The sequence below is a fragment of the Actinacidiphila acididurans genome, assembly GCF_016918855.1.
In the GTDB taxonomy this organism is placed as follows: domain Bacteria; phylum Actinomycetota; class Actinomycetes; order Streptomycetales; family Streptomycetaceae; genus Actinacidiphila; species Actinacidiphila acididurans.
Genome location: NZ_JADKYB010000003.1, coordinates 344,271 through 457,018, shown reverse-complemented (window position 1 = coordinate 457,018; position 112,748 = coordinate 344,271). Strand labels below are relative to the sequence as shown.

The following is a 112,748-nucleotide window of genomic DNA, read 5'->3' as shown; positions in this document are numbered from 1 at the left end:
ACTACTCGTATGCCTGATACCGCCACTATGTCGGCTTCGGTCATCTCCCGTACCGTCCACATCCCGGCACCGTACGGGACCCGTCCCCACGACCGCCTTCGAATTACGTCATGCTCTGCACATGCATAGCCGCCACCGCGGCGGCGCGGTCAGGCGGGCTGCCACAGTTCGACCCGGTTGCCCTCGGGATCGGTGGCCCAGCCGGATCGGCCGACGCCCTCCATGTCCTGCGTTTCTTCGGCTACGTCCGCTCCCTTGGCGCGCAATTGCGCGAGCATCGCGTCGAGGTCGCGGACCCGGAAGTTGAGCATGGTTTGCTGGGGGCGGGACCCGAAGTAGTCGGTCCCGGAGTCGAACGCCGCGAACACCGTAGGCCCGGCTCCCTGATGCCACAGGCCGTTCTCATCGGCGTCCAGGCCGAGGCAATCGCGGTACCACGTGCTCAGGGCCGCCGGGTCGGCGGCCCGCATGAAGTATCCACCGATTCCCAGCACACGTTCCACGCCGCCATCCTGCCAGGACGGCGATCGGGCGGGCCCACCACACACCATTGCCCGCTTCATGTGTTCAGCGGCCCATGAAGCGGCTCAACTCGTGGGACATGACGCGGAGTCGGCCCAGCCGCAGATGGGCACCGGCTGTGCCGTCCGATGCGTCCGCCGGCACCTGGACATCTCTGCGGTCGTCCTCAGGAGCGTCGCTGTCCGTCGGCCAGCCGGCTTCGACGCCGGCCCGTTCGGCCAGGACCAGCACCGTCGCAATGAACCCCTCGGACAGCGCGATCAGAATCCTGTGGCTTGTCAGGAAATACTGCCTCAGCAGGGCATCGACGAACGTTTTGAGGGCCGCGGGGTCGATCTGGCAGTCGTCGTTCCGCATCGGGCCGATACCCGAGGGCAGGCCGAGTTCGGCCTCGAAGACGGAGACCTGGCGCAGAAACAGCCGAGCCGCGCCGTTGGAGGGGTTCCACAGGGTTTGCTCGCCCAGCTCGAAGTACTGGCTCACGGTTACGCCCTCCCTTGATCAGTTGTGAAACGTAAATGCGCTCCGTGCGGGTTCCTGGGACCCTGGGCGCATGCCTCGACGGATCATGTTCATGCAGCTGAAGACGGGTTACGACACCGACCGCGGGCCCTCCTGGATCGGGTGGGTGGACTTCTCGAGGACCTGGGGCACCGCGTACTTTCACGGGCGGACGCTGCGTCGGGCGGAGGGGATGTTCGACGCGAACTTCTACGACGTCGAGACCGACGAGGAGTTCTGGGTCTCCGGCCCGAAGCGGGACCGTACCGACACCCGCTATGGCCCCACCGGTCCTGAGATCGAGCCGGACGCCGTCGCGGCCTATCGCGCCTTCCTGGACGGCGCCCCCCTGCCGGGCCGGGAGAACGGCTGAAGGCTGGCCTCACCGTCGAGTGCGCTCGGCGTGATCAGTCGCTTGGCGCCGAGGAGGACGCGGTAGCGCTCCCGGGCCGCGAAATCGGCCAGGCGCCATACGGCCGGGCGGCCGAGCTCCGCGCAGAGGTGGAGGACCGCGTCGTCACCGGCCCAGACACCGACGTGGGCACCGTAGGGGGTGTCCGAGGCGTTGAAGAGCAGCAGGTCGAGGGGTTCGAAGGCCGGCACATGGACAGTGGAGTCGGTGTCGTCCCACAGCTCGCTGGAGCGCCAGGAAGCCGGGGTCAGGCCGAAGTGGCTGAGCACCTCGTAAGCGAACAGCTGGCAGTTGCCGCCTGCTGCCGGACCCGGCCGGTCGGCCACGGTGGCCGCACCCGGAAAGCGTGAAGCCACGTACGGCACGGTCCAGAAGTCGGCGGGGAGCCGGGCGAGGATCGTTTCCATGGGCCCATGGTGGGGTCCGCTCAAGCCGATCAGTCCGTCACCGGACAACCGTGATCACCGGAAGGGGCCGCTGCCAGTCGCCGCCCAGTTCCGCGACGAGCACCCTGCGGGCCAGCTGCCGGGCCCGACTCCATCCCTCGTCGACGGACAAGGCGTCCGTCGTCCATCGATGAGAGTTCTGCGCGCCGCTCATCCCGCTGAGGAGCGCTTCGATCTCCCGAAGGTCGGGCAAGACGCCGGGATCGAGTTGTCCCTCCCCGGCCAGGGCCTCGGCCATGCGGTAGGCGTGATCGAAGTCCAGCGCGATCTCGTCCGTCACCACGCCGTACTCGGCCAGCCAGGCCGCCTGAGCCCGGGCGTCGGCCGCCAGTACGGTCAGCGACTCGAGCAGCAGGCGCCGGCGGAACGCGGGACCGGGGCTCTCCACGGCACGATCCTCGCATGGACCCGCCTGGATCGACGTCAGATGGTGAAAGCGACACCGGTGAGGCGTTCGCTCTCCTGCCAGAGACGGGCGGCTTCGGTGGGGTCGTCGGCGCCGTGCGGGAGGGGGGCGGGCTTGGGGGTGCCGGAGGTCTGGTCGCGGCCGGCCGGGGCGTAGTAGGCGCCGCCCTGGAGGTGGGGGGAGGTCGCCGCGTAGAGGGACGGCCAGGCGGCGCCTTCGGGGGAGCCCATGATCGTGCGGCGGGTGAGGGCGATGGCGAGCCGGGACAGGGGGCCCTCGCTGTGGCGTTGGAGGTTGGTGACGGCGGAGCCGGGGTGGACGGCGAGCGCGGTGACGGACGTACCGGAGAGGCGGCGGGCCAGTTCGCGGGTGAAAACGACATTCGCGCGCTTGGACTTGGCGTAGGCGGCCATCGGGCGGTAGCGGCGCTCGCTCATCAGGTCGTCGAGGTGGCCCATGCGCCAGGACGCGGCGATGGCGCTGACCGTGACGACGCGGCCCGCTTCGGCGCGGAGCAGGGCGGGCATCAGGCCGGCGGTGAGGGCGAAGTGGCCCAGGTGGTTGGTGCCGACCGTCAATTCGAGGCCGTCGGTGGTCGTGCGGCGCTCCGGCACGTTCATCACGCCGGCGTTGTTGATGAGCAGGTCGATCGTTTCCGAGGCGGCCAGGCGCGCGGAGGTGGCGGCGATGGAGGCGAGCGATCCGAGGTCCAGCACGGCCGTGTCCAGCAACGCGTCCGGCTGCTCCGCGCGCAGTTCGGCCACGGCGTCCGCCAGCTTGGCCGCGCTGCGCCCGGCCAGCACGACCCGGGCGCCGTGGCGGGCCAGGACGCGGGCCGTCTCCAGCCCGATGCCGCTGTTGCCGCCGGTGATCAGGGCGGTCCGGCCGGTCAGGTCGCCGATGGCCCGCGGGGTCCAGTGCGCGGGCGGCGCGGTGGGGTCGGCGGTGGGAGTGGTCATGACTCTCGCTCCTCTTCGGACTGAACGTTCATTCAACAGCTTCAGCATGGCAAGACGCGGCCGAGTTGTCAAATGAACGTTCATTAAGCTCGAGCGGAGCTGGTAGAACAAGCCCATGGCCCCCGACACCCCACCACCACCGGACCCACCAGGCAGCCCAACTCCCGCGACCGGCACCGACTGGCGAACGGACCGCATCGGAAGCGCACTGCGCGGCGAGAACCCGACGGTGCTGCGCCGCCTGACCGCCGGATTCGCGGTGATCGGCGACGTGCAGTTCCTGCCCGGCTACTCGGTGCTGCTGGTCGACAACCCGCGGGTGGAGAGACTGTCGGACCTCCCCCAGAGCAGGCGCCTGGCGTTCCTGTCCGACATGGACCGGCTCGGGGAGGCGGTCGAGCGCGTCTCCCGTGCGCGGGACGCGGCCTTCCGGCGGGTGAACCTCGAGATCCTGGGCAACACGGACAGCTTCCTGCACGCCCATGTCTGGCCGCGCTTCGACTGGGAGCCGGCGGAGCTGGTCAAGGGACCGGTGTGGCTCCACCCGCGCACGAAATGGGCCGACGCCGCGTACGCCCTCGGGCCACGGCACGATCCGCTGCGGGAAGCCGTCGGCGCCGAACTGGACCGCCTGGGCTCGACGCACTGACGCCGGCCGTCCTACGACACCCCGCCGCGGCGGAAGTGTCAGGCCGAATCAGGGAGCGGTGAGGCGGCGGACCGATTCGACGACGACGCGGCGGCGTTCGGCGGCGGGGACCAGACCGCGGACGTCCTCGCCCTGGTGCTGCCACATGTTGGCGACGGCCAGGACCAGGGCGAGCAGTTCGGGCGCGGTCGTGCGGCCGGTGACGGTGCCGCGGCGCTGGGCGGCCTCGATCGCGGCGGTCTTGTCGGCCATCGACGCGGCCACGAGAGGGCGTACGCCCCGCCGGCCGGCGCGTTCGAGGCCGTACCAGGTCATGAACCGCATGACCTCGGGGTACTGCTGCCCGGCGTCGTAGAGCCGGCCGGCGTACTCGGGCAGGTCGTCGGCGTCGATCGGGATGCCCGCCACGGCCTGCTCCACGATCGCGTCGTAGACGGCCTCGAACAGGCCCTCCTTGCCCTCGAAGTAGGTGTAGACGAGGCCCGCGCTGGTGCCCGCCCGTTTGGCGAGCCGGTCCACCCGGGCACCGCCGATGCCGTACTCGGCGAACTCCGCCAGCGCGGCATCGAGCAGGCGCCGGCGCTTGTCGTCGGGGTCACGTGCAGGCATGGCACCCATTGTGCGAATGAACGTTCATTATGCAAAATCCACCCTCGGCCCGGCCATCACCACTCGTGGGGATCCATGACTTTCCGTGCTCGGGATGCCCCTCATGATCCTTCCCGGCTGATACGCTTGCGTGGCGCAAGCAGGAGCCGTGTACGGACGGTACGCCGTAAAAAACCTGGGAGTTGAGCAGAACGTGGCACTGGTGAGCAACGCCCGCGTGGGCAGCCTGGTACTGGGCAGCACCGATCCGAAGCGGCTGGCCGCCTGGTATCAGGCCGCCTTCGCGCCCGAGGTGGAGATCACCGACTCGGTGCTGCAGCTCAGCACCGGCGCGATGGTGTTCGAGGAGCGCGACGACGTGGCCGCGCAGTCCGCGGAGCCGGGCCGGATCATCATCAACATCCAGGTCGACGACATGTCCGTGCTGGTGGCGCACCTGGAGAAGCTGGACCTGGAGTGGATCCGGCCGGTCGAGGAGATCCCGGTGGGCACGATCGCGACACTCAAGGACGCGGACGGCAACTTCGTCAACCTGCTGCAGCTCAACGGCTGACGGTCATCACTCGGCGGCCCGGCGTCCGGCCGGGCCCGCCGTCCCCGGCCCCGCTCTCCGTACCGCGACGACGTCGCCGGGGCCCAGGTCTTCCGCACAGACGGCGCAGTAGGTCTCCTGACGCGCGCCACCGCCACAGTCGGCGTGTTCGAAGGCGACCGGCGGCCCGTACGGCGCCGCCCACTTGTCGCCCCAGTCGGCCAACGCCATCACGACCGGCTGCAGATCGCGGCCCTTGGCGGTGAGTACGTACGCGTCGTGGCCCTCCTCCGGCCGGCGCTCCATCAGCCCGGCCTGCACAAAGCCCTCCAGACGCGCCGACAGCACATTGCTGGCCACTCCCAGGGCGCGCTGGAAGTCGCGGAAGCGGGTGCTCCCCGCGAACAGCGCGTCCCGGATGATCAGCAGGCTCCACCGCTCGCCGACCACTTCGAGCGCCCGGGCCACCGAGCAGTCCTGTGCCTCGTACGTCCGTCCCAGCATGCGCCGAGCCTAGCAAGTGCATTTGCATGATGAAATCACCATGACTCGCGTCCAGCCCGGCACGCCCCGCGGGCGGCGGAGGCGTCCGTCGGCCGCCCTGTCGAGAGGCTGCCGCTCCAACGGTCTTTCTTCCCGGCACACATGTGACCAGTGAGATGCAATTGCACTCGTAGGAGTGAACACAACAGGTGTGTCTCCAGCGGTTTTTCGGGGCTCATGGGGTTACGATTCAAATGTGTCTCGTACTTTCGCGGTCGTCAAAAGTTTGACGGATGCCGAAAGCCGGCCCCCGGGCGACGAAGCCCGGCGGGCCTTCCCCCAGAGCACCCCCTGAGAGGCGGCGAGCAGCATGGCCATGGCAGTCAAGTTCGACAAGACCGGCGGGCCCGAAGTCCTCGAACTACGCGAGGTGGAGGTCGGCGAGCCAGGTCCAGGCGAGTTGCGCATGCGCGTGGACGCCTTCGGAGTGAACCGCGGCGAGATCATGTTCCGGCAGGGCGAGTACTTCTATCCGCCGGCTTTACCGGGATCCGGGCTGGGGTACGAGGCGGCGGGCGAGGTCGAGGCCATCGGCCCGGACGTGACGGGGTTCGCCGTGGGCGACGCCGTCAGCACCGTGCCCGGGTTCCTCCAGAGTGAGTACGGCAGCTACGGCGACCATGCCATCGTCCCCGCGAGCGCCACCGTCCACCATCCCACCGGCATCTCCCCCGTGACGGCGGCCGCGGTGTGGATGTCCTACCTGACGGCCTATGGCGGCCTCGCGGAGGACGGCCACACCCGCCCCGGCGACCACGTCCTGATCACCGCGGCCACCGGCGGTGTCGGCCTGGCCGCCATCCAGACCGCCCGCCACATCGGCGCGATCCCGATCGCCACCACGCGCACCGCCAAGAAGCGGCAGCGACTGCTGGACGCCGGGGCCGCCCACGTCATCGTCACCGACGACGAGGACCTGCCCGCCCGCATCCACGAGATCACCGGCGGCACCGGCGTACGCACCGCCCTCGACCCCATCGCCGGACCCGGCGTCAACACCCTCGCGCAGGGCATCGCCCAGGGCGGCCACCTGATCGTCTACGGCGCCCTCGACACCACCCCGACCCCGCTGCCCAACGCCCGGCTGTTCCCCGCGCTGTCCACCCGGACCTCCACCCTCACCGAGATCACCTGGGACCCCGACCGGCTCCGCCGCGGGGTGGCGTTCGTCAACGCGGGCCTGGCCACCGGCTCCTTCACGCCCGTCATCGACAAGGTCTTCGACATGAGCGACATCGTCGAGGCCCACGGCTACATGGAATCCAACGCCCAGGTCGGCAAGATCGTCGTCTCCGTCCAGCACTGATCCGATCCGGTCCGATCCGGTCCAATCCGGTCCGAGCCGGCCTGATGCGGCCTGCTCCGATGTGATCCGGTCCGAGCCGGCCGTTTCGACCGCACCGCCCGTACGCCGGCGGCCCGTTCCTCCCGTTCAATTCGGGGACGAACTGGCCGCCGGCGTCCCACGCATTCCGAATTCCGGGAATGCGCACCACGATCGGGCACGAAGCCGAGAAGTCCCGGAAACGGAAGGCCATTCTCCGGTTCATGGCGGGACCGGACACGACTACGCCATCCGTACGGCATGCGCGTCCGCCGCGGAACGCACGCACGCCCGGTCGGCGGCATCCACGGACCTCCGCCGCCGACCGTGAAATCCCGGCTCACCGGGCGCAGACCCGGACCGGCCGGGCCCCGCGGCGGGCGCACAAGCGCCGCGGGACGCGGCCGGCGGGAGGGGTGTCAGACGCCGAGCTGGTCGGCGGCCAGCGCCGTGCCCTCGACCCTGGCGGCGATCTTGGCGAAGGCCAGGTCCCGGGAGGTGGACGCGTCGTCGGCAAAAGGAGAGAAGCCGCAGTCGTCGCAGGTGCCCAGCCGGTCCGGCGAGATGTGCCGGGCCGCGAGCAGCACGCGGTCGCGGACCTGCTCCGGCGTCTCCACGACCGGGTCGATCGGGTCGATCACGCCCACGAACAGCTGCTGGTCGGCGCCCAGGTGCTCGGCCGCGATCCGCAGCACCCGCTCCGGGTCGCTCTCGCTGGCCAGCTGGATGTAGACCCGGCCGGCCTTGATCCGGAACAGGTCCGGAAGCAGGTCCGCGTAGTCCACGTCGAGGCTGTGCGTGGAGTCCTGGTCACCGCCGGGGCAGGTGTGCAGGCCGATCCGGGCCCGCTCCTCGTCGGAGAACCGCTCCAGCACACGGTTGTTGAGGTCCACGAAGGACCGCAGCAGGCCGCCGCTCGGGTCCAGCTTCACCGACAGCCGTCCCTCGGTGAAGTCGAGCTGCACCACGTGGGCGCCCGCGTCCAGGCAGCCGCGTACGTCCTTCTCGGCCTGGTCGACCAGGTCGTCGAGGAACTCCTCGCGCGAGTAGCCCTCCAGACCGTCGGCCGGGTAGAGCAGGCTGATCGCGGAGGGGGCGATGACCGCCTGCTTGACCGGCACGTTGGCGTACTGCTGGGCCGCCCGCAGATACGCGTCGGCGAACCGGGTGTAGCGGAAGGGCCCCTTGGCCAGGCTGGGCAGTTGCCGGGTGTGTCCGTCCGCGAAGGGGATGACCGCTCCCTCGGGGACGAGCTGCTCCGAGCCCTCCAGCGGATACGTGGCGAAGCTGGACTTCGTCTGCTCGCCGTCGCTGATGACCGGCGACCCGGTCGCCTCCAGGCGGGTGACGGTGTCGCGTAACGCGCGGTCCGCCACCTCCGCGAGCTGGTCCGCCGAGATTTTGCCCGCCCCGAAGTCCGCCGCCGCGCCGACCAGCTCCGCCGGCCGCGGCACGCTCCCGATCTGCTCTGTCTGAAGAGTCATGGCGCACACGGTAGCCATCCGGCCACCGCCGTACGCCGGTCTCCACGGAATTCCGACACCAATGGACCCGGCCGTACATCTGCGCCCCGCACACATCCGACGCACGCCTTGCCCCGGATCGCCTCTCCCATAGCAGCATCGGGGGTGCCGAACTTCTTTCCTGTTGCCGTGTGCCGCCGCCGCCCGCCGGGCACAGTCCCGACGGAACGGACCCACCGCCCCGGTCGTTCACGGGGCGGCGTAACGACGTACAGGCACATGCCGGAACACCAAGCCTGCTCCCGGCGGGAACCCACGGGGACCGCCGGGGCCATCCCCGAAAGAATTCGAGGACACGTCACATGGCCCACATCGACCTCGGTCTCGACGAGTACGAGCACCCTGGTATCACCGGTCTCCTCATCTACCGGCCGGAAACCGCAAAGCCCCTCAACGAGCTCGCGGACGCCCTGCTGCGCGGGCCCAGTTCCCTCAGCCCCGGCGAGCGGGAGCTGATCGCCGCCTACGTCTCGGGCCTGAACGAGTGCAAGTTCTGCGCCGCCTCGCACTCGGCGTTCGCCGCCGCGCAGCTTCCCGGCGGCATGCACCTGGTCGACCAGGTGCGCCACGACCCGCAGAGCGCGCCGGTGACCGACAAGATGCGCGCGCTGCTGGCCATCGCGGCCGCCGTCCAGCAGGACGGCCGCAAGGTGACCACGCAACTGGTCGACGCGGCCCGGACGGAGGGCGCGACGGACGTCGAGATCCACGACACCGTGCTGATCGCGGCGGCCTTCTGCATGTACAACCGGTACGTCGACGGCCTGGGCACGCTCGCCCCGAACGAGCCCCAGCTCTACGAGGAGGCCGCGGAACGCATCATGGCCAACGGCTACCGGCGCTGACCGCCCGCCGGGGGCGCACCCCGGCTCCGGTGCCCAGGCGGCCGGGCCCGGACAGTACGCCGCAGGGCCGCGCCGGCGACGGCGCCGCGGGCCCGGGCGGCGCGCGGCGATCGCAGCCGCGGTGATTGCGACATCCCGACGGAAGACCGGGGGGCGGGGCGGCCGGCCCCGCGGCTTCCGCGGACGATCGCCGGCTCCCGCACGCGCTTCGTGCAGCGCGGTCACCGGTCCGATGCGTTACGTTCCGACGCCCGATGTTCCGACACCGTACGGTCGGCTCTCGTCCGGTCCGATGCCGTACGGCCCTTCGCCCGTGGATCGCGCGCGAGCAGCGCCGTCTCCTTCCGATAACCTCTGCCGATGACGGGAGGCCCGGCGAGGGCTCTCCGGTCCGTTCGACCGGATTCGCGCGCCCAGGTGCCGCGCGGGGAAGCGCCGGTTTCCGACCCGACTTGACCACCGGGGAGGTGCCGGAAAGTACATCGAGGTGCATCGAGGCGGCATGTCCACCACCCAACAAGGGCCCAGCGGGCCCACCATCGTCCAGGTCGCCCAGGCGGCCGGAGTCTCACGGCAGACCGTGTCCAACGCGCTCAACGCCCCTCACCGGCTGCGGCCGGGCACGCTGGCCCGTGTGATGGCGGCCATCGACGAACTGGGCTACGTACCGAATCTGATGGCCCGCTCGCTGCGCACGCGGTACACCCGGCAGATCGGCTATCTGCTGGACGGGGGCGGACGCGACCCTGACAGCGTTGTCCAGGACGAGTTCCTGCAGGCGCTGTGCGAGGCGGCCGAGGCCGAGGGGTATCTGCTGCTGCTGTTCAACTACCCGGCGGGGGACGTGGAAACGACCCGCTGGGCCGGCCTGCTGCGCACCGGCAGCGTGGACGGATTCGTGCTGCGGGCCCGGCCGGACGACCCGCGGCCGGACCTGCTCAGCCGCCGGCGGGCCCCCTTCGTGTCCTTCGGCCGGCCTCCGAGAGCGGGCGGCGCTTCCGGTGCGGAGGCGGGCAGCGGTACGGAAGAGGCGGGTACGGACGCGGCCGCCGGCCCGCTGTGGGTGGACGTGGACCTGTCCGCCGGGGCGGAGGCGGCCGTCGACCACCTGGTGGCCGCGGGGCACCGCCATATCGCCTTCCTGGGCCGGTCGCCCGGATCCGCGGAGCGCGACGAACCGCGGCTGGCCGGCTGGCGACGGGCGATGCGCAAGCACGGCCTGCCCGCCGACGCCTGCGACTGGGCGCCGAGCACGTGCCAGGACGGGGCGCGAGGCGCGCTGCGGCTGCTGAGCGCCCAGCCGGCCCCCACCGCCGTGGTCGCCGCCGACGACATGCTCGCCATGGGGTGCTACGCCGCCGCCGGCCGGCTCGGTCTGGCGGTGGGCCGCGAACTGGCGGTGATCGGGTTCGGCGACTCTCCGATCGCTTCCCGGGTGACGCCCACGCTCACCAGCGTCGGCCGCCCGCTCGCCCACATCGGGGAGGCGGTGATGCGGCTGCTGGCGACCACGCTCAGCGGCCGGGTCCCCGAGGAGCGAGGGGTGCTGCTGGCGCCGTCCGTGACGGTGCGCGAGAGCGGGTGAGCGGACGGGGCGCCGTACGGCTGCCGGCCCTGCCGTATCCGCCCGGGTACCGGCGAATTCGGCGGGAGCCGGTCGCGGGCGACGGGTGGGCTGCCCGCCCACCGACGGCAGGTGGAGCGGAGTTTCGACTCCGTTCCGCTGTCGCGCGGGCACGCGGGACGTATATTCGGTTGCTGTCTGAATCCGTTCGGCTCCTCGCACAGGAGATCCGGCCTGTGGCCGACATTTCTCGCACCGCTCCTCCCCCGCCGGGGCCCGGGATCGCCGCCGCTCGGGCGCGTCATCTGGCGTGGGTCCGGCGGTTCGGGCTGATCGGGGACGAGCGGCATGCGGCCCGGTACGCGCGCTGGCGCATCACCGAACTCGGCGCTCTCACCTATCCGGCCGCCTCGGGCGCCGACCTCGACGTGACGGTGGACACGCTGGGCTGGTTCACGCTGCTGGACGACCAGTACGACGGCACCAGGCGGTTCCGGGCCGGTGAACTGGCCGATCTGCGGGACGAGTTGATGGACCGCATGACCGGAAGGGCGACCGGTCCGAGCCGGGTTCCGCTGGTCCGGGCCTGGGCGGACCTGGGTCCCCGGATCCTGGCGGGCATGTCGCCGCGGTGGCAGGCACGCGCTGCCGCGTCCTGGCGCGAACTGCTCGACGCCTGCGTGGTGGAGGCGGATCTGACGGCGGAGGGGCCGCGCGCCGTCGAGACGTACCTGACCGTCCGCCGGGCGGCCGTGATGGGCGACTTCGCGTCGGTGCTGCTGGAGCGGGCGGCCCGTTGCGAACTGCCGGACCCGGTGTGGGAGGACCCGCACATCGCCCGGGTGCGCCTGTGCGTGGCCGATGTCGCGCTCCTGCTGAACGACCGCAACTCGCTGCCCAGGGAGCTGGCCCGCGGTGACGACGTCAACCTGGCGGTCGTCCTGCACAAGGTCCGCGGGCTCTCCGTCCCACAGGCGCTGGAGGAACTGCGGACCCGGGAACGGGACGCCGTCGCGCAACTCGCCGCCGAGCGGCAGGCGTTCCTCGACTCCCACCGGGCCCGTCCGACCGTACCGCCCGGTCCGGACGCGGTGACCCGCTTCCTCGCCGGGGCGCAGGACATGGTCACCGGACTGCGCGCCTGGTACGCGACGACCGGACGCTACGCCGGCCCGGAAACCGCTCTCGGCGCCGCCGGGGACGTCGCGGACATCCTCACTCCGCTCCCCCGCAGCGCCGCCGCCCCGGCCGACGGCGGCCGGGGACCGGCCCGAGCCCGACCACCGGAGCAGCCGTGGACGCCGCCATACCGCCCGGATTGACCAGCATGCCCGACCCGTACCCGCTGCTGGCCCGGTTACGGGCGGCCGGGGACGTCCACCCGCTGCCCGACGCCGCCACCCCCTCCTGGGTCGTCACCGGCCACGCGGCGGTCCGCGCCGCGCTGCGCGACGGCCGCCTGAGCAGCGATCCCGCCCGCGGCCCGGGCGGCACGCGGCCGGACCAGGACAACCACGTCTCCCGGGCGGCGTTCGCCCGCTCGATGTTCACCTCCGACCCGCCCGAGCACACCCGGCTGCGGCGGACCGTGACCCGGACCCCCACCTGGCAGCGCATCGCGGACCTGCGCCCGTACATCGAGCGGACGGCGGCCGGCCTGATCGGCGCCCTGCCGCTGTCCCCGGCCGCCGGGCCCGCCGACGCGGTCGAGGCCCTGGCCGCCCCGCTGACCGTGCTCACCATCTGCCGGCTGCTCGGCCTCCCGTCCCGGGACCACCACGACCTGCTGCGCTGGTCCCACGAGCTGATGACCGAACAGACCGACGCGGCCACGCGCGCCGCGAGCACCGCGGGCCGGCAGCGCCTCACCGGCTACCTCGCCGGCTTCGTGCGCGACCTGGCCGCCCGGCACCGCCCGGGGGCCGTCGCCCGCTCCTCCGGCGGTCTCGTCCACGACCTGGTGAACGCCCCGCCCGCCGAGCGGCTGACCGACCAGGAGATCCTCACCACCGCGATGCTGCTGCTGGTCGCCGGGCACGAGACCGGCACCGGCCTGACGTCCGCGGTCGTCCGCCACCTGCTGTGCGACCCGGACCGGGCGGCCGCCCTGCGCCGGCGGCCGCTGGCCGTGCCCGCCGCGGTCCAGGAGGTCCTGCGCTACGACGGCCCGGTCACGATGACGGTGCACCGTACCGCCCTCACCGATGTACGGATCGCGGAGCGCGTCGTCCCGGCCGGCCACCACGTCTTCCTCTGCCTCGCCGCCGCCAACCGCGACGAACGCGCCTTCCCCGACCCCGACACCCTTCTCCTCGACCGCCGCTCCAACCGCCACCTCGGCTTCGGCCACGGCGTGCACCGCTGCCCGGGCTCGTCCCTCGCCCTCCTGGAGACCCGCGTCCTCACCGAGCTGCTGCTCCGTACCGCCGACCTGTCGCTCGCCGTCCCGCCGGACGCTCTTCGCTGGCGCCGCGGCAAGGTGCGCTGCCTGGACCGGCTCCCGGTGGAGGTCCGGGCGCGGGGGTGAGGGCTGCGCTTCTACGGGGCTGCCGGGGGCTCGGTCCGGCCGCGTTCGTGGGCCGGCCGCCGGTGCCAGGCGTATTCACGTGGCGGACCCCGTGGCACGAGTGCCAGGCTGCGGCCATGGGTTCCCACCTGGACGGCGGCGGCCCGCATCGACGGTGACCGCGAACTCGCCGAGGCCGCCTGCCGGATCGTGTCCATCGTCCGCTGAGCTGAATTTCCCAGGTCGAGCCTGCACAGGAACGCCTGCGCCGACTCCGAAATCGGCTTTCGCGTCGGAGCGCCGCGGGCTACTGTCCGGGCAGGGAGTGATCCACGAGGAGCTGAGACATGGCCGGTCGTCCGAGCGCGCGTTGACGTCGTAGGCCGTCGTCGGCCTGTCATCGCGTGCCGCCCGTGATCCGTGGGCACAGCGAGCCTTCCCCCGCCTGAACCGTCGGTGCGTCCTGCCGGGCGCCGGGTGGCGGGCCTCGTTCTCGGCAATCCAAGGGATCCCCGTGTCGTACGACTCCTCCATTTCATCTGATACGTTCGGTTCCGGTCGATCCGTACCGGCCGGCTTGTGGCGGGACGCCGACTTCCGCAGGCTCTGCGCGGGCCAGACCGCCTCCCAACTCGGCGAGCACGCGAGCCTGGTGGTCCTGCCACTGATCGCCGTCCTGACGCTCAACACCGACGCCGGCCGGCTGGGCGTCCTCCGCGCGGTGGAGCAGGCGCCGATCCTGCTCCTTTCGCTCTTCGCCGGCGCGTGGGTGGACAGGTGGCGGACCCGCACGGTGATGGTGCTGGCGGATGCCGGCCGGGCCACGGCCCTGGGCGCGGCCGTCGTGGCCGGCGTTCTCGGCGTACTCGGCCTGCCGGCCCTGCTCGTGGTCGCCTTCGCCGTCGGGGCCCTGTCCGTGTTCTTCGACGTGGCGTATCAGGCGTCTCTGGTACGGCTGGTGAGACGCGATCAACTGCTGCGGGGCAACAGCGCGCTGGAGGGCAGCCGGTCCGCGGCTCAGATCGGCGGCCCCGCTCTCGGCGGCACGTTGGTGTCCCTGCTGTCGGCACCGATCGCCATCGCGTCCAGCGCGCTGTTCTTCGTACTGTCGTTCCTGTCGATCCGGCAGATCCGCCGGCCCGAAGCGATCCCTCAGCGCGCGGAGCGTCCCCGTCGGGTCCGGCGGCGGATCCAGGAAGGCCTCCGCTTTGTCGTCGGCGATCCCTTGCTGCGGGCCGTGGGCCTCGCCTCGGCCGCCTTCCAGTTCTCCTTGGCGACCATGATGACCGTCTATCTGCTCTTCCTGCCCCGGGTCCTGCACCTGCCGGGCACCGCCGTCGGGCTGGCGCTCGCGGCGACAGGGCCGGGCGCGCTCCTGGGCTCGCTGCTCGCCGGCCGCCTGCCGAACCGATTCGGTTACGGCGTGGTGCTCGTGACCTCGGCGGCTCTCGGTGACGGCGTGATGCTGTGTGTGCCCCCGCTCCACGGACCTGCCGCGGTGACGGTCCCCGTGCTCGTGGCGGTCAACTTCGTGTTCGGCGCCATCGGCCAACTGGTCGACGTCACGGTCATGGCCGTCCGGCAGGCCGTCACCCCGGACGACATGCAAGGCCGCGCGGCGGCGACGATCACGTTCGTCGGGATGGGCCTGACCCCGATCGGCTCCCTGCTCGGCGGCTTTCTCGCGCAGCGGTGGGGGCTGCGCACCGGCCTCCTGGTGACGGCCGCCGGCATGCTGCTGTCCCCCGCCGTGATGGCGCTGTCCCCGCTCGCCCGCCTGGGACGTACGTTGCCGGCACCAGCGGTCGGCTCCCTGTGCGGCTCGCACCGCTGGGAGGGTGAATGAAGGGGTGGCCGGTCCCGTTGCCCGTGCGTCGCGTGCGGACAAATCGGGGGCCTGCCCCTACTGTCTGTCGCGCGGCAGGCTGGGCGACCCCGGTCGTCGGCCCCCGTCAAGGCCTCGTCGGCCCCCACGGCACACCGAAGGGTGGACCACCGTCATGTGTCCCGCCGCGCACCCAGAAACCGCGTCCGCAGCGGTCGGCAACCCGCGCCCGTTCCGGTTCGGCGTCAGTCTGTTCTCCACCGGCTCGCGGACGGCTTGGCAGAGCAGGGCCCGGCAGGCAGAGGACCTCGGCTACGACGTCCTGCTGGTCCCGGACCACTTCGGGATGCCGGCCCCCTTCCCCGCTTTGATGTCGGCCGCCGAGGCCGTCTCGATCCGGGTGGGCACCCTGGTCCTCAACGCCGGCCTCCACAATCCCGCGCTGCTCGCCAGGGATGCCGCCGAGGTGCACCGCCTCACCGAAGGCCGCCTGGAAGTGGGACTCGGCGCGGGCTACCAGCCGGCGGACTACGAAGCGGCCGGGCTGCCGTATCCGAGCGCCGCCCAACGCGTCGAGCACCTGGCGCGCACCATGCGGGCGCTGCGCGAACCGGTCTCACCGGACGACCAGTCGCCCGGTGCCGCGCGAACCCAGGGTCCGCCGCTGCTGCTCGCCGGCAGCGGGGAAAGGATGCTGCGCCTCGCGGGACGAGAGGCCGACATCGTCGGTTTCCCCCTTGAGGCCGGCGTCGACGGAGGCGCAGCGCCCGCACAGGCCCTCGCCCGCCGGGTCGCCGTCGTACGGGAGGCCGCCGCCGACCGGGCCGACCCTCCGGAGCTCAATCTCCTCGTCGCCCTCGTGGCACTGGCGCCCGCCCAGCCCGACCCGTCGCCCCTGCGTCCCCTGCTCCCCGGCCTGACCGACGAGCAAATCCTGGCGCAGCCCTGCGTGCTCTCCGGCTCGGCCCGGGAGATCGCAGACGAGCTCTTGCGCCTCCGCGAATCGCTCGGGATCACGTATTTCTCCGTCGTCGAGCCCAGCATGGCGGCATTCGCCGAAGTGATCGCCCTGCTGCGCTGAGCGGGACGGTCCCGGCGTGTCCGCCGGCCCAGCGGCCGGCCATCGGCGGGGCTTGAGGAACATCGGAGGCGACGCTTGTGGGAAGCTCATGCGGTCACTTCCGTGTGCTGCTGATGGGAGGCGGTCCTGAGGAACTTCCGGCTCGGGCCGCCATTTCGTGAACCTCGTACGGAGCGGCCGGGGCGCTGCACGTTGGCGCCGATCGGCTGTGGTCGGTAGACGATCGCCATGACGTACTACCGCGACCTGACTCCGTACACGTACGGCAGCGACGACTGGGACCTGGCGGGCCGCTGGCAGGGCATCCCGCTGCTGACCGTGGGGTGGCTCAGCCGCGGCAGGCGCTACGCAAAAGGAGCGCCGCCTGCGGGGCTGGCAGAGGCGCTGAAGCGAATGGCCCGGACGCATCGGGCCGCGCAGACGCGGGGGCGCCATGTCTGCCCTTGGTGTTCCTTGCGGCTGTTCGGACCCCGTGGAGACATCCCATGGGGCAGCGCAGAGATACGCGTCATGGGCGACGACCTCGCCTACGTGGCTCCTGAGCTGGTTGCGCATTATGTCGAAGCCCACCGGTACTTGCCGCCGGCAGACTTCGTGAACGCTGTGCTGTCGTCAGGTACTTTCTCCTGATCGCGGGACTCAACGACGACCGGCTGATGTGCGCCGGGCCGGCGCCGCCGGAGGCGACTTGCCCCGCGGCCGCCCGCTCCCGTGGGCAGCGCAGGGCTCTTACGGCTCGCTCGGGTTGGGCACACCGAATATCCACAGCTCGCGGGTCAGGAGCCGCCTGAGCGTTGTGGAACGCCAAGCGTCTGAACGACGACGTCCCCGTTGAACGCACCCGTGGCGAGCAGCACCGTCCCGTCCGCGCGGGTCACGCAAGAGGCAGCCTGGCCTCTCCAGGAGTGACCGGTGGGTTCGCCGGTGACCGCGTGCCGCTGGCGCACGACCTCGTCCGCGCCGAAGGTGAACAGCATCGGCTCGCCGGCAAGATGGACCGCCGAGGCCAGGACTGTGTACTCGCCCATTTCAACGGGGTGCCCGATCGGCTCCCCGCTCTCGGCGTCCCACCGGTACAGGATGTCCTCGTTGTCGGAGGCCGCGATCAGTGTCCTCCCTCCGGCCAGAGGGAGCATCACGACCTCGATGACCCAACCGGAGGCTTCGAGCGGCATGCCCAGGGCCTGGCCGGTGGCGGCGTCCCACCGGCGGACGCACCCGTCATCGCCCCCCGACGCGATCATCACCGTATGGCCGGGCAGCTCCTGTACGGCAACACATTTGACGCTGGTCCCGTGCCCGACAAGCGGCTTCCCCAGGGCGATGCCGGTTTCCGCGTCCCAGCGGTGGATCTCTCCGCCGTTACCCGCTCCTACCAGTACCGCCCTGCCGTCGAGCAGACGGGCCGAGGCGAGACCCCACACCGTCTCGTCGCGCGGCTCGCATCCGGGAAGCACCTGCCCGGTGAGCCCGTCCCACCGGGCAACACCCCTCTCGCCCGCAGCCGCGACCACCCACCGTCCGTCGGCCAGCCGCACCGCGGCCAGAGCGTTCCCGCCCCCCAGCGCATCCGACGAACGCCACAGCAGCGCGCCGGTATCCGTATCCCAGCGGCACACGCCGTCCCGGCCGTTGCTGTTCGAAACCAGCAGGACCTGACCCGCTGGGTCGGCTGCCAAGAGCACTGGCCCAGCCGCGCCCTCGTGCGCACCGGCGATCCGGACGCTGTCCCCGCTCATCGCCGGCAAGGCATCCCCTCGGTTCCCTCCGCACCCACGGGACGAGGCTCAGCCGCGCACTTGTGCAGCGCCTGAAGAGCCACGCCTGTCCTCGACATGGACGACTCGCAGTTCGGTGCCGTCCAGGTGGCGCTTGGAGCGTCCGAACAGCCCGACGGCGAAATCCTCTTGGCCGCCGGGCTCGTCGGGCGCGACATACGTGAGGACGTCCTGGTGGTCACCGGTGACCACCCACCCGTCGGCGTCCTTGACGTCGATCACCCCGAAGTCGGCCGCCGGAGAACCTGCGTGAACGGGACCGAACGTCCCGAGGATTCCGGTGGCCTGCTCCGCAAGGTCGCCTTCGGGAGCGGTCAGCACCACACAGGTGCCATGTTCGAACAGCACCCACGACAGATCGGGGTCAGTGAGAAGGCGCTGCCAGACGTCGACGAGCATCTCGGTTTTCACGGCGATCATCATGCCGCAGGGCACCGACATACGGTCACGACCACCGGACGTCGTCCACGCATACGCACCACCTCAACCCGCGAGCCCACCGGCCTCAAGCCCCTCAGCCCCCACCAGGCCACCCCGCGTCCCACCGGCTGGGCCGCCACCGGCGAACCCCCCGCAGATCTCCTTGCGCCGTACATCTTGACGTCGCCCGTCGCGCCAAGAAAGATCGGGCTCGCCGCAGTTTGACAACGTTGTCCAGCAAGCGTGAAGGAGAATCCTCGTGTCCCAAGACTCGGGTGGACTGGGCAGACGGCGATTCACTCAGCTCGCCGCATTGACCGCGCTGGCGGTGACCGGTTCGGTGACCGTGGGGGCCGCTTCAGGGAGCGCGGCTCCGGCGGATGCCGGGCCGGCCATGGGGGCCGGGGCCGCGGGGCCGCCGGACGAGGTGGCCGCGGCGTATTACCAGGCGCTGCTGACGCACACCCGGTGGGCCGAGACGCAGTGGGACGCGAAGGCCGGGCGCTACACGGCGACGGACTACAATTTCGCGGTCGTGCTGGGCAACGCCGTGCTGCTGACCCGCGGTACGTACGACGCGGACCGCGCCGGGGTGGACTTCGAGACGCTGCGCTCGCACACCCTGGTCTCGATCCAGCACTTCGCCGCGTCCAACCGGCTGACGGGCGGCACCGAATGGGGCCGGACCCTGTTCTTCGACACCACCTTCCAGCTCTACTTCGTGCTGGCCGCGCGGCTGCTGTGGGACCAGTTGGACTCGGTGACGCAGGGGCACGTCGACACGATCGTGCGGGAACAAGCCGCGTACACCACCTCGTTGGGCACGGCCGCCGACCCGGCGTCGAGCCCCTGGACCACCAACGGCCTGCACGGCGGCTTCGTCGGCGACACCAAACTGGAGGAGATGGGGGTCTACGCCCAATCGCTGGCCCCGGGCCTGGCCTGGGCGGCGGACGACCCGCGCTACGCCGACTGGATCAGGGCGTACGGCGTGTGGAGCCGCAACGAGACGGGGCTGCCGGCGGCCGACCTGGCCAACCCGGCGCTGGTCGACGGTGTCCCGGTGAGCGCCAACACCGCGCAGAACCTGTACGACACCTTCATCGTGGAGAACCACGGGTCGTTCGGGCCGCACTACCAGGAGGAGTTGTGGCGCACCTCGGGCCGCAACTCCGTGCACTTCATCACCGCGGGCCGGCCGCTGCCGGAGGTGCTCACCGCGCAGCCGAACGCGCGGCAGTTGTGGCACACCCTGCTGCTGATGATGAGCGATTCGGGCGAGCCGCTGATGCCGATGGTCGCGGACCGCGAGCACCTGTACGGGCGGGACGTGATCCCGTTGGCGTTCCTCGCCCAGGTGGCGGGCGACCGCTCGGCGGCGTGGGCGGAGGCGGCGATGGCCACGCGCCTGGCGCCGTACCAGGCGTACCCGCCGCTGTACCGGCTGGCGAAGTTCTCCGGTGAGCCGAAGTACGAGCCCGAGGCGCGGGCCGAGGTCGCCATCAGTTACCTGCTGCACGAGTGGCGGGCGGCCAACGGCGGCACCGTGACGCCGCTGTCGGACCAGCAGATGCTCGAACAGGCCGCCGGGGCCAAGGACTTCGGCTCCGGCCCGGGCCTGGTCGCGCACCGCACCGCGGCGGCCTGGGCGGCGGCGGTCAGCAAGCCCGGCTTCGTGAAGTTCGCCTGGCAACCGGCGCACGACGACTGGCTGTTCACCGTCAGCGCCGCCACCCCGATGTTCCTGCCCGGCAGCGGCGGCAAGGTGCTGGGCCGTTCGGTGCGCACGTACTGGGAGATCCGCGACGGCATCGAGGCGACCGCGACGCTGCTGGCGCTGGACTCCGGGTTCGCCGGGTTCACCACGCTGCCCGGCGGCGAGGTGGTGTACGCGACGACCGGCACGGGCGCGGGCGAAGGCGCCCTCACCGTGCAGAACCTGACCATGCCCGGCCTGGCGGGCCTGGACGGCAGCCGTACCTACACCGCGGCCGAGGGCAGTGCCGATGTGAAGGCCCAGGACAACGGTGGCACGGGCCCCGGCGCCGGGCCACGTGTCGACACCCTGACGCTGCCGCAGTCCACGTTTCGGTACGTGCGCATGCTCGGGATCACCGGCCATCCGCAGTACGGCTATTCGCTGTACGCCTTCGAGGTACGGGAGGGCGCGGACGGCGCCGACCTCGCGCAGGGTGCGGCGGTGACCGCTTCCTCGGCGGACACCGGGAAGGGCGCGGCGCTGGCGGTGGACGGCAACTCCACGACGCGGTGGGCGGTTTCGGTCGCCCAGCGGACCCGGCCGGACAGCTGGCTGGCCGTCGACCTGGGCCAGCCGCGTGCCTTCGACCGGGTCACGCTGCGCTGGGAGGTCGCGGCCGGCCGGGCGTACCGGATCCAGGGCTCGGCGGACGGCACGACGTGGACGGACCTGGTCCGTTTCCCGACCGCGGACCTGTCCAGCCGCGGCGGCTGGCTGTCGGTCGACGGCCGGGCCGGCCTGGTGGTACGCGGCGCGGCCAACCCGCTGTCGGTGTACGGCGATCTGGTGGTGCTCTCGGACGGCGCCGCCGAACCGCTACTGGCCGAGGGCTACCCGGACGGCGACCCGGCCACGGTACGCGCCGCCGCCGCGCGTCCGGCGCCGCAGGCCCAGCACCCCGCGGTACGCACCAGCACCGCGGGCGGTCACCTGAGCCTGTTCAACCTCTCCGGCGCGCCGGTCACGACGACGGTGTCCGTCCCCCAGGACCCTTCCGCCGTCACGCTGTTCGCCGGCACCCAGGTGGTGACCGCGGACGGCACCGATTACTCGGCCGTGCTGGACGCCGCCGCGGCGACGATCGCACCCGCCCGCTTCAGCGTGCGCTCCCGTCGCGGCGGGTCCGTCCCCGTGGGGCTGCGGGCCGAGGTGGTGGACGCCGCGACCGTACGGTTCACCGGGGCCCGCGCCCATCTGGAGCTCACCACGCCGGCGGGGGCCCGCGTCCGCGCCGAGGTCCGCCCGGACCGTACGAGCGAGGTGACCGTGCCCGGCGGCACACCGTACCCGCTGGCGGACGCGGCGCTGGGCCGCGACACCTTCCCCACCGGCCCGCTGCCGGCCGGGATGTCGGACCCGGCCGCGGCGGTCGACGGGGACCCGGCGACCTCGTGGCGGCCCGGACCTGACGGCCGCATGGTGGTCGACCTCGGCTCGGCGATCCCGGTCCAAGAGGTCCGGGCGGTCTGGACCGGGGCCGGAGTGCCCGCGGCGACAGCCGAGTTCAGCACGGACGGCCTCACGTACGCCCCCGCCGGCGCGCTGCGGCACCAGGGCCGTACGTCCTCGCTCGCCGTGACCGCCACCGCCCGCTACGTGGCACTCGCGGTCACCGGCTGGACCGAGGAGAACGCCGGCCTGATACAGCTGGAGGTCGTGCCGGCGCAGTAGGGAACCGCGCCCCCACCCGGGGGCCGGCCGCCCGGACCCGTCCACCCGGTCCGGGCGGCCGGCCCGCTCCCCCGCCGTCGGCTCCACTCAGCGCACCAGGGGCGAGGCGCCCGACACAAAGGCCTCGATCGCCTCGCGAGCCTCCGCGTCGCGCGCCTCCCAGTCGGCCTGGTCCCGCGCGTTCGACAGGTCCCAAGTGCTCCGGTACGCGTTTTCGGCCGCGCGGACCACGCCCTCGTCGTCGGTGAGGAGCTTGACCCGGTAGAGCGCCTGCCGGGCCAGGGTACGCAGCCGGTGCGCCTCGTCGCGTACGACGACGAAACCCGGCCCGTCCGCATCCTCCTGCCCTCGGTACCAGCGCGCCGCCTGCCCGTGGCGGTAGTCCTCTGCCGCCGCGGCGAACGCGCCGAAGCCGGCGATGCGTTCCTGCCGCAGCGCCTCGGACCGGGCGAACCCCTCGGCACGCGCGGAGGCGGCGCGCTGGAAGACGTAGGTGATCACGGACCCCAGCAGGGTGCCCGCGACAGCGACGACACTGGTCCAGATGGCTTCCACCGGGCCAGCCGATCACAACGGGGAGGCGGGGCGGGGCCGTTCGGGACGATCGGGGCGCCCGAGCCGTGCAGGACCACGTCGCCGCGGTCGGCGACGTGGCACAGGAACTGCCATTTCGGGGCGTCGAGCCGGTAGTCGACGGGCCGGTCGGGGCTGCGGTCCAGCGCGGCGTCCAGCAGCCGGTCGAAGGAAGCCGCTGTCCGCCGGTCCGGGCGGAAGTCCGGTCGCGGCAGCCAGTACGCGGGAAGCTCCACCTTCGTCACTTCAGCGAGGGCGGGCCGGAGGGATCCTGCTTCGGATGGGCCGGCCGCCGCGCTCCCCGGATCGCGGCGGCACGGCCAGGGAGCGCCGCTACGGCGTCAGCCGGCAACCGCGTCGATCGGCGACCGCGTCAGTTGGCGGCGGTGAAGCGGGCGCGGCGGAAGGCCGGCTTCTCGATCTCGTCGAGGAGGGCGACCGCGAAGTCCTCGGCGGAGATCGAGTCGCCGACCGGGGAGTCGGTGCCGATCTTGAAGGAGCCGGTGCGCTCGCCGGGCTCGATCAGGGGCGCCGGGGAGAAGAACGTCCAGTCGACGCCCTCGCCCAGACCGCGCAGGTATTCCAGGCCCTCGGCGACGACCTGGGCCTCGGGGAGGTAGATCTCGGGGAAGTCGGGCTGGTCGACGATCCGCTTGCCGTCCACCAGCAGGGAGCCGGCGCCGCCGATCACGAGCAGCCGCGAGCCGCTGAGGGTGTCCACCAGGGTGCGCAGTGTGGTGAGGTACTCCCGCACGTCCCCGCCGGTACGGCTCGGCCCGATGGCCGAGACGACGACGTCGGCCTCACCGGCGATGCCGGCGGCCACCTCGGCGTTCCCCGCGTCGCCGCGCACCGCCCGCACCGCGTCCGGCAGGTCGCCGCCGGTGCGGGTGATACCGATGACCTCGTGTCCGCGCGACAGGGCCTCGGCCACCACCCGGCTGCCGATCATGCCCGTCGCTCCGTAGACCGCGATCCTCATGGTGTCGCTCCTTCGTCCTCGATCCGGTGCCGCCGGCCGTCCGCCGCAGGTGACCGCCCGTGGCCTCAGTATCGCTTCGGTCCTGGTCACCGGCCTGTCAGCCGGCACGTGCCGACAGTAACCAATGGATACTGAGTACTTCAACGTGCTATAAGTACCTCATGGTTACTATTGCGGCTCCACGTCTGATCGACCGGCTGCGGTCGCAGCGGACCCAGGCGCCCGAGGGGGACCTGTTCGACCCGGACTGCCCGACCCGGCTCGTGCTCGACCGCATCGGCGACAAGTGGACCGCGCTCGTCGTCCTGCTGCTGAGCGACGGCCCGATGCGGTTCTCCGAACTGCGCGGGCAGCTCGGCAGGATAGCCCCGAAGGTGCTGACCCAGACGCTGCGCCGGATGGAGCGGGACGGCCTGCTCACCCGCGAGGTCTTCGCGGAGGTGCCGCCCCGGGTGCAGTACACCCTCACCGACCTCGGCCACTCCCTCAGCGGACCGCTCGCCGCCATCGGCGACTGGGCCGAGGCCAACGTCGGCCGGATCACGGCCGCGCAGACCGCCTACGACGCCGTGCCGGGCAACTGACCGCCGCCTTTCGCCGGAGGCGCCGCGGCAGGTCAGGCCCCTGATGTGCCACGGGCTACAGGGGACGCGGCAGGGCGGACGAGCAGGCCCCGCAGCGCGGACAGCGCGAGCGTACGGGCGTGCTCCTCGGTGAGCGGGTAGTGGCCGGTCAGGCGGCGGAAGATCAGCGGGCCGAAGAGGATGTCGATGGCGTCGTCGACCGGGACGGCCGGGTCGGCCGCGCCGGACGCCACGGCGCGCTGCCACAAGCCGGTGATGGCCGTGCGGCGGCCGGCCAGGAAGTACGCCCGGAAGTACGCGGCGCCCGCCGAGTCGTCCACGCAGGCCGCGACCAGCTGGGCGAACACCTGCCCGCGCTCGCCGGCGTAGAAGGCGCTGACGCGTACGACCTGCTCGGTGAGGTCGTCCACGGCCGATCCGGTGTCCGGCAGCGGAAGTTCCTCGGCCATCATGCGTCCGAACGCCTTGGCCGCCACCGCCGTCCGTGACGGCCAGTGCTTGTAGATGGTGGCCTTGCTGACCCCGGAGCGGGCCGCGATGGCGTCCACCGTCGCGGCCGGCAGCCCGCCCTCGGTCAGCAGTTCCTGGGTCGCCAGCAGTACGGCTTCATGGACGCGCTGGCTGCGCGGCCCGGTGGGGTGCGCGACGATGCCCAGGCTCGCCGGCTCGGCCCGCGGGTCGGCATCGGTTCTGCGCTGTGGCATCGTCGCGCTCCTCTCCCGGCGGCAGTGCGCGCCGCGCGGTGACGATCAGGTGTACGGCGGTCGGCGCCGCGGAGTCTCAGACGGCCGCGGCGAGGGTCTTGAACGCGTCGTCGTCGAGCTCGATCCCGGCGGCCCCGATGTTGTCCTCCAGGTGCGCCACGCTGGACGTGCCCGGGATCGGCAGCATGACCGGGGAGCGCTTGAGCAGCCAGGCCAGCGCGAGCTGGGAGGCGGAGGCGCCGTACTGCTCGGACAGCGTCGCCAGCGGGCCCTCCGGGCCGGCGAGCTCGCCGGTGGCCAGCGGGAACCAGGGGATGAAGCCGATGCCCTGCTCGGCCGAGTAGTCCAGCAGGGCCTCGGCGGACCGGTTGGCCAGGTTGTAGAGGTTCTGCACGGTGGCGATCGGGGTGACCGCGGCGGCCGCCTTGGTCTGCTCGACGGTGACCTCGCTCAGCCCGATGTAGCGGATCTTGCCCTCCTCCTGCAGCTTCTTCAGCTCGCCGACCTGGTCCTCCAGGGGCACGGCCGGGTCGATCCGGTGCAGCTGGAACAGGTCTATGCGCTCCACGCCGAGGTGGCGCAGGCTCAGCTCGGCCTGCTGGCGCAGGTACTCCGGCCGGCCGATCGGGGTCCAGATGCCGGGCCCCTGCCGGCTCAGCCCGGCCTTGGTGGCGATGACCAGGTCATCGGCGTACGGGTGCAGGGCCTTCTTGATCAGCAGCTCGGCGGTGAACGGGCCGTACGAGTCGGCGGTGTCGATGAAGTTCACGCCCAGCTCGACGGCCCGCCGCAGGACACGCACCGCCTCGTCGGGGTCCTTGGGGTCGCCCCACACGCCGGGGCCGGTGAGCTGCATCGAGCCGAACCCGAGGCGGGTCAGGGTCAGGTCCCCCAGAGCGAAGGTGCCGCTCGCGCGGGCGGGGGTTTCGGTCATGGCCGACTCCTCAGAATTAGAACGAGTCCTCAGAACTGAACTGTACGTTCAGTCTACTGGGCGCGGCAAAGAGGGCTCTGACCTGGTCTTTTACGGGCTTGTGGTGAATCGTGCTCCGGCCTCCCGGCCGGGCGAACCGCGACGGATCAGAGCGACCCGGGCTGAGGAGAACTGCGGGCGGGCTGTACCGCCCGAGATTGCGTGGCCGCCCAGGTGGCGAGGAGTTTGAGCCGGTCCTCGGATGCGGTGCCGGGTTCGGCGGTGTAGATGATCATGTCGTGCACGGCACGGCCCGACAGGGGCAGGTCGAGGGACTGGAAGGTCAGCTCCAGGGGGCCGACGTCGGGGTGCTGGAGCCGTTTGACGCCGTCGTGGCGCATCAGGACGTCGTGCGCGGCCCATTGGGTGCGAAACTCCGGGCTGAGGGTGGACAGCTCGCCGACGAGTTCACGCAGTGCCCGGTCGCGGGGCTCGCGCCCGACCTCGGCGCGCAGCAGGGCGGCGGTGGCGGCACCGGCGGCGTCCCAGTCGACGAAGAAGTCGTGTGCGCCGAGGTCGAGGAAGATATAGCGGGCGAGGTTGGGGCGGCCGCGCTTGTCGACGGTGGCGCTGTCGAACATCGGCGCGAACAGGGCTCGGGCCAGGGCGTTGCCGGCGACGATGTCCGTGCGGCCGTTGCGTACGAACGCCGAGGACATCGTCATGGAGTCGAGCAGCCACTGGACCCGGGGCGGGACCTCGACGTCCCTGCGACGCGACGGCGTGCGACCCGCGTGCCGCGATGACCGGGCCAGGTCGAACAGGTAGGTGCGTTCGTCGTCGTCCAGTCGCAGGGCACGAGCGACCGCGTCAAGGACGTCTTCGGACACGCCGCCGATGTGCCCCTTCTCCAGCCGCGTGTACCACTCCGTGCTCACGCCGGCAAGGACGGCGACCTCCTCGCGCCGCAGCCCGGCGACCCGGCGGCGGGTGCTGGTCGGCAGTCCGGCCTGTGCCGGGGTGATTTTGGCGCGTCGGCTGGCAAGGAAGTCCCGGATTTCGCCGCGGTTTCCGGGCTGTTGGTCCATGTCATTCATGGTAGCCGCTGGTCACGGCGCAAGGGGGGTTGAGGTTATACCCCCATAGACGCGACCTTCTCCGGTGGCGGCGATCGCGGTCTGCTGGGATGCGAAACGTTCCGACACGATCCCAAGAACGAACAGCAGAGGTAAGACATGACGAGCAAGGCGCTGACTGTGCCGGCGGTGGCGTTGGGCACATGGGCCTGGGGAGACAGCGGCGAGGCAGGCGACGGCTACTTCGGCAGTCAGCTGAGCGAGTCCGGCCTGCGAGAGGTCGTCGAGAAGGCGCAGTCGAACGGGTTCACCTTGTGGGACACCGCCGTGGCGTACGGCATGGGCCGCTCGGAGACTGTCCTCGCCCAGGCACTGACGGGCTATCACCGCAGCGAGTACCAGCTGTCGACGAAGTTCACCCCGCAGCTCGCGGGCGACGGCGACGATCCGGTCGCGGACATGCTGGAGCAGAGCCTCGACCGAATGAATACGGACTATGTGGATCTCTTCTGGATCCACAATCCTGCCGACGTGGCACGATGGACGCCGCCTCTGATCCCGCTGCTCAAGAGCGGCAAAATCAAGCATGTCGGCGTCTCGAACCACAACATGGAGGAGATCGCCCTTGCCGATCAGATCCTCGGCGAGGCCGGCTTCCGCGTGGAGGCGGTCCAGAACCACTACAGCCTCCTGTACCGGAGCTCTCAGCGCGCGGGCATCCTCGACCACTGCCGCGAGCACGACGTGCGGTTCTTCTCCTACATGGTCCTCGAGCAAGGAGCGCTGACCGGCAGGTACAGCCCGGCGAATCCGTTGCCGGAGGGGAGCAGCCGGGCGGGCGCGTACAACGGCATCCTGCCCCAGTTGCAGGCGCTGACGGACCGGATGGGGGTGATCGGCAAGGACCGAGGCGCGTCCGCCGCCGATGTCGCCACCGCCTGGGCCATCGCCAAGGGGACCACCCCGATCATCGGGGTCACGAAGGCGGGTTACATCGACGGGCTGGTCCGAGCTCGCGGCATCGAGCTCGCCGACGAGGAGATCGCGGAGCTGGAGGCGCTGGCGGATGCCGCGGACGTCGACACGCGCGGCTGGTGGGAGCACGAAATGTAGAGTTGCCGGCCGGCAGGTGAAGGTTCACCCTCCCCGAAAAGTCCACCATTAAATGTTGGCCGCGCACTCCAGCCCGCATTCTCGCCTGCAGACCGATCCCAGGCGCGGCTGTATCAAGAATGGTCATGACCGACTCCCCCGCGAGTCGCAGATCCCAAAACTCCAGGGAATGAGCGCGCGCCTCGAATTCGACTGAATCACTTCACACGCTCCGCGCCCTTTGATGCAGGGCGCGGAGCGTGCAGTCCCATTCGCACTTTTCTCCATCGACCACCGCCCTCGGCACTTGGGACGCGCACAGCTCGTCGCCGCCCGGTTCGACTGGATTCATCCTTCTTCGAAACGCCGCCCGCTGCTAGCGTCGGGACGAACCGGGGCAGGGAGCAGGCGATGGCAGCAGCCGAGGTGACCGATCTGGTGGCGATGGGCGAGGACTTCGTCCGAGATCCGTATCCGGTGTACGCGGCGCTGCGGGAGCGCGGCCCGGTGCACAAGGTGCGGATTCCGGAGGGTGCGGAGGCGTGGCTTGTCGTAGGGTACGAGGCCGGGCGGGCCGCGCTCACGGATCCACGGTTGTCCAAACTGTGGAAGAACGCCTCTCCCTCCTTCCCGATCGCCAGCCCGTCCGCGGGGCCGCACATGCTCAACTCCGACCCTCCGGACCACGAACGGCTGCGCAAACTGGTCGTCCGCGAATTCACTCCGCGCCGGATCGAACAGCTCGCGCCGCGCGTGCGGCAGATCACCGACCAGTTGCTGGACGCGATGGTGGCGCTGCCGGAAGGGCGGGCCGACCTGGTCGAGGCGCTCTCGTTCCCGCTGCCGATCTCGGTGATCTGCGAGCTGCTGGGCGTGCCGATGCTGGACAGGGCCGCGTTCCATGCCTGGACCGGCACGATCCTCACCGACCCCGACCCGGGAGCGCGGCTGGCGGCGACGCGTGAAGTGGCCGCTTATCTCGCCGAGTTACTGGAGCACAAGCGCCTGGCTCCCGGCCAGGATCTGATGAGCGCCCTGATCCGCACCACCGACGAGGACGGCGCCCGGCTGTCCGCGGACGAGTTGCGGGGCACCGCCTGGCTGCTGCTGGTCGCGGGGCACGAGACCACGGTGAATCTGATCTCCAACGGCGTACTGGCCCTGCTGACCCATCCCCGCCAACTCGCGGCACTCCGCGAGGACATGACGCTCATGGACAACGCCGTCGAGGAGATGCTGCGCTACGACGGGCCGGTCGAGACGCCCACCTTCCGGTTCACCACCGAGCCGGTCCGGATCGGCACTACGGTCATCCCCAGCGGTGAGCTGGTCCTCGTGGCCCTGGCGGACGCGGACCGCGACCCCGCACGCTTCCCCGACCCCGGCCGCTTCGACGTCCGGCGACCCGCCAACGGCCATATCGCCTTCGGCCACGGCATCCACTACTGCCTCGGCGCGCCGCTCGCCCGCCTGGAGGCCCGTATCGCGATCCGCGCCCTCCTGGAACGCTGCCCCGACCTCGCCCTCGACGCCCACCCGGCCGCCCTGACCTGGCGTCACGGCATGCTCATCCGCGGCCCGCACAAGCTGCCGGTCCGGTGGACGACGTCGGACTGAGCACGCCACGCGCCCGCGCCAGGGGCGTCAAGTGGTCGTCATCGCATCGCTTCGGCTCCGGTCAGCGCAGGCGGGTGGCCGCGATCCCGCCGTCCACGTCGAGCGTTGCCCCGTGGATGAACGGCGCCTCGTCGGAGGCGAGGAAGCGGACCGCGTACGCGATGTCGATGGGGCGTACGGGAGAGCCCGCGGGAGTGCCCTTCGTCATCTCGGCAAGCTGATCCGCGAACGCCGCATTGCCCCGGGTGGCAGTCGCTCCCGGTGCGACCGTGTTCACGCGGACACCGCGCGTACCGTACTCCGCTGCCCAGGCCCGGGTCAGCTGCTCCACAGCCGCCTTGGTCGCCGGGTACAGAGCCTTGTAGGGGACGCCCACCCTGGCCATCCACGAGCCGATGTTCACGATGACACCGGATCCGCGCTCGGCCATACGCGGCGCGAGGCCGGCGACGAGGACGTGCGGGGCACGGATGTTGGTCGCCCAGAGCGCCTGCATCTCGTCATCGGTGACCGTCTCGGTGAGCGTGCCCGGATACACGCCCGCGTTGTTGACGAGGATGTCGACGGTTCCGCCGAGTGCGTCCTCGGCCCGCTGAGCGAAAGCACGGATGCCGGCCGGTTCGGCGCCGAGGTCCGCGGTGAGCGCGTGCGCCCGCCCGCCGGCCTTGACGATCGCGTCCACTACGCCTTGCACTCGGCCGGCGTCCCGTCCGCTGACGACGACCTCGGCACCCGAAGCGGCAAGGACCCGGGCGACCGCCTCACCGATTCCGGCCGACGACCCGGTGACCAGCGCGGTACGTCCGGCAAGCACGGTGTCGGGGGTGAGAGAGGCCAGGAGCTCTTCATTCGTTCGCATGCCTCGATCCTCGTGCCGCGGGCCGCCCTGCGGCTTGCCCGGCACGATCAACCCCTTGCCAGATCCTGTCCCACGGTGCGACCAGCGGGGATGAGGTTGGATGACGGTATGGAACAGGCGACTGCACAGAGCCTCGACCGAGCGGCCGAGGTCGTGTCGCGGCGTGCGCGGGACCGGGCGCCGGCGGAGGCGCTCGGGCTGCGACTCAGCCACGTCACCGCCCCGACCGAAGTCGGGTACCAGCGCTACACCCCCTCCCTGTCCGTCGTTCTCGCGGGACGCAAGCGCTCGATCGTCGGCGACGACGACCAGGTCTGGGGCCGTGACCGGTTCATCATCACGCCGGTCGACATCCCTGTCGTCGCGGGTGTCGTCGAAACGGACCCGCAGCGCGGCTTCCTGGCTGCCATATGGCAGCTCGCTCCGACCCTCGTCGCCGAGGTCGCCGCCGCAATGCCGCGCAACGACCGGCCGTTCTCGGAGATCGACCGGCTCGGCACCTGGTCACCCGCCCTGGCCGACGCATTCGCCCGCCTGATCGGCCTGCTCGACGAGCCCGAGCACATCCCCTTTCTCGGCCCCCTGATCGCACGGGAGATCGTGCTGCGCCTCCTGCAGACCGATCAAGCACCCCGCGTCCTTGCCGCGGTCGACGAGGGCGACCCCGTCGTGCCGCGCGCCGTGGGCCTTCTCACCGACCGGATGGCTGAGCCGTGGTCGATGAGTGCGCTTGCCGCCGAGGTCCGCACCAGCCAGCCGACGCTGTTCAGACGCTTCAAGGAAGCGACTTCCATGACGCCCATGCAGTACCTCAAGCGTCTTCGCCTCGGCGAGGCCCGTCACCGTATGGTCGTCCTCGGGGAGTCCGCAGCGCAGGCCGCCTCCGCGGTCGGCTACCGAAGCGCCCCTCACTTCTCCCGCGATTACCGCCACCTCTACGGACAACCGCCCGCCGCGGATGGTGCGCGCCTGCGCGAACAGCTACGGCGAGGAGGAATCGACAGCTGGCTCAGTCCGGGCGCATGACGCACCCTTTCGCCGGAGCGCACCGGCGCTGAGCGGGGCACGCACGGATTTCGGTGCGGGATACGGCCTGCGGTGTCCACTCGGGGTCCGGACCGTCGTCCATGGCCAGGGCGACCGCCCTGCCTTCCTTTCGCGCAACCCCGCTGCCGACGACGGTCCCGGTGGTCGGTGAACGCCGGCTGCCCGTGGTCAGCCCGTCTCCTTGCGGCGGGCGCGGTAGGCGGCGACCGTGGTGCGGCTGGCGCAGGCGTTGGAGCAGAAGCGGCGGGTGCGGTTGCGGGAGTCGTCGACGTAGAAGCGTTCGCAGCCGATCGCGCTGCAGCGGCCGATGGTCACGGCCGGGTCGCCGCAGACGACGTGCGCCAGTGCTGCGGAGCAGCTGCGCCCGAGCCAGCTCACGGCGTCCTCGCCGTTCGCGGCGAAGTGCAGGTGCGGTGAGCCCTCGCCGTCGTGGTCGTCGACGTGGATCAGCGGTGGGTGTTGTGCGAGCAGGGCGTTGACGGGGCCGATCGGCCCGGAACGGGAGGCTGCCTCCACCGCGTCGCGCAGCCCGGGCAGGAACGCGGAGAGCCGCTCGGTGTCCGGCTCGGCGATCCGGTGCTGACGGAACATCTCCCGGCGCAGCTCACTGGGATCGTCGCCGTTGACGATCTCGACCGCGATGCGGGTCAGATTCCCGATGTAGTCGACGTAACGCACTTGACCACCTACCTCGCCCACCTGAAGAGTAGGCATCATGACTATGGATGCCACCTACATGATGCGCGGCGGAACGGCCGCCGCGCGAATGCTGCACCGCGCGGGCCGGTGGGACGAGGCACTGCACGCCCTGCCGGCCGACGCCGTGGCGGAACGGGCCGAGATCCTGGTGGACAGCTTCTTCTGGCGACTGGACGACTCCCGGGCGGCCGAGCAGGCCGTCAGCCGGCTCCTCCCGTCCGAACCGGTCCTCGCCGGGTACCTCGACGCACAAATCCGCTACACCCGGCAGCTCTTCGGGCTGAGCCCGCTCCCAGACGACCTCCCGCGGGCCCGCGAGGGCTTCGCCACTGCCGCGGCCGACGCGCGACTGGCCGGCTGGGCCACCTTCTGGCTCGGCGTCCTCGCCGACAACATGGACGGGGACCCCGGCGCGGCCGGATCGGCCTACCGGCAGGCACTGGAGCACGCCCGGGAACGGGGTGACGCGCTCCTGGAGTCCTACGCCGTACGCCACATCGGCGGCCACCTCCTGGCACAGGACCGGGAGCAGGGCATCACCCACCTGCGCCGCTCCTACCACCTGCGGGCAGCCCTCGGCGCCCGTCCACAGACCGCCGCGGCCGCCCTCACCCTCGGCGGTGAGCTGCCTCCCGGAGCCGAGGCCGACGAGCTCCGCGAGATGGCCGGCCTGACCGCCCGCGACCTGGGACTGACCTGGCTGCTTCGCGCGCTCTGACGGCCCGGGGACACACGTGAACGGCGACGCGGCAGCCTGCGGCCGGCCAGCCCGCCCACGGGCCCAGTGCGTCCTGCTGCCGAGCACGAGCCGTGCGATCCGCGGCGCGTGGAGAGGATCAAGCAGGGCACAAGCGTGGACAGGAGGTGCTGGGCATGGCCGATCCGCATGTTGTCGGGCACAAGGCACCGGATCGGTACGAGAACCTGCTCGCCACCGTTCTGGAGTCCGTCGATGCCGGGGTGTACGCCGTCAACGAGCAGGGACTGATTGTCGCGGTGAACCGGCGGGCTGAACGACTTCTGGCCCGTCACGCCGTCGACCTGCTCGGGCAGGACGCCCATGACCTGCTGCACCGGGACAGTGCGGGAAGGCCGGCGCCGCGCTCCGCGTGCCCGGTGATCCGCGCCATGTTCGCCGACCGCACGACGTCCCAGGTCGATGCCTGGGCCGAGCGCGGCGACGGCTCCCTGCTTCCGGTCTCGTCCCTCGTCACGCCCTTCCGGGTCGGCGAGGAGACAACCGGTGCGGTCGTGGTCTTCCACCAGCGCACCGCGGCGGAGACCGCCACGAGAGAAGTGGATCCCGCCACAGCGCCGTTGTCGGAGGTGGAGCGCCTCGCGCTGCTGGCGGAGACCACCACCCGCCTGACATCGACGCTCGATTCCCAGGAAGCACTGCGCCGGCTGATCCGCCTCGTGCTGCCCAGGCTCGCCGACTGGGTGGTCGTCGACCTCGTGGCCGAGAACGAGGAGGTGTGGCGGACCAGGGTGGTGCACTACGAGGACGGCGCCCTGACGGACCGCGAAGAGCTGTGCGGGCCACTGCCCCCGATACCGCAGGATTCCCTGCTGCCGCTGCCACGGGCCTTGCGGGCGGCGGTCTCCACGGTGGCGACTCCGGCCACGTACGAGGGGCGGCTGGACTCCGGTCTCGCGGTCGAGCAGCGCCGGCTGTTCAAGTCCACCGGAATGCACTCCGCGATCGTCGCGCCCATCCGGGGGCCACGGGAGACCCTGGGCGCGCTCACGCTGGGCCGGGCCGAGCGCAGCGCCCGCTTCACCAACGACGACATCGCGCTGCTCGACGACATCACCCGCCGGGCGGGCATCGCCCTGGAGAACGCCCGGCTGTTCCAGCGGCAGCGCCGCGTCGCAGAGACCATGCAGCACCATCTCCTGCCCAAGCTGCCCACCCTGCCCGGACTCGAGGCGACCGTCCGGTACGTGTCGGCCCCCGACGCCTCGCAGGTGGGCGGCGATTGGTACGACATGTTCCCCCTTCGGGACGGGAGCCTGGCCCTGGCCGTCGGTGATGTGGTGGGCCACGATCTGGACGCGGCGGCCGGCATGGCGCAACTCCGCAACATGCTGCGCGCACACGCCTGGACCCAGCCCGAGGGGCCGGGTGCGATCATCCGCCAGCTGGATGACACCGTGATGCATGTGACTGACGTGTCCATGGCCACGGTCCTCTTCGGCCGGCTGGAGGGCAGCGCTGCCGCCGGCTGGCGGCTGCGGTGGAGCAACGCGGGCCATCCTCCGCCGCTCCTGATCGACGCCACCGGGCGCGCCCGGTTCCTCGACAAGCCGCATGGCATGCTCCTGGGGACGGGCTTGTCGCCCGACCGGAACGAAGGCACCGTCGACCTGCCGGCCCGGTCCACTCTGGTGCTCTACACCGACGGCCTGGTGGAAGCCCCCGGCCGCCCCCTGGACGAGGGCCTGGAGCGCTTGCGCCGGCACGCCGCCGCCCTTGTCCACCGCCCGCTGGAGGGTTTCTGCGATCAGCTCCTCCAGCGCGTCCGATCCGCCAGGAACGAGGACGACATCGCCCTTCTGGTGCTGCGCGTGCCGGACCGGCCCCCGGAGGCGACCGAGGCCGAGCACGACGCGTGGCCCCGCTGAGAGCGCGCCGTATCGCCGGGTGCTGTGTGATCCGGCCGCAGCGGGGCAGGTGGGACAGTGCCACCCGGGGGGGACGAGGAGGACGCATGCCCCAGCCGGACCGTACTGCCGAACCGTGGGGAATCCGCACGCCGTACGGGCCGGGCGAGTCGTGGCCGGTCCGCGTGGACACCTTCCCGGCGCGTCCGGGCCTCGCCGAAAGCCATGGCAAGGACCTATGACGCCCCAGGATGACGGCACCCACGGCCTGGTCCGGCTGGTGCTCTTCGACATGAACGAGACGCTCAGCGACATGGCGCCGCTGCGCAGCCGGTTCAAGGAAATCGGGCTTCCCGGGCACCTGGCCGCGACATGGTTCGCCGGTGTGCTGCGCGACGGCATCGCGCTGACCGCCGCCGGGGGCTGGGCAAGCTTCGGCGACGTCGCCGACGACGTGTTGCGCGGGCTGCTTGCAGGGCGGCGCGGGTGGCAGGGCGATCCGGACCGGGCGGTGCGTGCGGTCCTGGACGCCGTGAACGACCTCGACGTGCATCCGGATGTCCCGGACGCGATACGTGGCCTGCACGCCGCCGGGCTGCGGCTGGCGACTCTCACCAACGGTTCGAGGACGACCGGCGAGCGCCTGCTGGCTCGCGCCGGCGTGCTGCCGCACTTCGAGGCGCTGCTCGACGTCGACGAGCCGCGAGCCTGGAAGCCCGCTCGTGCCGCGTACCACTGGGCCGCGGAAAGGCTCGAGGTCGAACCGGCCCGGATCCTCCTGGTCGCCGTTCATCCGTGGGACATCGACGGCGCGGCCCGGGCCGGAATGCGCACCGCGTGGGTCAACCGCGGCGGCGGGCCCTATCCGCGGACGATGACCGCCCCCGACCACACCGTGTCCGACCTGCGGGAACTGGTCACCGGGCCGGCCGCGGGCGGCACCACCACGGGTTCACGAGGGAAATGAACCAGGCTCCCGATCCGTCAGCGTGTACGCACCTGCGCGGCGGTGGCGTGAGCGTGCATCGCGGCCTCGAACAGCCGCTCCGTGTCGTGTGCCGTGATGGCCAGGCTGACGCAGCAGGCCGTGATCAAGGCCGCGAACGCCACCGTCGCCCCGTTGCGGCGGGGCGTGGGCGGAGCTGGCCGCGGCCCTCCGCCGGCGGGCCACCAGGCCCTTGTCGCACAGCCGGGTCAGGATCGTCAGCACCGTCGTGTAGGCCGCGCCGGTCACGCTCTGCTGGACCACGGCCGCGGTCACCGGCCCGCCGGCCGCCCGCAAAGCGGCCAGCACATCCCCTTCCGGCTCACCCCGCCCGCGCCGCCGGGCCTCCTGCCGGCCGTCCTTCGGCGTCACCCGGCATCTCCTCCCCTGTCGTCCGCGGGGTCCTCGCCGGACGTGCCACGCTACTGCGAGGCGCGGAAAATCAGCCGTCCCGCACTGACCTGCACGTCAGGTCCGGGCCGCGCGGCGGGCGAGCAGGGCCGCGCGCCTCTCGTCGAAGCGCACGGCCTGGTCGTCCAGCCCGCCCATGAACAGCCCCAGTTCCTCCTGGGCCCGCAGCCCCTCGTGGCCGAGGCCGCCGCGCTCCAGCACCTTGAGGTGGCGCAGCACCGGGAGCAGCACGTCGTCGTGGTGAATCCGCAGGTTGTAGATCCCGCCGATGGCGATCCGGGCCGCCGCCCGCTCGAACCCCGGCATCCCGTGCCCCGGCATCCGGAAGGCCGTCACGACGTCGCGGATGGCGGCCAGCGCCGGGTCCGGGGCCAGGTCGAGCGCCGCGGCCAGCAGGTTGCGGTAGAAGACCATGTGCAGGTTCTCGTCGGTGGCGATCCTGGCCAGCATCCGCTCGCACACCGGATCGCCGGACTCGCGGCCGGTGTTGCGGTGCGAGACCCGGGTGGCCAGTTCCTGGAAGGCCACGTACGCCACCGAGTGCAGCATGCTGTGCCGGTGGTCGTGCTCGAACCCGTCGGACATGTGCTGCATCCGGAACCGCTCCAGCTCGCACGGGTCGACCGCGCGGCTGGTCAGCAGGTAGTCGCGCATCACGATCGCGTGCCGGCCCTCCTCGGCGGTCCAGCGGTGCACCCAGGTGCCCCAGGCACCGTCACGGCCGAAGATCGTGGCGATCTCGTGGTGGTAGCTGGGCAGGTTGTCCTCGGTGAGCAGGTTGACCACCAGCGATATCCGGCCGACCTCGGAGACCTTGGACTGGTCCTGCCGCCACGCCTCGCCGCCCATCATCCCGTCGAAGTTCCGGCCGTCGCTCCACGGCACGTACTCGTGCGGCATCCACTCCTTGGCGACGCCGAGATGGCGGTCGAGCTCGCGTTCCACGACCTCCTCCAGCGCGTACAGCAGCCGCGCGTCGCTCCACGCGTCGGAGCGGGCGAGAAGGGGCGTGGTGGGGATCACGAGGGCTCCTGAGGGGCAGAGGTCAGGCCGCCACGTACGAGCTGACCGGAACGAGGACGTACAAGGACCAGAGTGAGTACGTGGCCGGCCGGCCCGCCCTGCGGCGCATGTCGGGCGAACGCAGCGCCGCGGTCCAGGCCCCCGCGGCGAACGGCGCGGGTACGGCAAGGACTTGGCGTACGATCCACACACGACCGCGGCGAGGCGAGGGCGGACGGTGTCGACAGGCTCCGTCGACGGGCGTCACTCTCCGGCCAGGCTACTACATGATGTAGTGACTCCAGGGACGGGTGAGAACGGGAGCAACCCCGACGCGTCAGTTCGACGCCGAGTGCAGCAGGGGCTCCAGGAGATGCCGCTGGTTCGCGGAAGCGGGCAGATCGCTGACCTGGCCGTCCCCGACCTCCACCACCCGCCGGACGCCGTCGGAGCGCAGGGCCAGGTCGGTGGTGACGAATCGGCAGCCGAGGGCGCGCACCAGCGGTGCCAGACGGTCGAGTTCCGGGCCCGGCACGGACGCCTCGGCCGTACCCGCGCCCGTGCCGGCGTCCGGGTGCACGGTGACCAGGACCGGGTCGCCGTCGATCCACCACACCCGGACCTCGTCGCCGGTGAAGTCCTCGAAAGCGCGCAGAACGATTCCACCGGTGAGGAAGTCCCCCTGCAACTCCACGAAGCGCCCGGCCACGGCCGCCAGCCGCTCCGCGTCGGCGACGTCGGGCACGAAACACGCCTCGTCCCATTCGTGCTTGCGGGACTTGACGTAATCCTTGACGACGACCGGTCCGGGGCCCAAGGGCGCTGCCGACTCGGCCAGGCGCGCTGCCGGGAGGGTCACCCCCGGGTCCGCCGGGAGCCAGACGCTGCGGGGTGTCACCGCCGCGAACGTCTCGTACCAGCCGGGCAGTTCATGGGCTCTGCGGTACCGGAGGGCATCGGTCGCAAGGGGGCTGCCGCGCTCGGCCAGCGCGTTCGCCAGTTCGGCGTAGCGGCTGCTCGGCAGCATCCAGCCCCGGTACCAGAGCGGGCCGAGACCGCGCGGCACCCTGGCCACGGCCTCTTGCGCGCGTCCTTGCATCAGGGCTTCGTGGTCGACGAGCGCGACGTCACTGCCCAGGTCCTTGGCCGTCTCGGCCGCGGCCGCGAAGTGCGGGTCCGGACGGCGTGGCCGCAGCGGGTCGCAGCACGTCAACAGGGCAGCTGTCATGGACCCAGAGCCTAATCCGGACATCGACGCCTCCCCGGGCAGGGACGGCACCGGCCGCGCGGGTCGCTCAACGCCTTTGGGTGCAAAGCCCGTTGTGGGGCGAATACGGTGTCCGGTCTGGGAGCTTGTGGCACACTTCCTTCACTCGATCGCCACTGGACCTCCAAAGAGGGCTGTGAACGGGGGGCGGTCAGACCGGGGGTGCGCGGTGTTCGGAGTACGGGGGATGCGGGCTGTCACGGCCGGAGTGGCGTTCGCCACCGCCGTGGTGGCGGTCGGGCTCGGCAGTGCCCCGAGAGCCGTTGCCGCGACCGCGCCTCCGAGGGTCAGCGGGGTGTCGGCCGCCGACGGGGCGCTCTCCGGGGGTGGCCGGATCACCGTCACCGGTACCGGGTTCACCCACGTGAACGCGGTGGCCTTCGGGTCGGCACGGGGCACGCGCATCATCGTCGCCTCCTCGCGGAAGCTGACCGTCACCGCACCCAAGCACTCCGCGGGCGCGGTGGACGTGCGGGTGCACACGGCGGCCGGCTGGAGTCCGGTGACCAAGGCCGACCGGTTCACCTACGTGTCGGCGCCGGTCATCACCAGGGTCGCCCCCGCGTCCGGACCGAGCGCCGGCGGTACCCGAGTCACCGTCACCGGAACGAATTTCCTGAAGGTCTCGTCGGTCGGATTCGGTTCCCTGCCGGGGACGAAGGTCACCGTCTCCTCGGCGAAGACGCTGACCGTCACCGCGCCCAAGGCGCCGGCCGGGCGGGTCGACGTATGGGTGCGGTCCGCGTTCGGGCGGTCGGCGTCTGTCGTCGCCGACCGGTACACCTACCTGGCACCCGCGCCGACGGTCACCGCCCTGTCGTCCCGGACCGGGCCGGTCACCGGCGGGCAGACGGTCCGTATCACCGGCACCGACCTGACCGGGACGACCGCCGTCGCCTTCGGCCGTACGCCCGCCGCGTCCTTCACCGTCGTGTCGGCGACGCGTATCGACGCGGTGACCCCGGCCGCGTTCGCGGCCACGGTCGACGTACGGGTCACGACCGGCTCCGGGACGAGCGCGGTCAACTCCCCGGACCGGTACCAGTTCAGCACCCCGGACCCCGCCAACACCGCGACGTACACCCCGTCGGCCACGACCCGCTCCAGCGCCGCCGCCGACGTCGTGTCGGTGACCGGCGGGCAGCAGGACGCTGCCGGCCCCGGCGTCGCCCCGTGGCAGGTCACACTCGCCTCGGGCGCGGTCGTGCCCGCAGCTGGCGCGCGGTACTACCTGCCGCCCGGCACCGCCGCGTACCCGAGCGGCCTGGCCGGTACGGTGTCCGCGGTCGACGACGCCGACGGCGGGACCCATGTGCTCACCGTGACGGCCGCGCCGCTCGACGACGCCTTCGACGGCGTGAGCGTCGACTACACCGGCCCGCTGGGCGGCGCGGCCCCTTCGCTGACGCCGTCCGCGCGGCAACGGCGCCTCGCCGCACAGAGCTTGACCGCCGCCGGCAGCGGCGGATTCGACTTCGGCCGGATCGGCGCCTCCGCGTTCGAGTGCACCGCCGGCGGCGAGCCCGCCTCGCTGCGCGGCTCGGTCACCCTGGAGATCGACAACGTCGCATCGCACTACCGGGCCGACTTCGGTTCCCTGGTCAGCTCCCCGTTCGTCGAGGCGTACGTGCAGTACGAGCAGACGGTCGGCTTCGACCTGACCTCCGAGGCGGCCAAGGCGGAGTGCGAGCTGTCGGCCGAGTGGCAGAACACCCACAAGAAGCTGTTCTTCCTCGGTGACACCGGAGCGGTGCTGTCCTTCTCCCCCGACGTCTCGTTCTCGCTGTCGGCATCGGGGACGGTCTCCGTGCGGCAGCACAGCTACCACGTCACCGGGTTCATCACCCAGTCGGACGGATCGCTGCGGCGCGTCGACGGCAAGTCCGCCGATCCCGTGAGCCTCGCCGCGTCCGGCGACCTGACCGCGGAGGCGTACGGCGGGGTCGCGATCCAGCTCGGGCTGCTGGACCGTATCGGCGTCGGCATCTCGGCCGGCGGCGGGCTGAAGGCCACCGCCAAGGTGAGCTCCGACCGGCAGGTGTGCGCGGACATCGGGCCGTTCCTGCGCGTCAGCCTGTACGCGTACCTGGACCTGTGGGTCAAGAAGTGGACGGCGCAGAGCTTCAGCGCCGAGGCCGACCTGCCCGTCGCACACGCGTGCGTCGCCGGCGGCGGCGTACCGGTGCCCAACCCGCCCGATCCTCCGGTGATCACGACGACGGCGCTGCCCGACGGCTCGGTGGGCGCCTCCTATGCGGCGATGCTGACCACGGCCGACCATCGATCCGGTACGTGGGCCGTCGTCGGCGGCAGCCTGCCCCCGGGGCTCGCCCTGGCCGGGTACACCGTCTCCGGCCGGCCGACCGCCGCCGGGTTCTACGGTTTCCAGGTCGGGTTCACCGACGCCTACGGGGACCGGACCACCGCGACGGCCTCGATCAGCGTCGCCGAGGCGGCGCCCCCGCTCGGCACGGCCGGATCGCTGTCCGCACTGCCCGCCGACGCGACGCCGGCACAGATACTGCCCGCGCCCGGCGGCCGGTTCCTGGCCACGTACACGGAAGGGGGCAGCAACGACACCTGGCTGGTGTGGCGCACTCCCGGCGCCGACGCCGCCCAGGCGCTCGACCTGCCGGTGCCGGTGGGCAGCGTCGCATTCGGCACCGACGGCACGGCGTATCTCACCACCGGGGCGTTCAACTCCTCCGAGGGCGGCGAGGTCCTCGCCTACGAACCCGGCGCGACCTCGGCCGGCCGGCTGCACTCGTTCGGCACCGCGCCGGACGGCGACATGCGCGGGCCGTCCCATGTCGCGTACGGCAACGGCTCGCTCTACGTGGAGGCGCTCAGCCCGCACGCCTGGGGATCGTGCGATGTCGTGCTGGTCCGGATGACGCCGACGGGAGCGACGCTGAACACGGCGACCGGCGTCACCGACTGCGGCGCCTGGTCCTGGACCGCCTCCTCGCAGTACCTGACCGCGCTCGAGGACGTCTGGGGCGCCAACTACATCGAGTACTTCGACCCGGTGACGCTGGCACTCGTCGCGACCCAGCCGGTCCCGGCGAACATCGCCGCCGGCGACGTCGGGCCCGCGGACGCCTACACCACCGTGGGCGGCCCGGACTCCTCCTGCGCCGACCAGAACATCACGCGCACCGGGCCGGGCGGCCAGGTGTGGTCGCTGCCGGTGACCGCGGCCCTGGGCCTGGACCCGACGGACGCGTGCGCCTTCGGCGGGCTGGCGGCCGAACCGGACGGGACCGCGGACATCCTGGCCCTGGACGCCGCCGGCGTGGTGCTGGCCGTCGTCGACTCCTCCGGGCAGCCAGGCGCGCGCACCACGGTCTCCTCGGCCGACGCCGTCAACCTGTCGATGACGCACGACCGGTCCGGCCACCTGTACGCGGCCTGGGAGAACCCCGTGCCGTGCCCCGATCCCGCAAACCCCGGCTACGGCTGCACCCGCACCGTGGTGGCCGCCGGCGCCCCCGGCGGCCTCACCCCCATCGCTTCCCTGGGCGGCACCTTCGGCGACTCCGTCTCCTACTCCGGCCTGACCGCCACCGACGGCGCCGCCGCCCTCCTCTCCTTCGAGGCCCCCTATTTCTGCGGCCTCAACTGCGGCGCCTGGGGCACGACCGGGCCGTTCGTGAAGGTGATCCCGTCGCACTAGCCGGGCGTGCGGGTGCCGGTGGGGAGGGTCATGGGCGGTCAGCGTCCCAGGCCGTAGGGCAGATCCGGGTGGCGGTGCCCGATCTCCATCAGGCGGTTGTACTTCGCGACGCGTTCGCCGCGGGCGGGGGCACCGGACTTGATCCGGCCGCAGCCGGAGGCGACCGCCAGATCGGCGATGAAGGTGTCGTCGGTCTCGCCGGAGCGGTGGGAGACCATGGCCCCGTATCCGGCCTTGCGGCACACCTCCAAGGCGTGCAGGGTCTCGGTGACGGTGCCGATCTGGTTGAGTTTGATCAGTGCGGCGTTCGCGATACCGTCCTGGACCGCCCGGGTGATGATCGCGGGGTTGGTGACGAAATTGTCGTCGCCGACCAACTGGACGCGCTCGCCGAGCGCGCCGGTGAGTTCGGCCCAGCCGGTGTCGTCGTCCTCGCCCAGGCCGTCCTCGATGCTCCACACCGGGAACTCGTCGACGATCTGCCGATAGCGGGTGATCATGTCCGAGGTGGTCAGCACCTGCCCGTTCACGCGGTAGGTTCCGTCGGGCTGCCGGAACTCGCTGGCCGCCGGGTCCAGGGCGATGGCGACGCCGCCCGTACCCGGCTCGTATCCGGCGTCGGTGATGGCCTGGACGATCACGCGCAGTGCTTCTTCCGGTTCGGCCAGATCGGGGGCGAAGCCGCCCTCGTCACCCAGCCCCGTGGTGTGTCCGGCCTCCGCCAGGCGGCGACGCAGTGCCGCGTAGACCTCCGACCCGGCGCGTACGGCTTCGGCAATGCCCGGCGCGCCCAGCGGAGCGATCATGAACTCCTGGAAGTCCAGCGGGTTGGGCGCGTGCGCGCCCCCGTTGAGGACGTTGAAATGCGGTACCGGCAGCCGTGCCGTTGCGCCGTCCGTGGCCAGCCCCTGCCAGAGCGGTACGCCCGCCTGCCCGGCCGCGGCGCGGGCCGCGGCCATGGAAACCCCCACGATCGCGTTCGCGCCGAGCCGGGACTTGTCCGGCGTCCCGTCGAGATCGATCAGGGCCTGGTCCAGCGCTGAGAGACCGGCGAAGTCCCGGCCGCACAGCGCGGCGGCGATCTCGCCGTTGACGTGGCCGACAGCGGTCCGCACCCCGGCCCCGCCGTACCGTGACGCATCATGGTCACGCAATTCCAGGGCCTCCCCCGACCCTGTTGAGGCGCCCGAGGGCACGCCCGCACGCGCGGTGTTCCCGTCGGCGAGCCCGACGCTGACCGACAGCGTCGGCCGGGACCGGGAATCGAGAATTTCCATGGCCTGAACGGCGGTGATGTGCAGCGGCACGACGGACCCTTCTTTTCGGCTCGACCGGGCACGGGATGTCCGTGGACGACCCGCGGGCCGCAGTCGGGGAGCAGGGCGATGCCGTGGAGCCTGCCGCGCGAGGACGGGTACGGGCGTCGGATCGCCGAGGTCGATCATCCCGGGCGGGGCGAACGGGGCTTGCACAACGCGCGGGCCCGGTCCCTCTACCGGGCCAGGGCAGGGACCGTCGAGCGGTGACAACACCGCAGGGGACGGGACGCGGTGTGATCAGGGTGCGATGCCTCACCCGTCCGAGGGGAGCCAGGCGAAGTCGTCGGCTTTGGTACGGGCCGGGGCGAGCCAGCGCAGGTAAGGGTCGGCCAGGGCGAGCAGTTGATCGTCGCGGAGCCCGGGGCCGCGCAGGCTGACGCCTACCGCGTACAGGGAATTGCGGCGGGAGAGCGGGCCGTTCAGGGCGGGGGTGTGCAGGCCGACGGTCGCCAGCAGGCCGGGCCCTTCCGCGAAGGCCCAGGCGACCGGGCGGTGGGCGGCTGCCTCCTGGAGCTGGGCGACGAAGGCGCTGCGGGCCTCGGCGGCAAGGTAGCTGAGCAGTGAGGCGGTGAAGACGACCACGGGCTCGCTGCCCGGCAGTTGGCCGATGAGTCGCGCGGTGTCGGTGGTGGCCTCGCCCGGCACCACCGAGAGCTCCGCGCTCGCGAGCGCGAGGTCGGTCGCGGCTCGCAGGGTGGCGAGTTCGCCGACCTGCTCGGGCCAGATGAACGCCTCCAGCCACGCCCTGGCGTCGGGGTCGGACAGGTCGACCGGATTACGGTCGATGCCGAGGCGCCGGGTGATCCGCGGTGCCGTACCGAGGGCAAAACCGTTGGGGTCGCCCCGGACCTCGCAGGAGATGACGGGTGCGCCGGCCCCCGGGTCCTGCCGCCCGTTCAGGCGATAGCCGTAGTGGTCGAACAGCAGGTTGAGTCCGGCGCTGGCTCCGACCTCGACGAGGGCGAACGGTCCGGGCAAGCGACGCCGCACATGGTCGAGTGCCAGCCGCAGGGCGACGCACCGCCGGATCTCGTTGGTCTGGGTCGACCGCTCGCGCAGCAGCCGCAGCAGTTCGTCGCGGTGGTCGGCGCAGAAGGCCGCGAAGGCGGGCACGAGGCGCTCGTCGGGCGTGCGCCGGCCGCCGTGGATGGCGTAGTACGCGGACAGTTCGTCCCCGGGGTGTGCCGCGAGGAGCAGGTTCACCGCGGCGAACAGCAGGCTCGGGCGTCGCTGGTCGCCGGGCGTGTCGAGGAGCAGGCCGAGCAGAGCGTCGTCACCGGCGACCGACTCGCTCAGCGCCTCGTACACCGCGGAGCGCCCGCGGCACTGGGTCGCGGCGAAGAACCGGAAGAGGACGCGCAACCGGTCCGCCTCCGCACCCCGCGCGGGCACCTCCGGGGGCCCCGCGCTCACCGGCCGGCCCGCCCGGCGAACGGACGGTTCGTACGGCCCTCACCGGACCGATCGGCTGAGCAGTCCATGGGCGACCTCACCTCGGCTCCCTCGGGCGCGGCACCGGTCCGCTCGCCCTTTGACCATGCCGCTGAACACGCCGCGCCGGGCGGGCTCACGTATGCCGCACCGGCAACCGTATCGAAGCCCGTCGCGACCGCGCCCTCGGGCGACCTGGCCCGGTGCGGTGCGCAGCGGTGGGTCGCGCGACGGACGAGCGGGCCGGGGGCGGTCGGGCCGAGGGCGGCGCGCATCACCCCGGCGCCCGCAGGCAGCGCGCTGCGGTCGTCGCGTCGAAGCAACGGTCGGACGCAACCGGATCGTGCTCCCAGGATCGGGCCCGGACCGCGTCACCCGTCGCTGCCCCGCGTCGCCTGGCTACGTGCCGGCGCGCCTGGCGGGCCGTCGCTGGGGGTTGAGGCATTGGTCGGGACGGCTCCGTGGGAGACGGGCCACAGGATCAGGCGGGCGGCAAGGGCGAGGCGGGGCGCGGTCAGCGCGGACAGGTGGGTGGTGGTGATACGGGTCAGCTCGTGGTGGGACTCGGGGCACAGGCGTCGCCACCGGCTGGGGGTCAGCCAGATCGCCGGGCGGCCGGCGGCGAGGAGCCGGGCGTGCTCGGTGGGGTGCCGGCGCAGCAGGGCGAGCGCCAGGTTGGGGCGGCCCGCCGCGTGGTCCTCGAACAGGTCGAGGACGTCGTCGGTGGTCTTCGCCAGGATTCCGACGGCGGTGAACTGCCGGACCGTACGGGCGTCGGGCGGAAGGCCGTTGAACAGGCCGATCACCTGGGCCAGGCACGCGCCGAAGCCTCCTGAGTCCAAGGCGGCGCTTTCCAGGGCGTCGCCGATGTCGTAGCGCGGGTGCTGCAGCGCCGTGTAGCGGTCGTAGGAGCGGTCCAGCTGATCGGCCAGGAACGCCCGGATCGGCCGGCGTTCCGGGTGGGGCCGCAGGAAGTCGCGCAGGTTCCACAGGTGCGCGCGCACGGCCTCGTGCGCGAGGACGTCACCGGGGTCGGGGCGGTGCCCCTGGTCGAGGAGGTGCTCGTACGCGTCGTCGAAGGCGAAGATCAGCCGGCTCAGCCGGATCGCCACCGCGCCGGTCCCGGGGCGTACGGGCCGGCCGGTGAGCTGCGTCCAGCCGTCGAGCAGCAGATTCATCGCCGCGTCGTAGCCGGCCAGCGCCGGGCGCGAGGCACGGCGGGGCCCACCGGTCAGCCCGCGCCGGTAGGGCCGCCGGACCAGGTGGCGGCACCAGTGCGCGGCGAACGGCCCGGAGTCGGCGGCCAGCGCGAGGGTGCCCTCCATCGCCCCCCGGTTCATTCCGCCGCTGCTCCGGCCGATACGCCCGCGGCGCCCGGCAGCAGCCGGACCAAGTCCGCCAGCGGCGCAGCGTCGTACCCCGCGGCCGGCTCCGGCACGTGCTCCGGCAACCGCCGTGCGTGCTCGGTCGAATCGCACAACAGCGCCGGCCTGACCTGCTTGCCCCTCACGCCGATTTGCGTACGGGCGAGCCTTCCCGACTGCGGCGCTGCCCGCCAGGGCCGGCGGCCCGGCTCCGCATCGGGCAGACGCACGACCTCTGCCGGTTCGGCTGCGTAAGCCACGGTCAGAGGCCCTGCTGTATCGGTCTTCGGCTGCTCAGTCATCCGCGTCCCCGAGTGCGGCGCGCACCACGGCGCGTGGCTCCGGAAACAGCAGCGGAACCGCTGCAGCGACGTAACCAGGGTGCCGCCCGGCGAACTGCGCGAGCAGCCTCCGGGCCGCCGCCGACCGACCGGCGTGCTCCGCGCAGAAGGCCCGGCACCTCTGCTCCGCCGCAGGCCACCCTTCCAGCCGCGTCTCCATCAGGGCGGTGGCGCAGGTCATGTAGCGCCAGTACGACCGCAACTCGCCGCCGCCGACCGGCCGACCCCATGCCCGGCGCACCAGCAACGGGGCCAGGGCCACCAGCGCGGCGATGAGTTCCATGTGGTCCTGGCGCATCCCCGCGAAGGCGCGGTGCTCCCGGCCGAGAGTCGCCGCCAGCCGCCTCACCTCCCGGTTCCCCACTCCGCCGCCCCATTCCGGCTCGGTGGTCAGCCCCAGCAGCCGCAGCAGGAAGGTCCGCTCCGCCATGCCGTCGAACGCGGCACGCGGACGACCGCCCGGCGGCCGCACGGCGACCAGTCCCGGCAGCGCCAGATAGGTGAGCAGTACGAAAGCCCCGCCGGTCCCCAGCACGTCGGGGCCGGACCACATCTCCCGTACGGCGTCCAGGTCCCCGGGACCGGCGACGGCGGAGGCGCTCTCCACGGATCGCGGGCACATCACCATCGGCTCCCTGGAACATCGGCAACGGCTGCCGGGCCGTCGAGCGAATGAAGGCGTCCCCACCGCGACCGGCCGAGCGCACGCCGATGACGGGCGACCACAGCAGCACCCTGCGCCACCACCACAGTCACGCGAATCGTAACGAAACGGGCACCAAGGAGCTGTCAGCCACACGGCCGACCGCATGCCGCAAGCACACAGGCAGCTCCCGGCCACGGCGGACCGGACGGATCAGCAGCTCCTGAAGCTGGAGCGCCCGGGCATCCGGCCGCTCAAAGCCCCTGTCCGATCAGCCGTGCCCCGGGCCGATCCCGGGAAAAGCCGCAGGGAGCGGCAGGCGAACGGCGTCGGGCGAAAAGACAAAGCACCCGTCTCTCCTCGCCGGCCCGGTCGTGCCGCGGCGACCAGAAGAGATCCGCCTGGAATATTCGGGTGCGCGGCGTCGCCGGCCGGGGCATCGTCGCAGCGCACAGCGGACGAAGGCGGAGATGATGAGGACGCAGGGCGATTCCGTGGACCAGGAGCTGGTCCGGGCGGCGACGGACGTCGTACGGATCCGGAGCCACGGGGACAACCACACGGTGGCGGCCGCCGGCCGGGCCGCGGACGGGCGCATCGTGACCGCGATGAACGCCTACCACTTCACCGGCGGGCCGTGCGCGGAGCTGGCCCTGATCGGCGCCGCCGCTGCTCAGGGGGTGTACGAGCTGACGACCGTGGTGGCCGTGGGCGACCGGGGGCGAGGCGTCCTGCCGCCGTGCGGCCGCTGCCGGCAGGTGCTCGTCGACTACTTCCCGGACGTGCGGGTGGTGGTCGGCGCCGGGGACGCCCTGCGCACCGTGGCCGTCGCCGAGCTGCTGCCGGAGCGGTACGTCTGGGCCGATCATCAGCTCGACGCCGAGCCGCCCGAGCCGCCGGACGCGGGCTGAGGCCACGGTTCCGCGGACCCTCGGACCGGTGACTCCAAGGGCCCGTACGCGGAGCCGCTGTCAGTGCCTCCTGCCAGGGTGGCCGGCATGACGACATGGTTCCTGACCGACATCGAGAAGGCCGTACGGGCCAGCTGGGCCGCCGACACCTGCTCCCCCGACGACGTCGCGCGCGCCCCCTGGACGAGCGACAACCCCGCCTGGGGGCACTGCGACGTGACCGCCCTGGTGGTGCACGACCTGCTCGGCGGCGACCTGGTGGTCGGCGAGGTCCACCTCGACGGCGAGCAGCAGGGCTACCACAACTGGAACCGGCTGCCCAGCGGGGTCGAGGTCGATCTGACCCGGGACCAGTTCCGGTGCGGGCAGACGGTGACGCGGCTGCGTGCGGTCCCCCGCCCGGCCGGGCCGCTCCCCCGCCGCTGGGCCGAGTACGAGGTGCTGCGCGACCGGGTGACGCGTGAGCTGGGCGCGCTGCCCGCGCCCACCGAGGAGGAACCGGCCCGGCACGCCGTGACGATCGACGGCCGCCGCCTGTCCTACCTGGACTTCGGCGGTCCGGGCCGCCCCCTGCTCGCGCTGCACGGCCACTTCGGCGAGGGCCGCACCTTCGCCGCCCTGGCCCGCGCACTCGCCCCGCGGTGGCGGGTCATCGCCCCGGACCAGCGCGGCCACGGCCGCTCCGACCGGCGGGCGGACTTCTCCCGGGAGGGCTACGTCGCCGACGCCGCGACGCTCCTGACCCGGCTCGGGCTGGACGGCGTCGTGGTCCTCGGCCACGGCCTGGGCGGCGTCAACGCCTATCAACTCGCCGCCCACCACCCGCGGTTGGTGCGGGCCCTGGTGGTGGAGGACATCGGCGCCGAAGTGGCGGACGACCTGTCCTTCTGCCTGTCCTGGCCGGAGCGCGCTCCCACCCGTGCGGCCCTGGTCAAGGAGCTGGGGCCCGCGGCCCGCCACCTCACGGACGCCTTCCGCGAGCGCCCGGACGGCTGGGGGCTCGCCTTCGAGCCGCAGGACATGGTCGCCTCGCAGCGTCTGCTCGACGGGGACCACTGGGACGACTGGCTGGCGAGTCACTGCCCGGCCCTGCTGGTCCGCGGTGCCCGCAGCGACCTGCTGGGCGCCGAACACGGCCGGGACATGGCCGCCCGCCGCCCCCGTACCCGGCTGGTCGAACTCCCGGCCGGCCACACCGTGCACGCCACCGCGCCGGGGCCGTACGCCGCCGCCGTACGCGACTTCCTGGCCGGCCTGTGAACCCCGCCATGCCCCCGGCCTGCGGTGTCGCGGGAGACGGACCGCGCGGAAGGGACCGCTCGGTACGTGAGCGGGCGGCCTCGTGTTCAAGCGACCGGCCATCGGGTTCATCACATTGACCATCGAATTTAGGTTTGCCTAACCTAACCACCCGGTTCTCCTTTCCCCACGTGAGCAAGGGTGGTTTCGCCATGCCTGTGTCCGACCCGTCGCCGGGCTTCCCGCTGTTGCCGACGGCCCCGGCGCCGTCGACGCCCCTCGGCCCGTTCGAGGACAGCGCCGTCGCCTGGACGACGTGGGTGACGTTGATAGGGTTCGTCGGGCTGACCGCCCTCGCACTGGTGGTGGCCGGGCCGGCGGCCCGCCGGGCCGGGGCCGCGGCGCTCACCGCGACGACCGTCCGGCTGGCGCGGGCAGCCGTCGTCCTCGGCGCGCTCGCCGTGCCCGCGGTGCTCACCGACCTGGCCCACGGGGCGTCGCAGAGCGGCGGTTACGACTACGGCGCCGCCTGGAACGGCCTGTACGACGGCAGCAACGACGGCCGTCTGTCCGGTCTGGAAGTCACCCTGATCCTGGCCGGAGCCGCGCTGGTCGCCCCGCTGACGGTGCGTCGCACGGCGGCCGGCCCGGCCCGGCGATGGCTGCTCGCCGCAGGCCTGGGCGCGGGAGCCGTGGCGCTCGGCACCACCAAGTTCCCGGACAAGGCGCCCGACGACTGGGGCCGTACCGTCTTCGAGACCGCCATGTGGATGCTGCACCTGATCGGCGGTTCGGTCTGGCTGGGCGGGCTGGCCGGCCTGGCGCTGATCGCCCTGCCCGGCGCGGTCGCGCCCGCCGCCCGCGGCGCGTTCTGGCCCCCGGCCCTGCGCCGCTTCTCCGCCGCCGCCATGAGCTGTGTCGCGGCCATCGCCCTGTCGGGCCTGTTCCTGTACTGGGAACACGTCGACGGCCCCGGGCAGTTGGTCAGCACGATGTACGGCCGGGTGCTCGGCGTGAAGATCCTGGTCTTCGGGGCGCTGCTGCTGCTCGGCGCGTTCAACCAGTTCTGGCTGCACCCGCGGCTGGAGGGCCTGCGCGCCGCCGGTGACCTGCGCCCGCTGCGCACCGTCCTGGTCCGGGAGTTCCCGGCCGTGGTCGCCGTGGAGACGCTGCTCGGGGCGGCCGTGCTGTTCGTGGCACCCTTCCTGCACGGGTCGGCCCGCAACCAGGCCTACCAGGCCCGGCTCGCCGAGCACGCCGGCGGCGCGGCGGCCCTCGGCGACCTGCCCAAGCTGCCGGCCAAGGAGGTCAGCACGTCCACCTGGGTCTGGGGCACCGCCGAGACCCTTGCCGTGCTCGCCGTCATGGCCGCCGGTTACTGGCTCTCCGGCGTCCTCGCCCGCCGCCGCACCGCGACCGCGGTGCCCCTCGCCGAAGAGGACCTGGTCGAGGCGTGAGCGCACTCGTGCGCGGATCACCGCGCCGCCGATGACCGTCACGGCCGATGACCGTCACGGCCGATGACCGTCACGGCCGGGCTCCGGATCACCGGGGCCCGGCCGTTCGTACGCACCCGGGCGGCATCGAGACCGCACGTGTCACGGCGGCGACGGCCTCGTACGGCGCAGGGCGTGCGCGGTGCCGGAGCCGGACGGAATTCGCGCGACACGACGTGCCGGCTGTGGAACGCTGCGGCTCGGTCCGCGGACGGCGGACGGGCCGACAGGGGCAGGCACGGGAGTGATTCGGTTGGATTTCAGGCTCGAGGGTCCGATATTGGAGGGCTCGCTCGTCCGGCTGGAGCCGCTGGACCGGCGGCACGCGGCGGACCTGGCGGCGGCCGCGGAGGAGGACCGCGGCTCGTACCGGTTCACCTGGGTGCCGACGGCGGACAGTGTCGAGGAGTACATCGACGCCCAGCTCGCCCGGGCCGCCGCCGGGAAGCTCGCCCCCTACGCGCAGGTCGACCGGGCGTCGGGGCGCGCGGTCGGCGCCACCGCGTACTGGGACCCGCGGCCCTGGCCGTCCGGTGAGGGCCTGTGCGCGGTCGAGGTCGGCTTCACCTGGCTCGCCGCGTCGGCGCAGGGCACCGGGGTGAACACCGAGGCCAAATACCTGCTGTTCCGGCACGCGTTCGAACAGTGGCGGGTGGCCCGGGTGGACCTGAAGACCGACGCGCGCAACAGCCGCTCACGCGCCGCGATCGAGGCGGTGGGCGCGCGGTTCGAGGGCGTGCTGCGCAACTGGTCCCGGTCCTGGGTGCCCGGCGAGGAGGGCCGGCTGCGCGACTCCGCGATCTTCTCGGTGACCGCGCAGGAGTGGCCGGACTGCCGCGCGGGGCTGGAACAACGCCTCGCCCGGTCGCTCGCCCGGCGCGGTCCGGTGGCTTCGTAGGGCCGGATCCGCGCTGCCGGCCCGGGGGCCGCACGGCTCAGTGGGTCAGTCCAGTACGGTGCTCAGCCGGATCGTGGTGCCGTGCTCGGGGGTGGAGCGGATCTGGACCAGGTCGCAGAGCTGGTGGACCAGCCACAGGCCGCGGCCGCCGATCTGGCGGACGGCCGGGCGGAAGCGGCCGGCGAGGGGGTCCTCGATGTGGCCCGCGTCGTGGAACTCGCAGATCAGCACGCCGTCGGCGACCCAGGTGCGCAGGGTGCCCGAGCCGCCGCCGTGCCGGATGCTGTTGCTGGCCACCTCGGTGGCGGCGACCAGCAGTTCGCGCAGCCGGGCGCCCTGCAGACCGTGCCCGGTGGCACAGACGGCGACCTTGTCGCGTACGGCGGCGAGTGCGCCCGGTCCGTACTCCAGGGTCTCGCCCGGGTCGCAGGCGGCACCGAGGTCGTCGAAGGCGAAGGGGCCCTGCCGGAAAACGGGGTTGTCGCCGTGGCGGCCGTCGGCGAGCTGGAAGGGGTGGCACAGGCGGGCCGAGTCCAGCGCGGCCGGCTCGACGGTGGTGGTGTCGTACGGGCACAGCAGCCACCAGGCCGGCGAAGCGGAGAAGGCGAGGTTCAGCAGCCATTCGTGATAGCGCAGCTCGCCGCGCTCGGCCGGGCTGGCGGTCCGCCAGGGGGACTCGCTGATGCCGCGCACCGGCAGGCCGTCGCCGACGCTCTTCGCGATCCAGTCCTGCCAGGCGGGGATGAGGCGTCCGGGGTTGCGGCCGAGGGCGCCGGTGTCGACGAACGACACCTGCCGGTCGGCGCCGCTCTTGCCGAGTTCGTCGCGGAGCATGGCCTGCTTGTCCTCGCCGACCGCGACCAGCACTGTCTCGTCGCCGGACAGCGCGTCCTCGATGAAGGACACGGCGCCGGCCACGAAGGCGGCATCGCCCTCGTACGGGTAGAGCTCATGGCGGAAGGCCGGCGGTCGATTGCCGCCGGCCGTCATGGCCGCGGGGGGCGACGTCACGGCACCAGCTCCACCGGTACACCCGGATCGTCGTACCCGAGCAGTTCCCAGCATCGGCGCACGGTCGTGTTCGCGTTCTCGACGAGGATCTTGCGTCCGGGGTACGTGCCGGCCGCCCGGGCCAGCGCGCGCATCCCCGCGACGTCCATCAGTTCAAGGGCATCGCAGCGCAGCCGCAGGGCGACTGTGCCGGGCAGCAGTTCCGTCACCGCGGTGAAGAACGCTGTTGCGCCGTCGGCGTCGACCACCCCGGCCACACTCCAGCAGTCCTCCCCCGAGCTGAACATCTGGAAAGGAGGCATCGCTGTGCGGGTACCCGCGAAGTGCGGATGTACGCTCGCCGCCTGGCTGAGTATGCCCGGCAGGAAGCCGAGCCCCGGATAGGCGCAGACCACAAGGGCTTGGGTGCCCCCGATCAGGGCGTCCAGTCGCAGTTCCTGGTCGGCGACCTGCTGCGGGCTGATGTCGCTGGCCCAGATCCGGTCCATCTGGGCCAGCACGCGCAGCGCCCGGAAGCCCTGCCGGTCGGCCGTCTCCGCCTCCTGCCGGACCAGGGCGACCAGGGCGTCCGCGTCCCAGCCGCGGCCCGGCCCCTCGGCGAACGGGTCGACCAGCAGGCCGACCGGGGCCTGGAACTCATGCCAGACGGACGCCGGGGAGCCGACCACCATGATCTTGTCGCCGAGTTCGGCGCCGTCGGACAGGTAGGCCCGGGCAGCGCGGTGGAAGTCCTCCTGCGGCGGCACGACCCAGCACACGTGGTCACCTACGTCGGCCGGAGCGAGGTTCGCCGCACTGCGAGCGATCCTCACGCGGTCCTCCTCGGCTCGGCAGACCCGCCACGGCGGAGCCGGTCCATCGGCTCCGCCCTCCTGGCCGGCTTCGTGTTCTGGGTGTTCTTCCCGGAGTTCTTCGTCGGGTTCGTCGTGTTCTTGGTCGGCAGTCTGCCATTCCCGGCGGTCGGGGTGCCAATGAGGGTCGGCGCGCCGCCACGGGCGTTCCGCCGGGCGGTGCGTACCGGGCCGTCTTCGGCCGGGCCGGTTCATGACATGAAGTCGTCACCGCCCCGGCCGCTTCGTGGCCGCTCGGGCGTCCCGGTGAGGTGCTGGTCCAGGCCGGTGAGCACGAGCATACGGCGCAGGAAGGACGGCTGATGGTCCAGGTGGAACCGGGTGCCCGCCGCGGTGGTCCGGCGGTGCACGGTGATCAGGGCGTTGAGGGCGGAGGAGTCGCAGTCGGTCAGCCCGGCGAAGTCCAGCCGCAGATCGGCGGGCGGATCGGCGGGGGCGTCCAGGTAGGTGCCGACCGTGGCGAGGAAGGCGTACTCGGTGTCGTAGTCGAGGACTCCGCGCACGGTCACCCGCAGCGCGCGGTCGACGCGGTCGACGTCGAGGTCGATCACCTTCAGGGCCGCCGTCTGGCCGGCGCCGTCGGTACGGCGCCGTGCGAGGGCATAGGCGTCGGGGCCGCCGGGGCCGAGGGACGGGCCGCTGCTCGCGTAAGTCGTCATGGTCGTGCGTGTGCCCCGGGGGCGGCGGTTCACCCCACGGGCGTGGCTGGGGCCGGCGAGGGGTGCGGTCAGGGCTCCGGCGAGCGGTCGTGCGGGGCCAGCGAGGGATCCGGCGGGGGCCCTGCTGAGGCGGGCACCGGCCGGACGCGGGCCGGGGGTGCGGCATCCGTCCGCCGGGCCCACCGCGGATCGGCGGAGCGGGGCGGCACCGCACGTGGCGTAGCCGTGGCGTACCCGGAACGGTCGCTGTGGGCGGAATACGCAGTTCCGGCCGGGAGCCCGGGGAAAACGAGGGCAAGTCGCCGATATTCGTTGTTGCGTCGACTGTTTTCGTAGAGCTGTGCCGTTGCTACGGTCTGCGCGTTCATCATTTGCGGGCCGGTAGGGGCCGCGCGCCCCGTGCCGTACCGCTCAGCGGAAAGGACGTTCCGTGATACGCACCCGCATCGCCGCCGCCTTCGCCACCGCCGCCCTGGCCGCGGTGGCCACGACCGTCGCCGTCGGCGCCCCGGCCGAGGCGACCACGCCGCCCACGCCCTACATGTGTCCGGCGTTCCTGAACGACGGGGCGCACGGCCTCTACACCTGGACGTACGGCCAGGGGAACCTGCTCTGCTACTACAACGAGTCGCTGCCGCAGCTGACGTGCCACTACAACGCCTTCAGCGGTGACGCCTGGTACAACGACCCGAACCCGTCCTACTGCCCGACCCGGGCGGTGCCGACGGCGCCGTGACGGGGTCCGGTCCGGCCGCACGGATTTCGGCCGGGCCGGACGGGCGGGTGTGCGGTACGGGCGCGGCCGCCGGCTGCGTTTCGGGCGCGCCGGGGCGGGGAGCCGAGGGACGGAAGGTCCAAGGACACGGATCGGAGGGCCGCCATGACAGTTCCGTACCCCACACCCTCGCAGGCCGAAGGCGACCGCGAGGACGACGAACGCGTGAGCCCGTCGCCGGCACAGGCCGCGCAGATCGAACGGACCACGCCGTCCCAGGCGGAGGGCGAGGCCGAGGAGCAGGAGGAAGAGGTGCGGGCGGACAAGGGGCCGGCCCGCTGACGGTACGCCGCCCACTCGGCTGCGTCCGTCACCAGGTCTGTTCGGCCGCGCGGACGAGCATCTCGTTGACGGCCACCCGGCGGTCGCGGGTGACGATGTACGCCACGGCGTCGGCGATGTCCTCCGGGTGCAGCATCTCCATGCCCTCGACCTGGCCGCGGATCGCCTCGCGGATGCCCTCGCGGACGTGGGAGCTCAACTCCGTGTTCACGGTGCCCGGCTCGACCACGCTGACGCGTACCCGCTTGGTCATGACTTCCTGGCGCAGCGCCTCGGTGAAGGCGTTGACGCCGAATTTCGTGAGGTTGTAGACGGCGGTGCCCGGGCGGGCCACCCGGCCCGCGGTGGAGCTGATGTTGACCAGGTCGGCGACCCGGCGGGGGCCGTTCTCCGCGGCGGCCAGCAGGTGGGGCAGGGCGGCGCGGGTGACGTGCAGCAGGCCCTGCACGTTCACGTCGATCATGCGCTCCCACTCCCCCGCGGGGGCGTCCGCGACCGGCCCGATGAGCATCAGCCCGGCGTTGTTGACCACGGTGTCCAGCCGGCCGAGTCCGGCCACCGCGCGCTCCACCGCCGCGGCGGCCTGCTCCCGGTCGGTGATGTCGGCGGCCACCACCAGGGCGGTGCCGCCCTCCCCTCTGATCCCGTCGGCCAGCTTCTCCAGCCGGTCCTGCCGCCGCGCCACGAGCGCCACGGCCGCGCCGTGCCCGGCCAGCGCCCGCGCGGTCGCCTCCCCGATCCCGCTGCTCGCCCCGGTCACCAGCGCCACAGTGCCGTCCAGTCGTCCGCTCATGTCGTTCTCCGCATCCCATGCCCCCGCGGGGGCCGCCGACGTAGCCGAACCTCAGCCCACCTAAACGGAGAGAGGTCCGCTTTCCCCTGCACGTTAACCGGACCCCCCTCCGGATAGCAAGCGGAACACGCCACGGGGGTGCCGCGGCCGGAGACGGCAGGCGCCTGCGTCACCGGCCGTTCGGCGGGAGCGGCTTACGACTCCACCGCCGCCGGGAAACCCAGATGATCGAGCAGCGAGGCGAACAGATCTTCCACGAAGACCTCCTGGGACCGCATCAGCGTCTCGATGGCGACCGCAGTGGCGCCGCTCGGCACACCTGCCCGCTCGGCCCAGTGGAGCGCCTCCCGGGCGGCCCCGGGGACGAGGGCGTCCAGTTCGGCGCGCTTGCGCCGGGTGGCTTCGGCGTTTTCGGGGGTGGTGACCCATTCGCTCATGTCCTCGAGGTCATCGGGCTCCTCGGCCCACATCCCCGAACCGACATCCAGGTGCAGGCACACCTCCCAGCGCCGGCCGTCGGTTCCGAGACCGGTCACCCAGGCGACGTCGCTGTCGTGGACGGACGCGAAACAGGCCGGGGCACCGGTCCAGGCGACCAGGTCGTCCAGGTCGGCGGGCTCCCACAGGCCGTAGTCGAAAGAGACCGTCTGCCACCCGCCGGGGCGCGGCCACCACTCCTCGAGCTTGAGCTCCGCCTCCCCGACCCGGGCGAAGAACGGCGCCTGTGTCAGCGGCCGCTCGCTGCGGCCGAAGACGACGTCCCCGGAAAACCCCACTGCAACTCCCTCTTCGATGGTGGCCGCACCCTATGGCGGGCCACCGACACCGGGAGTCAGTCGTCGGGACGGTCGTGCTTGTAGGGGCGGACCGCCTCGGTGGTCGCGGCCATTGCCTCGGTGGTCTGGTCGTAGGTGCGCTGGGCGACGGCGATGTAGAGGAGGTCGAGGACGGCCATCTGGGCGTGGCGGCTGAGGATGGTGTGGTGGCCGGGGCCGTCGGTGCGGGCGGTGGTGGCCAGGACGAGGTCGACCCGGCGGGCCAGGGGGGAGTCGTGGTCGTTGGTGATCGCCACGGTGGTGGCGCCCCGGGAGGCGGCCTCCGCGGCGAGGTCCGTCACCTCGCGGGTGCGGCCGCTGTGGGACAGGGCGACCAGCACGTCGGTGGGGCCGAGCAGCGCGGCGCCGGTGAGGGCGATCTGCGTGTCGCTCCAGGACCAGGCCGGCACCCCGATCCGGAAGATCCGCTGCTGGAACTCCGCGCCCATCCCGGCGCTGCCGCCCACCCCGCAGATCTCCACCCGGCGCGCCCCGGCGATGGCGGCGGCGGCGTTCTCGACGGCGGACAGGTCGAGCCGGGCCAGCGTCTCGCCGACGGCCTGGCGCACGGCGGCGGAGACCGCGTCGGCGACCCGGCCGATCTCGTCGTGCTCGGAGATCTGCCGGCCGATGTTGGCCTGCCACGTCTCGTGTTCGGAGCGGCCGGTGTCGGAGGCCAGCGCGATGCGCAGGGCCGCGTAGCCGGGAAGGCCCAGCGAGCGGCAGAAGCGGGTGATGCTCCCGGTGGAGATCCGGCACGCGTCGGCCAGGTCCAGGATGGTCATCCGGGCGACGGCCGCGGGGTCGTCGAGGATGAGCCGGGCCGCCGCCCGCTGCGCCTCGGGCAGGGCGGGCAGCAGACCGCGGATGCGCTCGACGACCCCGTCGTCGGCGACGTCTGCGGCAGAACGCATGGCCGGCCACCTCTCTGATCCAGCATCGAGTGCATCGAGTACCGAGTGAAGAATAATTCTTCATTGCCTCCTCACGGACTGTCAATCTCCATCCCCGTCACGCCGTAACCATTGACGGAAGCGAGCCCGAGCGGGCAAAGTCCCGGGTCGACGAAGAACAATTTTTCTTCAGACGGGGACCTCCCATGCCGGACGCCAGCCAGCAGGAACCCGACCGCCGAAGCGCTGCGCCGGCTGAAGAGACGGGCACCACGACCCTTCGACTCTGGAGCGCGAACCCATGACATCCACAGGCGATGCCACCCGTGCGCCACGCCGCAGACGCCACGCCGCCGCCACCGTCACGGCCCTGCTGCTGAGCGCCGGACTGACCGCGGCCGCCCTCACCGGCGCCGGCTCCGCCGCGGCCACCGCGAACCCGGCCACGACCGCCGCCGATGCCGCCACCGCGGCGCCGGCCGCCCCCGCCCTGATCCCGGCGCTCGACTCCTGGTCGCCGGGCACCGGATCTCTCACCCCGGGCCCGGCCACCCGGATCGACACCGACGCGGCGAGCGCGGCCACCGCCCGTACCCTGGCCGCCGACCTGCTGGCGGCCCGCGGCTGGCACACCCCGGTGGTCGGCGGCCCCGCCCGCCCCGGCGACATCGTGCTGCGGACCGACCCGCACCGCACCGCTCTCGGCGCCGAGGGCTACGCACTCGACGTCGGCGACGAGGCCCGGATCACCGGCGGCACCGCTGCCGGCGTCTTCTACGGCACCCGCACCGTCCTGCAACTGCTCGCGGCCGGCCCCGCGTTGCCCGCCGGCAGCACCACCGACGTGCCGTCCTCGGCCGAGCGCGCGGTCGGCGTGTGCGCCTGCTACACGTACAACACCGACGCCTGGTTCGCCCGCCTGATCAAGGACATGGCGTACCTGAAGCTCAACACGCTCCACCTGGAGCTGAAGGTCCGCAACGACGCGTACCCGGGCGTCAACTCCTTCTCGTACTACACCAAGCCGGAGCTGCGCGCCCTGGTCGCGCTGGCCGCCCGATACCACATCACGGTGATCCCGGAGATCAACTCCCCCGGCCACGTGGACCCGTACATCACCGCGTACCCGGACCTCCAGCTCACCAATGCCTCCGGGGTGAAGGACCCGACCCGCCTGGACGTCACCAACCCCGACTCCTTCACCTTCTACACGCACCTGATCGACAACGACCTGAGCGTCTTCCCGGGCCCGTACTTCCACATGGGCGCGGACGAGTACATGGTCAACTCGGCCTACTCCGACTTCCCGCAGCTCCTGGCCTACGCGCGGCAGAAGTTCGGGCCGAACGCCACCGCGCAGGACGCGTACGTGGACTTCGTCAACCGCGTGGACGCCTACGTACGGTCCAAGGGCCGCACGCTGCGGATCTGGAACGACGGACTGACCGGGGCCAACACGATCCCGCTGAACAAGGACATCGTGGTCGAGCACTGGCTGCCGGAGAAGGTCACCGCGCAGAACCTGCTGGACAGCGGCTACCGGGTGATGAACGCCACCGACTCCTGGTACTACGTGCGCGGCAGTTACCAGCCCGCCGCCCAGCGGCTCTACGAGTCGGGCTGGACGCCACTGGACTTCGCCGACGGGACGGTGACCGACACCGGCGGGCGGCTGACCGGCGCCGAGTACAACGTCTGGCCGGACAACTACGGCAAGGAGACCGAGAACCAGACCCAGCAGGGGATGTTCACCTCGCTGCGGGCGTTCGCGCAGGGCGTGTGGGGCAGCCCGAAGCCGGCGCCGGACTACGCGTCCTTCACCGCGCTTGCCGCCGCGCTCGGCCACGCGCCGGGCTACGGCCCGCAGTGGGTGCAGCCGCTGCCGGCCGGCACGTACCGGATCCGGGCCGGCGCCGGAGAGCTGACCGCGGCGCAGTCGGCCGGCTCCGAGCTCACCATCGGCGCCGGCACCGACTGGCGGCTGCGGCCGACCGACGACGGCTACTACCAGGTCGTCGCGGCCGACAGCGGGCTGTGCGCCGACGTTGACCGCGGCCGGACGAACAACATGCACGTCGTGGAGCAGGCCGGCGCCGCGGCGAGCGCCGAGACCTGCGGCACCGCGCAGAGCCAGAAGTGGCAGCTCGAACCGGTGCCCGGCGGATACCGGGTCGTGAACGCCATCACCCAGCAGACGCTCGACGCGCCCGGCGCGGGCGGCACCGTGGTGCAGCAGCCGCGGGACGCGGCCGGGCACGCCGTCTGGCGCATCACGGCCGCGGGAGGTGCGGAATGATCAGCAGGCGCGACTTCCTGGCCACGAGTACGGCCGTGACGGCCGCCGCCACCGGGCTGACCACCGTGCTGACTACTGGGCTCGCGGCGCCGGCCGCCGCGGACGACGTGCCGCCCCCGCCCGGCGGCCCGATCCGGCCGGCGCCGGTCATGCCGGTCCTGCCCACCGACACGCCCGAGCGGATCATCGCGAAGGCCGCGCACATCGTGCCACGCCCGCCCCAAGTGGCCTGGCAGCAGTGCGAGGTGACCGGGTTCACGCACTTCGGGATGAACACCTTCACCGACCGGGAGTGGGGCTCGGGCTGCGAGGACGAGGCCACCTTCGCGCCGGCCGCGGTGGACGTGGAGCAGTGGATGCGGGCGTACAAGGCGGCCGGCATGAAGCAGGTGATGCTCACCGCCAAGCACCACGACGGCTTCGTGGTCTACCCGACCCGCTACACCAACCACTCGGTGATCGCGAGCCCGTGGTGGTACGGCGGCGGGGCCCCGGACGCGACCGCGCAGGCCGCCCGGGCCCGGGCGGCGGCGGACCGGGACACCGACTACGCCGCGTACTGGAAGATCCGCGGCGAGGGGAACGTCAACCCGGCCGGTGACATCCTGGGCAGCTACCTGCGCGCGGCCCGCACGGCCGGGCTGAGGGTCGGGGTCTACCTCTCCCCCGCCGACGGCGCCGAACTCCCGCACGCCTGGCACCGCACCTTCGTCGAGCAGGTCGTCGCCAAGCACGACGCGGGCCGGCCGCTCAGCACCGAGGAGCAGTCGACGTACGACGACCGGGACCGTACGCCGTCCGGGATGGGCCGGTACGGCAGCGGCAGCGCGGTCGTCGAGCGGACGATCCCGACGCTGGTGGAGGGCGACGACCGGGCCGAGGCGGTCGCGGCCGGGCGGCTGCCGAGCTTCTCGGTGACGACGGACGACTACAACGCCTACTACCTCAACCAGCTGTACGAGCTGTTCACCGAGTACGGCCCGATCGACGAGCTGTGGCTGGACGGCGCCAACCCGTGGACGTCCAGCGGGGTCAGCGAGGCGTACGACTTCACGACGTGGTTCAAGCTGATCCACGCGCTCTCGCCGGACACGGTCACCTTCGCCGGCCCGCAGGGCACCCGCTGGGTCGGCAACGAGGACGGGGTGGCCCGGCTGAGCGAGTGGAGCGTCACCCCGGCGACCGCGGACCCTGCCACGGCGCACGGCGAGGGGCTGCTGCCGCACGGCGCGCAGGTGACCGACATCGGCTCGGACGCGGCGATCACCGCGCCGGGGGTGAGGTTCCTGCAGTGGTTCGCCGCCGAGGCGGACGTCTCGCTGCGGCCCGGCTGGTTCTGGCACGCCAATGAACGCCCCAAGACCGCCCAGCAGTTGGTGGACCGCTACCTGACCTCGGTGGGCCGCAACGCGGTCCTGCTGCTCAATGTGCCGCCGAACACGGCGGGCCGGGTGGACGACGCCGATGTCGCCTCCCTGACCGCCTTCGGGCAGGCGATCGCCCGTACCTACGCGGACAACATGCTGGCCGGCGCCAAGCCGGCCGACCTCGCCGACAGCCTGAGCGACGGCACCCTGCGCACCTCCTGGTCCCCGCCGGGCGACGCCACCACCGGCACCGTCGAACTCCGCCTGCCCGCGGGCACCGAGTTCGACCAGGTCCGGCTGGGCGAGGACATCAGGCGCGGCCAGCACGTCGAGCAGTTCGCCCTGGACTCCTGGGACGGCGCCGCCTGGACCCGGCTGGCCACGGGCACGACCATCGGCTATTCCCGCATCCTGACCGTCCCCCTCCAGAGCGCCACCCAGCGCCTGCGCCTGACCATCACGCAATCCCGCGGCACCCCCAGCCTGTCCACGCTGGGCCTGTACCGCACGGTGACGCCCGGCTGATCCGCGCCCGCCGTCCGCACACGTGCGCGGCGCCCGGTCCGTGGGGGCCCGGGCGCCGCGCACTCGTAGTGAACCGCGCGCCGCAGGCGCATCGCAGCGCCCCGCCGACCGTCCCGGGCCACAATGGGTGCAGGGGGTCGGCCCAGCACGCGGGAGGCTCCATGGCGTCGCCGCCTCTCCAGCACGACATGGCGCCACGACTGCTCGCCCGGCTGGCGCTGGTGGCCGGCGCGAGCGCGCCGACGGTGCTGCTGCTGGCCGGCGGGCTGCGCAATCTGGTCCTGCTCGGCGCGGGGGCGGCAGGACTGGTGACCGTGGCGGCGGGGACGTGGTGGACGCTGACCCGTACCGGACCGCTGCGGGTGCTGGCCGCCGTACTGGTGGTGGTGGCCCCGCTGGTGGTGATCGCGTTCTACGTCGTCATGAACCTGTTGTGGGTGGTGCTGCTCTCGCTCGCCCTGGCAGGGACGGCCGCCGGGACGGGACGGGCCGCGCTGGCCGGGGCGTACGGGCGCCAGGCCGCCGCCGAGCACTGGACGCCGCGCCCGCGGCGGCCGTTCCTCGTGATGAACCCGCGCTCGGGCGGCGGCAAGGTCGCCGCCTTCGGTCTGGTCGAACGGGCGCGGGAGCTGGGGGCGGACGTCGTGCTGCTGGACGCGAGCCGCCGGCAGGACGTGGCGGAGCTCGCCCGGCGGGCCGCCGACGCGGGGGCGGACCTGCTCGGCGTCGCGGGCGGCGACGGGACGCAGGCTCTGGTCGCGGGTGTGGCAGCCGAGCGCGGACTGCCGTTCCTGGTGATCTGCGCCGGCACCCGCAATCACTTCGCCATGGACCTGGGGCTGGACCGGGACGACCCGCGGGCGTGCCTGGACGCGCTCACCGACGCAGTGGAGGTGCGGGTGGACCTGGGCCGGGTCGACGGGCGGGTGTTCGTGAACAACGTCTCCTTCGGTGCCTACGCGGCGGTCGTCCAGAACCCCGCCTACCGAGCGGACAAGGTCCGCACCACCTTGTCGATGCTGCCCGGCCTGTTGACCGGGCACCGCGGCCCCCGCCTGACCGTGCGCCTCCGGCGGACCCGCATCGAGGCACCGCAGGCCGTCCTGATCAGCAACAATCCGTACCGGACCGACGATCCGGCGGGGCTGGGCCGCCGGGACCGGCTGGACACGGGGGTACTCGGCATCCTCGGCGTGACCGTGGACAACGCGGCGCAGGCCGCCGGGATGCTGCGGGGGCGGCACGCCCGGGGGCTGGTGCTGGTCCGCGCCGGGGAGGCGGTCGTTGAGGCCGACGCCCCGGCCGTCCCGGTCGGCGTGGACGGCGAGTCACTGGTCCTGCCGACTCCGGTCCGGTGCGTGATCGCCCCGGCCGCGCTGCGGGTCCGGGTGCCGCGCGACCGTCCGGGAGCGCCCCGCGGCGGACCGCCGCTGGACTGGGCCCGCGTCACCCGGCTCGCGCTGACCCGGGGTCGTACGACCGTGCTCCAACCCCCGCCGTGAGGGGTGCGCGAACGGTCCGGCCGTGCCGAACAGGGCCCCACGGGAATCCGGTTGCCGCAGGTGGGACGCGGCTGTCATGGTCATCGGCATGCCCACCTTTTCCGCGTACGACGGAACCATGCTTGCCTGCCACGCGTCCGGGACCGGCCCCGCGCTGGTCTGCCTGCCCGGCGGTCCGATGCGGGCCTCGGTCTATCTCGGCGACCTCGGCGGCCTGCCGGCGCACCGGCGGCTGATCCGGCTGGACCTGCGCGGCACCGGGGAGTCCGCGCTGCCCGACGACCCGGCCTCGTACCGCTGCGAGCGGCTGGTGGCGGACGTGGAGGCACTGCGCGAACACCTCGGTCTGGAGCGGCTGGACCTGCTCGGGCACTCGGCCGGTGCGAATCTCGCCGCGATGTACGCGGCGCGCCACCCGGAGCGGGTCGGCCGGCTCGTACTGGTCACGCCGAGCGTCCGGGCGGTCGGCATCGCGATCGATACGGACCTGCGGTTGCGGACGGCGGAGCTTCGCAAGGGCGAGCAGTGGTTCCCCGCGGCGTTCGCCGCGCTGGAGGAACTCATGGCGGGGCGGCAGAGCGAGGAGCTGTGGCAGACCGCCGCCCCCTTCTTCCACGGCCGCTGGGACGCGGCGGCCCGGGCCCTGCACGCGGCCGACGAGGAGCAGACGAACGGCGCGGCCGAGGCCGTGTTCACGCAGGAGAGCGCCTTCGACCCGGCGGACACGCGGGCGGGACTGGCCCGGTTCGGCGGGTCCGTGCTGCTGCTGGCCGGGGAGGTGGACCTCAACACCCCGCCGTCCGCGGTGGCCGAGTACGCCGGGCTGTTCCCGCACGCCGAACTCGTCGTCCAGCCCGGGGCCGGGCACTATCCGTGGCTGGACGATCCCGAACGGTTCACGGCGTCCGTCGCCGGATTCCTCGGCTGAAGGAGCGCGAGATGTCCGGGTTCGACGATCTGCTCGCCGAGGGCGCGGCCGTCCCCACCGAGGGCTGGGACTTCTCCTGGTTCGCGGGACGGGCCACCGAGCAGCGGCCGTCGTGGGGGTACGCGCGGCTGCTCGCGGGCCGGCTGGCGGCGGCCGAATCCGTGCTCGACGTCCAGACCGGCGGCGGTGAGGTGCTGGCGTTCGCGCTGACCTCGGCGGGTGCGACGCCGCCGGTGCTGGCGGCCACCGAGGAGTGGCAGCCGAACGTGCCGATCGCCCGGCGCGCCCTCGCCCCTTTCGGCGGCGGCGTCGTGGAGGTGGCCGCCACCGCCGATCTGCCGTTCCCGGCGGACCGCTTCGACCTGGTCGTCAGCCGCCACCCGGTGCTCACCCGCTGGGACGAGGTGCGGCGCGTGCTGCGGCCGGGCGGCACGTATCTGTCGCAGCAGGTGGGGTCCGGATCGGTCCGGGAGCTGACCGAGTTCATGATGGGCTCGCGCCAGGTCTCGGTCCATCCGGACCTGGGCCCGTACGCGACCACAGCCGGCGCGAGTCCGGTCGCGGCCGTCACCAGTGCCGAGGCGGCCGGGCTCGACGTGGTGGACGTCCGCCAGGAGGCGCTGCGGATGGAGTTCCACGACATCGCTGCCGTGGTGCACTTCCTGCGCAAGGTGATCTGGATCGTGCCGGACTTCACCGTGCCCGCCTACCGTGGCCGCCTGGCGCTGCTGCACGACTTCATCGAGCGCCACGGGCCGTTCGTGGCGCACGCGCAGCGCTTCCTGATCGAGGCGCGGGCGGGCGCAGCGGCCTCCTGACCGGGCGCCGCGTCGGCCCGGACCACTGCCGTGGCATCCGGGCCGGCGCGGAACGACTGGCGTGTGCCGGTACGGGGAAGCCGGCGCGCGGACGTCAGTGTGCGGACGTCAGTGTGCGGACGTCAGTGTGCGGGCGTCAGTGCGTGCTGTACGCGTGGGCGCCCGCCCCGGCCAGCGCCCCGCCCTGGACGATGAGGTATTCGTCGCGGATGGGGCGGCCGGCCAGCCAGCACTCGAGGATCTCCCGGGTGCCGGCGGCGTAACGGGCCTGGGCGGACAGCGACGAGCCGGAGATGTGCGGCGTCATGCCGTGGTGCGGCATGGTGCGCCAGGGGTGGTCGGCGGGGGCGGGCTGCGGGAACCACACGTCGCCGGCGTATCCGGCCAACTGCCCGCTCTCCAGGGCGCGGACGACGGCGTCCTGGTCGGCGATCCGGGCCCGTGCCGTATTGATCAGGTACGCGCCGCGCTTCATCGCGCCGATCAGCTTGTCGTCGAACATGCCCTCGGTCTCCGGGTGGAGCGGGGCGTTGATCGTGACGACGTCGCAGTACGGGACCATCGCGGCGGCGCTCTCGTGGAAGGTCAGGCCGAGTTCCCGCTCGACCTCGGCGGGCAGCCGGTGCCGGTCGGTGTAGTGCAGCTTGACGTCGAAGGGCGCGAGGCGGCGCAGCACCGCCAGCCCGATGCGGCCGGCCGCGACCGTGCCGACGTTCATGCCCTCCAGGTCGTAGGAGCGGGCCACGCAGTCGGCGATGTTCCAGCCGCCGTCGAGCACCACCCGGTAGGACGGCAGGTAGTTGCGGACCAGGGACAGCGTCATCATCACCACGTGCTCGGCGACACTGATGCTGTTGGAGAACGTGACTTCGGCGACCGTGATGCCGCGGGCGACGGCCGCGTCGAGGTCCACATGGTCGGAGCCGATGCCGGCGGTGACGGCGAGCTTGAGCTTCGGGGCGGCGGCGATCCGCTCGGCGGTCAGGTACGCCGGCCAGAACGGCTGCGAGATCACCACGTCGGCGTCGGCCAACTCGCGGTCGAAGACCGACCCGTCGCCGTCCTTGTCCGAGGTGACCACCAGCGTGTGCCCGGCCTCCTCCAGGAAGCGGCGCAGGCCGAGTTCGCCGGAGACGCTGCCCAGGAGGTGGCCGGGCACGAAGTCGACGGCCGCGGGGGTGGGGGCGGTCTGCCCGCCGGGATAACGGTCGATCACCGGCAGGTCGTCGCGCGCGTAGGACGTGGGGTATCCGCCGGCGGGGTCGTCGTACAGAACGCACAGCACCTTGGCCATGGAAAGGGCTCCTCAACTCCGTTGTCGGGTGGGCCCTTTCACCATCCTCTTGGGCGTTTGCGCAGGTCAAAGCGATTGTCGCTATGTGCGGATAGCCAACGGCTATCAGGAGCCGGCGGGTCGCTCGCCGGACAGGTGGGAGGTGAGCAGGTCGTCCAGGGACTCGCGGACGCGGGCTTCGCGGGCGACGGTCAGGAGCGCGGCGGCCAGGACGGAGCGGGGTTCGTGGTCGGCGACGACCAGGCCGACCCGGGGGCCGTGGACGGGGCCCCGGAGGGGGACGACGTGCATGCCCGGGGGGACGCCGAACATGTGGAGCCAGGCGTGCGAGATCACGCTGGACCAGCGGCCGGCCGACAGCAGTGCGTACAGTCCGGCCACGGTGTCCGACTCGACGGCGGGGTCGGCGGTGGCCCCCTCGGCGGCGAAGTACTCGTCGATGATGCGGCGGTTGCGCATCCGGGGGGCGAGCAGGCACAGCGGCAGCGCGGCGGCCTGCGCCCAGGTGGCCGTGGGGCCGGTGGGGTGGCGGGTGAGCAGGACGTAGCGCTCCTCGTACAGGGGGATACGGCGGACGTGGCGGAGCATGCTGTCGTCCAGGTACGTCATCGCCACGTCGAGTTCGAACGCGGCGAGCCGGTGGGTGATCTCGGCCGAGGACAGCGAGTCGAGGCTGACCCGCACCCCCGGGTGCCGCTCCCAGAACGGTGTGGTCAGCAGGGAGGCGACGGTCATGGCGGTCGGGATGGCGCCCATCCGCAGCGTGCCGGTCAGGCCGCCGCGCATCGCCGCCAGCTCCTGGCGCAGGGCGTCGCGCTCGGCGAGCATGCGGTGCGCCCAGGCCAGTACGCGTTCGCCCTCGGGGGTCAGCCCCTCGAAGCGGCGCCCGCGGCGCACGATCGGCACGTCGAGTTCGTGCTCCAGTTTGCGGATGGCGGCCGACAGCGAGGGCTGCGAGACGTAGCACGCGGCGGCGGCGCGGGCGAAGTGCCGTTCCCGGGCCAGGGCCACCAGGTATTCCAGTTGGCGCAGCACCATGTCCCCGCCCTGAGCGCTGTGGTCCCGGGCCGCTCGCCGGTCGCCCCGGCGGGCCCGGACGACCGCCGTGGTCGCCGATTCTAATGATCCGGCGGGCGTGTCGGGGCCGGTGCGGTACGGGCCGACGGGCGCCGGGACGCCCGCGGTCGGGTCGCTCCCGTATTCGAGGAATACCCCCAGGGGGTATACGGTTGAGGGTACCCGGCCCCACCACCGGGAGGAACGCCATGAACCACACGCACACCGACCACGCACCTCGCACGCGGCACGTACCCGAGCCGTACCAGGACGCGGCCGCGCACGCCGGACACCACGCGGCGCCCGGCTGGCGCACGGCGGTGACGGCGACGCTGCACTGCCTGACCGGCTGCGCCATCGGCGAAGTACTCGGCATGGTCATCGGCACCGCCGCCGGCCTGCACAACGGCGCGACCGTGGCGCTGTCGGTCGTGCTGGCCTTCGTCTTCGGCTACGGGCTGACCATGCGCGGCGTGCGCCGGGCCGGCGTGCCGCTGCGCCAGGCGGTCCGGGTCGCCCTGGCCGCCGACACCGTGTCCATCGCAGTGATGGAACTGCTCGACAACACCGTTGTCGTCACCGTGCCCGGCGCGATGGACGCGGGGTTGGCCGACCTCCTGTTCTGGGGGTCGCTGGCGGCCTCGCTGGCCGTGGCGTTCACCCTCACCGTGCCGGTCAACCACTGGATGATCGGCCGCGGCAAGGGACACGCGGCGGTCCACGCCTACCACTGACCGCGCCCATTGATCCCACCCGCTGACCCGCCCGCGCCCAGTCGCCGGCACGGGCGTGTCCACCCGCCCCGGGGTCGCTGTTGCGAGTGCATCGCACCTGCTCACAGGCGGTACGACGGCAGTAGCCGCAATGGGTGTTCCGTGCCACCGTGGGCGGCATGGAGCCTCACGAGCACCGTCACCCGTACGACGGCCCCGGCGCCGGCCGGCCCGGGCACGGCGAGTCCGCGCACGGTCACGGGCACCCGCACCCGCACGACCAGGGCGACCGCCACGGTGCCCGGGCCGGGCTGCGGCACCGGCTCGCGCACCTGGTCGGCCCGCACCGGCACGACACCGCGGACAAGGTCGACCCGGCGCTGGAGGGATCCCGCGAGGGCATCCGCACCCTGTGGCTGTCGCTGCTGGTGCTCGGCGCGACGGCGGCGGTGCAGGCGGTCGTCGTGGGGCTGTCCGGGTCGGTGGCGCTGCTCGGCGACACCGTGCACAACACGGCCGACGCGCTGACCGCGGTCCCGCTCGGCATCGCCTTCGTGCTGGGCCGCCGGGCCGCGAACCGCCGCTACACCTACGGCTACGGCCGCGCGGAGGACCTGGCGGGTGTCGTGGTCGTGCTGGCGGTGGCCGCCTCGTCCGCACTGGCCGGGTACGAGGCGGTGGACCGGCTGCTGCACCCGCGCACGGTCACGCACCTGTGGGTGGTGGCGCTCGCGGCGGTCGTCGGCTGCGCGGGGAACGAGTGGGTGGCGCGCCTGCGCATCCGCACCGGGCGGCGGATCGGCTCGGCGGCGCTGGTCGCCGACGGACTGCACGCCCGTACCGACGGGCTGACCTCGCTGGCCGTCCTGCTCGGCGCGGGTGGCGCGGCGCTGGGCCTGCGCTGGGCGGACCCCGCCGTCGGCCTGCTCATCACCGTCGCCATCCTGTCGGTGCTGCGGGACGCAGCCCGCGAGGTCGGCCGGCGGCTGATGGACTCCGTGGACCCCGCGCTGGTCGACGCCGGCGAGGCCGCGCTGCGCGAGGCCGCCGGAGTCCTCGCGGTCGGCGGCCTGCGCATGCGGTGGATCGGCCACACCCTGCGGGCCGAGGCCGACATCGTGGTCGCCCCGTACCTGACCGTCGTGCAGGCGCACGCGGTGTCGGTCCGCGCCGAGCACGCCCTGATCCACGCCGTCCCGCGGCTGACCGCGGCCACCGTCCACACCGACCACCTCTCCCCCGGCCACGGCGCCGACCCGCACGCCGCGCTGGCCCACCACCACCCCGGCGACCGTCACCGCACGGCCGCCTGAGCCGGGACGCCGGGGACGCCGGTTGTGCCCGGCACCGTTCCGGCGTACCGGCTCAGGCGTGGTCGGCGCAGCAGGGAGTGGGGTTGGGGACCTCGAAGGGCGCCAGCCGGCCGCCGGGCGCCGGGGCGAGGGCCAGGGTGAGCACGCCGCGGCACCACTCGGGCCGTACGTGGCCGCGGGTCTCGACCGGGGCGGCCGGATCGGCGGGCGGGCCGCCGACGACGGAGGTTGCGCCGATGGCGGAGTACGACAGCAGGTCCGCGACGGTGAGCGTGCCGGTCAGGGCCGCCACGCCGGGGTAGACCACCGCCCGGCCGCCGGACCTGCGGGCGTGTTCGGCCGCCGCGAAACCGGCCGCACGCACCGCGTCGGCGGGGCCGTGCTCGTAACCGGGATTGCCCGAACTCGCCGCTGCGCCGGGCCCGTACCGCTCGGCGAGCAGGTCCGGCAGGTCGCGCCGGACGCGTTCGGCGGTGCTCGCGTCGGGCAGGGCCAGGGACAGGACGGTGACCTGGCGGCCGGGGAGGCGGACGAGGTGGGTGCACGCGATGAGGCCGGGGACGGGGCCGCCGAGGGCGTCGACCAGTTCGTGCAGGTCGTGGTCGGCCTCGCGCAGCGACCCCGCCCCGGTGTCGACGCCGATCACGGCGCCGGCACCGGGGCCTTGCGGGAGCGTCGTCATGCGGGCAGGACCCACATGGGGTTGGAGTAGAACCACAGGTCGCGCCACGGGTCGGCGTCGCCGAGGACGTCCATCGCCGGGCCGGCCGGGTCGACGGCCGGGCCGTTCAGGCCGACGGCGGTGCGGTTGCCGTCGGTGCCGCGCAGACGGACGTAGACCGGCTTGTCCACGCGGCCGAGGGAGTACGTCAGGCGGACCGTGCCGGTGGCCCGGCCGATCTCGAAGGACTTGACGACCTTGGTCCGCGGCGTGGCGAAGGCGTCCTTGTCGGCCTGGGGGCCGGTGACATCGCCCTGGATGACGTCGACCCGGGCCAGTGCGGGCACGAACTGCGCCCAGTTGGGCCCGTTGGCCAGCGAGATCTCGACGACCAGGTCGACCTGACCGCCGCGCCGGACCTGCAGGACACCGCCCAGGGTGACGGCGCGCGGGCCGGAGGCGAGCCGGGCGTCCAGGCCGCTGATCAGGCCGCCGTGGTCGACCCAGACCCGGCCGGCGCGGATGCCGTCCATGACCGCGGCGTAGGAGAAGTCGGCCGCGCCGACGTGGGTGCGGGAGTACTGGCCCGGCCAGAAGTCGGTGTCGGTGACGTTGAGGCCGCCGCCGTAGACCGGGTCCTCATAACGGCCGTTCGCGTTGAAGTCGCTGCCGGGGCCGCGCACCGAGGAGTCGGCGTACACGTTGTGGGAGTCGGAGTTGGCGGTGATCCACCACGGCTTGCCCTCGGCCAGCAGGCTGTCCCACAGGCCGCCGACGGTGGCGGTCATCCAGTCGAAGCCGCCCCAGGTGCGGTAGCTCTCCAGCGGATAGCCCGGGAAGGAGGCGGCGCTGGGGCTGTTGTCGTACAGGCCGCGGCCGGAGCCTGCGCCCTGCGGGGCGGCGATGCCGCCGGCCTGGTGGCCGGGGGCGCCCTCCATGCCGACCGCGATGGACGGCTGGGCGTCGCGCCAGTTGCGGATCTCGTGCGGGGAGTCGATGCCCTTGCGCGCCGGGTGGTTGGCCAGCATCAGGGCGTCCTTGACCCGGCGCCGCCGGACCGCGTCGGCCAGGAAGTTCAGGCCGGAGATGGCCAGCGCCTCGTTGGCGGGGGTGTTGTCGCCGGCGCCCTTGACGGTGCCGTCGAAGGAGTTCTCGAAGTCCTTCAGGACCGCGACCTCGTTGCGGCCGGGGTGGACGAAGACGGTGCCGTGCTCGGCGGCCGGGATGTTCCACTCCAGGCCCTGGAAGACCAGGGTGTCGCCGACCTTGTCGCGGGCGGCCACGATGTCGGGGTTGACCTTCTCCACGCCGATCTTCGCGTGCTGCTCGCTGCCGTGGTCGGTGATGACCATCCAGTCCAGGCCGTGGGCGTTGGCCTGCCGGACATGGTCGATGACCCGGTACTTGGCGTCGGAGCTGTACTGGGTGTGGATGTGGTGGTCGCCGGCCAGCCACAGGAAACCGGCCGAGCGTCCGTTGCCGGCGGAGCGGGGGCCGGCCTCTCTTCGCTCGTCCGCGGCGGCCTGGCCGGCGATCGGCAGCACGCTGCCGGCCGCGAGGCCCGCGCCGAGCAGGCCGGTGCGGCGCAGCATGGAGCGGCGGGAGAGCTGGCTGGGCGTCAGTTCCTCGTCCGGCACGGAGTTGTCGAGGGCGGGCGGCAGGGCGCCGGCCGCGTCACCGTGCGTGTGCGTGTGGGGGCCGTGGTGATGGTGGTGGCCGTGGTCGTGGCCGTGCGTCATGGGAACTCCCGCCGATAGCAGCGACTTAACGAGCGACTTTACGAAGGCAAAGAATCTTTTACGAAGGTAAAGACGCGCTGAGTCTGGAGAGCCCGTGAGAACAGTGTGCGACCGGCTGTTGGCGCGTGGCGGAAGGCGCGATGTGCAGCGGAAGAAGCCATGCGCGGGCAGGCCCCGCACCGGGTGGGTGCGGGGCCTGCCGTTGTGACGCTGTTCAGTTGGTGTGACGTGAGGTGGTGGCCTCGGGTCAGGCGCCGGTGCGGGACTGGCGGCGGCGCAGGCCCCAGGCCATGCCGCCCATGGCGACCACCGCGGCGACACCGGCGGTCACCGGCAGCAGTGCGGAGGTGCCGGTGCTGGACGCGCTGGCCGAGGCGAGCTTCGCAGTGTCCACCCCGCCACCGGCCGGGCCGGAGATGGGCTGGACGACCGGCGCCGGGTACTTCTTCGGGAACGGGGCGACCTTGGAGACCGCGCCGTTGCTGCCGAGGAGGACCTCGACCTTGTTCGGGTGCTGGAAGTCGAAGGCGTTGTCCAGGGTGCCGGCACGCTGGTCGAAGGAGCCGTCACCGATCTTGCCGGTCTTCCAGTTCTGCTCGATGAAGGACGTGATCGACGCCTGCTCGGTCGGCGTGTGGTCGATGTGGTTCGTCTTCGAGTAGGGCGAGATCACCAGCAGCGGCTGGCGCGGGCCCGGGCCGCAGCGGTCCTGGTAGCCGGCGACGGCCGCGGGGCCGCTCTGGCAGGCGGGGCTGTCGGTGGCCAGGCCGTTGGAGCCGGTCTTGGTGTCGGTGGAGCCGTTGAGGACCGGCGGGGCCACGTGGTCGTACCAGCCGTCGGAGTCGTCGTAGGCGATCACGACGGCGGTGGACTTCCACTCCGGCGACTGCTGGATCTTGTTGATCGTGCTGACGAGGAAGTTCTGCTCGTCCAGCGGGTCGGAGTTGCCCGGGTGCGCGTCCTGGTAGGCGGCGGCCTTCAGGAAGCTGACCGCCGGGAGCTTCTGCGCGGCCAGCGCCGCGTCGAAGTCCGTCAGGTCGTAGTTGTGGTTCGCCCGGCCGTTGTGGCCGATCTCGTCCACCGACGCCGGCGCCAGGTGGTGCGGGTTCGCCGTCGACTTGTAGTACTCGAACGGCGAGTGGTGCGGGCTGTAGTCGGTGACCGCGGCGCCGCCGACGTTGGTGTGCGTGGTCTGGCACTTGGCGTACGAGCCGGCGGTGCCGTCCCACGGGGTGGAGGGCCGGAAACCGCCCTGGAACCAGCCCCAGGACACGCCCTTGGCGTTGAGCAGGTCGCCGATGTTCTTGCCGGTCATCTCGGCCAGCGCGCCGGTCGACGCGTGGTTGTTGTCCGAGCAGTCGTCGAAGGCCGGGTCGGTGTCACCGCTCAGGGTGCCGACGCCCTGCGCGTTCGGGGAGGCCACGAACGACGACGGGGTGGCGGTCTGCTTCGGGTTGTCGGTCCCGCTGGTGGCGTCGACCGAGACCACGCCGTGCGTCTGGCCCGAGACCAGGTTCAGCGCGCCGGGCGTGGACGGACCGTACGTGCTGGAGAACGAGTTGTCGCCCAGCGTGTAGTGCTGCGCGTAGTTCCAGATCGCGGTCGTGGTGTTGCCGTCGTAGTAGTCCATGACCATGCCCGGCTGCGCGAACAGGCCACCGGAGCACTTGTCCTGCTCGGTGTTCTCCACGAACTTGTCGGACTTGCCGTTGTCGTAGGCGTACTGCTCCGGCCCGTAGGAGTGGTTCTGCGAGCAGGTCATCGCCTGCGCCGGTCCCAGGCGGGAGGGCAGGTACTGGTTCGGGTTCTGCGTCAGCAGCCCGGCGTTGGCCAGGTTGTTCGCCTTCGGCGTGTGCTTGGCGGCCTCGAAGGGAGTGCCGTCGGTGTTCGCGGCCTTGGGGTAGGTCGCGAAGTAGTGGTCGAAGGAGATGTTCTCGTCGAACAGCACCACCACGTGCTTGATCGGCGTCGTCGTCTTCGCGCTGTTGTCCTTGGCGCCGTGGGCGTCGTGCGCCGCGGCCGGCATCGCCGAACCGCCCAGGGCCGCCAGCGCGGCGGCGGCGACCAGGGCCGCCGCCCGCCCGGTACGACCCGGACGTGTCATCGCTCGTGCAAAGAGCATGTCTCACCTGTTTCCGTGCTCCGCGCACCCGTTCGCTCCCCCTGTACGGGACCACGGTGGTGCGCTTTCCCTCCCGGGTACGGAAGTGCATGCTTCAACCATCGACTGCCCCCGGTGGTGGCCCGGTCGTGGCCGAGCCGTGAACCCTTGGTCTAGAAACTCCCAAGAACGGGACCGGTCGAGGAGCTCACCCGTCGGGAAAAAGGGCAGGTGGTGGGGCTGGTCTAGCGGCCGCGGCCGGTCAGGGACCAGCGGATGGCGTACGCCGCCAGGCCGGCGACCAGGACGGCGGCGCCGGACAGGGCGCTGGTGAGCGGCAGTGCGAGGGCCAGCAGCAGGCAGCCGATCAGGCCCACCGCGGGTACGACCGGCGCCGGGCGGCCCTCGGCCGGGGTGAGCGTCCAGGCGGAGGCGTTGGCGATGGCGTAGTAGACGAGCACGCCGAAGGAGGAGAAGCCGATGGCGCCGCGTACGTCGGTGGTCGCGGCCACGACGGCCACGACGGCGCCGACCGCGAGCTCGGCCCGGTGCGGCACGCCGAACCGGGGGTGGACGGCGGACAGGGCCGAGGGCAGGTGGTGGTCGCGGGCCATCGCCAGGGTGGTCCGGGAGACGCCGAGGATCAGGGCGAGCAGCGAGCCGAGCGCGGCGACCGCCGCCCCAGTACGGACCACGGGCGCGAGCCCGCTCACGCCCGCGGCCTTGACCGCGTCCGACAGCGGGGCGCCGGCGTGCGCCAGCCGGCCCGGGCCCAATACGGTCAGCACGGCGACGGCCACCGCCACGTACACCACCAGCGTGATGCCCAGCGCGACCGGGATGGCGCGCGGGATGGTGCGCCGCGGGTCGCGGACCTCCTCGCCGAGCGTGGCGATCCGGGCGTACCCGGCGAAGGCGAAGAACAGCAGCCCGGCCGCCTCCAGCACCCCGCGCAGAGTGACGTCCGAGCCCACGTCCAGCCGTGAGGTGTCCGCCGCGCCGGAGGACAGGCAGGCCACCACCACGGCGACGAGCACGGCCAGTACGACAGCGACGATCGCCCGGGTGAGCCAGGCCGCCTTCTGCACGCCGGTGTAGTTCACGGCGGTCAGCGCCACGACGGCGGCGACCGCGACGGCATGCTGCTGCCCTGGCCAGACATAACTGCCGACGGTCAGCGCCATCGCCGCGCAGGAGGCGGTCTTGCCCACCACGAACGCCCAGCCGGCCAGGTAGCCCCACAGGTCGCCCAGCCGCTCCCTGCCGTAGACGTACGTGCCGCCGGACTGCGGATAGCGGGCGGCCAGCCGGGCCGAGGAGGTCGCGTTGCAGTACGCCACCACCGCCGCGACCGCGAGGGCCGGCAGCAGCGCGGACCCGGCAGCGCGGGCGGCCGGCGCGAGCGCCGCGAACACGCCCGCGCCGATCATCGAGCCCAGGCCGATCACCACGGCGTCGCCCACACCCAGCCGCCGCACCAATGCCTGCGGTGCGGGCGCACCGGGTGAAGACGTACTCATCGCTGACACTCCGCGGTTCGGGCACGGTGGACGGATCTCGGTATCGGCGAACGATATACGAGCGGGTCGGCTCCGTGGACACCCATATCGGGCGCCCGGCCTGCGCAGTTGCCCGCCGACTCGGCGTCGGTCGGCCGCCGGGGGGCAGGGCCCGGGTGACGCGAGACAGCCAACGTGGAAGGCCGTCCTCCTCGAGGGGTGGACCTCGCGCAGGGTCCGGCCCGGCGGCGGCTCGCACATGTCGTGCACGGTGGTCGTCGCCCGGCGCTCGACGTCCTGCTCGCGGGCGGCCCGGCGGAGCCTGTCCGGCCCGGTCGCGCTGAAGCCGGTGGCGTGGACGGCAAAACCTCACGGCACCGTATCGACGCCGACCGCCCCGCTTCCGCGCCCCGCCGACGACTACCCGGCCGTGTGCTCCGCGCCCGGGGGCCGGTGTCCGCGGCGGGCGATCCCGACCGCGAGCGGGCCCGCGGCGAGGACCAGGGCGAGGGCGGCGTAGCCGTAGGTGAGGGTGGCGGCCGCGGCCACGGCGCCGACGAGCAGGGGGCCGCCGGCGTCGCCGAGTTCCCGGCCGAGTTCGGCGGCGCCCATGGTCTGGCCGAGGCGTCCCTCGGGCGCGGAGCCGGCCAGGGCAGCGAAGCCGAGCGGGGTGATCAGGCCGGTGCCCGTGCCGGTCAGGGCCGCGCCGATCAGCACTCCGGCCAGGCCCGGGAGCATCGCGCAGGCCAGGCCGGCGGCGGCGAGCAGCAGTCCGGCGGCGAGTCCGGTCCGTACGGTGATCCGCCCGGTGTCCAGGGCGCGTCCGGCCCGCGGCTGCGTCACCGCGGCGCAGGCGGCGAGGACCGACACGGCGGTGCCGGTCGCGACGGTGCCCAGCCCCGCCGCCCTCCCGGAGACCGGCAGGAAGCCGACGCCCGCGGAGAGCGCGGCCGTGGCCCCGGCGAGCGCCGCGGTGGGGGTGAGGAAGCGCGGATCGGCGAGCCGGCGGGCGAGGTCGACGACGGTCTGCCGGGCCCGGGGCAGCGGCGGCACCGCGGGTACGGCGAGCGCCGCCCAGGCCGCCACCACTGCGGCGAGCACGGCCATCACCGTGAACAGCAGCCGCAGGCCGCCGCCCCACACCAGGACGCCGCCGAGCAGGGGGCCGAGGGTGTAGCCGATGGACTTGTAGAAGCCGTAGCTGCCGAAGGCGCGGCCGCGCTTGGCGGCCGGGTTGAGCCGGGCCACCAGCGCGGACGCCGAGGGGGAGAACGCGGAGGCGGCGGCGCCCTGGCCCAGGCGCGCCGCCCACAGCCAGCCGGAACTGCCGGCGAGCGCGTACACCGCCGAGGCGGCGGCGAACGCGACGAGCCCGCCGAGCAGCACCGGCCGGGCGCCTATCCGGTCGGCCAGCGACCCGAACACCGGCTTGAGCAGCACTTCGGCGCCGTCGTAGAGGGCCAGCAGGGCGCCGAGGGTGAGCAGCGAGGTCACCGCGTCGGGGGTCGCGCTGCCGAGGCTGGCGGCCACGCCGTGGGCGCCGAAGGCGGTGGTGAATCCGGCGGCGTACAGGGGCCACATCCGGCGCCGGAGGGCGCGGGTGGGCCGCGGTTCACCGGTGGCCGCGGTGGGCGACTCCTGCGGCCGCGGGCCCGGCGTGCCCGCGGCGCCCCGCGCCCCTGTCGTACGGTCGCCGCTCACGGCTGCTCCGGTCCGGCTGCATGCAGCGCGGCGAAGACCCGCTCCGCGTAGTCCTCGCAGGCCTGCGCGCACTCCTTGAGGCGGGTGCCCGCCGTGGCGCGTTCGGGCGAGCCGAAGACGTCCCGTGCGGTCAGGTCCCGGTGCCAGCGGCGCAGCCGCTCCAGGCTCTGTTCCTCCTCCTCCAGCTCGGCCAGCGTGAACTTGGCCTGCCGGATCTCCTTGGCGAGCTCGGCCTCGAACTTGCCGCAGTCGGCGAGGAATTCGGCCCAGTCCGCGCGCCGGGCGGCGGTGAACATCGCCTCGAACCGCTCGGCGTCGGCCTGCTCGCGCCCCTGCGCCGCAAGCGTCACGGCCTCGCCCTGCGCGCGTTCCGTCAGCTCCAGCGCTCGGCGGACGCCCTCGGCGAAGACCGGCACGTCGGGCACCGCCCACACCCCCTGCCCGAGGGAGAGCGCGCCCACCCTGCGCAGCTCGCGCCAGACCGCCACCCGGTGCCGGGACGGCTCCGGGGGCAGTTTGACCAGCAGGACCAGCCAGCGGACGGATTCGGTTGCCACAGTTCCGAATGTAGCAGCTGTTACATCCAGCAGAGAGACCGGCAGGAGAGCGACAGGAGACAGCCCGGGGACGACGCGGGGACAACGCGGGGGCCGGGGCGCCTCACAAGGCGGTGGGCAACCGGACCCGTACCGGTTCGGTGCCGGACACGGAGTGGCGGGCCGCCCAGCCGTCGAGAGCGGTGCGGCAGGCGTGGTCGAGGTGGCGCAACCCGGTCAGGTCGAGCTCGATGGGCCGGTCCCTGGGCAGGCTTTCGAGCTGCTCGAGGATGCGGGGCAGCCGCAGGAAGGTCGCGTTGCCGGTGACGGTGGCCAGCAGACGCCCGCCGGTGAGGGTGTGGACCTCGATGTGCAGGCGCGAGGTGTCCCAGGCGGTCTTCACCACCGACAGCAGCAGGCCGAACAGGACGCCTTCGAAGAGGTTCGTCACCAGGACGCAGGTCGCCGTGGCGGCCAGCACCAGCGCCTCGCCGCGGTGCTCGCGCCACAGCGGCGCCAGGTCCTTGACCGGGATCAGCTTGCCGCCGGCGTGCACCAGGACGCCGGCCAGGGCGGTGAGCGGGATGACCGACAGCACGCCCGGCAGCAGCGCGGCGAAGAGCAGCAGCCATACGCCGTGCAGCACGCGGGAGGCGGAGGTACGGGCGCCCGCCTGGACGTTGGCGGCGCTGCGGACGATGACGGCGGTGAGCGGGAGGGCGCCGAGCGCGCCGCTGACGGTGTTGCCGACGCCTTGGGCGAGCAGTTCCTTGTCGTAGTCGGTCCGCGGCCCGTCGTGCATCCGGTCCACGGCGGCCGCGCTGAACAGGCTCTCCGCGGAGGCGATCAGGGCGAAGGCGAGGACGGTGCCGACCGCGGCGAGGCCGCCGAGCGCGCCGAAGGCCGCGGTGCCGGGGACGTCCACGGCGTCCAGCAGCCCGCTGACCCGCACCTTGGCCACGTTCAGGTCGCCTACGGCCACCACGGCCGTGCTCAGCGCCACTGCCGCCAGCGGCGCCGGCACCACCCGGAAGCGACCGGGCAGCCTGGGCCACAGCACGAGGACGGCGATGGTGCCGGCCCCGACCAGGAAGGCGGTGAGCGGGGCGCCGCCGGAGGCCACCGAGCGGGCCAGCGAGGGGAGTTCGGCGATCTTGCGCACGCCCCCGGACGGCTGGGCGGTGTCGGCGAGCGCGTACACCTGGCCGAGGACGATGACCAGGCCGATGCCGGCGAGCATGCCCTGGACGACGGCGAGGGAGATGGCCCGGAACCAGCGGCCCAGGTGCAGCAGGCCGAGCCCGATCTGGAGCAGGCCGGCCAGCACGGTGACCGCGCCGAGCGCGGCCAGTCCGTAGGTGTCGACCGCTTCGTGGACGAGGACGGTCAGTCCGGCCGCCGGGCCGCTGACCTGAAGGCTGCTGCCGGGGAGGACTCCGACCACGAGGCCGCCGACGATGCCGGTGACCAGGCCGAGTTCGGCCGGCACACCGGAGGCGACGGCGATGCCCACGCACAGCGGCAGGGCGACCAGGAAGACGACGAAGGAGGCGAGCACATCGGCGCGCAAGGTGACGGGGAGGGCGGGGCCGCGGTTTCCGGGGGCGGATCGTGACGATCGCACAGGGCGCATGCGGGGATTCCTTGCGCTCGGAAGGTCGGACACGGACGGGCGCGCGGTCTGCGCACACTCCCGCACTTTGCCGGATCATTACCTTCCGGTGAAAGATCAAAAAATAGCCAAGGTGTCGTAAAGTATTCGCAAATTTCGAACACAAGGGTCCTGCGCTCCGGGCGCGCCGTCCCGACGTGCCCCCTTCGCTTCCGACCGCCCCCGTACCCCTCGTACCCCTGGTGCCCCTCAGGCGTCCGGGGGCGTGCCGGCGCTGGAGGAGACCGCGAGGGTGGAGGTCGAGCCGTCCGGGGCGAACTCCACTATGGGGATGGCCTTGTTGCGCGGAGCGCCGGGGTTCGCGGAGTTGTCGAGGAAGATCGTGCCGCTGGCCCCGGGCACGGCCTTGGCGCCGTAGAGCAGGGACTGCATCTGGATGACGGCGTCGCCGGTCATGCGTGAGCCGCCGGCCGCGGCGGCGGTGATGGCGGCGCGCGCGGTGTTCATGGCGTCGTAGCCCATGATCGCCTGGCCGTCGTCGAGCAGCTCGCCGGGGAAGTCGGCGAGGAATTCGCCGCCCTTCTGGAAGGGCGCGATGGCACTGCGCTGGAACGCCTGCGGGCGCACGCTCCAGGCGCCGGGGTGGGCGAGGCCGGTGAAGACCAGCTCGATCCGCCCGAACCTCAGCGCCTTCTTGACCTGGTCGGCGTTCGGGGACTGGGCGACCTGGGAGATGTCGTCGCCGGAGACGACCCGCACGGTGGTCTGGTCGCAGATGCGGGAGGACAGCGGGGTGAGCAGGGAGGCCAGGTCCACGCCGCGGCCGGCGTAGTAGATGACGTCGGGATGCTCCAGGCACAAGGTGGCCATCTGCTGGCCGAAGTACGTGGCCACCGCGCTCTTGGCCGAGTCGTAGGTCATGATCGGGCCCGCCAGCAGGCTCTTGGGATAGGCGGACAGGAAGTGGTCGGCGAGCGTCTTGGTGTAGAGGTCGTCGGCCCGGGTGTCCTCGATCACCAGCACCCGGGGCTTCTTCCGGTCGTGCAGCAGGTACTTCGCGGCGGCGGCCGCCTCGTCGGAGTTGGGCGGGGCGACCCGGACCAGCCCGGCGATCCCCGCCAGGTCGTCGGCGGTGAGCACCGAACCGAAGGCGGCGATGTGCAGGGTGCCGGTGAGCCGCTGGATGGTGGCCCGGGTGGCGCTGGTGCTGGTGCCCAGGCCCACGGCGGCCACGATCCGGTCCTCGTCCCGGTGGGCGGCCAGCTGGGCGAGCGTGAAGTCCCGCTGGGCCTGGTCGTCGCCGGTGTGGGCGAGGAAGAGCCGGATGTGCACGGTGGAGCCGCGGTTCGCCAACTGCTGGGCGACGTAGGCCCCTTCCAGCTCGTGCCGGATGGTGTCCTGGCTGTAGGTGTTGCCGGACCCGCCGGCGACCATCGACATCAGGTAGACCACGCCGACCCAGGGGGTGCCGTTCGGCGCGGCAGCCTGCTGGGCGACCCTGTCGTTCTCCTTGTGGATGCGCGCGAAAACGCCGTCGAGGTCGTGGGTGAAGGGGTACGAGCCGTCGGTCAGGCCGACGCAGGCCCGGCCGGTGCCTTCCTTGGCCACGCCGTCGGCGCACCGGTCGCCGGCCGGCCGGGTCAGCCAGTACACGCCGGAGCCGATCAGCAGCAGGGCGGCCACCAGCGCGGTGATCCCGCGCCAGCCGCGCCACCAGCGGCGCGGCGGGTCCCAGGTGCCCGACGGGGTGGGGACGTGCGACGTCATCGCGGTACCTCCAGCTCCTCGGCGGCGCCCGCGGCGCCGGCGGCGCTCACGACAGGCGGGCCTCGTAGCGGGCGGCCTCGGACCGCAGTACGGCGCCGTTGGCGTCCGCGTGCAGGGCCAGATCCCGGAAGGAGGCGCTGATGGTGAAGTTGAGTTCCGGCTGCGCGCTCGGCAGCCGGTTGCGCGGGTCGACCGCCAGCCACAGGGCGGTCACCAGCAGCGTCAGGGCGCGGTTGTGCCGGAAGCCGTCCGGGGCGAGCTCGGCTGCGAGCCGGTCGGCGCGGCCGGCGGCCGTCATGGTCAGGTCCACCGGGTCGCGCATCGGGGCGGCCGTGATCGCGTACAGCTCGTACAGCCACGCCGTGGTGGGCAGGGTGCGCAGCGAGGCGTCGAGGTGGGCGACGACCTCCTCGACGCGGCCGAGGGCGAGCCGATGGTAGTGGGTGTCCAGGTCGTCGCCGTCGCGTGCCGCGTGCCAGTCGTGCAGCCGCTGGTGGGCGGTGTCCCAGTCGGGGTACGGGTCGCCGGGGCCGCGGCCGGCCAGCTCCCGCAGCAGCAGTTGCCACAGCCAGGGCTGGAGGACGGACGAGTGCGGCAGCGGATGCGGGTGGGCGTTCAAGCCGGAGGTGGGCAGGTAGGCCGAGCCGCGGCCGCCGCGGGTGCCGGCGTCCTCCGACAACGGCGGTACCAGGCACAGGCGTTCTGCGGTCTCCTCCAGCAGGGTCTCCCGGACCCGGTCCGGGAAGCCCTCCAGCAGGGCCGAGTTGACGGCCGAGTCCATGTCGCGGGAGGCGGCGCAGGTGACCAGGCCCTGCACCAGCTCGGGCGGCATGCTCTGGAAGAGGTAGCGCAGCGCTTCCTGGCGCAGCGTCAGCCGGTCGGCGGGGGTCCGGTCCCGGTCGCGGTCCACCGGCCCGGAGTCCAGGATGCCGCGCAGCGCGGTGTCCGCGTCCGGCCGGTCGATCATCCGGGCCACGGCCTGCTGCATCCGCACCACGCTCCACGGGTGCCCGTAGGTCAGCCGGTGGACCAGCGGGGTGGCTTCCGGCAGTCGCGGCGCGATCGCCCGCCCGAGCTGGGTGATCTGACTTGCCGTCAGGTCGGGCAGCTGGACGGAGTACCACCACCAGGACGAGTCCGCGGGCGACTGCGGTACGCCGGCCCGCCAGTCGGAGTAACCGGCCTGCGCGGTGGTGCGGATCCGCAGTCCGGCCGGGCCCGGGTCGAAGGGGCCGGGCACCGCGCGGGCGGTCGAGGCGCTGGCCACCACCAGCAGCGGATCGGGGTCGCCGCCCTCGGTGAGCGCCAGGGACTCGCGCAGCTTGAGCAGCAGCCGCAGGAAGCGGGTGCCGCCGCCGTGGTCGATGTTGTCCAGCACGACCAGGCAGTTGCGGTCCCTGCTGCCGCGCGGCCGGCTGTCGTAGGCGGCGCGCAGGTCGGACAGGAACGCCTCGCACAGCAGCTCGTCCACCCAGTCCCGGTCGGCGCTGTCGTCGCTCGCGCTGCGCCGGTTGAGCTCGGCCAGCGTGTCCAGCGGCTCGCGTCCGCTGAGCCGCCCGTACCACTCCAGGCCGGGTTTGGAGACGGCGCCGATCACCCGCGGGCCCAGCCCGCGCAGCAGCAGACCGGCCAGCAGGCCGATGCCGGGCAGCGGGACGATGTTGAAGTCGTTGAGCAGGCCCACCCCTTCCGACAGGGCGTCCAGCGCCCGGCCCGCCTCGAGTCGACGCGCGTCACGCGTGGCCTTGGTGAGCTGGCGGCGGGCGTGCTCGGGGTTGCCGGTGTCCAGGCTCAGCCCGGGGTCGACGGCGACCAGCCCATGGGCCAGCCGCGGGAAGTGCAGCGGCGGCTGGTGCGGCGACTTCACCGACAGCCGGAAGGCGAGCCGCGCGGCCACCTCGTACGGGCGCAGGGTGTACGAGGCGAAGTCGAACCCGGCCACCGGCGCGGTGGAGGCGCGGTGCGCCAGGTACTCCAGCACGCTGGTCTTCCCGCTGCCGTGCCGCCCCAGCAGCACCACGACGGGCAGCTCCCGCCCCGGCCGGCGGCCCGGGCCGCCCCGCGGACGTTCCCAGCAGTCGTGCACCAGGTCCTCGATGGCCTGGATGCCCAGTGGTCGTAACGGTGCGCCAGGCATAGTGCTGATCCCCCCTCAGCGCCGTGTACGCAGGGACATATGGTGCCATGAACCCCTGCCCGGCGCACCGGTGCGACTCCCGGCAGACGGCGGGCGCGGGCGGCAAGCGGGCGGCGTCTTCGGCTCCGGCGGGATCCTTGCGTGCCGTGGCCGCGTCACGGCCCAGGTCCGTGCCCCTTCCGGGACAGCCGGGACAGCCGGGACAACCGGGGCCTGCGAAGGGCACCGCGACGGCCCGGCCGCCTCAGTCGCCCGCCACCGCGCCCCGGCTCACCGGGGGCCCGGACGTCCGGTCCACCACGGCGGGGCGACGCAACTGAGCGCCTCGACCAGGTCGTCGCGGCCGGGTCCGCCGTCGCGCAGCCAGGCGCGCAGCGCCCCGGCCAGACCGTGAGCGAGGAACCGGGCCACGATCCGGCGGTCGATCCCGTCGGGCGGGGCGTGGCCCGAGGTCCGCATGAAGTCCAGGGCGTACTCGATGAAGTGCTCGGTCAGCGCCTCGAAGACCCCGTGGTCGCCCGCGTCGTCCTCAGGGGCGCCGGCGTAGACCGCGCGGAAGCGCTCGACGTGGTCGACGACGGCCGCGTTCGCCAGCCGGAGTGCGTCCTGCGCGCAAGCCCCCGCCGCCCGCCGCCGCACGTCCGCCTCCCACCCGACCCGCAGGTCCCGGCGCAGCGCCCGGGTGAGGGCGTCCAGCACAGTGGCGTAGCGGTTGTAGAAGGTGGCGCGGCTGACGCCGGCCGCCGCGGCGAGTTCCGAGACGCTGATCCGGGAGACGGGCCGGGTGGCGGCGAGCGCGAGTACGGCCTCCTCCACCGCGCGCTCGGTCCGGACGATCCTCGGGTCCACCATGCGGGCCCTCCCTCTCCTCGCGTCCTTCGCCTCACGGCGACCGAGCAACCCGGCGACCGGGTGGTGCCCCGCAGCACGGAGGCGGGTGCACCGCGACCACCTGCTGCTACGACTATCATCCTAGACATCTGTCAAATAAATCGACCGCTGCGGACCGGGCCCCCGGCCCACACCCCCGAAGGAGACACCATGGCCACCCACGCCGCCGTATCGGAGCAGGAAGCGGCCGACCGGCTCGCCCTGCGCGAACTGGTCGACGCCTACGCGCACTGCGCGGACCGCCGGGACGCCGCCGGCCAGATGGCGCTCTTCACGCAGGACACGCGCTTCGCCGTCCACATGGACAGCCGCTCCCCCGAGCCGACCCAGGACCTGCGCGGCCGGGACTCGTTGGCCCCGGTGTTCGACGCCCTCAACGCCTACGAGGCGACGACCCACTTCAACGGCCAGTCCACGGTCGTCCTGGACGGCGACACCGCCACCGGGGAGACCTACTGCCTGGCCCACCACGTCCGGACCGAGGACGGCCTGCGCACCTTGATGATCGCCGCCATCCGCTACCTCGACACCTTCGCCAGGCAGGACGACGGCCGCTGGCTCTTCGCCGAGCGCCGGCTGCTGGTCGACTGGACCGAGACCCGCCCCTCGAACCCCTGACGCCGCCCGGCGGCGCCGCAGGATCCGGGGCGGCGCCTCACCCGCCCCGGTCTCGGAGTTGGTGCATCGTGTTGATGTCCGCGCACACACAAGTGACGGGCGATGCGCCCCACAGGATCGGCTCTCACCACACAACTTCCTGGTAGCCACCGGCGTGAGCGCCCACAAATCACCACCGGCGACGCCTGCTCGTGCGTTTTATCTTGACGGTTCTCGTTGGTACGTGTTGGCTCTCGGGCGGAATCCGCTCGTGTGAGTGCGAGCCGCGCCCTGGGAGGACCAATGGAGCTCAGCAGGAGACGATTCGCCGTCCTCGGTACGGGAGTTGCCGCGGGGACGGCCCTGGGCCCGGGGCAGGTCCCCGGCACGGCGGCCGCCGAGGAGCCCGCGGCGGCCCCCGCGGTGACGCCGGCCGGGACCGGCGCCGGTACCGCCCACAGCGTCACCTTCGACCCCTACTCCCTGATCGTGGACGGCGCGCGGCTGCCCGTGTGGTCCGGCGAGTTCCACCCCTTCCGGCTGCCGAGCCCGTCCCTGTGGCGCGACGTGCTGCAGAAGTTCAAGGCGAGCGGCTACAGCGCGGTCTCCATCTACGTGGCGTGGAATTACCACTCGCCGGCGCCCGGCGTGTACGACTTCACCGGCGTCCGCGACCTGGGCGCGATGCTCGACATGGCCGCCGAGACCGGCCTGTTCGTGATCGTGCGGCCCGGCCCGTACATCAACGCCGAGGTGGACGCGGGCGGTTACCCCGGCTGGCTGACCGCCACCGCTGGCCGGGCCCGCACCGACGACCCGACCTACCTCGGCCACGTCGACGAGTGGCTGACCGCGGTGGACGCGGTGGTCGCACCGCGCCAATACACCAACGGCGGCGGCACCGTACTGCTGTACCAGCTGGAGAACGAGTACGCCTCGCACATCACCGACGGCACCGGCGCCCGCTACATGGCGCACCTGTACGGCAAGGTCCGCGCCGACGGCATCGAGGTGCCGCTGTTCCACAACGACAAGGGCCGCAACGGCTACTGGGTGCCCGGCAGCTTCAGCACCGGCGGCGAGACCGGCCGTTACCTCTACGCCTTCGACGGGTACCCCTCGCCGACCGGGACCCCTGTGGACTGGGGCTACTTCGGTCCCGGCGGCACCAAGGGCGGCAGCACCGCCAGCCCGGGCACTCCCGGCTTCCTGGCGGAGTTCGGCGGCGGCTGGTTCGACTGCTGGGGCGGCGCGGAGTTCAACGGCCAGGGCTACGCCGGCGCCCGCTCCAGCCGTGACGCCGTCTACGAGCGCCGCGCGTACCTGACCAACCTGGCCAACGGCATCAAGCTGCAGAACGTCTACATGACCTTCGGCGGCACCTCCTGGGGCTGGCTGCCCGCCCCGGTCGTCTACACCTCTTACGACTACGGCGCCGCCATCGACGAGGCCCGCAACCTCACCTCGAAGATCACGCCGATGAAGCAGATCGGCCACATGCTCACCGCCGTGCCCGACCTCGGCCGGCTCGACCGGGCGGCCGACGTCACCGCCGCCGATCCCAGCGTCAAGGTCTACCACCTGGTCAACTCCGAGACCTCGGCGCACGCCTACCTGATCCGCAACGACACCGGCACCGAGCGCTCCACCACCCTCCCGCTGACCACCGCCGACGGCGGCTCGGTCACCGTCGCGGTGCGTGCCGTGGCCCGGGACGCCAAGGTCCTGCTCACCGGGATCGCCGCGGGCTCGCGCACGCTGCGCTGGACCACCGCGCAGCCGATGACACAGGACACCATCGGCCGCCAGGACGTCGCCGTGCTCGTCGGGCGCCCCGGCGACCCGGTGGACCTGGCCCTGGAGTGCGCAGCGGAGCCGCGGACCACCGTGCTGGACGGCGCGGCCGTCGCCTCGTACGACGCAGGCGCCGGGCTGCTGCGGATCACCGCCACCCTGTCCGGGCTGACCCGGCTGCTGATCAGCGGCGGCGGCACCGACACGCCGCTGCTCCTGCTGCTCGCCGACGACACGGCCAGCGCGCAGCTGTGGCGGTACGACACGCCGTCCGGGCCGGTGCTGGTGCGCGGCCCCGCGCTGGTGCGCACCGCACAGGCGGCCGGGGCGACGCTCCACCTGACCGGGGACACCACCGCGGACAGCGACCTGGAGGTGTGGGCGCCGCGCGGTATCGACACCGTCTTCTGGAACCGGTCCAAGGTGGCGGTCACCGGCACCTCCTCCGGGAGCCTGGCCGCCCGCGACAAGCTGGCCGGCCCGCCGCAGATCACGCTTCCCGCGCTCACCGGGTGGCGCCGCGCCGCGGAGAACCCGGAGTCCGCGCCGGACTTCGACGACTCCGCCTGGACGGTCGCGGACAAGGCGACCTCGTTCAGCACCACCAAGGTCCCGGCCGGCGGCCCGGTGCTGTTCGCCGACGACTACGGCTTCCACTACGGCGACGTGTGGTACCGGGCGACCTGGACCGGCCCGGTGGACGCGGCGAACATCGCCCTGGCCTACCAGACCGGCACGCAGGGCGCGCTGATGGCCTGGCTGGACGGTGCCCCGCTGGGCACCCACCGGATGCCGGTGCCCACCTCGTCCCAGGCCACCACGGGCACCTGGGCCGCGACGGCGACCTTCGCGCTGCCCGCGGCCGCCGCGGGCGACGGCACGCACGTGCTGGCCGTACTGGTCCGGCGGATGGCGCACGAGGAGGACGGCGGCGGCAGCGACTCGCACAAGTCGGCGCGCGGCCTGGTCTCGGCGGCCTTCACGCCGGCCGGCGCCACCGCGGCGCCCGCCCCGACCTGGCGGCTGCAGGGCGCGGCCGCCACGATGGACCCGGCCCGCGGCCCAATGAACACCGGCGGCCTGTACGGGGAGCGCAACGGCTGGCACCTGCCCGCTCTGGACGACAGCGCCTGGCAGCCGGTCGTGTTCCCGTACACCGACACCCGGCAGGGCGTGGCCTGGTACCGCACCTCGTTCCGGCTCACGATCCCGCACGACGTGGACGCCTCGCTGGGTCTGACCCTGACCGACGACCCGGCCCGCGCCTACCGCGCGCAGATCTTCCTCAACGGCTGGAACATCGGTCAGTACATCAACGACGTCGGCCCGCAGCACACCTTCGTCCTGCCGGCCGGTCTGCTCGACCCGCACGGCCGCAACACCCTGGCCCTGGCCGTCCTGACCGACGGCACCGATCCGGCGGGCCCGGGCACCGTGACGCTGACCGCCATGGGCACCGCCGCCGGCGGCACCCAGGTCGACCTGGTGCCCACGTACGACACCGTGTGACGCGGTGTCGCGTCCCTGTGCGCGGTGCGGCCGGCCCCGACCGGCCGCACCGCCCGGGCGGGCCGCATCGTGGGGGTGCGGCCTGCCCGGTGGCGGGCGACGGACCGGTCAGCCGGTGGCGGGCGGTCGGCGGAAGGCGGTCAGCGTTCGGCCGGCGACCAGAACTCCCACGCCCGGTCCAGCCGTTCGTACGCCTCGTCGAACCAGCCGTCGGCCAGCGGGACGGTCACGGTGACGGAGGTCAGGGACATCGAGGTGTCCCGGATCGTGACCTGGGCCCGTTCCTCGGCGGCGTCGCGCTCGATGAACATCTCGGCGCCCCGCTTGCCCTCGCGCCACTCCACGTCCTGCCCGGCGTCGAGCGCGTCCAGGGCCTCCTGCCACTGCTCCAGTTCGTCCGGGTGGACCCAGGTCCGGAAGCTGCCGCGCACGAACGGCGTCTCGACCAGGAACTCCCCGGCCAGCACGTCGGCCGCGGCCTCGTCGTGCAGCTTCTCCCTCCCGGTGAGCCGGAGAATGACGCTGTTGCCCTCGCCCTCCAGGCGAATCAGTTCGATCGGCTGCTCAGCCACCTGCACCCCTCCCGCGTTCGGCGCGTGAGGTCGCACACTAGCCGTTGCCGGCGACAGGCACGCCACCAGCCGGGGTTCCGGCGCGTTCACGCAACGACACCGCCCGGCCCCGGGGCTCGCCGTCGGGTCGCGGGTTCTCAGGCCAGGGCGCGGCCCGCGACCGACAGGCAGAACAGGCGCAGGCTGTCCTCGGACCCGTTCTCGTACCGCTTGACCGCCTTGCCGAGCGGGTTCCACAGCCGCCCGTCGGGGGTCCGTACGCCGAGCGACTGGCCGAACAGCTCGCGCTCGCCGTCGTCGAAGGCCACCCAGTGCGCGCCCGCCACCCGGACCAGCACTTCGCCGGTGTACGCGCCGAAGCCGATCAGCGTCCGGGTCAGCCGCGGCGCCGGGCGTTCGGCGTGGCGCATCCCCTCGATGACCCGGTCCACGAAGGCCAGGCTCCCCGGTGAGTAGTCCAGCCGGATCCCGGCGCCCTGCCGCACCATGACCACCGTGTCCGCCGCGAGCCGCGGCCCGAGCACGGTCGCCGAGGGCGCCTCGCCCCCCTCGCGCTCCCCCATTTCGTCCCTCCGCTGTTCGTCCCTTCTCCACCGTGTCCCGCACGGTCGAGCCCCCGATCAGGGGAGCGCAGGGCCCCGGGAAACCGTTACGCCGCCGCCTGCCGACTCACGCCGCCCGCACCCGCCGTCGCGGGCGGGACGCGGGCAGGACGCGGACGGGACGCGGACGGGACGCGGGCATATGCGGGACGGCCGGGACCCGCGCCCGCTACCGTGGGAGATCGGCGGACGTCCGGTCCGGAGCCCGGGCGCGACTGGAGGATCCCGGTGGGCGAGGGCATCGACAGGGACGGCGGGCGGCTGCCCCGCCTGCGGCTGGACGAGTTGCTGGACGAGCTCCAGGTGCGCATCGACGCGGTGCGCGGCACGCAGAACCGGGTGCACAGCCTGCTGGAGGCCGTGCTCTCGGTCGGCCGCGAGCTGGATCTGCCGCAGGTGCTGCGGCAGATCGTGGAGTCCGCGGTGGAGCTCGTCGACGCCGAGTACGGGGCGCTGGGGGTGATCGAGGGCACGCGCCTGTCGGAGTTCCTGACCGTGGGCGTCACCGAGGAGCAGGCACGGGCCATCGGTCCGCTGCCGTCCGGCCACGGCATCCTGGGCGAGCTGATCCGGCACCCGGAGCCGCTGCGGCTGCGGGAGATCTCCGACCACCCGGCCTCGTACGGCTTCCCGCCGAACCACCCGCCGATGCACAGCTTCCTCGGGGTGCCGATCCGGGTCCGCGAGGAGGTGTTCGGCAACCTCTACATGGCGCAGAAGCGCGGCGGCAGCGAGTTCGACGCCGAGGACGAGACGGTGCTCGGCACCCTCGCGGTGGCGGCGGGCGTCGCGATCGAGAACGCCCGGCTGTACAAGGCCGCCCGGGACCGGCAGCGCTGGATGGAGGCGAACGCCGAGGTCGTGGCCCATCTGCTGTCGGGCGCGGCGGAGACCGACGTACTGCACGGCATCGTCCGGCACGCCCGGAGCATCGCCGGGGCCGATCTGGGGGCGCTGGCGCTGCTGGTGGAGGACAGCACCGACCTGCGGGTGATGATCGCGATGGGCACCGACGCACAGGCGCACCAAGGGCTGCGGCTGCCGCGCGAGGGGTCGTTCATGGGCGCGGCGATGACCGCGGGCGAGCCGATCACCACCGCGGAGGTGCAGAAGGACCCGCGGGTGACGGCCGGGCCGCCGCGGTTCGCCGGTCTCGGGCCGGCGCTGGCTGTGCCGATGACGACGGACGAGGGCGGGCGCGGCGCGCTACTGCTGGCCCGGGAGGAGGGGGCGCCGCCGTTCTCCGCGGCCGAGGCCGCTCCCCTGCTGGCCTTCGCCGGCCAGGCGGCGCTGGCGATGGAGCTGGCCGAGCGGCGCCGGTCCGCCGAACAGCTCACCCTGCTGGAGGACCGCGACCGCATCGCCCGTGACCTGCACGACCTGGCCATCCAGCGGCTCTTCGCAACCGGCATGACGCTCCAGAGCGCGCTGCGTTTCGTGGACCACCCGCAGGCGAGCGAGCGGCTGATGCGGGCCGTGGACGACCTGGACGAAACCATCAAGATCATCCGGTCCACGATCTTCGGTCTGCGCGCCAAGGAGGCCGAGCGGCGGCCCCAGGGGCTGCGCTCGCGGGCCTCGGCGAGCGTGGAGCAGGCCGCGCGGACCCTGGGGTTCACCCCGGCCCTGCACATGGAGGGGCTGCTGGACACCGAGGTGCCGCAGCCGGTCGTGGAGGACGTCGTGGCGGTCCTGGCCGAGGCGCTGTCGAACATCGCCCGGCACGCCGGGGCCACCGCCGCCGAGGTCGCGCTGGTCGTCACCGGCCCGACCCTCACCGTCACGGTCACGGACAACGGCGTCGGCCTGCCGGCCGGCGGCCGCCGCAGCGGCCTGCGCAATCTCGCCGAGCGCGCGGAACGCCTCGGCGGGACCTTCGAGACCGGACCGGGCCTGGGCACCGGCGCGGGCCCCGGCACCCGGGTGCGCTGGCAGGTGCCGCTGGCGCCGATGGCGGCGGACTGAGCGCGGGCCCGCGGGACCGGCTGGGACATCCCCGGCTCGGATCCTCTCCGGCTCGGACGTCGCCGGCTCGGACGTCGCCGGCTCAGACGTTTGTGCGACCCAGGACCTCGCGGGCCGGGCGGCGCGGGGTGGGCGGGCCGTCGGGGCCGTAGCCGAGCCGGACGAGCATCTGGACGTGTTCGGGGCCGCCGCGCGGGTCGCGCAGGGCCCAGCGCAGGTCGGGCCATTCGGTGGCCTGGCTGAGCAGAGAAGCCCGTACCTTGTGCGCGGTGGCGGTCAGCAGCACGTGCTCCAGGGCCAGCCCGGTGCGCAGCCAGTCGGCGCGGGTGTCGTGCGCGGTGCTCAGCACGCCGATGACCGGGCGCGCCTCGAAGGGGGCCGCCTCCGGGACGGGCCGGGGCGCGGCGAAATCCCGTACCGGTATGCGGCCGGTGGCGTCGCGCGGGCCGAGGGCAGCGGCGGGGATGCCGTCGGACGCGGCGGCGTCGCGGAGCCAGGCCCGGATCTCGGCCCTGCGGCCGGGGTCGGCGGCCGACAGGTGCTCGGCCTCCGCGGTCAGCCGCAGGATCCGCGCGGTCTCGGCCGGCCCGGGCAGGCTCAGCCGCGCCCCTTCGACCGTCGCGGCCTCGACGAGTTCGGTCCGCACGTCGGCGGGCACGGGGTCGGCGGAGAACGGGAAGCGGCTGCTGTGCCGGCGCCACACGGTGTCGTACAGGTCGGGGCGGCGCAGCGACCGGTCCCGGCGCGGGCCGGCCGGCCGTACGGTGGCCAGCAGCGCCGGTCGCGCGGGCCGGGGCAGCAGCCGGACCAGCGGCTCCCAGCCGAAGTGGGCGACGGCCACCCGCAGGTTGAACACGGCCGCGCCGACCGAGACGTGCAGGGCGCGCCCGGCGGGGTCGGTGTGCGGCAGGGCGCGGTCGGCCGCCGCCCACACCTCGATGGTGGCGGTGTCCGGGTCGAGCCGGTAGCGCCAGGGCTGGGTGTTGTGGATGGAGGGCGCGGCCACGGCCGCCGAGATCAGCTTTTCCAGCGTCGTCGCGTCCAGTTCTGCGGTGGTCATGGCCGTCTCCCCTGGTTCGTCGTGGTCCCAGGGTCACCGGGCGGGCCGGCCGCCGGGAGGGGCCGACGGGCACCGGGAGGGGGCCGACCGGCCCTGATCCATGTCCTGATGCGTGGCCTCATCTCGGGGCCTCATCCCGGGGCCCGGTCCTCATCCGTGGCCTGATCCGTGGCCGCATCCCGTGTCCTGTCCCGCCGGGCCGTGTGCTCCCCCGGCGGCCCGGGACGCGCCCCGGCGGGTCACCTGGAGTCGTGCTCGGCTCCGGGGGTGCCCTGGGTGGCGATGACCGCGGCCTGGACGCGGCGTTCGACGCCGAGCTTGGCCAGCAGCCGGGAGACGTTGTTCTTCACCGTCTTCTCCGACAGGTACAGCCGCTGGCCGATCTGCCGGTTCGTCAGCCCTTCGCCGATCAGGCCCAGGATCTCCCGCTCGCGCGGCGAGAGGGCGGCCAGCGCCTGCTGCTCCGGTTCGGCGGGCGCGGCGTCGTCGCGCAGGCTGCTCATCAGCCGGGCGGTGGTGGCCGGGTCCAGCATCGACTGCCCGGCGGCGACGGTACGGACCGCCGAGACCAGGTCGGAGCCCTTGATCTGCTTGAGCACATAGCCCGCGGCACCGGCCATGATCGCGTCCAGCAGAGCGTCGTCGTCGTCGAAGGAGGTGAGCATCAGGCAGGCCAGGCCCGGCATACGGGAGCGCAGCTCGCGGCACACCGTGATCCCGTCGCTGTCCGGCAGGCGCACGTCCAGCACGGCCACGTCCGGCCGCAGGGCCGGCCCGCGGGCCAGGGCGTGGGCCGCGGTCCCGGCCTCGCCGACCACCTCGATGTCCGGCTCGCCGTCGAGCAGGTCGTGCACGCCCCGCCGGACCACCTCGTGGTCGTCGAGCAGGAACACCCGGATCGGGGACTGCGGGGAGAACTGCCGTGACTCGCTCATCTCGGACCTTCGCCTCGTGGAGGGCCGGCCGCCGCCGGCCGCCCGGTTCTTCCGATCATCGGTGCCGGGGACCGCCCGGCACTAGGGCCGAACGGACCTCCCGGCCGCCGGACCGGGCCGTTCGGCCCTTGTGACCGTCGGCCCCAACGGTGAGACCGTAGGAGTGAGGGGACCGGCCGTACCGGAAGGGACCGGGTGATCCCGGTGACGAGGACGAGCGTGCGGTTCTGGCGCTGGCGGCGCAACCCCCTGAAGCGGGGCAGTGATCGCGCCGAGGCGTGGGCCGTTCTGACCGCCGGACTGCTGCTGGTGGCCGGCGCGCCCGCCGCGGGCGCCGCCACCGCGCTGAACACCATGGCCTCGGCCCCCGAACCACCGCCCGGCTGGCACCGCACCACCGCGGTCCTCACCCACCGGGCGCCGCCGCCGACCGTGACGGGCACGCTGAACACCGGCTCGGCCCCGGTGCAGGCCACCGTGCGCTGGAGCGGCCCCGACGGCGCCCAGCACACCGGCCAGGCTCCGGCCCGCCCGGCCGCGCCGGCCGGCAGCACCACCACGATCTGGCTCGACGCCTCCGGCCATCTGCGCCCCGCCCCGGTCGACGCGTCCGTCGTCCAGGCCCGCGCCTTCGCGTACGGCACGGCCGCCTTCACCGGTACGGCACTGGTCTCCGGCGGCGGCCTGTCCCTGGTGCGGCACGCCCTCGCCCGCCAGCGGGCCGCGGCCCTGGACCACGAGTGGGCCCGGTTCGGGCCGGGGACGTCGGCGCAGTGGTGAGGGGTTCAGCGGTGGTGAGGGGCGTACGGCCCTGATCCTCGGCGCTGTCGTGCGCGACGGCGAATGGCGACAAAGCGACACGTTCTCCGATATCGCGCATCGGAAGGGGATGCGGTCATGAGCAAGCCGCTGGTCGTGGGCGTGGACGGCTCGGAGCGGAGTCTGCGGGCGCTGGACTGGGCGGCAGCGGAGGCGTCCGCCCGCGGGGTGCCGCTGCGGATCGTGTACGGCTCGCTGTGGGACCACTACACGCACGTGACGCCCGGGTCCGGTACGGACGGCCCGGACGGCCTGGTACCGGCGGAGCAGGTGGTGGGCGCGGCGGCCCGGCACGTCGCCGACGTCGCCCGCGACGTGCCGGTCAGCACCGACGTGCCGGCCGAGGATCCGGCCGCCGCCCTGATCCGGGAGGGCCGGGACGCCTTCGCGGTCGTGGTCGGCGACCGCGGCCGCGGCGAACTCGCCGGCCTGCTGCTCGGCTCCACCGGGCTCGTCGTCGCGGGGCGGGCCGAATGCCCGGTGGTGGTCGTCCGCGGCCCGGAGAACCGGCCCTCGGTCGCCCGGGTCGTCCTGGGCGTCGAGAACGCGGGCGGGTCGGCCGCGGCGACCGGATTCGCCCTCGGCGAGGCCGCGGCCCACGACGCCGAACTCGTCGCCCTGCACGCCTGGCGCCGCCCGGGCGCCGACCCGCCCGGTGCCCTCTACGCCGCGGGCGGCGGCGCCGCTCCCGAAGTCCGCGCCGCGACCCGCGAGTTGGAGGAAGCGCTCGCCGCCCCCGCCCAGGATTACCCGAACGTCACCGTCCGCACCCAGGTCCCCGAGGGCCGGCCCCGTACCGCCCTCCTGTCGGCCGCCCGCCCCGGCGATCTCCTCGTCGCAGGAGCCCGCCGCCGCCACGGCACCGTCGGCCTCCAACTGGGCCCGGTCAACCACGCCCTCCTCCACCACGCGCCGTGCCCGGTGGCGATAGTGCCCCAGGAGAGCTGAGCTTGTTTTTCCACCGGTTCGTTCAAGTTCGGGGCGAACTGCGAAGCCGCGACTGGGTCCAGCCGAGAATCTGCTTGAGCATACGGACGGCGCCCTCGATGATCGGCAGCGGTCCGTCGTGGCACAGCACCGCGCCCATCACCATCTGACCGCCACCAGGCCGAGCTTGAAGAATAAGCTCAGTCATTTCCCGACTTCGGGGGTTGGTTCTGACATGGTCTCGTGGGCTGCGCTCGCGGGCAGTGCCGCCTTTGGTGGACTCTCCGCCCGTTCCTGGGTACAGGTGGCACGCTACTGGGGCGATCCCACGGCGCATCCGTCGGCGACGGCCCTGGCCCGGTTCGCCGGACCCGCGGCCCAGCGCCGGCTCGCGCGGGGCTCCCTGCTCAATTCCGTGTGCCTGAGCGGCGTGACGCTGTTGCTGCTGGGGGGCGCGTGGCTGCCCCGGCGCGGTGGCGCCGGTACGCAGAACCCGGTCGCGTTCGCCGTGGCCCTTGGGGGACTCGCGGTCTTCCTCGCCGGATGCCTGGGCCAGATCTCGCTGGCGTTCCTGGGCAGACCTCGCTTCGTCCTGCCGAAGCACGCCCGGCACGACAACGCAGACCTGACCGGTCGCCCGTCCGGCCCGGAAAGCGGCTCGTCCCTTGGACAAGGAGCCGACACGGTGTCCGCGTCACTGCCGGTCGAACACAAGGGCACAGCCGAGATCCTGGTGATCCGCGACGAGGCGGACTCCTACGCGCAACTACGCCGCTACAAGGTCTACGTGGACGGCAAGCGCGTGGGTAACCTCCGGCGGGGGGAGAACTGCGTGACATCCGTGGCCCCGGGCCCGCACACCGTCCAGGTCAAGATCTCCTGGTGCACGAGCCCCGTGTCCCGCGTCGACGTGGCCCCCGGCGACCGGCTGAGGTTCCTCTGCCGCGCCCGGCCCGGGGTGGAGAGCGATCCCACCGCCGTATACCGGCTCCGGCACGATTTCCTGGTGCTGCACCCCGTGTGACAAGCATTCCGCAGGCGCCGACCGGACGGTGGCATCATGGCTTCCGTGATCACGCATCGAAAGGCCGATGGCGCGTAGACGGCGACGCGCGCTGCGCGCTGAAGGACCGGCCCCCCGCGTCTGGGCGGCAACCCCTCCGCTCAGGATTCACGGACTCTCCGCTGAAGCGAGCCTGGCTGTGCACCGGGTCGAGTACCTGAGCGACAGCTCCTATCTGCACCCGGGTGCCACCGACCGGGCGTTGCGTCGATACCGGGAGTTCCTGCACCCGCCGGGCAGACGTCCGCTGTACCCGCAGGAATCGCATTGCTCGTGCACCTGGTGCTCGTTCGACGACGTCAGACACGCACGCGACGTGCTGGAAGAAGTCCTGGAGAGACTGCCGGAACGGGCGCGTGCCGAGCTCGGGCGGGTCGTCAGGCCTCTGGACACGTTGTTCCTTCACCGCACCCTCCCTGACCCGTTCGCGTATCGGCGCCAGTGGCGCACGGAGTTTTGGTGGTATCGCCGCCTGGCCGACAGGTCGGAGTGGGGATGAAGCGACCCGCTAGCGGAGTGTCGCAAGAGCGGTATAGGCGGCTGCCGATACACCGACGACGGCTAGGGCGATCCGCTCCTGTCTCGGGCAATACGTCCATGAGCGAAGCGTTCGTGGGTTGAACATGTCGTAGTGGCCTGCGAGTGCGAATGGATATCCCGCGAGCAAGAGGACGGAGAGACCGAACGCCTTCACTGGGACGGTTGCGCTGCCTATGCCAAGAACGGGTGCGATGAACACCCCGAGCATGGTTACGGCGATCGACAGCAAGTTGAGGATGTCCGCGGGAGGCAGCCACGTGATATCGCCCTTGCCGCTGACATCGATCTCTCGGTTGATCCGTAGAGCGAACCCGGTGACCTGGAAGCCGGAGACCACTCCGGCCGCGGTCCATAATGATCCAAGATCAGGATGCATGTCGCACTACCTCGGCTGCCGACGTGACGCGGGGAGCAAGTGTCGCAGCGGAGCGAAGCTGCGGAACAGGCCGTGGGGCATGCCGGATCGCGGTAACCAGCTGCTATACGGTATGCCGCCACAATCGGTTCACGTGGGCTGTGGTGTGCGTCTGGGCGACGCCCTTTACGGTCGAGCGGCACGAGGTTGGCCAGGGGGCCTGCACCGATCTCGACCCAGAACTCGTAGCACCAGGTCAAGGGCCTCCGCCGCGGTCGCTCGATCCCGCTCGACACGGACGGCCTGCAGCCGCCGCCATCGTCTCAGCAGCCCTTGCCCGCGGCCGGGCTCAGGCGGGGCCGGCGGCGCTCCAGCGGTCGCCGTTCGGGGCGGCACCGGCCGCGTCTGCGAGCACCGCACGGACCTGCCTGACCAGGGTCTCGGCCTGGGCCACACGGCCGGTGGGGAGTCGGGTGGCGCCGCCGAGGGCGAAGACGCGCGGGCGGGCCGGCGAGCGCTGTGTGTGCGGGTCCACGACGACGTAGCCGCGGCTGTCGCACAGTCCGGCGCGGGCGGCGAAGCCGGTGCGGGGTTGTGCGGGGGGCGGTGCGCCGGTGGCCACGACCAGGATGTCGTAGGCCAGGGCGGTGCCGTCGGTGAGGGTCGCCTCCTCCCGGTCGGGCGCGAGGGTGACGGCCTCGGCGTGGCGGGGGCGGATGCCGTCGCGCAGGTCCCGGTGTTCGGGGGCCCGGAGGGTGCCGGGGCCGTACAGGCCGATGGCGGTGAGGAGTTCGATTTCGGGGTCGCGTGCGGGGCCGGACCGGTCGACGACGGTGATCTCGACGCCGTCGCCGTCGTAGGCCAGGCGCAGCCGGTTGGCGGCCAGGGTGCCGCTGGGCCCGCGGCCCACGATCAGGATGTGTGTGGTCATGGCCTTCACGGTCCGGCGCGGGGCCCGCGAGCGGCATGGGCCGAAGGGCCCCCGGGCGGGGGCGCATCGGGCACTCCCGGGCGGCGCACGGCAACCTCCCGCCCGTCTCACCGCACGGTCCCTGCGGCCGAGGGCCGAACGGCCCTGCGGGCAGGGCTCGTCCGGCACTGTCCGGCTCCCGGCGGCGGCGCCGAGGATCGACGGCGGCAGAAGTGAGCCGAACGGGAGGGCAGGGTCATGCGCGAGCGGCGCACAGTGGTGGGCGTGGACGGGTCGGTGGCGGCCTTCCGGGCGCTGGACGCGGCGGCGTCGGAGGCCGAACGGCGGGCGACGGCACTGGAGATCGTGTGCTGCGTGAACGATCTGGCGGAGGCGACGCCGGTGCTGCGCTCGGCGTCGGACCGGGTGAAAGAGCGTCACCCGGACCTGATCCTGCGTGCGTCGGCGGTCGTCGGCGACCCGGTGCAGGTACTGGCCGAACGCAGCCGGGGCGCCGCGCTGACGGTCGTCGGCGCGCGGGCGGCCGTCGGGACCGGCGGGCTGCTGCCGCACGCGGTCGGGCAGCGGCTCGCCGTCCGAGTGCACGGACCGCTGCTCGTGGTGCGCGGCCGGGAGCCGTCCGGCCCGGAGCACAGCGGCCCGCGCGGCGTACTCCTCGGCGTGGGCGGCGCCGAGGCCGCGGAAGCGGCGCTGTTCGCCTTCGAGGAGGCGGAGATGCGCCGCACCCATGTGTGCGTGCTGCATGCCTGGACGGACCGGCAGCCGGTGTACGGCTCCCCCGCCGGTCCGGTCGAATCCGACCTCGCGCGGCAGGCGGCGACCGCGGCCTGCCTGCCGGGCGTCGCCGTGGCACCGCTGCGTGAGACGCACCCTCAACTGCGCGTCGTGACATGGTCGGTACGCGGCACCCCGTGGCGCGCGCTGCTCGCGGCGACGGCCGACGCGGAGCTCGCGGTCATCGCGGTCCGCCACCGCCGGGTACGCCCGGAGCGGCTGCGGCTCGGCCCGGTCGCCCAGGCACTGCTCCGGCACTCCCACTGCCCGGTGGCCGTGATCCCGGTCCCCCGCGGCTGATCCCCACGTCCGACACAGCTCGTTCGGCCCGCCGGCATGTCGCCGGCGGGCCGAACTGCGTTGCGGCGGCGTCCCGGCCGTACCGCGCTCGTGACGGACGCGCCAAGAGGCCCAATGACGACCGTGACGTGGCGGATGCCATGGGCGTACCAGGTACCAAGGTGCCAACCAGGCCCGGACATGGGGCCGTTCGGCCCAGCGGATACGGGCCCTGCGCCCCCAGCGGCGGCAGGGGGCCCGGCGGGACAGTGATGACGTCAGCAAACGACCTGCACCACCGATCAGCAAGGGGGGCCGTCATGGCCGTTCACCAGGAGTCCCGCCCGACGTCGCGCATGCAGGTGCCGGCCGTCGAAGCGGCGCGAACCGCACCCCGGCACAGTGCCGTCATGACCCCGGCCGCAGCGCGGGCCGCGGCTGTGGTCCGGATCGCCACCGGCGGAGTCTTCCTCTGGGCGTTCCTCGACAAGGCCTTCGGGCTGCACTACGCCACCGGCTCGGGCAAGGGCTGGATCGACGGCGGCTCGCCCACCAAGGGCTTCCTGTCCGGCGTGCAGGCCGGCCCGCTGCGGTCCTTCTTCCACGACATCGCGGGCACCGGCTGGGCCGACACACTGTTCATGCTCGGCCTGCTCGGCATCGGACTCGCCCTGACCAGCGGGGTCGCCCTGCGGATCACCGCCGTCGCCGGCACCGCCCTGATGGCCATGATGTGGGCCGCCGAATGGCCGCTCGCCCAGCACCTGACCACCGGCGCCCCCACCGGCTCCAGCAACCCGCTCATCGACTACCACGTCCTCTACGCCCTGGCGATGATCCTCTTCGCCGCCTCCTACGCCGGCAACACCTGGGGCCTGGGCCGGATCTGGGCCCGCCTCCCCTTCGTCCGCGACAACCGCTGGCTCCTGTAGCCGCACATCCTCCCCGCGCGAGGGGGCCCGCCGACACCGGCGGGCCCCCTCGCGTTGCGTCGTCTTCGACCGGTCGCAGGTCAGCCGCCGTAGGGGAAGACCGAGATCATGTTTCCGTCGGCGTCCTCCAGGATCGCGGTGTCGCCCTGGTTGTTCCAGACCGGGTGGGCGACGCCGTACGAGAAGCCGCCGTATTCGTCGTGGGTCTCGTTGGTGTAGACCCGCACCCGCCGGCCGGACTCGACCGTGGCGCCCTCCGGGAAGGTGAAGCTGTGGCCCGACTCGTCGGACGTCAGGGTCCAGCCGGAGATGTCGTGCGGTTCCGCGCCGCCGTTGAGGATTTCGACGTACTCGTCGGCCTGCCGGTTCGCCGAGTGGCCGTGCGACTGCACGTGGGAGATGTAGCTGTTGGGCTGGCCGACACGGGCGAACAGGGCTTTGACGTCCGCGCTGTTGCGGCCGTTCTCCGGGCTGGTGAACTGCGGGATGTGGCGCACGCCTTCCCGGGTGAAGCCGGTGATCTGCACCAGGTAGTCCTCGCCGTTGACCTTCACGGTCCGGTTCTCGTCGATGTTCGGCAGCAGGACGATGTCCTCCTGGTGCTCGCCCACGTTGGGCGTCTCGTTGTGGTGGAACCGTAACGAGGGCAGGTGGACGCTGGTCTGGTCCTCGAAGGTCACGTCGACGTCGAGGTAGGCGTAGAACTGCGTGTACGCGAGCACGATCGGGAAGTTGTGGTGCGTGAACGTGCCCAGCACGAATTCGGTGCCGTCGAGCTTCGCCTCGACCTCACGGCCCCGGAAGAAATAGCCGCTCCTGCGGCCCTCCGGCGCCTCGCCCCACCGGATGTAATTGGTGTTCAGCCCGGTGATGATCGACTCGTCCACGCTGACGCTCTTCCAGACACCTTTGGTGGAAACCTTTCCCATGCGGGGCTTCTCCCTTTCGTCGGGGCATCGCATTCTCGAACCGGCTTCGTCCACGCCGACTGCCCACGCTAGGGGGTGAAAGAGCGTCACCTAAAGTGCAAAAGCAGACAAACCAAGGGGCCGCGACGGCTGTCAGGCGCGGCTCGGTGCCGGCTGCGGCTCGGCGGGACGCGCTGCCGCGCGGCGAGGGAGCAGCAGCGGGGTCGCCAGCAGGAGCACGCCGGCCAGAGCGATGGCCGTGCGGGGGCCGAGAAGGGCGCCCAGTACGCCCCAGAGGGCGGTCAGGAGCGCGGTCGAGGCCTTGGTCGTCACCGTCCAGGCGGACAAGGTACGGGTGACCCGGTCGGCCGCGGTGCGCTCGAGGCGGTAGGTGGCGTAGACCGGGTTGAAGACCCCGCAGCAGAAGATGAGCCCGAGTTCGACGCCCATCACCAGCAGCAGCCCGCCGGTACCCGGCCCCAGGAAGGCCAGGCCGACGGACCAGAGCGCGCGCAGCGCCCCCGCCGCGAGCAGCACCTGGTGCTGCCCGTACCGGGTGACGAGCGGCCGGGCCAGCCGCGAACCGAGCAGCCCGCCGAGGGAGGGCGCGGCGAAGGCGAGGCCGTACTGCCACGGTGCGAACCCGAGCCGGCCGAGCATCAGGACGGCCAGCAGCGGCTCGGCGGCCATCACCAGGCCGTTGAACAGGGCGGTGTTGAAGAACAGCGGCCGCAGCGTCGGGTCGGCGAGGATGTACCGCCAGCCGTCGAGCAGGTCCCCGGCCCGCACCCGCGCGGCCTGCCGGCGCTCGGGCCGCGGCTCGTGCCCGCCCGTCGCGCGGATGCCCAGGGCCGAGAGCAGGTAGCTGACCGCGTCGGCCACCACCGTCGCCACCGGGCCGAGGAGCCCGATCGCCGCGCCGCCCAGCGGCGGTCCGACGATCGTGGTCGACCAGGCCGTGGACTCGAACCGGGCGTTGGCGACGAGCAGGTCCCCGGCCGGCAGCAGCGTCTTCAGGTACGCGCCGGAGGCGGCGCGGAAGGTGATGTCGGCGGCCGCGACGACGACCGAGACCAGCAGGAGCTGAAGGAAGGTGAGCGCGCCGAGCGCGTACCCGACGGGGACGGTGAGCAGCGCCCCGAATCGCGCCAGGTCCATCGCGATCAGCACCGGCCGCTTGCGGCGGAACTCCACCCACGGGCCGAGCGGCACCGCCACGGCGGCCCCCACCGCGGCCCCCACGGAGGAGAGCGCGGCGACCTCGGCCGGTCCGGCGTGCAGCACCCGGATGGCGATCAGCGGGAACGCGCCGAAGGCGAGCCACGTACCGAGCGCGCTGGTCCCGTACGCTGCCCACAGCCATCCGAACCGCCGCCCCAGCCGCTGTCCGAGCACATGTCCCGGCACAAGTCCCAGCGCATGTCCCGGCCGCTGCCCGCTCCTCATGTCCGACGCCCCCGTCACTCACCCGCACAACCGATCCGCGATCGCAAGCATCAAAGCGAGCACCGTACCCGCGGATCAAACAACCGCGGGGCCGTCGGCCACAACCAATGGTTGTGCCCATAGGGTGTCGGCATGGACCTCGACACCGTCCGGACCTTCGTCGCCGCCGCCGACGCGGGGCAGTTCCAGGAGGCCGCCGCCGAGCTGGCGGTCACCCAGCAGGCCGTCTCCAAGCGCATCGCCACGCTGGAGCGCGACCTCGGGGTGCGGCTGTTCACCCGCACAGCTCGCGGCGCGGAGCTCACCATCGACGGGCAGGCGTTCCTGCCCCACGCGCGCGAACTGCTGCGTGTCGCCGAGCGCGCGGCCACGTCGGTGCGCACCGGCCGCCGTCCACTGCGCGTCGACGTGATCTCCTCGCGCGGCGCGGCGACGGGCGCGATGCGCGGCTTCCACCGCGCGCACCCCGAGATCGAGCTGGACGTGGTGATGCTGTTCGACATCGAGACGGCCGTCGCCGCCATCCGGTCCGGTGCGATCGACGCGTCCTTCCGCGCAGTCGCCGCGCCCGGCCGGCCCCTTCCGGAGGACATCGAGTCAGTCCGGGTGCTCGACGAGCCGCTCCAGCTCCTCACCGGTCCCGCGCACGCGCTGGCGGGCGCCCGTTCGGTGACCGTCGCACAGCTCGCCGGGCACCGGATCTGGATGCCCGGCATCGTCCCCGGTACCGAGTGGGCCGCCTACTACGACGACCTTGTCGCCGAGTTCGGCCTCACCATCGAGGCGACCGGCCCCAACTTCGGCTCCGACGCACTCCTCGACACCGTCGCCGACACCCCGGCCCTGGCCACCTTCATGGGCGGGCTGACCCGCCTGGTCTGGCCCGCCGGCCACGGCCTGCGCCGCATCCCGGTGACCGACCCGACGCCCGTCTACCCGCACTCGCTCCTGTGGCACCGCGACAACCCCCACCCGGGGCTGGCCACCCTCCGCGCCCACCTCGCGGCCCCGACGGCCGGCCACGACGCCGCCGGGACCTGGATCCCGGGCTGGGTGATCCCGCGCTGAACGCCGCGGCGGCTGCGATCAGATGCCGTCGAGGGAGACCGTGAGGGTGTCGTCGGAGACCGTGGTGCCGACGGGTGTGCCCGGCCGCCGAGAGGTGTGTCCGGCCGCCCCCATGGCGGCCGGACACACCGCATCACCCGCTCGTCGGGGCGTCGCCCGGGATGACGAGGGGCGTGACCGGCAGGTTCGCGCTTCCGGTGGTGCCGTGGACGGCTGCGGCCGGGAGCCGTACGCGAACCGGTCCTCGGCCGTCCGGCGTCACCGTGAAGGTCCAGGTGGTGCCCGCGGCCCCGGTGCCGTGACGGGCCGGGGCGCTCGCGGTGCCGTTCGCCACCTGGATGTCGGCCGCGGTGAGCCCGGTGACCTGCTGGTCCAGAGTGAGGGTGACGGGGACGGCCTGCCCGGTGGTGGCGTGGCGGGCGGTGGTGGCCAGGCTTCCGGTCGGGGCGTCGCCCGCGTCGTCGGTCTGCCGGCAGATACCGGTCAGCGCTTGGTCGCCGCGTACGCCCGGGTCGGCGGAGGTGCTCAGGACATGGCAGCCGACGCCGACGGCGACGGCGAGCCGGCCGTTGTCGCGAGTGGCCGGGGTGGCAAGGCCGTCGACGTACACGGTGTCGCCGGTGTCGCCGTCGGTGACCGGAACGCTGACGGTCGCCGTGGAGTTGCCGGGCACCAGCACGCCGAGGTCGGTGCGGCCGGACTGCTTGTGGAACGCCGCCGCGACGGTTCCCTTGACGGTGGGGGTGCTCACCGAGCCGTAGGTCTGGTCGCCCGGCTGCGGGGTGACGGTGAAGGTCCGGTATCCGGGTGAGGTGGGCGCGACGCCGTACATGTCGCGCGGGATGACGTAGGCGGGGGCAGCGGCCCAGGCGTGCGACCAGGTCATGTTGCTCTTCTGGGCGGGATCCCACGCTTCCCCGGTGGCGCCGGCGCCCAGGTCGATCATGTGCCGCCAACTGTTGGTGCTGTCGGAGGTCAGCAGGTCGAGGGCCGCTTGGGCGTCGCCCGCGTTGTACAGGCCCTGGAGCAGGAAGCCCGAGCAGTACACACCGCACGCCATGCCGCGCGAGGCCATGTACGCGGCGACGCCGGCGTACTGCTGCTCGCTGGCCGGGACGCCGAAGGCGGCGGGGAAGGCGCTGGCCTGGAGGGCGAAGTGCCCGGTCGGCTTCATGTTCGCGTCCAGGCCGTCGTCGTAGGCGCCCTTGCTCGCGTTCCAGAACGCCGAGTTGAGCGTGGTGCGCAGTGTGTCGGCGGTCCTGGTGTATCCGGCGGCGTCGTCCGTCCGGCCCAGCGCGGTGGCCATGGCCGCCATGTCGCGGTAGTTGCTGTACGACAGGGCGTTGAGGATGGTGTTGCGCGCGGCGAAGACGTAGCCGTCCCGTTCGCCGGCCGGCCAGTCGACGATGGCGTCGGACTCGTCGATGGTGCCGGTGACGGGGTTGAACTGCTTGCTCAGCAGCTTGCCGGTCAGCGCCGAGTACATTCTCTTCACCTGTGCGAGGGAGCCGGTGCGCTGCCAGTTGTCGTAGACGGAGCTGATGACGTAGAGCGGCCACTCCTGGGGCCAGGTGCTGTGGTCGGTGAAGTACTCCATGGAGTACTCGCCCAGGGTGGGGTCGCCGCTCAGATACAGGCTGGCGAGTTGGTGGATGTAGTTGTCGGCCTCGTAGGGCCCGCGTTCGCGGGTCCAGGAGTCGGTGTAGAAGTTCTGGTCGGTGGTCTCGACGGTGTCCTTCGAGAGCTGCCACACCGAGACCAGGTCGGGATTCGAGGAAGTGAGCTGGGACTGGCTCTCGTCGAACGGGTAGACCAGGGCGAGCGCCTGGAGATCGTGCGTGGTGACGGGCACGGGCGAGCCGATGACGTCGAGGTAGCGGAAGACCCGCATGCCCCAGGTGTCGACGGTCTGGGTGCCGTAGCGCATGGTGACGACGTCCTGGTAGGTGTTGCCGGCGCGGAGCTGGTAGCGGACCGTGTCGGGGCCGGAGAGCTCCTCGCCGAAGCGGAGGGTGACCCGGCGTCCCGCGGTGCCGGTGAGGGTGAGGTGGACGCCGCCCTGCCAGGTCCGGCCGAAGTCGACCAGGTAGTCGCCGTTGCCCTTGTCGGTGATCCTGACCGGTGCGCGCAGCTGTTCGGTGACCTTCGCGAAGGGCGTGGGTTCGAGGTCGGTGAAGGCGTTCTTGACCGCGGCGCCGGACCAGGAGGAGTCGTCGAACCCAGGCGTGCCGAAGCCGTCGGGGTAGGCGCTCATGGTGATGTCTTCCTGGGGCGCGCTCCAGTAGCTCGTGCCGATGCTCCTGGCCGACGGCCAGACGGTGGCGCCGGACCTCGTCCTCCAGTCCGGTCCGGTGCCGACGGTCTGGGTGCTGCCGTCGGTGTAGCGGATGACCAGATACGCCTGGAAGCGCTGGTCCTTGGTGGTGTACGCGATCGCGGACAGGGTGTGTGCGCCGCCGGTGGTCAACGCCTTGGTGACGTCGAAGCCGTCGTAGCGGGTTTCCGTGCCGAAGGACTCGGTGGGCCCGAGTCCGACGAACCCGCCGTCCAGGTACATCTTGTAGACGTACTGCTTGGCGGCGTCGAAGGACGAGCCGGTGGCGAACGCCGTGGCCCAGTCGACGGTTTTGCCCGGCGCCAGGGCGAAGTCCCGGCGCATCAGTGCCCAGTCGTCGGTGGTGTTGACGCTCAGGCAGTCCTGGCTCGTGCCGATGACCAACTGCCGGTCCTGCACGGTGCCGCACGGGAACGAGGCGTCGGCGGCGCCGAAGTCCTCGGCGTACAGCGCCTTGCCGCTCTCGGCGGGCACCAGGCTGGTGACGGTGATGTCGTCGACGGTGCCGGTCTCGGTGCTGCCGGTGCGCAGGCCGATGCCGCCCTGCGAGTACGTGGTGTCGGTCCGCGAGTCGACCAGGTTGCCGTCGAGGTAGGTCCTGATGGTGGACCCGGTGACCTCGATCGCCACGTCGTGCGTGGTATCGGGATTCAGCGCGGTGCCCAGCGGCACGGGAGTGCCGACCTTGTAGCTGCCGTTGGTCTCGATGTGCGGCACGAGGGAGTTGGGGGTGGCGGCGTTCGAGGCCCGGAACTGCCACATGTAGCCGTCACGGGAGTCCGGTGAGCGGAACTTGACACCCAGCGCGGTCCTGGTGACGGCCAGCTTCAGATCGAGGCGGTAGTCGGTCCACGCGGGCTGCGACGGCGGGGCCGACCAGATGGGCCGGCTGCTCCCCCAGGTCCGGCCGGGCCCGGTGCCGAAGAGCGCGGGCCGCGACCACGCGGTGGGCCTGCCCTGCTCGTCCCATACGCGGACCCGCCACGAATAGCGCTCGGCGGGCTTGAGCGCGCCGCCCCCGTACGGAACGGCGGTCGAGGCGTCGGAGGCGATCCGGGAGCTGTCCCACACCGCGGGGGCGTCGTCCGAGTCGCCCGCGCTGACGCGTATCTCGTAGGCGCTCTGCTGCCCGACCCGCGACTGCCAGCCGAAGTCGAGCCCGCCGCCGGCCTGGTCGACGTCCATGGGAGCGGCGAGCGAGTCGGTCACCAGCCCGGTGGGGGCGCCCGAGGCGGCGCCGATGCCGGTGCCACTGCCGGACACGTCCGCGGCCTGGGCGCCCGCGGGGCCGGCGAAGGGCTGCATCAGGGCGAGTGACGCGACAACTGCGGTCGTGGCCACCAGGGATGCCCATCGTCGGCGCATCGGCCCCTCCTTGCATGATTGAAACGTTTCATTAACCTGCTTAGTGACGCTACGGACCGATGAACGCGAGCGTCAAGAGATGTGACAGGGATTGGGTTCGGCAACGCGGCGGCACGGGCCGGGGAACGCTCCGCCGGTCGGGTCAGTGGGTCCGCTCGCGGAGGAGTTCGGCGGAGCGTTCCCACAGGCGGCGGGCGAGGTCGTCGTCCGTGGCCTGGGGGTTGGTGCGCCTGGCGGGCCGGTGCTTTTCGTAGTAGGTGCCGGAGATCCAGTCGGTGCCGGGGGTGGACTCGGCGAGCCAGACGAGTTGCTCGGCGCCCTTCTCGGGGGACGCCATGAAGGCGCGGCCGATGCGGCTGGAGTAGATGCGCTTCATGAAGCTGTCGCTCTCGGTGGCGAAGCCGGTGGCCACGGCGCCCGGATGGAAGGCTGCGGCCGACAGGCCCCGGGCGTGGTAACGGCGGTGCAGTTCCCGGGTGAAGAGGATGTTCTCCAGCTTGGCCGTGCCGTAGGCGAGCTGCGGGGTGAAGTCCTTGTCGTGATCGAGGTCGTCGACGGCGAGCCTGCCGAACAGCCGGGCGCCGGAGCTGGAGGTCTGGATCACGCTCGCCCGGCTCGCGAGGAGCCTGTCCAGCAGGAGATCGGTCAGCAGGAACGGCGCGAGGTGGTTGACCTGGAAGGTCTTCTCGAATCCGTCGGTCGTCCGGGTGCGGTCGCCGAAGATCCCGCCGGCGTTGTTGGCGAGCACGTCGATGCGCGGGCAGGCGCGGTCGAGGTCGGCGGCCAGGCGCCGTACGTCGTCGAGGTCGGTGAAGTCGGCGAGGAAGTGGTCGGCGCCGAGCTCGTGGGCGACGGCCTCGGTCTTGTGCGGTGAGCGGCCGACCACGACGACGCGGTGGCCGTTCCGGTGGAGGCGGCGGGCCGCGGCCGCGCCGATCCCGTCGCTGGCACCGGTGATGACGATGGTCTTGGGCATGGTTCCTGTCCGTTTCGGTGTGCCGCCGCAGGTTCCGCGCGGCGGATGCGGTGCGGGCGGGGACTGCCGTCGGCGCCGGGCCGGGATCCGCCCGGGCCGGGCACCTCGGCGCGGTTCCACCTCGCGCACCACCCTGACAGTATGGGTCGAACTTGTCAGTCGATGTCAAGTTCGACTCGACATGCTATTTTGGTGGGACCATGACTGACTCGCAACCCGACCTGCGGGAACGCACGCGCCGCGCCGTCCAGAAGGAGATCGCCGAAGCCGCGCACGCGCTGTTCGTCGAGCGCGGCTACGAGGAGACGACGGTGGGTGACATCGCCGCGGCGGTCGGCATGTCGCAGCGCAGCGTCTTCCGCTACTTCCCGACCAAGGAGGACCTGATCGTCGGCAAGTTCGACCTCGTCGCCGACGACATGCTCCGGGTACTGCGGGAGCGGCCCGCCGGCGAGCCCGTCTGGGAGTCGATGCGCCGCACCTTCGATCTGCTCGTGCCGTACGTGGACGCGCCGGGCCGGCGCCAAGTCGCCGAGCCGATGCAGCGCATCGTCTTCTCCACGCCGACACTCCTGGCCGGTTATCTGCAGAAGCTCCAGCTCCTCCAGGACGCGGCCGACACCGCGCTGCGCGAACGCGCCGCCGCCGCGGGGGCGCCCTACCGCGCCGGCGATCCCACCCCGCGCGCGATCATCGGCGCCGCGTTCGCCTGCCTGCTCGCCGCCCAGCACGCCTGGCTCGCCGACGGCGCCGAGGGTACGTTCGCCGCGGCGATCGACCGCGCGATGACCACGGTCACACCGGTCACCGACATGCGCTAGGCCCGCCTTCGCGGTCGGGGCGCCTGGGGATGGCGGGGAGAACCGCTGGCGGTGTGGCGGCGTGTTGGTGATCGGCGCAATGGTCCGGAAAGCGGGTGTGGGAGCGGGGGTGGTGCTGTGGCGGACGTCGTGAAGGATCTGCGGGATGTCGGGGCGGGGGGCGAGGGGCCGAGTCTGTGGCGGCAGCGGGATTTCATGCTGCTGTGGGGCGGTCAGACGGTCAGTGAGATGGGCTCGGCGGTCACGCAGGTCGCGCTGCCGCTGGTCGCGGTCGTCGCGCTCAGGGCGAGCACCTTCCAGGTCGGGCTGCTGACCGCCGCCACCACGGCGGCGTTCGCGCTGATCGCGCTGCCCGCGGGTGCGCTCGTGGACCGCGGCTCGAAGCGTTCCATCATGATCGGCTGTGACATCCTCCGCCTGCTGATCATCGGCTCGGTACCGCTGGCGGCCGCCCTGGGCGCCGTGACGATGGCGCAGCTCTACGTCGTCGCTGCCGCAGCCGGCGTGTGCACTGTCTTCTTCGACGTCTCGTACCAGAGTTACGTGCCGTCGCTGGTCCGCGCCGATCTCCGGATGGACGCCAACGGCAAGCTCGGGACCACTCAGGCGTTCGCGCAGCTGGGGGGACCCGGCCTGGGCGGGGCGCTGGTCGCGGCGTTCGGCGCGGCGGGGGCGATGACGGCCGACGCGATCTCGTACGTCGTCTCGGTCGTCTCGATATCGGGAATCAGGACACGTGAGGAGCCGCCGCCCGCGCGGCGCGAGGGCGAGACGTTGCGGAGCCGGATCGCCGAGGGACTGCGATTCGTCGTCCGGCACAGGATCCTGCGGAGGGTCGTGGCGTGCACGGGCACCGCGAACCTGTTCGGCGGCATGAGTTCGGCGGTCGCGGTGATTTTCCTGGTCCGGGTGCTGCACGTGCGCCCCGGGCTGGTCGGGGTGATCATGGCGGGCTCGGCTGTCGGCGGGATCGCCGGCGGGGTGTTCGCCGGCCGGCTCGCCAGGAGGATCGGCTCGGCGCGGATCATCTGGGTGTCGATGCTGGTCTTCAGCGCGCCGCAGGTCGTCGCGGCGGCCGCTTGGCGGGGCTGGGGGGTGCTGCTGTTCCCGCTGGGTTGGGGCATCACGTTCTTCGCCCTGATGGTGTACAACGTCGCGCAGCTCAGCTACCGGCAGTCGGTGACACCGCCGGAGCTGATGGGCCGGATGAACGCGGCCGTGCGCTGGGTCGTGTGGGGCACGCTGCCGCTCGGCAGCGTCCTGGGCGGAATCCTCGGCACGCTGATCGGGGTACGGCCCGTGCTCTGGGTGGCGTTCATCGGCTCCTGGGCGGCCGGCTGGTTCGTGTTCTTCTCCCCGCTCCGCCACATGCGCGATGTTCCGGGGCCCGCGCCCGCCTCCGTGGCCACGAATTGACGGTGACCGAGGGATCCGGGTCGCCGATGAGGCGGTCGGCGAGCAGGGTGTGCGGTTGGTAGTCGTCCCCGATGCCGCTCATGGTCAGGGCGTACCCGCTGCCGGTGCGGGGGGCGAGAACGATCAGCGGCTCGCCGTCGAGGACGGCGGACAGGTCGCCGGCCCATGCGGCGGCCTGCGACCTGTCCGCCGGCAGGCGGCGCTCACCCGGATGCCGGAGCTTCGCGGACGTCCGCGAAGGCCCCGTCCGGGCCGAAGGCCAGGGCGGCGAAGCGCTCGCCCATACGGCGGTGCGTGGCGGCGTCCGGGTGCAGTCCGTCGGGCAGCGGCAGTTCAGCGGCGTCGGCCTCCCCGTACAGGCCGCGGCCGTCGAGGTAGTGCAGGTGCGGGTCCTCGGCCGCGCGCGGCGCGACGATCCGGGCCAGCTCGTCCCGGATGACGCCCAGGGTGAGCTTGCCGGCGGCGCGCTCGGCAGGGTGCCCGGCGGCGACGAAGCGGATGCGGCCCTCGCCGAGTGCGCTCAGGTCCGGGACGCTGGGGCCGGGCGTGTCCTCGTGGATCGGGCACAGGACGGGGGAGACGACCAGCAGCGGGGTGGTGGGGTGCCCCTCACGGACGGTGTCGAGGAAGCCGTGGACGGCCGGGGTGAAGGCGCGCAGCCGCATCAGGTCGGCGTTCACCAGGTTGATGCCGATCTTGACGCTGATCAGATCGGCCGGCGCGTCCCGCAGGGTGCGGGCGACGAACGGGTCGAGCAGGGCGCCGCCGCCCAGGCCCAGATTGACCAGCTCCACGCCGGTGAGGGAGGCGGCCAGCGCGGGCCAGGTGCTGGTCGGACCCGCGGCGTCCGAGCCGTGGCTGATGGAGCTGCCGTGGTGCAGCCACACCCGGCGGCCCGGATCCGGCGCGGGTTCGACGGGCGCGTCGGCGCGCAGAGCGACGAGCTCGGTGGTCTCGTTGTGCGGCAGCCAGATCTCCACGTCCTTGACCCCGTCGGCCAGCCCGGTGAAGCGCAGGGTGGCGGCCGGGCCCGGCCGGTGCTCGAAGGTCCCGGCGGTCATGTCCACGGTCAGGATGTTGCCGCCCGTCGCGGTGGCCCGGTGCACCGGCCGGCCGTCCACCAGCAGCTCGTACACGCCGTCGGGGCGGGGCGGGGCTCCCACGTAGACCCGCTTGGTCGGCAGTACGTCCAGTTCCACGGCGGTGGCGCGGGTGCGGAAGGCCAGCCGTACGCCGGAGGGCTGGGACTCGGCCATGGCCAGCTGCCCGTCGGTGTTCTGGGCGCGGGCCCAGGCCGGCAGCCGGTGGGGCAGCAGGCCGTGCGCGGTGCGCTCCACGTCGAGGGCGCCGCGCAGGAGGCCGGTGGTCAGCCGTGTGGTGATCAGGTCGTCGGTGGGCATGGTTCTCCGCCTGTACGTCGAGGGTGTCGTCGGTGCGTTGAAGGTGGGGTCGGCGCGCGCGACGGGCAGGCCGACGGAACCGGCCCGCATCGGCCCGGTGTACGGGCGGGCCGGTGTACGGGCCGGCCCGGCGCGCGGCATGGGATCAGCGCCTGTGCCTACGGGACGCGACCGCGGCCCGACCGCGTGCCGACCCCGCCGGGCACGATGGCGGCCAGGAAGACCGGCCGCCAGGACAGGTCCGCGAATTCGGGGGTGCGGTCAGGCCGCGGGCCAGTTCCGCAGCAGGGCGTCGAGCGCGTCGATGATCCGGGCCCAACTCTGCCGGGAGTCCGGCTCGCTGTGGCTGAACCCGCCGGCCAGTTCCAGGTCGACGTAGCCGTGGAAGACGCTGCCCAGCAGCCGAACCGCGTGCGTGCTCTCCGGTTCCGTCAGGTCGTAGCCGCGCAGGACCGCGCGCGTCATCCGGGCGTGCCTACCGCCCGCGCTCGCCGCCGCCGTCTCCGGGTCGAGCCGGAGCCGGGCCGCGGCGTAGCGCCCGGGGTGCTCCCCCGCGTAGTCGCGGTAGACATTCGCCAAGGCGGCCAGGGCGTCCTTGCCGGCCCGTCCGGCGAGCGCGGCGTCTCCCCGGTCCGCCATTTCCTCCAGGGCGAGCAGCGCGATCCCGGTCCTGAGGTCCTGGGAACTCTTCACGTGCGAGTACAGGCTCGCGACCTTGACGTCGAACCGCCGGGCCAACGCCGAGACGGTCACCTGGTCGAAGCCGGCCTCGTCCGCCAGCTCCGCGCCTGCCCGTACCAGTCGCTCCGTGCTCAGTCCCGCGCGTGCCATGACCTCTCCTCGCTCGCCGACACCGATTATGACCATACCTAAATCCTTTAGGCAAATGGCAAATGGTCGCCAGCAGAGGCCCGCGCCGGGCAGGGGCCGTGCCAGGCAGGGGCCGCATCAAGCAGGGGCCGCCGGAAGCGGCTGCTCGGCCCAGATGACCTTGCCGCCGGCCGTGTACCGGGTGCCCCAGCGTTCGGCGACCTGGTCCACGAGGAACAGCCCGCGCCCGCCCTCCTCCGTGGCCGTCGCGTACCGCAGGTGCGGTGAGGTGCTGCTGCCGTCGGAGACCTCGCAGATGAGCTTGCGGTCCAGCAGCAGGCGTACGCCGATCGGGGCGTCGGCGTGGCGGATGGCATTGGTGACCAGCTCGCTCAGGATCAGCTCG

The 112,748-nt window shown here is 72.7% G+C and carries 102 protein-coding genes (2 of these 102 cut by a window edge); 44 read left to right on the top strand and 58 right to left on the bottom strand.

Going from position 1 to position 112,748, the window contains the following annotated elements; translation table 11 throughout:
* The 3 genes from ITX44_RS07435 to ITX44_RS07425 form a co-directional block, all read right to left on the bottom strand.
* Window positions 1-44 carry the 5' end (the start) of a GNAT family N-acetyltransferase gene (locus ITX44_RS07435; RefSeq protein ID WP_236060166.1) on the bottom strand. The gene continues 454 nt to the left of window position 1, outside the view, so only the first 44 of its 498 coding nucleotides appear in the window; its start codon is at window positions 42-44; its stop codon lies off the left edge, out of view.
* A gap of 105 nt (window positions 45-149) precedes the next feature.
* Entirely contained in the window at window positions 150-503 is a 354-nt protein-coding gene (locus ITX44_RS07430) for a VOC family protein (RefSeq protein ID WP_205356217.1), read from the bottom strand.
* 64 nt (window positions 504-567) lie between these two features.
* Window positions 568-1,005, bottom strand: a complete 438-nt coding sequence (locus ITX44_RS07425) for a DUF6086 family protein (protein WP_205356216.1) — start codon at window positions 1,003-1,005, stop codon at window positions 568-570.
* Between the two features lie 70 nt (window positions 1,006-1,075).
* Here ITX44_RS07425 and ITX44_RS07420 point away from each other — a divergent pair, with 70 nt between their 5' ends.
* Entirely contained in the window at window positions 1,076-1,396 is a 321-nt protein-coding gene (locus ITX44_RS07420) for a hypothetical protein (protein WP_236060165.1), read from the top strand.
* Here the strand turns inward: ITX44_RS07420 and ITX44_RS07415 are convergent.
* Genes ITX44_RS07415 through ITX44_RS07405 form a run of 3 tightly spaced genes read right to left on the bottom strand, consistent with a single transcriptional unit; the run spans window position 1,345 to window position 3,246 of the window.
* Complete coding sequence (locus ITX44_RS07415) at window positions 1,345-1,842, bottom strand: hydrolase (protein WP_236060164.1); 498 nt, start codon at window positions 1,840-1,842, stop codon at window positions 1,345-1,347. The genes ITX44_RS07420 and ITX44_RS07415 overlap by 52 nt on opposite strands.
* A gap of 37 nt (window positions 1,843-1,879) precedes the next feature.
* Window positions 1,880-2,269: a hypothetical protein gene (locus ITX44_RS07410; RefSeq protein WP_307795142.1), complete on the bottom strand. Its 390-nt coding sequence runs from the start codon at window positions 2,267-2,269 to the stop codon at window positions 1,880-1,882.
* 35 nt (window positions 2,270-2,304) lie between these two features.
* Window positions 2,305-3,246 (bottom strand): oxidoreductase, encoded by a 942-nt coding sequence (locus ITX44_RS07405; RefSeq protein ID WP_205356215.1) that lies wholly within the window; start codon window positions 3,244-3,246, stop codon window positions 2,305-2,307.
* Between the two features lie 115 nt (window positions 3,247-3,361).
* Between ITX44_RS07405 and ITX44_RS07400 the strand changes: the two genes are divergently transcribed.
* Entirely contained in the window at window positions 3,362-3,895 is a 534-nt protein-coding gene (locus ITX44_RS07400) for an HIT family protein (protein WP_236060163.1), read from the top strand.
* A 48-nt stretch (window positions 3,896-3,943) separates the two neighbouring features.
* Here ITX44_RS07400 and ITX44_RS07395 read toward each other — a convergent pair whose 3' ends face one another.
* Window positions 3,944-4,504 (bottom strand): TetR/AcrR family transcriptional regulator, encoded by a 561-nt coding sequence (locus tag ITX44_RS07395; protein WP_205356214.1) that lies wholly within the window; start codon window positions 4,502-4,504, stop codon window positions 3,944-3,946.
* A gap of 202 nt (window positions 4,505-4,706) precedes the next feature.
* Between ITX44_RS07395 and ITX44_RS07390 the strand changes: the two genes are divergently transcribed.
* Complete coding sequence (locus tag ITX44_RS07390; protein WP_205356213.1) at window positions 4,707-5,057, top strand: VOC family protein; 351 nt, start codon at window positions 4,707-4,709, stop codon at window positions 5,055-5,057.
* Window positions 5,058-5,063: 6 nt separating this feature from the next.
* On the opposite strand, the gene ITX44_RS07385 is transcribed toward ITX44_RS07390, so the two are convergent.
* Window positions 5,064-5,540 (bottom strand): winged helix-turn-helix transcriptional regulator, encoded by a 477-nt coding sequence (locus ITX44_RS07385; RefSeq protein WP_205356212.1) that lies wholly within the window; start codon window positions 5,538-5,540, stop codon window positions 5,064-5,066.
* Between the two features lie 355 nt (window positions 5,541-5,895).
* Between ITX44_RS07385 and ITX44_RS07380 the strand changes: the two genes are divergently transcribed.
* On the top strand, window positions 5,896-6,885 hold the full coding sequence (locus tag ITX44_RS07380; protein WP_307795141.1) for a zinc-dependent alcohol dehydrogenase family protein: 990 nt from the start codon (window positions 5,896-5,898) through the stop codon (window positions 6,883-6,885).
* Window positions 6,886-7,322: 437 nt separating this feature from the next.
* Here the strand turns inward: ITX44_RS07380 and ITX44_RS07375 are convergent, their stop codons facing one another.
* Window positions 7,323-8,387 carry a cobalamin-independent methionine synthase II family protein gene (locus ITX44_RS07375; RefSeq protein ID WP_205356210.1) on the bottom strand — a complete coding sequence of 355 codons (1,065 nt, stop codon included), beginning with the start codon at window positions 8,385-8,387 and terminating at the stop codon, window positions 7,323-7,325.
* Window positions 8,388-8,728: 341 nt separating this feature from the next.
* Here ITX44_RS07375 and ITX44_RS07370 point away from each other — a divergent pair, with 341 nt between their 5' ends.
* From ITX44_RS07370 to ITX44_RS07340, 7 genes are all read left to right on the top strand, one after another.
* Window positions 8,729-9,271 carry a carboxymuconolactone decarboxylase family protein gene (locus tag ITX44_RS07370; protein ID WP_205356209.1) on the top strand — a complete coding sequence of 181 codons (543 nt, stop codon included), beginning with the start codon at window positions 8,729-8,731 and terminating at the stop codon, window positions 9,269-9,271.
* A gap of 502 nt (window positions 9,272-9,773) precedes the next feature.
* Complete coding sequence (locus ITX44_RS07365) at window positions 9,774-10,856, top strand: LacI family DNA-binding transcriptional regulator (protein ID WP_205356208.1); 1,083 nt, start codon at window positions 9,774-9,776, stop codon at window positions 10,854-10,856.
* Window positions 10,857-11,071: 215 nt separating this feature from the next.
* Complete coding sequence (locus ITX44_RS07360) at window positions 11,072-12,157, top strand: terpene synthase family protein (RefSeq protein ID WP_205356207.1); 1,086 nt, start codon at window positions 11,072-11,074, stop codon at window positions 12,155-12,157.
* 5 nt (window positions 12,158-12,162) lie between these two features.
* Window positions 12,163-13,362, top strand: coding sequence for a cytochrome P450 (locus ITX44_RS07355; protein WP_236060239.1), 1,200 nt, complete (start codon window positions 12,163-12,165; stop codon window positions 13,360-13,362).
* Window positions 13,363-13,873: 511 nt separating this feature from the next.
* Complete coding sequence (locus tag ITX44_RS07350) at window positions 13,874-15,187, top strand: MFS transporter (RefSeq protein WP_372440852.1); 1,314 nt, start codon at window positions 13,874-13,876, stop codon at window positions 15,185-15,187.
* Window positions 15,188-15,341: 154 nt separating this feature from the next.
* On the top strand, window positions 15,342-16,247 hold the full coding sequence (locus ITX44_RS07345) for a TIGR03621 family F420-dependent LLM class oxidoreductase (RefSeq protein WP_205356205.1): 906 nt from the start codon (window positions 15,342-15,344) through the stop codon (window positions 16,245-16,247).
* Between the two features lie 228 nt (window positions 16,248-16,475).
* The gene (locus tag ITX44_RS07340; protein ID WP_205356204.1) at window positions 16,476-16,877 is read left to right on the top strand and encodes a DUF7919 family protein; all 402 of its coding nucleotides are present in this window, start codon (window positions 16,476-16,478) and stop codon (window positions 16,875-16,877) included.
* Window positions 16,878-17,023: 146 nt separating this feature from the next.
* Here ITX44_RS07340 and ITX44_RS07335 read toward each other — a convergent pair whose 3' ends face one another.
* Window positions 17,024-17,986 (bottom strand): WD40 repeat domain-containing protein, encoded by a 963-nt coding sequence (locus tag ITX44_RS07335; RefSeq protein WP_205356203.1) that lies wholly within the window; start codon window positions 17,984-17,986, stop codon window positions 17,024-17,026.
* 48 nt (window positions 17,987-18,034) lie between these two features.
* Window positions 18,035-18,448 carry a hypothetical protein gene (locus tag ITX44_RS07330; RefSeq protein ID WP_205356202.1) on the bottom strand — a complete coding sequence of 138 codons (414 nt, stop codon included), beginning with the start codon at window positions 18,446-18,448 and terminating at the stop codon, window positions 18,035-18,037.
* A 256-nt stretch (window positions 18,449-18,704) separates the two neighbouring features.
* Between ITX44_RS07330 and ITX44_RS07325 the strand changes: the two genes are divergently transcribed.
* Complete coding sequence (locus ITX44_RS07325) at window positions 18,705-21,875, top strand: discoidin domain-containing protein (RefSeq protein ID WP_205356201.1); 3,171 nt, start codon at window positions 18,705-18,707, stop codon at window positions 21,873-21,875.
* Between the two features lie 87 nt (window positions 21,876-21,962).
* Here ITX44_RS07325 and kilB read toward each other — a convergent pair whose 3' ends face one another.
* The 3 genes from kilB to ITX44_RS07310 all read right to left on the bottom strand — a co-directional run bounded on the left by kilB (window position 21,963) and on the right by ITX44_RS07310 (window position 23,430).
* The gene (gene kilB / locus ITX44_RS07320) at window positions 21,963-22,430 is read right to left on the bottom strand and encodes a plasmid transfer protein KilB (RefSeq protein WP_205356200.1); all 468 of its coding nucleotides are present in this window, start codon (window positions 22,428-22,430) and stop codon (window positions 21,963-21,965) included.
* Window positions 22,373-22,693 (bottom strand): hypothetical protein, encoded by a 321-nt coding sequence (locus tag ITX44_RS07315; RefSeq protein WP_205356199.1) that lies wholly within the window; start codon window positions 22,691-22,693, stop codon window positions 22,373-22,375. Before ITX44_RS07315 ends, kilB begins: the two co-directional genes overlap by 58 nt.
* A 128-nt stretch (window positions 22,694-22,821) precedes the next feature.
* Window positions 22,822-23,430: an NAD(P)-dependent oxidoreductase gene (locus ITX44_RS07310; RefSeq protein WP_205356198.1), complete on the bottom strand. Its 609-nt coding sequence runs from the start codon at window positions 23,428-23,430 to the stop codon at window positions 22,822-22,824.
* Between the two features lie 161 nt (window positions 23,431-23,591).
* Here ITX44_RS07310 and ITX44_RS07305 point away from each other — a divergent pair, with 161 nt between their 5' ends.
* Window positions 23,592-24,014: a winged helix-turn-helix transcriptional regulator gene (locus ITX44_RS07305; protein ID WP_205356197.1), complete on the top strand. Its 423-nt coding sequence runs from the start codon at window positions 23,592-23,594 to the stop codon at window positions 24,012-24,014.
* Between the two features lie 32 nt (window positions 24,015-24,046).
* Here the strand turns inward: ITX44_RS07305 and ITX44_RS07300 are convergent, their stop codons facing one another.
* The 3 genes from ITX44_RS07300 to ITX44_RS07290 all read right to left on the bottom strand — a co-directional run bounded on the left by ITX44_RS07300 (window position 24,047) and on the right by ITX44_RS07290 (window position 26,719).
* Window positions 24,047-24,718 carry a TetR/AcrR family transcriptional regulator gene (locus ITX44_RS07300; RefSeq protein WP_205356196.1) on the bottom strand — a complete coding sequence of 224 codons (672 nt, stop codon included), beginning with the start codon at window positions 24,716-24,718 and terminating at the stop codon, window positions 24,047-24,049.
* Between the two features lie 76 nt (window positions 24,719-24,794).
* Window positions 24,795-25,652, bottom strand: coding sequence for an aldo/keto reductase (locus tag ITX44_RS07295; protein WP_205356195.1), 858 nt, complete (start codon window positions 25,650-25,652; stop codon window positions 24,795-24,797).
* A gap of 146 nt (window positions 25,653-25,798) precedes the next feature.
* Window positions 25,799-26,719, bottom strand: a complete 921-nt coding sequence (locus tag ITX44_RS07290) for a helix-turn-helix transcriptional regulator (protein ID WP_205356194.1) — start codon at window positions 26,717-26,719, stop codon at window positions 25,799-25,801.
* Window positions 26,720-26,866: 147 nt separating this feature from the next.
* Between ITX44_RS07290 and ITX44_RS07285 the strand changes: the two genes are divergently transcribed.
* Both ITX44_RS07285 and ITX44_RS07280 read left to right on the top strand, forming a co-directional pair.
* Window positions 26,867-27,820 carry an aldo/keto reductase gene (locus ITX44_RS07285; RefSeq protein WP_205356193.1) on the top strand — a complete coding sequence of 318 codons (954 nt, stop codon included), beginning with the start codon at window positions 26,867-26,869 and terminating at the stop codon, window positions 27,818-27,820.
* A 390-nt stretch (window positions 27,821-28,210) separates the two neighbouring features.
* Window positions 28,211-29,416 carry a cytochrome P450 family protein gene (locus tag ITX44_RS07280; RefSeq protein ID WP_205356192.1) on the top strand — a complete coding sequence of 402 codons (1,206 nt, stop codon included), beginning with the start codon at window positions 28,211-28,213 and terminating at the stop codon, window positions 29,414-29,416.
* Window positions 29,417-29,477: 61 nt separating this feature from the next.
* Here the strand turns inward: ITX44_RS07280 and ITX44_RS07275 are convergent, their stop codons facing one another.
* Window positions 29,478-30,275 carry an SDR family NAD(P)-dependent oxidoreductase gene (locus tag ITX44_RS07275; RefSeq protein WP_205356191.1) on the bottom strand — a complete coding sequence of 266 codons (798 nt, stop codon included), beginning with the start codon at window positions 30,273-30,275 and terminating at the stop codon, window positions 29,478-29,480.
* Window positions 30,276-30,383: 108 nt separating this feature from the next.
* Between ITX44_RS07275 and ITX44_RS07270 the strand changes: the two genes are divergently transcribed.
* A complete protein-coding gene (locus ITX44_RS07270) occupies window positions 30,384-31,301 on the top strand; it encodes an AraC family transcriptional regulator (RefSeq protein ID WP_205356190.1) in 918 nt (305 codons plus the stop codon).
* Window positions 31,302-31,490: 189 nt separating this feature from the next.
* On the opposite strand, the gene ITX44_RS07265 is transcribed toward ITX44_RS07270, so the two are convergent.
* Window positions 31,491-32,000, bottom strand: coding sequence for a CGNR zinc finger domain-containing protein (locus ITX44_RS07265; RefSeq protein WP_307795139.1), 510 nt, complete (start codon window positions 31,998-32,000; stop codon window positions 31,491-31,493).
* Window positions 32,001-32,037: 37 nt separating this feature from the next.
* On the opposite strand from ITX44_RS07265, the gene ITX44_RS07260 reads away from it, so the two are divergent.
* The 3 genes from ITX44_RS07260 (at window position 32,038) to ITX44_RS07250 (ending at window position 35,592) form a co-directional block, all read left to right on the top strand.
* Window positions 32,038-32,739: a hypothetical protein gene (locus ITX44_RS07260; protein WP_205356188.1), complete on the top strand. Its 702-nt coding sequence runs from the start codon at window positions 32,038-32,040 to the stop codon at window positions 32,737-32,739.
* 155 nt (window positions 32,740-32,894) lie between these two features.
* Window positions 32,895-34,646 (top strand): SpoIIE family protein phosphatase, encoded by a 1,752-nt coding sequence (locus ITX44_RS07255; protein ID WP_205356187.1) that lies wholly within the window; start codon window positions 32,895-32,897, stop codon window positions 34,644-34,646.
* A 217-nt stretch (window positions 34,647-34,863) separates the two neighbouring features.
* The gene (locus ITX44_RS07250) at window positions 34,864-35,592 is read left to right on the top strand and encodes a haloacid dehalogenase type II (RefSeq protein ID WP_205356186.1); all 729 of its coding nucleotides are present in this window, start codon (window positions 34,864-34,866) and stop codon (window positions 35,590-35,592) included.
* Here the strand turns inward: ITX44_RS07250 and ITX44_RS07245 are convergent.
* From ITX44_RS07245 to ITX44_RS07235, 3 genes are all read right to left on the bottom strand, one after another.
* Window positions 35,578-35,982 carry a BlaI/MecI/CopY family transcriptional regulator gene (locus ITX44_RS07245; protein ID WP_205356185.1) on the bottom strand — a complete coding sequence of 135 codons (405 nt, stop codon included), beginning with the start codon at window positions 35,980-35,982 and terminating at the stop codon, window positions 35,578-35,580. The genes ITX44_RS07250 and ITX44_RS07245 overlap by 15 nt on opposite strands.
* A gap of 96 nt (window positions 35,983-36,078) precedes the next feature.
* A complete protein-coding gene (locus ITX44_RS07240; protein ID WP_205356184.1) occupies window positions 36,079-37,044 on the bottom strand; it encodes an acyl-ACP desaturase in 966 nt (321 codons plus the stop codon).
* A gap of 316 nt (window positions 37,045-37,360) precedes the next feature.
* On the bottom strand, window positions 37,361-38,251 hold the full coding sequence (locus ITX44_RS07235) for an ATP-grasp domain-containing protein (protein ID WP_205356183.1): 891 nt from the start codon (window positions 38,249-38,251) through the stop codon (window positions 37,361-37,363).
* A 226-nt stretch (window positions 38,252-38,477) separates the two neighbouring features.
* On the opposite strand from ITX44_RS07235, the gene ITX44_RS42105 reads away from it, so the two are divergent.
* A complete protein-coding gene (locus ITX44_RS42105) occupies window positions 38,478-41,966 on the top strand; it encodes an IPT/TIG domain-containing protein (protein WP_205356182.1) in 3,489 nt (1,162 codons plus the stop codon).
* 38 nt (window positions 41,967-42,004) lie between these two features.
* Here the strand turns inward: ITX44_RS42105 and eno are convergent, their stop codons facing one another.
* The 4 genes from eno to ITX44_RS07210 form a co-directional block, all read right to left on the bottom strand.
* A complete protein-coding gene (eno, locus tag ITX44_RS07225) occupies window positions 42,005-43,273 on the bottom strand; it encodes a phosphopyruvate hydratase (RefSeq protein WP_307795138.1) in 1,269 nt (422 codons plus the stop codon).
* A 264-nt stretch (window positions 43,274-43,537) separates the two neighbouring features.
* On the bottom strand, window positions 43,538-44,647 hold the full coding sequence (locus tag ITX44_RS07220; protein WP_205356181.1) for a DUF2332 domain-containing protein: 1,110 nt from the start codon (window positions 44,645-44,647) through the stop codon (window positions 43,538-43,540).
* 440 nt (window positions 44,648-45,087) lie between these two features.
* Window positions 45,088-46,041 carry a hypothetical protein gene (locus tag ITX44_RS07215; RefSeq protein WP_205356180.1) on the bottom strand — a complete coding sequence of 318 codons (954 nt, stop codon included), beginning with the start codon at window positions 46,039-46,041 and terminating at the stop codon, window positions 45,088-45,090.
* Window positions 46,042-46,374: 333 nt separating this feature from the next.
* Window positions 46,375-47,043: a hypothetical protein gene (locus tag ITX44_RS07210; RefSeq protein ID WP_205356179.1), complete on the bottom strand. Its 669-nt coding sequence runs from the start codon at window positions 47,041-47,043 to the stop codon at window positions 46,375-46,377.
* A gap of 494 nt (window positions 47,044-47,537) precedes the next feature.
* On the opposite strand from ITX44_RS07210, the gene ITX44_RS07205 reads away from it, so the two are divergent.
* The 4 genes from ITX44_RS07205 (at window position 47,538) to ITX44_RS07185 (ending at window position 51,608) form a co-directional block, all read left to right on the top strand.
* Window positions 47,538-47,975, top strand: a complete 438-nt coding sequence (locus ITX44_RS07205) for a cytidine deaminase family protein (protein WP_205356320.1) — start codon at window positions 47,538-47,540, stop codon at window positions 47,973-47,975.
* Between the two features lie 87 nt (window positions 47,976-48,062).
* The gene (locus ITX44_RS07195; RefSeq protein WP_307795137.1) at window positions 48,063-49,235 is read left to right on the top strand and encodes an alpha/beta fold hydrolase; all 1,173 of its coding nucleotides are present in this window, start codon (window positions 48,063-48,065) and stop codon (window positions 49,233-49,235) included.
* 191 nt (window positions 49,236-49,426) lie between these two features.
* Window positions 49,427-50,671: a CopD family protein gene (locus tag ITX44_RS07190; protein ID WP_205356178.1), complete on the top strand. Its 1,245-nt coding sequence runs from the start codon at window positions 49,427-49,429 to the stop codon at window positions 50,669-50,671.
* 292 nt (window positions 50,672-50,963) lie between these two features.
* Window positions 50,964-51,608, top strand: a complete 645-nt coding sequence (locus ITX44_RS07185) for a GNAT family N-acetyltransferase (protein ID WP_205356177.1) — start codon at window positions 50,964-50,966, stop codon at window positions 51,606-51,608.
* 45 nt (window positions 51,609-51,653) lie between these two features.
* Here the strand turns inward: ITX44_RS07185 and ITX44_RS07180 are convergent, their stop codons facing one another.
* The 3 genes from ITX44_RS07180 to ITX44_RS07170 all read right to left on the bottom strand — a co-directional run bounded on the left by ITX44_RS07180 (window position 51,654) and on the right by ITX44_RS07170 (window position 54,129).
* Window positions 51,654-52,619 (bottom strand): anti-sigma factor RsbA family regulatory protein, encoded by a 966-nt coding sequence (locus ITX44_RS07180; RefSeq protein ID WP_307795136.1) that lies wholly within the window; start codon window positions 52,617-52,619, stop codon window positions 51,654-51,656.
* Window positions 52,616-53,431, bottom strand: coding sequence for an MEDS domain-containing protein (locus ITX44_RS07175; RefSeq protein WP_205356176.1), 816 nt, complete (start codon window positions 53,429-53,431; stop codon window positions 52,616-52,618). The genes ITX44_RS07180 and ITX44_RS07175 overlap by 4 nt, the downstream gene beginning before the upstream one ends.
* A gap of 230 nt (window positions 53,432-53,661) precedes the next feature.
* Window positions 53,662-54,129, bottom strand: a complete 468-nt coding sequence (locus tag ITX44_RS07170; RefSeq protein WP_205356175.1) for an STAS domain-containing protein — start codon at window positions 54,127-54,129, stop codon at window positions 53,662-53,664.
* Window positions 54,130-54,559: 430 nt separating this feature from the next.
* Between ITX44_RS07170 and ITX44_RS07165 the strand changes: the two genes are divergently transcribed.
* Together ITX44_RS07165 and ITX44_RS07160 are read left to right on the top strand one after the other, a co-directional pair.
* A complete protein-coding gene (locus ITX44_RS07165; RefSeq protein WP_205356174.1) occupies window positions 54,560-54,865 on the top strand; it encodes a hypothetical protein in 306 nt (101 codons plus the stop codon).
* A 144-nt stretch (window positions 54,866-55,009) separates the two neighbouring features.
* Window positions 55,010-55,186, top strand: coding sequence for a hypothetical protein (locus ITX44_RS07160; protein ID WP_205356173.1), 177 nt, complete (start codon window positions 55,010-55,012; stop codon window positions 55,184-55,186).
* Between the two features lie 28 nt (window positions 55,187-55,214).
* Here the strand turns inward: ITX44_RS07160 and ITX44_RS07155 are convergent, their stop codons facing one another.
* The 3 genes from ITX44_RS07155 to ITX44_RS07145 form a co-directional block, all read right to left on the bottom strand.
* Window positions 55,215-55,979: an SDR family NAD(P)-dependent oxidoreductase gene (locus ITX44_RS07155; protein WP_205356172.1), complete on the bottom strand. Its 765-nt coding sequence runs from the start codon at window positions 55,977-55,979 to the stop codon at window positions 55,215-55,217.
* Between the two features lie 194 nt (window positions 55,980-56,173).
* Window positions 56,174-56,755 carry a hypothetical protein gene (locus tag ITX44_RS07150; RefSeq protein WP_205356171.1) on the bottom strand — a complete coding sequence of 194 codons (582 nt, stop codon included), beginning with the start codon at window positions 56,753-56,755 and terminating at the stop codon, window positions 56,174-56,176.
* A gap of 56 nt (window positions 56,756-56,811) precedes the next feature.
* Window positions 56,812-57,708, bottom strand: coding sequence for a MurR/RpiR family transcriptional regulator (locus tag ITX44_RS07145; RefSeq protein WP_205356170.1), 897 nt, complete (start codon window positions 57,706-57,708; stop codon window positions 56,812-56,814).
* 280 nt (window positions 57,709-57,988) lie between these two features.
* Here ITX44_RS07145 and ITX44_RS07140 point away from each other — a divergent pair, with 280 nt between their 5' ends.
* The 5 genes from ITX44_RS07140 (at window position 57,989) to ITX44_RS07120 (ending at window position 65,123) form a co-directional block, all read left to right on the top strand.
* Window positions 57,989-59,983 carry a family 20 glycosylhydrolase gene (locus ITX44_RS07140; protein ID WP_205356169.1) on the top strand — a complete coding sequence of 665 codons (1,995 nt, stop codon included), beginning with the start codon at window positions 57,989-57,991 and terminating at the stop codon, window positions 59,981-59,983.
* Window positions 59,980-61,875, top strand: a complete 1,896-nt coding sequence (locus ITX44_RS07135) for an alpha-L-fucosidase (RefSeq protein ID WP_372440846.1) — start codon at window positions 59,980-59,982, stop codon at window positions 61,873-61,875. Before ITX44_RS07140 ends, ITX44_RS07135 begins: the two co-directional genes overlap by 4 nt.
* 161 nt (window positions 61,876-62,036) lie before the next feature.
* Window positions 62,037-63,377: a diacylglycerol/lipid kinase family protein gene (locus ITX44_RS07130; RefSeq protein ID WP_236060160.1), complete on the top strand. Its 1,341-nt coding sequence runs from the start codon at window positions 62,037-62,039 to the stop codon at window positions 63,375-63,377.
* 88 nt (window positions 63,378-63,465) lie between these two features.
* Window positions 63,466-64,305 carry an alpha/beta fold hydrolase gene (locus tag ITX44_RS07125; protein WP_205356168.1) on the top strand — a complete coding sequence of 280 codons (840 nt, stop codon included), beginning with the start codon at window positions 63,466-63,468 and terminating at the stop codon, window positions 64,303-64,305.
* 11 nt (window positions 64,306-64,316) lie between these two features.
* Complete coding sequence (locus tag ITX44_RS07120) at window positions 64,317-65,123, top strand: class I SAM-dependent methyltransferase (RefSeq protein WP_205356167.1); 807 nt, start codon at window positions 64,317-64,319, stop codon at window positions 65,121-65,123.
* A gap of 136 nt (window positions 65,124-65,259) precedes the next feature.
* Here the strand turns inward: ITX44_RS07120 and ITX44_RS07115 are convergent, their stop codons facing one another.
* Together ITX44_RS07115 and ITX44_RS07110 are read right to left on the bottom strand one after the other, a co-directional pair.
* Complete coding sequence (locus tag ITX44_RS07115; protein WP_205356166.1) at window positions 65,260-66,417, bottom strand: NAD-dependent formate dehydrogenase; 1,158 nt, start codon at window positions 66,415-66,417, stop codon at window positions 65,260-65,262.
* A 105-nt stretch (window positions 66,418-66,522) separates the two neighbouring features.
* Window positions 66,523-67,455, bottom strand: coding sequence for a LysR family transcriptional regulator (locus ITX44_RS07110; RefSeq protein WP_205356165.1), 933 nt, complete (start codon window positions 67,453-67,455; stop codon window positions 66,523-66,525).
* A gap of 227 nt (window positions 67,456-67,682) precedes the next feature.
* On the opposite strand from ITX44_RS07110, the gene ITX44_RS07105 reads away from it, so the two are divergent.
* Both ITX44_RS07105 and ITX44_RS07100 read left to right on the top strand, forming a co-directional pair.
* Window positions 67,683-68,207 (top strand): DUF4396 domain-containing protein, encoded by a 525-nt coding sequence (locus tag ITX44_RS07105; RefSeq protein ID WP_205356164.1) that lies wholly within the window; start codon window positions 67,683-67,685, stop codon window positions 68,205-68,207.
* 158 nt (window positions 68,208-68,365) lie between these two features.
* Window positions 68,366-69,499: a cation diffusion facilitator family transporter gene (locus tag ITX44_RS07100; protein WP_205356163.1), complete on the top strand. Its 1,134-nt coding sequence runs from the start codon at window positions 68,366-68,368 to the stop codon at window positions 69,497-69,499.
* A 52-nt stretch (window positions 69,500-69,551) separates the two neighbouring features.
* Here ITX44_RS07100 and ITX44_RS07095 read toward each other — a convergent pair whose 3' ends face one another.
* The 10 genes from ITX44_RS07095 to ITX44_RS07050 form a co-directional block, all read right to left on the bottom strand.
* On the bottom strand, window positions 69,552-70,181 hold the full coding sequence (locus tag ITX44_RS07095; RefSeq protein WP_205356162.1) for a hypothetical protein: 630 nt from the start codon (window positions 70,179-70,181) through the stop codon (window positions 69,552-69,554).
* The gene (locus ITX44_RS07090) at window positions 70,178-71,899 is read right to left on the bottom strand and encodes a PHP domain-containing protein (protein WP_205356161.1); all 1,722 of its coding nucleotides are present in this window, start codon (window positions 71,897-71,899) and stop codon (window positions 70,178-70,180) included. Before ITX44_RS07090 ends, ITX44_RS07095 begins: the two co-directional genes overlap by 4 nt.
* A 247-nt stretch (window positions 71,900-72,146) precedes the next feature.
* A complete protein-coding gene (locus ITX44_RS07085; protein ID WP_205356160.1) occupies window positions 72,147-74,003 on the bottom strand; it encodes a phospholipase C in 1,857 nt (618 codons plus the stop codon).
* 242 nt (window positions 74,004-74,245) lie between these two features.
* A complete protein-coding gene (locus ITX44_RS07080; RefSeq protein WP_205356159.1) occupies window positions 74,246-75,520 on the bottom strand; it encodes an APC family permease in 1,275 nt (424 codons plus the stop codon).
* A gap of 399 nt (window positions 75,521-75,919) precedes the next feature.
* Entirely contained in the window at window positions 75,920-77,080 is a 1,161-nt protein-coding gene (locus ITX44_RS07075) for an MFS transporter (RefSeq protein ID WP_205356315.1), read from the bottom strand.
* A 116-nt stretch (window positions 77,081-77,196) separates the two neighbouring features.
* Window positions 77,197-77,757 (bottom strand): Chromate resistance protein ChrB, encoded by a 561-nt coding sequence (locus tag ITX44_RS07070; protein WP_205356158.1) that lies wholly within the window; start codon window positions 77,755-77,757, stop codon window positions 77,197-77,199.
* Window positions 77,758-77,860: 103 nt separating this feature from the next.
* Window positions 77,861-79,369, bottom strand: a complete 1,509-nt coding sequence (locus ITX44_RS07065) for a SulP family inorganic anion transporter (RefSeq protein ID WP_205356157.1) — start codon at window positions 79,367-79,369, stop codon at window positions 77,861-77,863.
* A 228-nt stretch (window positions 79,370-79,597) separates the two neighbouring features.
* Window positions 79,598-81,115, bottom strand: coding sequence for an ABC transporter substrate-binding protein (locus tag ITX44_RS07060; protein WP_205356156.1), 1,518 nt, complete (start codon window positions 81,113-81,115; stop codon window positions 79,598-79,600).
* A 46-nt stretch (window positions 81,116-81,161) separates the two neighbouring features.
* Window positions 81,162-83,252 (bottom strand): hypothetical protein, encoded by a 2,091-nt coding sequence (locus ITX44_RS07055; RefSeq protein ID WP_205356155.1) that lies wholly within the window; start codon window positions 83,250-83,252, stop codon window positions 81,162-81,164.
* Between the two features lie 270 nt (window positions 83,253-83,522).
* The gene (locus tag ITX44_RS07050) at window positions 83,523-84,104 is read right to left on the bottom strand and encodes a TetR/AcrR family transcriptional regulator (RefSeq protein ID WP_205356154.1); all 582 of its coding nucleotides are present in this window, start codon (window positions 84,102-84,104) and stop codon (window positions 83,523-83,525) included.
* A gap of 189 nt (window positions 84,105-84,293) precedes the next feature.
* Here ITX44_RS07050 and ITX44_RS07045 point away from each other — a divergent pair, with 189 nt between their 5' ends.
* Complete coding sequence (locus ITX44_RS07045; RefSeq protein ID WP_205356153.1) at window positions 84,294-84,761, top strand: nuclear transport factor 2 family protein; 468 nt, start codon at window positions 84,294-84,296, stop codon at window positions 84,759-84,761.
* A 282-nt stretch (window positions 84,762-85,043) separates the two neighbouring features.
* Window positions 85,044-88,043: a glycoside hydrolase family 35 protein gene (locus ITX44_RS07040; RefSeq protein WP_205356152.1), complete on the top strand. Its 3,000-nt coding sequence runs from the start codon at window positions 85,044-85,046 to the stop codon at window positions 88,041-88,043.
* A 140-nt stretch (window positions 88,044-88,183) separates the two neighbouring features.
* Here the strand turns inward: ITX44_RS07040 and ITX44_RS07035 are convergent, their stop codons facing one another.
* The gene (locus ITX44_RS07035) at window positions 88,184-88,615 is read right to left on the bottom strand and encodes a DUF5959 family protein (protein WP_205356151.1); all 432 of its coding nucleotides are present in this window, start codon (window positions 88,613-88,615) and stop codon (window positions 88,184-88,186) included.
* Window positions 88,616-88,752: 137 nt separating this feature from the next.
* Window positions 88,753-89,178, bottom strand: coding sequence for a hypothetical protein (locus ITX44_RS07030; protein WP_205356150.1), 426 nt, complete (start codon window positions 89,176-89,178; stop codon window positions 88,753-88,755).
* A gap of 267 nt (window positions 89,179-89,445) precedes the next feature.
* Between ITX44_RS07030 and ITX44_RS07025 the strand changes: the two genes are divergently transcribed.
* On the top strand, window positions 89,446-91,182 hold the full coding sequence (locus ITX44_RS07025) for a sensor histidine kinase (RefSeq protein WP_307795134.1): 1,737 nt from the start codon (window positions 89,446-89,448) through the stop codon (window positions 91,180-91,182).
* An 82-nt stretch (window positions 91,183-91,264) separates the two neighbouring features.
* Here the strand turns inward: ITX44_RS07025 and ITX44_RS07020 are convergent, their stop codons facing one another.
* Window positions 91,265-92,242: an Acg family FMN-binding oxidoreductase gene (locus ITX44_RS07020; protein ID WP_205356149.1), complete on the bottom strand. Its 978-nt coding sequence runs from the start codon at window positions 92,240-92,242 to the stop codon at window positions 91,265-91,267.
* Between the two features lie 239 nt (window positions 92,243-92,481).
* Window positions 92,482-93,177: a response regulator gene (locus tag ITX44_RS07015; protein ID WP_205356148.1), complete on the bottom strand. Its 696-nt coding sequence runs from the start codon at window positions 93,175-93,177 to the stop codon at window positions 92,482-92,484.
* Window positions 93,178-93,381: 204 nt separating this feature from the next.
* Here ITX44_RS07015 and ITX44_RS07010 point away from each other — a divergent pair, with 204 nt between their 5' ends.
* Window positions 93,382-93,957 (top strand): Rv1733c family protein, encoded by a 576-nt coding sequence (locus ITX44_RS07010; RefSeq protein WP_205356147.1) that lies wholly within the window; start codon window positions 93,382-93,384, stop codon window positions 93,955-93,957.
* A 117-nt stretch (window positions 93,958-94,074) separates the two neighbouring features.
* The gene (locus ITX44_RS07005; RefSeq protein ID WP_205356146.1) at window positions 94,075-94,944 is read left to right on the top strand and encodes a universal stress protein; all 870 of its coding nucleotides are present in this window, start codon (window positions 94,075-94,077) and stop codon (window positions 94,942-94,944) included.
* A gap of 22 nt (window positions 94,945-94,966) precedes the next feature.
* On the opposite strand, the gene ITX44_RS07000 is transcribed toward ITX44_RS07005, so the two are convergent.
* A complete protein-coding gene (locus tag ITX44_RS07000) occupies window positions 94,967-95,131 on the bottom strand; it encodes a hypothetical protein (protein WP_205356145.1) in 165 nt (54 codons plus the stop codon).
* A 96-nt stretch (window positions 95,132-95,227) separates the two neighbouring features.
* Here ITX44_RS07000 and ITX44_RS06995 point away from each other — a divergent pair, with 96 nt between their 5' ends.
* Window positions 95,228-95,947, top strand: coding sequence for a hypothetical protein (locus ITX44_RS06995; RefSeq protein ID WP_205356144.1), 720 nt, complete (start codon window positions 95,228-95,230; stop codon window positions 95,945-95,947).
* 547 nt (window positions 95,948-96,494) lie between these two features.
* On the opposite strand, the gene ITX44_RS06990 is transcribed toward ITX44_RS06995, so the two are convergent.
* Both ITX44_RS06990 and ITX44_RS06985 read right to left on the bottom strand, forming a co-directional pair.
* Window positions 96,495-96,902 (bottom strand): hypothetical protein, encoded by a 408-nt coding sequence (locus ITX44_RS06990; RefSeq protein ID WP_205356143.1) that lies wholly within the window; start codon window positions 96,900-96,902, stop codon window positions 96,495-96,497.
* A gap of 328 nt (window positions 96,903-97,230) precedes the next feature.
* Window positions 97,231-97,812 (bottom strand): FAD-dependent oxidoreductase, encoded by a 582-nt coding sequence (locus ITX44_RS06985; RefSeq protein WP_205356142.1) that lies wholly within the window; start codon window positions 97,810-97,812, stop codon window positions 97,231-97,233.
* A gap of 237 nt (window positions 97,813-98,049) precedes the next feature.
* Between ITX44_RS06985 and ITX44_RS06980 the strand changes: the two genes are divergently transcribed.
* Together ITX44_RS06980 and ITX44_RS06975 are read left to right on the top strand one after the other, a co-directional pair.
* Window positions 98,050-98,886: a universal stress protein gene (locus ITX44_RS06980; RefSeq protein ID WP_205356141.1), complete on the top strand. Its 837-nt coding sequence runs from the start codon at window positions 98,050-98,052 to the stop codon at window positions 98,884-98,886.
* A gap of 299 nt (window positions 98,887-99,185) precedes the next feature.
* Window positions 99,186-99,797: a hypothetical protein gene (locus tag ITX44_RS06975; protein ID WP_372440844.1), complete on the top strand. Its 612-nt coding sequence runs from the start codon at window positions 99,186-99,188 to the stop codon at window positions 99,795-99,797.
* Window positions 99,798-99,877: 80 nt separating this feature from the next.
* Here the strand turns inward: ITX44_RS06975 and ITX44_RS06970 are convergent, their stop codons facing one another.
* Window positions 99,878-100,726 carry a lamin tail domain-containing protein gene (locus ITX44_RS06970; RefSeq protein WP_205356140.1) on the bottom strand — a complete coding sequence of 283 codons (849 nt, stop codon included), beginning with the start codon at window positions 100,724-100,726 and terminating at the stop codon, window positions 99,878-99,880.
* 132 nt (window positions 100,727-100,858) lie between these two features.
* A complete protein-coding gene (locus ITX44_RS06965; protein ID WP_205356139.1) occupies window positions 100,859-102,151 on the bottom strand; it encodes an MFS transporter in 1,293 nt (430 codons plus the stop codon).
* 132 nt (window positions 102,152-102,283) lie between these two features.
* Between ITX44_RS06965 and ITX44_RS06960 the strand changes: the two genes are divergently transcribed.
* Window positions 102,284-103,219 (top strand): LysR family transcriptional regulator, encoded by a 936-nt coding sequence (locus ITX44_RS06960; protein WP_205356138.1) that lies wholly within the window; start codon window positions 102,284-102,286, stop codon window positions 103,217-103,219.
* Between the two features lie 133 nt (window positions 103,220-103,352).
* On the opposite strand, the gene ITX44_RS06955 is transcribed toward ITX44_RS06960, so the two are convergent.
* Window positions 103,353-106,919: a family 78 glycoside hydrolase catalytic domain gene (locus tag ITX44_RS06955; RefSeq protein WP_205356137.1), complete on the bottom strand. Its 3,567-nt coding sequence runs from the start codon at window positions 106,917-106,919 to the stop codon at window positions 103,353-103,355.
* A gap of 142 nt (window positions 106,920-107,061) precedes the next feature.
* A complete protein-coding gene (locus ITX44_RS06950) occupies window positions 107,062-107,895 on the bottom strand; it encodes an SDR family NAD(P)-dependent oxidoreductase (RefSeq protein ID WP_205356136.1) in 834 nt (277 codons plus the stop codon).
* 200 nt (window positions 107,896-108,095) lie between these two features.
* Between ITX44_RS06950 and ITX44_RS06945 the strand changes: the two genes are divergently transcribed.
* Both ITX44_RS06945 and ITX44_RS06940 read left to right on the top strand, forming a co-directional pair.
* Window positions 108,096-108,716 carry a TetR/AcrR family transcriptional regulator gene (locus tag ITX44_RS06945; RefSeq protein ID WP_205356135.1) on the top strand — a complete coding sequence of 207 codons (621 nt, stop codon included), beginning with the start codon at window positions 108,096-108,098 and terminating at the stop codon, window positions 108,714-108,716.
* A 117-nt stretch (window positions 108,717-108,833) separates the two neighbouring features.
* Entirely contained in the window at window positions 108,834-110,132 is a 1,299-nt protein-coding gene (locus ITX44_RS06940; RefSeq protein ID WP_307795133.1) for an MFS transporter, read from the top strand.
* A 203-nt stretch (window positions 110,133-110,335) separates the two neighbouring features.
* Here the strand turns inward: ITX44_RS06940 and ITX44_RS06935 are convergent, their stop codons facing one another.
* The 3 genes from ITX44_RS06935 to ITX44_RS06925 all read right to left on the bottom strand — a co-directional run.
* Window positions 110,336-111,532: a GDSL-type esterase/lipase family protein gene (locus tag ITX44_RS06935; protein ID WP_205356134.1), complete on the bottom strand. Its 1,197-nt coding sequence runs from the start codon at window positions 111,530-111,532 to the stop codon at window positions 110,336-110,338.
* 261 nt (window positions 111,533-111,793) lie between these two features.
* Window positions 111,794-112,363, bottom strand: coding sequence for a TetR/AcrR family transcriptional regulator (locus ITX44_RS06930; protein WP_205356133.1), 570 nt, complete (start codon window positions 112,361-112,363; stop codon window positions 111,794-111,796).
* Window positions 112,364-112,480: 117 nt separating this feature from the next.
* A protein-coding gene (locus ITX44_RS06925; RefSeq protein ID WP_205356132.1) for a SpoIIE family protein phosphatase crosses the window boundary here: on the bottom strand, window positions 112,481-112,748 show its 3' end. The gene runs 2,468 nt beyond the window's last position; only the last 268 of its 2,736 coding nucleotides appear in the window; its start codon lies beyond the right edge, outside the window; its stop codon occupies window positions 112,481-112,483.

Coding starts and splice junctions, on each gene's coding strand:
- ITX44_RS07420 (WP_236060165.1), top strand. CDS start 1,076: ATGCCTCGACGGATCATGTTCATGCAGCTGAAGACGGGTTACGACACC.
- ITX44_RS07415 (WP_236060164.1), bottom strand. CDS start 1,842: ATGGAAACGATCCTCGCCCGGCTCCCCGCCGACTTCTGGACCGTGCCG.
- ITX44_RS07405 (WP_205356215.1), bottom strand. CDS start 3,246: ATGACCACTCCCACCGCCGACCCCACCGCGCCGCCCGCGCACTGGACC.
- ITX44_RS07400 (WP_236060163.1), top strand. CDS start 3,362: ATGGCCCCCGACACCCCACCACCACCGGACCCACCAGGCAGCCCAACT.
- ITX44_RS07395 (WP_205356214.1), bottom strand. CDS start 4,504: ATGCCTGCACGTGACCCCGACGACAAGCGCCGGCGCCTGCTCGATGCC.
- ITX44_RS07385 (WP_205356212.1), bottom strand. CDS start 5,540: ATGCTGGGACGGACGTACGAGGCACAGGACTGCTCGGTGGCCCGGGCG.
- ITX44_RS07380 (WP_307795141.1), top strand. CDS start 5,896: ATGGCAGTCAAGTTCGACAAGACCGGCGGGCCCGAAGTCCTCGAACTA.
- ITX44_RS07375 (WP_205356210.1), bottom strand. CDS start 8,387: ATGACTCTTCAGACAGAGCAGATCGGGAGCGTGCCGCGGCCGGCGGAG.
- ITX44_RS07370 (WP_205356209.1), top strand. CDS start 8,729: ATGGCCCACATCGACCTCGGTCTCGACGAGTACGAGCACCCTGGTATC.
- ITX44_RS07365 (WP_205356208.1), top strand. CDS start 9,774: ATGTCCACCACCCAACAAGGGCCCAGCGGGCCCACCATCGTCCAGGTC.
- ITX44_RS07355 (WP_236060239.1), top strand. CDS start 12,163: ATGCCCGACCCGTACCCGCTGCTGGCCCGGTTACGGGCGGCCGGGGAC.
- ITX44_RS07345 (WP_205356205.1), top strand. CDS start 15,342: ATGTGTCCCGCCGCGCACCCAGAAACCGCGTCCGCAGCGGTCGGCAAC.
- ITX44_RS07340 (WP_205356204.1), top strand. CDS start 16,476: ATGACGTACTACCGCGACCTGACTCCGTACACGTACGGCAGCGACGAC.
- ITX44_RS07335 (WP_205356203.1), bottom strand. CDS start 17,986: ATGAGCGGGGACAGCGTCCGGATCGCCGGTGCGCACGAGGGCGCGGCT.
- ITX44_RS07330 (WP_205356202.1), bottom strand. CDS start 18,448: ATGATGATCGCCGTGAAAACCGAGATGCTCGTCGACGTCTGGCAGCGC.
- ITX44_RS07310 (WP_205356198.1), bottom strand. CDS start 23,430: ATGAGGATCGCGGTCTACGGAGCGACGGGCATGATCGGCAGCCGGGTG.
- ITX44_RS07305 (WP_205356197.1), top strand. CDS start 23,592: ATGGTTACTATTGCGGCTCCACGTCTGATCGACCGGCTGCGGTCGCAG.
- ITX44_RS07300 (WP_205356196.1), bottom strand. CDS start 24,718: ATGCCACAGCGCAGAACCGATGCCGACCCGCGGGCCGAGCCGGCGAGC.
- ITX44_RS07295 (WP_205356195.1), bottom strand. CDS start 25,652: ATGACCGAAACCCCCGCCCGCGCGAGCGGCACCTTCGCTCTGGGGGAC.
- ITX44_RS07290 (WP_205356194.1), bottom strand. CDS start 26,719: ATGGACCAACAGCCCGGAAACCGCGGCGAAATCCGGGACTTCCTTGCC.
- ITX44_RS07285 (WP_205356193.1), top strand. CDS start 26,867: ATGACGAGCAAGGCGCTGACTGTGCCGGCGGTGGCGTTGGGCACATGG.
- ITX44_RS07280 (WP_205356192.1), top strand. CDS start 28,211: ATGGCAGCAGCCGAGGTGACCGATCTGGTGGCGATGGGCGAGGACTTC.
- ITX44_RS07275 (WP_205356191.1), bottom strand. CDS start 30,275: ATGCGAACGAATGAAGAGCTCCTGGCCTCTCTCACCCCCGACACCGTG.
- ITX44_RS07270 (WP_205356190.1), top strand. CDS start 30,384: ATGGAACAGGCGACTGCACAGAGCCTCGACCGAGCGGCCGAGGTCGTG.
- ITX44_RS07260 (WP_205356188.1), top strand. CDS start 32,038: ATGACTATGGATGCCACCTACATGATGCGCGGCGGAACGGCCGCCGCG.
- ITX44_RS07255 (WP_205356187.1), top strand. CDS start 32,895: ATGGCCGATCCGCATGTTGTCGGGCACAAGGCACCGGATCGGTACGAG.
- ITX44_RS07250 (WP_205356186.1), top strand. CDS start 34,864: ATGACGCCCCAGGATGACGGCACCCACGGCCTGGTCCGGCTGGTGCTC.
- ITX44_RS07235 (WP_205356183.1), bottom strand. CDS start 38,251: ATGACAGCTGCCCTGTTGACGTGCTGCGACCCGCTGCGGCCACGCCGT.
- ITX44_RS42105 (WP_205356182.1), top strand. CDS start 38,478: ATGCGGGCTGTCACGGCCGGAGTGGCGTTCGCCACCGCCGTGGTGGCG.
- ITX44_RS07215 (WP_205356180.1), bottom strand. CDS start 46,041: ATGGAGGGCACCCTCGCGCTGGCCGCCGACTCCGGGCCGTTCGCCGCG.
- ITX44_RS07210 (WP_205356179.1), bottom strand. CDS start 47,043: ATGTGCCCGCGATCCGTGGAGAGCGCCTCCGCCGTCGCCGGTCCCGGG.
- ITX44_RS07205 (WP_205356320.1), top strand. CDS start 47,538: ATGAGGACGCAGGGCGATTCCGTGGACCAGGAGCTGGTCCGGGCGGCG.
- ITX44_RS07195 (WP_307795137.1), top strand. CDS start 48,063: ATGACGACATGGTTCCTGACCGACATCGAGAAGGCCGTACGGGCCAGC.
- ITX44_RS07190 (WP_205356178.1), top strand. CDS start 49,427: ATGCCTGTGTCCGACCCGTCGCCGGGCTTCCCGCTGTTGCCGACGGCC.
- ITX44_RS07170 (WP_205356175.1), bottom strand. CDS start 54,129: ATGACGACTTACGCGAGCAGCGGCCCGTCCCTCGGCCCCGGCGGCCCC.
- ITX44_RS07160 (WP_205356173.1), top strand. CDS start 55,010: ATGACAGTTCCGTACCCCACACCCTCGCAGGCCGAAGGCGACCGCGAG.
- ITX44_RS07155 (WP_205356172.1), bottom strand. CDS start 55,979: ATGAGCGGACGACTGGACGGCACTGTGGCGCTGGTGACCGGGGCGAGC.
- ITX44_RS07145 (WP_205356170.1), bottom strand. CDS start 57,708: ATGCGTTCTGCCGCAGACGTCGCCGACGACGGGGTCGTCGAGCGCATC.
- ITX44_RS07140 (WP_205356169.1), top strand. CDS start 57,989: ATGACATCCACAGGCGATGCCACCCGTGCGCCACGCCGCAGACGCCAC.
- ITX44_RS07135 (WP_372440846.1), top strand. CDS start 59,980: ATGATCAGCAGGCGCGACTTCCTGGCCACGAGTACGGCCGTGACGGCC.
- ITX44_RS07130 (WP_236060160.1), top strand. CDS start 62,037: ATGGCGTCGCCGCCTCTCCAGCACGACATGGCGCCACGACTGCTCGCC.
- ITX44_RS07125 (WP_205356168.1), top strand. CDS start 63,466: ATGCCCACCTTTTCCGCGTACGACGGAACCATGCTTGCCTGCCACGCG.
- ITX44_RS07120 (WP_205356167.1), top strand. CDS start 64,317: ATGTCCGGGTTCGACGATCTGCTCGCCGAGGGCGCGGCCGTCCCCACC.
- ITX44_RS07115 (WP_205356166.1), bottom strand. CDS start 66,417: ATGGCCAAGGTGCTGTGCGTTCTGTACGACGACCCCGCCGGCGGATAC.
- ITX44_RS07110 (WP_205356165.1), bottom strand. CDS start 67,455: ATGGTGCTGCGCCAACTGGAATACCTGGTGGCCCTGGCCCGGGAACGG.
- ITX44_RS07105 (WP_205356164.1), top strand. CDS start 67,683: ATGAACCACACGCACACCGACCACGCACCTCGCACGCGGCACGTACCC.
- ITX44_RS07100 (WP_205356163.1), top strand. CDS start 68,366: ATGGAGCCTCACGAGCACCGTCACCCGTACGACGGCCCCGGCGCCGGC.
- ITX44_RS07095 (WP_205356162.1), bottom strand. CDS start 70,181: ATGACGACGCTCCCGCAAGGCCCCGGTGCCGGCGCCGTGATCGGCGTC.
- ITX44_RS07090 (WP_205356161.1), bottom strand. CDS start 71,899: ATGACGCACGGCCACGACCACGGCCACCACCATCACCACGGCCCCCAC.
- ITX44_RS07085 (WP_205356160.1), bottom strand. CDS start 74,003: ATGACACGTCCGGGTCGTACCGGGCGGGCGGCGGCCCTGGTCGCCGCC.
- ITX44_RS07080 (WP_205356159.1), bottom strand. CDS start 75,520: ATGAGTACGTCTTCACCCGGTGCGCCCGCACCGCAGGCATTGGTGCGG.
- ITX44_RS07075 (WP_205356315.1), bottom strand. CDS start 77,080: ATGTGGCCCCTGTACGCCGCCGGATTCACCACCGCCTTCGGCGCCCAC.
- ITX44_RS07065 (WP_205356157.1), bottom strand. CDS start 79,369: ATGCGCCCTGTGCGATCGTCACGATCCGCCCCCGGAAACCGCGGCCCC.
- ITX44_RS07060 (WP_205356156.1), bottom strand. CDS start 81,115: ATGACGTCGCACGTCCCCACCCCGTCGGGCACCTGGGACCCGCCGCGC.
- ITX44_RS07055 (WP_205356155.1), bottom strand. CDS start 83,252: ATGCCTGGCGCACCGTTACGACCACTGGGCATCCAGGCCATCGAGGAC.
- ITX44_RS07050 (WP_205356154.1), bottom strand. CDS start 84,104: ATGGTGGACCCGAGGATCGTCCGGACCGAGCGCGCGGTGGAGGAGGCC.
- ITX44_RS07045 (WP_205356153.1), top strand. CDS start 84,294: ATGGCCACCCACGCCGCCGTATCGGAGCAGGAAGCGGCCGACCGGCTC.
- ITX44_RS07040 (WP_205356152.1), top strand. CDS start 85,044: ATGGAGCTCAGCAGGAGACGATTCGCCGTCCTCGGTACGGGAGTTGCC.
- ITX44_RS07030 (WP_205356150.1), bottom strand. CDS start 89,178: ATGGGGGAGCGCGAGGGGGGCGAGGCGCCCTCGGCGACCGTGCTCGGG.
- ITX44_RS07020 (WP_205356149.1), bottom strand. CDS start 92,242: ATGACCACCGCAGAACTGGACGCGACGACGCTGGAAAAGCTGATCTCG.
- ITX44_RS07015 (WP_205356148.1), bottom strand. CDS start 93,177: ATGAGCGAGTCACGGCAGTTCTCCCCGCAGTCCCCGATCCGGGTGTTC.
- ITX44_RS07005 (WP_205356146.1), top strand. CDS start 94,075: ATGAGCAAGCCGCTGGTCGTGGGCGTGGACGGCTCGGAGCGGAGTCTG.
- ITX44_RS07000 (WP_205356145.1), bottom strand. CDS start 95,131: ATGACTGAGCTTATTCTTCAAGCTCGGCCTGGTGGCGGTCAGATGGTG.
- ITX44_RS06990 (WP_205356143.1), bottom strand. CDS start 96,902: ATGCATCCTGATCTTGGATCATTATGGACCGCGGCCGGAGTGGTCTCC.
- ITX44_RS06985 (WP_205356142.1), bottom strand. CDS start 97,812: ATGACCACACACATCCTGATCGTGGGCCGCGGGCCCAGCGGCACCCTG.
- ITX44_RS06980 (WP_205356141.1), top strand. CDS start 98,050: ATGCGCGAGCGGCGCACAGTGGTGGGCGTGGACGGGTCGGTGGCGGCC.
- ITX44_RS06975 (WP_372440844.1), top strand. CDS start 99,186: ATGGCCGTTCACCAGGAGTCCCGCCCGACGTCGCGCATGCAGGTGCCG.
- ITX44_RS06970 (WP_205356140.1), bottom strand. CDS start 100,726: ATGGGAAAGGTTTCCACCAAAGGTGTCTGGAAGAGCGTCAGCGTGGAC.
- ITX44_RS06965 (WP_205356139.1), bottom strand. CDS start 102,151: ATGAGGAGCGGGCAGCGGCCGGGACATGCGCTGGGACTTGTGCCGGGA.
- ITX44_RS06960 (WP_205356138.1), top strand. CDS start 102,284: ATGGACCTCGACACCGTCCGGACCTTCGTCGCCGCCGCCGACGCGGGG.
- ITX44_RS06955 (WP_205356137.1), bottom strand. CDS start 106,919: ATGCGCCGACGATGGGCATCCCTGGTGGCCACGACCGCAGTTGTCGCG.
- ITX44_RS06950 (WP_205356136.1), bottom strand. CDS start 107,895: ATGCCCAAGACCATCGTCATCACCGGTGCCAGCGACGGGATCGGCGCG.
- ITX44_RS06945 (WP_205356135.1), top strand. CDS start 108,096: ATGACTGACTCGCAACCCGACCTGCGGGAACGCACGCGCCGCGCCGTC.
- ITX44_RS06935 (WP_205356134.1), bottom strand. CDS start 111,532: ATGCCCACCGACGACCTGATCACCACACGGCTGACCACCGGCCTCCTG.
- ITX44_RS06930 (WP_205356133.1), bottom strand. CDS start 112,363: ATGGCACGCGCGGGACTGAGCACGGAGCGACTGGTACGGGCAGGCGCG.